Source organism: Actinomadura sp. B10D3 (assembly GCF_039871695.1).
Lineage (GTDB): Bacteria > Actinomycetota > Actinomycetes > Streptosporangiales > Streptosporangiaceae > Spirillospora > Spirillospora madurae.
On the sequence record NZ_JBDPLY010000015.1, the window covers coordinates 57,672 to 169,230 of the forward strand.

Sequence of the window (111,559 nt, forward strand, 5' to 3'; positions counted from 1 at the left end):
GCTTGTAGTTCGGGATTTTCGCCTCGTTGCAATGCCCTTTTCCGGCCGCCCGCAGCTCTTTTTTCCCGATCAACACTCTCCCGCCCGCGGAGACGACACCGCGGGCAAGGTGGCCGTCCTCCTCCCGGTCGCACACCCGCACCCGACCGGTCTTCTTGTCCCATTGGAGGTCCGCGCCGGGGTCGCCGTCGACGGTGTTGAGCTCTTCGTCCTTCTCGTCCCAGTCGACGGGACTCGGGGCGGCAAGCCCGACGGCCGTCACACGACCGAACGCCGCGGACCGTTCCAGCGAACCGGACCAGCCCGAGACACTGCCGGCGGCCCCCCAGGCAGAGGCACCGAAAAAACCGATACCGGTCCAGGCAAGACCCAGCACCAAAAGTGCAGCAGAAAGGACGCGCATGCGATGATGCAGCGGCATTTTTGGCTCGCAACGTCCCTGACATCGTGCCGGGTCGTACCGGGGCGACATCAGCCTGCGGATCCGGCAAGTTTTTCGACGATCGAGTAGGCGGTCATGATGAGCACGGTGGCGAATCCCACGATGGCCATGCTCCCCATGTGCCCTCCCGCCTCGCCCCGCTTGTGCTGGATGCCCATCCGAGCACCGATGACGATGAAGCCCGCCACACAACAGAAGAGGGCGCCCCACAGCCCCCACTTGAGCAGCGTCTCGATCTCGTTGCCGAACGGCGGTTCCTGCCCCTTCCCCGGATTCGGAACCGGCCCCAGGGCGGTCACGAAGTGCACCAGGTCACTCGTCCACGTGATCATCGCGTCAAGCATGTGAGTCCTCCGAGATCATGCGATTGAGGTCTTGGGTCAGCCGCGCGTAGGGCGACGGCAACCTGACCTGCGTCGGGGGGTCACCGAGGCGGAGGGCCTCCACCCACGGAAGTTCCCAGAGCTGGGGAACGCCTCCGGAAATGAGGCGCAGCAGATCCTTCAGCGGCTTCGGCAGCTTCCCGGGGGCGTCGGCGACCGCCACCAGTCCGAGCAGCCGGACGCCCGGCAGCACGCCGGCCGCCCACTGGCGGGCGGCGGCCTGGGCCGCGATGAGGCCGGAGGCATTGGTGCGCGCGACGAGCAGCACGCGGGCTTCGCCCGGCGGCTCGGGCACCGGCCAGTACCGCCCGGCGCTCATGGCCCGGGGGATGAGGACGGCCAGAGTGGAAGTGCCGGCTCCTCCGTGGCACGAGGAGAACCAGACGCCGGGGCCGGGGCCTGCGTAACCGGCAAGACCCAGCGGGCTCGTGGGAGGCGGTGCCGAACCGGCCGGTACGACGGGACGCGCGTGGAGAGGCCGCGTCAGGCCGCTCGTCTGCTCGGCGGCGTGCACCATTGTCATGTGTGTGGCCCCCTTCCCCGAAGAGTTCGGCTGTCGAAGGAGGTCTTCGACCTCCCTACAGGGGACGGTCCACAGGGCGTTGCGAATCCCAAGCGTTGAGCGAGGCGGGATTGCGTACGTGAGGGGAAGCGGCGGCTCAGGCCAGGTCGACGGCGAGGAGGGTGTCCATGCCTGCGAGGACGTACAGGACATTCCGCCCGGCTGCCAGGGCGGTGGGCGGCCGGTGGAGACGGCGCAGATCGAGTCGCCGCATGACCTGGCCGTCGGTCAGGGCGTGCGATGTGACCTGCGCCCTGCCGGGGATGTGCAAAGCCCCACCCGCCAGGACGGGCTCGCCCGCGGACGGGTCGGTTTCCTGTTCCCAGCGGACCCGGCCGTCCTTGGCCCGCAACGCGCGAACGGTGTCCGCCCCGTGCACGAAGACCAGCCCTCGCGCGACAGGCGGCGTGAAGCGGTGCCGGAAGGTGCCCACGGCGAACGGATCAGCTCCCGTGGCGGCGCTCCATCGCTGACGGCCGTCCTGCCTGTCGAAGGCGCGCAGCATGCCGTCCCCGGTGAGCAGGAACAGTGCGTCCCCATGCACGACGGGGAACGCCGCGGTCGGGTACGGTTCCGGCCTGAAATCGTCGGCGACGAGCTGCGGACGGGCCTGCCAGCGAGCCGCACCCGTGCGGGCGTCCAAGGCGTGAATAGTGCGGCCTTCGACCGAGACGTAGACCGTGCCGTCCGCCACGCAAAGGGTCGCGTCGGTGTAGCGCGGCGCGATCGACTTCAACCGGATCACGTCGTCATCGTGATCGGACGTCCAGCGCACGGACCCGGTCGCGGAATCCAGGGCGTGGACGCGTTCCCACCGTCCCGTTGCTGAGGCGCTGACGACGTAGACCGTGTTCCCGGCCACGGTGAGCGGGCTCACCGGCCTCCCGTCGATGCGACGTTCCCAGACGATGCGGCCAGAGCGCGGCTCGTGCGCGTACACCGTGCCGCCCTCCCGGGAGTTCGTGCCGGCGGCGAGGTCGTACGCCAAGGCGTCGCCGTAGGCCACGGCCGGGCCCAATCCGGGGAAGGCGCGCCGCCACGACCGGCGCACCAGGCCGGTACCAGGATCCACGACGAGCGTTTCACGGCCGCTGCGAACCCACACGCTCCCGAGCGCGGCGACCACCCCGCCGGTTTGCCGCTCGAACGGCGGGAGGGGACGCCGCCACCGGTAGCGTCCCGTCGCGTCCAGGCAGCACAGATCCAGGCGCGCCGGTCCCGAGTCCGTGACGACGGTGCGATCGAGGAAGAGCAGCCGGCCGTGCAACTCGGGCCCGAGTTCGGAGCCGGTCACCACGGTCGCGCGGGCGGTCCATAGGACGGGCGCCGCGGACGTCTTGCCCGGCAGCGCGCGTACGGCCCCCGCGCTCGCCAATGCCACAGCGCCCATCGCGCCGATCTGCGCCAGCACGCGTCGACGGGCAGGCCCTGCCCCGCCGGGGGACGGCGCGGTGAGGCCGAGGCTCATGGTGGTCCGCTCGGCGATCTCGTGAGCCAGCGCCGGGGGCAGCCAGTCCGTGCCCGTCGCTCCGGGGGAAAGCGCGGAGGCCACCTGCTCCGTGCTGGGACGCTGCGAGGGGTCGGTGGCGAGGCAGGCCTCGATCACCGCTCCGAGCCCCTGGTCATCGTGAGGAAGATCCTGGGTGAGGTCCCGATCGACGAGGTCGTGCCGCGGCGGCGCGCCCGTACGGCAGAACACCAGGACTCCGCCGAGAGCGAAGACGTCGGCCGGAGGAGCGGCCGGGCCTCCGGACCAGCGTTCCGGTGCCATGTACGCGGGTGTGCCGGCGAACGTCCCGTCCGTACCGGTGAGGTCGTGGACGCCGGCGAGACCGAAGTCCACGACGCGCGGGCCGTCACCGGTCAGCATGATGTTGCCGGGCTTGAGATCCCGGTGGACCACCCCCGCACCGTGGATGGAGGCGAGCGCCTCGGCGAGGGCGGCCCCGAGGCGCCGTGTGGCTTCGACGCTCAGCGGTCCATGCCGTGTGACGGCCTCCTGCAGCGAAAGGCCGGGAAGGTAGGACGTGGCCAGCCATGGCCGGGGAGTGTCTCCGGCGTCGAGCAGGGCCGCCGTGTACGGGCCGGTCACTTTGCGCATCGCACCGACTTCCCGCGCGAAGCGGGCACGGAATCCCGGGTCGTCGGCGAGGTCGGGATGGATGAGTTTCAGTGCGGCCGGTGCACCGGTGTCGGCTTGGACGAGGAACACCTCCCCCATGCCGCCGGACCCGAGGCGGGCGACGCACCTGTATCCGCCGATCCGCTCCGGGTCACCGGGCAACAGCGGCTCCAACGTCAGCTCCCCATGGAGAGCGCGAGGACCTGGGCCCTGGCGAGAACGAAGAGCCGAGCGCCGTCGGTGACCATCTCGGTCCTGCTTCCCGCCTGGTCGAGCGCCCTGCGGTCCAGGCGGAGGCGGACGTTTCCGGTGGCCGCGTCATAAGCGGTGACGGACGCTCCGTCCGACAGGTACAACACGCCCCGTCCCATCAACGGGCCTCCATGGGAGTTGTACGCGGGACGCCGCCAACGCGGCTTCCCATCGTCGGCGCCGAGAACGTGCATGGCGCCTTTGAAGCCGGTCGCCGCGGTGCCGAGGCTCGTGACGTACACCAGATCACCGGTGACGATCGGACGAGGCCGGGCGGGGACGCTCTTCATGCTGGAGGGCTCCTCGTCCATTGCGAATTCCCAACGGCGTCGGCCGTCGCGCATGTCGAACGCGCGCAGGGCGCCGTCGGCGCAGCACAGGTAGACGGTGGTTCCAGCGGTTACGGGAACGTCTGCGCCTTGGGGAGGACGACCGCCACGACCGTCCAGATCGACCCGGGTGCTCCAGCGGATGGCGCCGGTGGAGGCGTCCACGGCGATGAGGAGGCCGCCGTCCAGCGAGACGAAGACGGAGCCTCTGGCATGGGCCAGCGTCATCGCGGGCGTCTGTTCCAGATCCCGCTTGAGCGCACGCCACCACCGCTGCCGGCCGGTGGCGGCGTCCACGGCGTAGAGGAACGCCGTCTGGCCGGCACCGGGCGCACTCGTGACGGCGGCGCCGAACAGCGTCCCCTCGGCGTAGATCGTCGGCTTCGGCGTCCACACCCGCGGCTGGACGGTCGTCGACCAGCGCAACCGTCCGCCGCGGGGTTCGTACGCCTCCACGGCGAACGGTGGGGTGAACTCCGTCCCGCTCTCGTTCTCGGTGATGTCGAGAACCAGGCCCCCGACTCCCAGGACCATCGGCTTGCCCAGATTGGTCGTGGGGCGGTCGTGGCGCCAGATCGGGCGTCCCGTGCGATGTTCCCGCGCCTGCAGTGCTCCTTCCGTGCGGACCAGGACGATCGAACCGGTGACGGCCACCTGCCGGAGGGTCCCCAGCGACGGCGCGAACGGCACCGACCACAGCCGGCGGCCGGTCGCCACGTCCAGGCAGGACAGGGCCGTCGCTCGCGTCCCCTGTCGCCCCTGCACGGCGAACGGCCGCTCGATGACCAGCAGGCCGGCCGGGGTGACGGGCCCGAAGAAGGCGCCGTCCGCGAACTCCACGTCGGCCGTCCACAGCAACGGGCCGTTCGCGGCGGGGGCGGCCGGTACCGGCTTCGTCCCGTCGGTCCAGGGCCAGGCGGCCGCGCCTCCCGCCAGCGCGGCTCCGGCCAGGCCCGCGACCGCCTGGCGCCGGCTCAGTCCCGCTCCTTTCGGGGGCATCGCGCCGGTCCTCACAGGGGGAACGCGCAAAGGCGCGTGCGGTCGACGCATACCAGCACGCGGTCGTGCCACAACCGCGCGTGGACCTTGGTCTGGCGCCCCAGCGGATGGCTCCAGCGCAGCCTCCCGTCCGACGTCCCGATCGCGTAGAGACGATCATGGTCCGCGGCCGCGTAGACGGTTCCCGCGGCCGCGGAAGGCGCGGCGCGCAGCGGACCGTCGGTGTCGAACCGCCAGCGCGGACGTCCCGTCGCGGCGTCCAGGACGTGCAGGCGGCCGGACGCATCACCGGCGAACGTCAGCCCGTCCGCGACGGTCACGCCACCGGTGACCTGGCCGCCGACGTCGCGGCTCCATCGCACGGCGCCGGTCGCGGCGTCCAGGGCGTGCACGTGGTGGGCACCCGCGCTGTAGACCAGGCCACCGTGGACGACCGGAGCGGCGTCGGCCTCGTCGAACCGCCATTTCACGGTCCGGGTCGCCGTATCGACCGCGAACAGGCCGCCGGGCGCGACGTAGACGCGGCCTCCCGCGACGACCGGATCGAGGCCGGGCTCCGCTCCGGACCAATCGGCTCCGGACGCGGCTGCCCCGGACGAGTCTGCCTCGGACAGGTCGGTTCCGCCGTCGCGGCCGGAGAGGGGCAGCCGCAGCCTCCAGCGCTTCAGGCCGGTGGCGCCGTCGTAGGCGGTCAGGTATCCGACGCTGTCACACAGGCAGACCTGCTCGCCGATGACGGCCGGGACACCGGTGAAGCCGAGGCCCGGCTCCTTCCATCCGCTGACGGGTGAGCCGTCGGAGGCCTGGACAGCGCGCAGAAACCGGTCGCTGAACAGGACCGTCCCCGAGCCGCGTGGATCGGCCTCCGACGCGGCCATCACCGCGACACCCGAATACACCGGCCTGCCCTGATTGGCCGTCCACAGCAGCTCGCCCCGCGAGCAACTGAGCGCGTGGACCCCCTTGGTGGAGCTGAGGTAGACGACGTTTCCCGCCACGGTGGGCCTGATGAACCAGTGCCTGTTCTCGCCGTCAGGGCTGCGATACATCCACAGGGGCGTTCGGCCATCGGCCGGTCGGCGCGCCACGGCCCGGGGTCTTTCCCGCGCCGACGGTCCAAGGCCCACCGCGACCGTCGCGACCAGGCCGATCGCGAGAACGGTCCGGCGGCCGTGCGGGGTGTCCGGCGATGCGGGGCCGGTGGGCGTCTCCTCACCCAGCCGGGTGACGCTCGCGGCCACGTCGTCGGGCAGCCACCGGGTTCCCGATCCACCGGGCGTCCCGGCGAACCGTCCGGCCAGTTCCACGGCGGTGGGACGTCGCCGGGGATCGCGGGCGAGACACCCTTCGATGATCCCGACGAGTTCCGGATCGCTTTCCAGGGCGGCGTGCAGCTTGTCGAGCCGTGGCTCCTCGAACTGCGTGCGGTAGAGCAGTGCCTGCGCCGAGCCGGCGCCGAACGGACCTCCCCCTGTGGCCGCGTAGACGAGCAGGGCGCCGAGCGCGAACACATCGCCGGCGCGGGTCGAGTCCCGGTCGCGGATCCGCTCGGGCGGGATGTAGCCGGGTGTGCCGAGCAGCGAGCCGGGCATCGTGATCGTGTCGGCGCCGTCAGGGCGGGCGATGCCGAAGTCCACCACCTTCGGCCCGTCGGGGGTGAGCACCAGGTTCGACGGCTTGAGGTCGCGGTGCAGCACCCCCGCCCCGTGGATGGCGACCAGCCCGTCGGCCAGCGCCGCGCCCAGGGTGCGCACCGATTCCGCCGGCAGCGGGCCGTGCGCCTCCACCGCCTGGCGCAGGTTGAGGCCGGGCAGGTACGCGGTGGCCAGCCAGGGCTCGGCCGCGTCCGCATCGTGATCCAGCACCGGCGCGACGTAGGCGGGATCGATGCCGCGGACGGCGGAGATCTCCCGGAGGAAGCGGTCGCGGCGGTCCTGGCGGCTCGCGAACCGCGTGTGGACGACCTTCACCGCGACCAGGTCGCCGGACGGGGCGCGTCCCAGGAAAACGCGTCCCATGCTCCCCGCCCCCAGCCGCCCGACCAGGCGGTATCCGGCGATACGCACCGGATCGTCCGCGCGCAACGGCTGCATCCTGTCCTCCGGCTCAGCTGACGGTCGTGCTCTCCTCCGCACACGAGCCCCGGTCTCGTGCAAGGTCATGATCGCGCCGAAAATGGCCGGCGCCCACGAGACGGATTGGCATCCGGCACCGCAGAGTACCGCGAGCCGCCGGTCACCGCACGGAATGCAGGTGTTTCCACAGATGGGCGCCGATCACAGATAACGTCCCAAAGAAATCGGACATACAGCATTTCACCCGGTGCCACCCCGCCTGTGCGCCTTCGCGTGTCATATGTCGGACGGACGAGAGGAACGAGGAGGGGGCAGGAGGGCGAGGTGTTCTTCCTGAACCAGCCCGAAACGCAAGGCCACATCCACCACCGCCGTGCGTTTGCCGTCCAGCCTCTCTTCCTCCACGGGTTCCTTGACCCGCAATTTCTGCTCGGCGAGATAGTCGATGTGGAAGTTGACCGCACGGAGCGTGGGGCTGCGGCCGGGCAACCCGCTCAAGCGCTCCGCGACCTGGCGTGATGTGGGGATGGCCGTGAAGGAGTCACCCCGCAGGCGGGGTTCGCAGAGCGCCACCAGAACCAGGAAGTAGGTCGTTTCCTGGCCAAGCGAGAAAGCCGATATGGTCGTGCTTCCCTCTATTTGGGACAGCTCGATGTCGGCGGTCTCCACATAGAGGTGTTGCGGTGCGTAGACCTGGAACGATGCGGTTTCACCCCGCGTGGAGAACACGACCCGGGAGAATTCGAAAGGAACTGGGAAAGAGGCGCGACGCGGAGAGACTCTCAGATACTCTCCGGCACCTTCCGGGTTCTCGACGACATAGGTGTGGTCGTTGCTGAAGTTGCTCACCCGCCAGTGGTCTTCGACCGCGAGAATCTCGCCCGCCAGACGCGGCACCGTGGGATTGTCCAAGCGGAGACCCACCGCGAGACCGGGGGCTCCCCGCCCGAAACTCAGACTTTCGCCCGGTTCGAGCTCCTTGCGTACCGCGCCATGCCGCGAGTCCGATGGCAGATGTACCAAGATGCCCGGCATGCCGTCACCTCATGGAGCTACCAGGTTTGCGCAGGTCGTGTCGGCATGAAGCTTACATTACGCGCGCTTTGGACCCCGCGTCTAAAAGGCTGGGACCTGCCACAAAGCCGACGATGGAGAAGGCCGCCGTCGCCGGGGCCCGCTGAATCCGAGTGATCAATTCCGCGGCGCGTGCTGGTGGTAGGCGCGCTCGTCCGCACTGTCAGGTGTAGAGGGGGTCTGGCCGTCCGGTGACCAGACGCCAACCAGGACTCTGAGGACGCTACAGCGATGGCACCAGACAAGGCATCCGAAGCATCCGTGGTGGGCGGCAGCGAGGGGTCGGCAACGCAGGGCCGGCCGGCCGCGCAGCAACCAGGTGGAGAAACCGCCGGCGGAACCGACGGGACGGCAGCCGCTCAAACCCCTGGGGTGGCCGCCCCAGAACCAGGACAGCCGCAAGCGAAGGCTCCCGGCCGCTCCACGACCCACTCGGCTTCCACGTCACGCCATGCCACGACACAGTTCTCAATGCAGGTCAGTGTGAAGGCGCAGGGACGGCCAAGTGAACCGAATCGACTGCAAGCACCGATAGAGATTCCCCTCCAGGCTCCCCGGCGGCCCGCGACAGATCAGTCCGGCGTCGCCTCGGAGTCGACCGTCCCGCCCTCGGCCGAACCGGGCTGGCTCACCGCAGACCGGATCGCCCGATCGCTGCAACCCCGCATCTACGAGCTCTGGACCGACGTCCTCACGCGGTACACCGACGGGGACGAGGCGATGGCGCGCCGCGTCTACGACGTTCTGAGCGGCTTCCACCTGCTCGGCGAGTTGTGGCGGGACACGCACATCGACGAGTTGCACATCCACGGCACCGACGTGACGGTCTGCGGCAGGGACGGCATGCGGCCTGTCCCCGGTTTCCCCGACCTCGCCACCGCGCAGCGGGCCGTCGAGGCGTTCAAGGGGGCGCGGTCGTATGTGGGGGCCGTCGTGTCCCACGTCGGTACCGCCGTCATCGTGAGCCGCGACGGGGGCGCGGGTCCGGACGCGAGCTGGCTCCTCGCCGGCGGCATCATGGCCGACGACCAGATCTCCCAGGTCGAGCTGGCGATGCGGCACATGCGCGCGATCACCGTGACCGGTCCCGCCGCGCGGATCGTGGTGCGCGCCCTCGCGTCCCTGATCCCCGCGGGCAGCCGGATCTACCTGGGCTCCTACGCGACCCTGCCCCGGGGCTGCGTCACGGCCGCCACACCGCTGGAGGCCGACTTCGTCGTCGGCGTCCGTCCTGGCCAGGTGGCCGAGGAGATGGCGGCCGAAGGCCAGGTCGCCGCCCTCATCGCCAACCCGGAGCGGCCGATCCGAGCGGCTTTGAGGCTCGCCGTCTCCGGCCCGTCCGCGGCGCCGGACAAGGTCAGCCTGCTGCCATGACCGAGAGATCCGTTCGAGGACCGGCGATCGTCGGCACGATCAGCCCGGGAGCAACCACGGCGGCGGCCACCGTCCCTCGTTGAGGCCGAGCCCTGGACCTCGACCTCCAGGGGACGCCGCGAGCTCCTCATGAGGGCATGTGCCGGCGCAGCCGCACCACCCTGGAACCTTCCAGAAGCGGTAGCGAGTATCGCCATGTCATTCTCTCCACGTCGGGCCGCGAAATCTGCGCGGCAGGAAACTAACAGGGCATTCTCAAGCGGCGTTTGCGGCTATTGAACCCTGCCCAGAACGGGCAACGCCCAATTTCTCAGGGCGTTGATGACACACGGCTTCCCAAACTGAGCACCCGCAATTCCCGGCCGCCTGGAACACCCTCCGTCGTGACGAGGGAGACGGATGAGCATCATGCAGACGGCCCCGGAGGCACGTCCAGCGGCCAGGGACTTCCGCACCCGCAACAACCAGCTGTTCGCGCGACGGCAGGAGACCTTGGATCGGCTGGCCGCTTTGCGCGCCATGGTGGCCGTCGGCGAGCCCGAAATCCAATTCGAATCGGCGATGCGCCAGGCCGAGCGCGACTTGGAGGATGTCATGAGCGAGATCATCGAGGCGAATTTCGGGCTCGTCCAAGGGTATGTCGCCATGTTCACCTCCGGGCCGAGCGCACAGGTCGAGGACTTCGAGAGCGCCGGCAAAGTGGGATTGCTCTGTGCGATCTCCTCATACGACCCCGCCCGGGGGTCCTTCGCCAACTGGGCCTTCAAACCCATCCAGCGAGAGGTGCTGCGCGCAGTGCGGGACGCCGACCATCCCAATCTCAATTTCGGGGACTTCGAGAAACGGCCGGCCATCCTGGCCGCCGAGCGCGCCTGTCTTGAGGAGGCGGGACCGTACGGCCGGGCGGATTACGCCGAGGTCGCCAAGCGAGCCGGTGTGACCGAGGCTCAGGTGCACCGTGTTCTGAGCCCGCCGCTCCTGGAAACGCTGAGCCTCCCCGCTGGGGACGACGGTGACCTGTGGGAGGACCGCCTCGCCGACTCCTCTCCGTCGATCGAGGACAGAGTGCTCTTCCGTCTCGACCTCAGCGCCGTCGACCAAAGCTTGTCGAAACTCCAACCACGCGAACGGTACGTGCTGGCCAGGCGGTTCGGCCTCAACGGCGAACCGGAGCAATCGCTGCGCATCATCGGCCAGGATCTCGGGCTGTCCGGCGAAGGCGTCCGCCTGATCGAGCGGAAGGCACTCGCGAAACTCGCCGAGGCCATCACGGACACCACGCCGGACGACGCGGGCGATACGCAGCGAAGCAGGACGGCAGACCTTTGAGGAACTTGGACGTGACCGGTTCGCCCAGGGTCATTGCAGGGACCGGGTCGAACCCGCTGGGCTGGAGCGCGGTCGAGTTGACGACTGCTGTGATGATGACGAAACCGGAACGGAAGCGGCCTGCCGGGTCCCAGTGGGGCGTGGCGAGGCAGGTCGGCCGGTCAGGGTGTCGTGAGCGCGGTGCCAATTCATGAAGGTCCCGGCGAGCAACGGCCCGATTGGGGGGTGCCGTAACCGGGACGGCAGTGTGAGGAGGGCGCCTGACGCTTGTCGTGTGCCAGCGGTCGGCACACCGGTTGAGCGCTAACGCGGATAGCAATGTCCTGGGCCGAGCGTGGCTGCCGTAGACTTAATTCTTTCTATGGGATGCGGGTCGGTGGACTCGGCGCTCGGAGGTAGAGGCAGCGGATATGAAAACGTATCAGCTAGGCACGATGCGGCGGCTTGTCAATGCGGTCGTCAAACGGCTGGTGGGCTCGGGCCTGATGGCTGGGAACTACGCGCTTCTCACGGTACGAGGCCGTAGCACTGGTCGGCTTTACACCACTCCCGTCCGGTTGCTCGAACGCGACGGGCAAAGCTGGCTGGTCGCGCCGTACGGAGAGGTGTCCTGGGTTCGCAACGCACGGGCGGCCGGGGAGGTCACGCTCCGCCGAGGCCGCCGCAGTTGGACCGCCGCGTTGATCGTATGCGACGCCCAGGAGAGCGGACCGGTTTTGCGTGACTATGTCCGCGCCGTACCGGTCACGCGACCCTACTTCGACGTCCGGCCTGACGATCCTGTCGACCGTTTCGTCGACGAGGCAGCCGCCCATCCGGTCTTCCGGCTCGTCGAGAAAGCCGGTACATGACCTGAAACGCCGCGGCGATGGATTCGGGTATGTACTCGCCCATCAGACCGCCCATGCAAACCTTGATGTTGCCTTTGGCCCCTGCCTGGCAGGGCTTCAGCATGTCGCAATTCGCGGTTCAGTCGAGCCTTTCGAGATAGTCGATGCTCTTCCGCCCCAGGGCTGTCACCAGGTCCTTGGGTCGCCGCCCAGCCGGGGCAGGTCGGCGATCCATGCGCGCGCCTCGGCGCCGTGCGCGCCGTACGACGCGGCGAATGCGTCCGGGACGTCGATGTTGATCGACCTGGTCACGGAAAGAACCTCCTTCGTCCAAGGTGAATGCCGTCAACGAAGGAGGTGGTGGAGGTGCCCGAGGGGCGGGTCCGCGTCAATGCATGGGGCTCACCCTATTCGGACGATCATGGTTCCGGCCCGGATCGGCCCGCGGGTGGACCGGCCCGGGCCGGGGGTGGAACTACCTCGGGCTGTCGAAGGTCCACACGGCGCGGGCGCCGGGGCCTGCGACGAGGGTGGAGTTGCCGATCCGCTCGGTGTGCCGGGCGGTCATGGGCCGGTTGAGGGACATCTCGACCCGCCGCAGACCCGCCCGCTCGCGCGGGACGCCGTGGAGTTCGATCCTCGTCCCGCCGCTCACCGCGACGACGCCGTCCGGGAGGGTGCGGAGCGTGAAGCCGCCGGCCTTCAGCAGCGGCACCGTGTTGGTCAGGTCGCGCTCGGGGACGGCGAGCTCGATCGCGGTGATGTCGCGCATCTGGTGATCGCGGTAGTCGTCGGGCAGGTAGCGTTCCCGGCCGACGTCTCCCTCGTGGCTCGCGGGCTCGGTCTGGCTGCGCGGGTCGGCGAAGTACTCCGGCCGGTACTCCATCGCCCAGGGGTCGAAGGCGTCGTACTGCTGTCCGGTGGTGCGGACGGTGTCGAACCACGGCACCGGGACACCGTCGCCGAAGTCGCGGGTCTGGTCGTACTCGAAGGGGTCGGTGATCCCCTGCGCCTTCAGCCGGTCGGTCACGGTCGCCAGCTCGCCCTGGTTCTCGACGGACAGGGCCAGCCCGGACGAGCCGAAGAGGGCGTCCTGGCCGGGCAGGTCTCCCTCGCTGAAGAACTCGATGTAGGTCTCGCGGCCTTTCAGGTAGCGGCCCTTCCAGGTCAGGCCGCCGCCGGTGGTGGTGCGGACCTCGAAGTTGGCGAACGCCCGCAGGTAGGTGGAGTGCTCCACGGCGTCCGCGGTCGTCTTGTCGAGCACCGCGTAGGAGTGGTTGTAGAACAGCAGCCGCGGCCGGGCCTCGTCGGCGCGGGCCGCCCCGGCTCCACCGCCGGCCGTCCCGCCTAAGGTCACGGCGAGAGCGGCGGTGAGCGTCGTGATCGTCCGTACTGCTCGGCGTATCAACATGAAAATGATCTTAAGGCGCGACCAAGATCACGAACCGGGGCCCTCCGCACTCTGGAACGGCCGGGATCGTCCCTATTTCAAGATCATGCAGGTCACCGCCCCGACCTTTCTCCGGCGTCGGCGAGCGGTCGGCTTCTGGTGACAGTTTTGCCTAGTTCGGGGTATTCTGGCGATGGTCGGACGGAGCAGGAGCCTCGTTCGCCCCTGCCTCCGGCCGACCTTCACCCGCTCTCCGGCGCTACTTGCGGCGTGCCACGTCGTACACGGCGCAGCCGATCAGTTCGAGGGAGACCTGGAGCCGTTCGGGGCTGATGTTCAGGGCGATCGTGTCCTCGGGCGTGTGGTAGATCGGTTCCAGCTGGCTGGGCGCCTCGCCGCCGCGCCAGCTGAAGTTGCCCGCCGCGATGCCGCGCTCGTAGAAGGCCTCGTGGTCGCTGGAGCCGCGGGCGGTGGGGCCCTTGGCCTGGTCGGCGTAGCCGAGGCGGCGCGCGGCGGCGTTGACCGCGGCCGTCGTGGTGTTGTCCGCGCCGTCCACCGACAGCAGCCAGTACGTTCCCGCGGGCGGGTGGCTGGTGGCGACCATGTCGTTCTGGAAGCAGCCGGTGATCTGCTTGACGCCCGCCTCGTCGAGCTGTTTCACGTAGTGCCGCGCGCCGACCAGGCCGGACTCCTCCGAGCCCCACAGGCAAACGCGAATCGCCTGCTGGGTGGGCAGCTTCTTCAGGACGCGCGCCAGCTCCAGGCACAGGACGGTTCCGCTGCCGTCGTCGTTGGCGCCCGGGGAGCCGGGGACGCTGTCGTAGTGCGCGCTGACGATGACGGCCTTGCCCTCGGGGTTCGGCAGCGTCGCCTTCCGCTCGGCCAGGACGTTGTACGAGGTCAGCCCGGTGTGGTGGGTGACCTTGAAGGACAGCCGCTTGGCGCCCGCGCGGATCCGCTCGCCGTGGTACTCGGCGAGGCCCAGCACCGGGATCCCGACCTCCTCCGACAGGTTCGGGACGAACGCGCCGGGCTTGCGCTCGGGGTAGGTCTCCGAGCGCGCGTTGACGATGAGCGCCGCCGTGGCGCCCGCGTCCGCGGCGGCCTTGGCCTGCGCGGTCTCCTGGCCGGAGACGCGGTCGAACAGCACCAGCTTGCCGCGCGCGCCGGCGGGGACCTCCGTGACCTTGCCCGCGTCCACCACCGTCCCGGACACGGAGGCGACGGCGCCCTGCGGGGAGGCGCTGCACTGCCAGAGCCGCTCGCCCCGGGCGCGGATCTCCGCCAGGTACTTGTCGGCGACCGGGAAGGGCTGCAGCGTGACCTTGTAGCCGAGTTCGCGCAGGTACCCGGCGATGTAGCGGGCGGCGCGGTGCTCGGACGGGGTGCCGGAGATGCGCCAGCCGATCCCGTCGCTGAGCACTCTCAGGTGGCGCATCGCCCGGCGGACGTCGACGCGGCCGACCACGGCCTTGTCGCCGGGCGTGAGCGAGGGGCGGAGCAGGGCACCGGGGCGCTGCCGGGTCGCGGCGGCGGCGGTGCCGGGGAGCAGGCCGACGGTCGCGAAACCGGCGAAGGCCGCGGCTCCCGCCAGCAGATCACGGCGCTTGACCTCGGACATGGCGTCTCCTCAAGGGATACGGGCCGCGCCCGCCGGCCTCGGGTCTCGATGGCGGCAGACGGCGGCGAGACAACGAACCATGCCCCCGTTTGACGCGAAACTACGTAATGACCGCGAGCCCGACAAGAACGCCTTGTCGATCCGCAACCGGACCGTGATCAAGATCAGCAAGGAACGCCGCTCACGGACACATCGGCATGGACCGCGCCCCGGACTTCGCCAGGCGCCGCGCCCAGACGCTGTGGATCGGGCCCGGCCACCACCTGGTGCACTACCCCGTCTCGGCCGGGCGGCTGGTCAACCTCGTCGCGTTCGCCCCCGCGGGCGATGCCGTCGAGTCATGGACGGCGACCGCGACGGTGCGGGAGTTCCTGGCCGAGTTCGAGGGCTGCAACCCGCGCCTCACCGACCTCATCCGGGCGGGCGGGACCCCCGGCCGGTGGGCCCTGCTCGACCGCGCGCCGCTGCGGCGCTGGAGCCGGGGCCCGATCACCCTGCTGGGGGACGCCGCGCATCCGAAGTTCCCCTTCTTCGCGCGGGGGGCGGCCCAGGCCGTCGAGGACGCCGCCGTCCTCGCCCGGTGCCTCGCCGAAGACCTCGACGCCCCGTCCCGGGCCCTGCGCCGCTACGAGGAGCTGCGCATCCCCCGCACCACCCGGCTCCAGGAGGCCAGCCACGGCCGGGCGCACGTCAACCACCTGCCGGACGGCCCCGAGCAGCGCCTCCGCGACGCCTCCTTCGCGGAGGCGGACCCGCTCGCCGCCAACGGCTGGATCTACGGATACGACCCCGACGACGCACCGGGTATCCATGCCTTGTGACCGCTGACGAGCCGACCGTCCTCCCGCGGGCGGCCTGGGAAGGAGCCGAGCCCGATGACCCACGGCGACACCGCGACCGAGCAGGCACGCCGCGAAGAGGAGCTTCTCGGACGGGTGCTGCGCTCGTTCGACGACTGCGCCGATCCCCGCCTCAAGGAGCTGATGCAGGCGCTGGTGCGCCATCTGCACGCCTACCTGCGCGAGGTACGCCTCACCGAAGGGGAATGGCGGAAGGCCGTCGAGTTCCTCACCGGCGTCGGGCACATGACCGGCGGCGACCGGCAGGAGTTCATCCTGCTCTCCGACATCCTGGGCGCGTCCATGCAGACGATCACGATCAACGACCGGGCCCGCGGCGACGCCACCGAGGCGACCGTGTTCGGGCCGTTCTTCGTCGAGGACGCGCCCCGGATCGAGCCGGGCGGCGACATCGGCGGCGGCGCGCCCGGCGAGCCGTGCTGGGTGGAGGGGACGGTCCGCGGCATCGACGGCGAGCCCGTCCCCGGCGCCCGGATCGAGGTGTGGGAGGCCGACGACACGGGCCGCTACGACGTCCAGTACGGCGACGGCCGCACCGCCGGGCGGGCCCACCTGTTCACCGGCCCGGACGGCGAGTACCGGTTCTGGGCGATCACCCCGACCTCCTACCCCATCCCCCACGACGGGCCGGTGGGGGCGATGCTCGACGCGGTCGGCCGGTCGCCCATGCGCGCCTCCCACCTGCACTTCATGGTGATCGCCGACGGCCACCGCACGCTCGTCACCCACATCTTCGTCCGCGGCGACGAGCTGCTCGACTCCGACGCCGTCTTCGGCGTCAAGGAGTCGCTGGTCAAGGACTTCGAGCGGCTGCCGGCCGGCACCCCCACCCCGGACGGCCGCGCCGTCGACGGCACCTGGTCGAGGGTCCGGTTCGACATCGTCCTCGCCCCGCCGCCCCGTAGTTCGCGGCGACCGGCCGTCTCATGACGGGCTGACGGTCGTGCGGTCGCCGTCGTGCTCGTAGGCCACGACCTGGACGATCGGGAGGTGGGTCGTCTCGGCGGGCGTCTCCCCGACGCGCGGGCCCGGCACGGTCAGCAGGGGCGTCTCCCCCGGCCGGGTCGCCTTCGTGTCGTGGGCGCCGAGCTCGCCGACCGTCTTGAGCCGCGCGACGTTCGGGCCCGCCGCGGCGACCAGGTGCCAGCGGCGGGACGAGCGCCACCACAGGGCGGCGGCCATCGTCCCGGCGGAGGAGACGGCGGCGCTGTTGGTCCGGCCCCGTTCGGACAGCGCCCGCCCGGTGCCGGAGATCAGGATCGAGGTGCCGGAGACGCCCTGCTGGAGGGAGGAGTCCACGGTCAGCAGCATCGCCGGGCCGCCGCCGTCGGGCAGCGCGCCGCTCCACAGGTGGCCGAGCTTCAGGTCGCCCGACTCGGTCAGCGTCGCCGCGCCCTCGCAGGCCAGGGCGTGCAGCGCCGCCCAGCGGAACCGGTCCCTGCGCTCGGGCGGATCGCGGAACCACACCAGCGGCGCCGCGGACCGCGGGTCGTGCGAGGCCAGCTGCGTGATCGTCCGCGCCTCCCCGCCGCCGGCCGGCCGGTAGGTCAGCTGGAACGCCACGTAGTTCTGGCAGCGCGGCGTGAACCAGCGCCACGGCAGCGGATCGCTCAGGCCGTCGTGGACCGCCACCGGCACCCAGTCCGCGGACCGCTCGGAGGGCACCGCCGCCCGCAGCTCCCCCATCCACGGCGGGACGAGGTAGCGCCACGTCATGCCCAGCATGATCAGCTGCCCCGCGCCCGTCCCGAGCCTGCGGACCGACTCCACACCGCGCGACAGGCGCCGCTCGAAGTACTGCGCCACACTGGGCGGGTCCCCCAGGCCGGGGGAGTCGCGCAGGACGACGAGGGAGGAGCCGTCCACGGTCCCCGCGTACAGCAGGACGACGCGGCCGTGCGGCGGGTCGCGGCGGTCGGCGCGCCACGCGGCGGCGGCCCGGCGCAGCAGCGCGGTGTCGTGCCGCAACCCGCCCTGGGCCGGCCACTCGTGGATGGTCGGCGTTCCGGTGGCCTGCCACGCGCGCGGGTCGACCACGGACGGCGCGCCCGGCTTCTCGTCCGGGCGGGTGAGGACCACCGCGGCGACCGCGAGCAGCACGACGGCGACCACGGCCGCCACGGCGCCGCGGGAGACGGTGCGCGGTGGCCGGAGCCGGACGAGGTCGGGCTCGAACGCCTCGATCTCGGCCCGCTGCGCGGCCTCGTCCAGCCGCGTCCGGCCGTCCACGGCGGCGGTGGCCCGGTCCACGCTCTCGAAGTCGGCGTGGGTGTGGGCGCGCAGCTCGGCGGCGACCTCGGGTGCGGTGAGGCCGTCGCGGTGGAGCAGGTAGGCGAGCCGCTCGTACGGCGTCAGCTCCTGCAACGCCGCCCGGACCGGCCCCGGCGAGATCCGCGCCGGCTCGAAGAGCAGGCGGTGCGGCCGGTGCCCGGCCGGTGGCGGGTCGGTGAGCAGGATTCCGACGAGCCGCGCCCGCATGGCCGGATACCCGCCGGGACGCCCCCGGGCGGCGCCGGCCGCGGCGCGGCGGGCGCGCATGAGCGGGGCGTCGCCGTCGTCGAGTACCAGATACGCCAGCCGCAGGAGGCGGGCGTAGTGTTCGCGGTCCGCAATTCGCACCGGGACACCTCCGCTCGCATTGTGCGCAGCGATCGGTAACGGCGCGGTTGAGAACGGGTCGGGTTCGGAGTCAGGCCTTGGCGAAGGTGTTCCTGGCCCAGAGGTAGGAGGCGGCGGCGATGCCGGCGCACCAGGCGACGGCGATGGCGGCGTCGTCGCCGATCGGGGTGCCGAGGAGCAGGCCGCGCACGGTCTCCATGATCGGGGTGAAGGGCTGGTAGTCGGCGAACCAGCGCAGGGCGGTGGGCATGGAGTCGGTGGGGACGAAGCCGCTGCCGAGAAACGGCAGCACGATCAGCGGCATCGGCGCGTTGCTGGCCGCCTCGGGGGTCGGCGACTTCAGGCCGAGCGCCACCGAGAGCCAGGTGATGGCGACGACGAACAGGGCGAGCAGGCCGATGGCGGCCAGCCATTCGATCGGGGTGGCGTTGGGGTCGAAGCCGATCGCGAAGGCGATGCCGATCAGCACGGCCATGCCGAGGAGCTGCTGGATCACGCTGCCGACGACATGGCCGGTGAGCACCGACGCCCGGGAGATCCGCATGGTGCGGAAGCGGGCGATGATGCCCTCGGTCATGTCGGTGGCGACCATGACGGCCGTCCCGGTGGCGGCGGTGGCGGCCGCCATCAGCAGGATGCCGGGGACGACGTAGTTGACATAGGTGCCGCGGCCCCCGCCGAGGCCGCTGCCGAGCGTGCCGCCGAGGACGTAGACGAACAGCAGCAGGAGGATGACGGGCGTCACCACCAGCTGCACGGTCAGGGACGGGTAGCGGAGCAGCCGCTTGAGCTGCCGCCGGACCATCGTGGAGGAGTCGCGCGCGGCGAGGGTGAGGGTGCTCATCGGGAGGCCTCCTTCGGGCGGCCGGTGAGGGTGAGGAAGACGTCGTCGAGGTCGGGGGTGTGGATGCTCATGTCGGCGATGTCGATCGAGCGCTCGTCCAGGCGAACGAGCAGCTCGCGGATCGCGTGGACGCCGCCGTCGCCCGGCACCTGGAGGGTGAGCGCCTCGGGGTCGGCGACCCCCGTGCCGAGGGCCTCCCGGGCCGCGTCGAGCAGGGCGGCGGTGGCGAAGGTGAGGGTGATGTGGCCGCCGGGGATGAGCCGTTTGAGTTCCTCGGCGGTGCCTTCGGCGATCACCCGCCCGCCGTCCAGCAGGGCGATGCGGTCGGCGAGCTCGTCGGCCTCCTCCAGGTACTGGGTGGTCAGGAAGATGGTGACGCCGCCGGCGACCAGGTCGCGGACGATCTGCCACGCGGTGCGGCGGCTGCGCGGGTCGAGGCCGGCGGTGGGCTCGTCCAGGAAGATCACGCGGGGGTCGCCGACCAGCGTCATCGCCAGGTCGAGCCTGCGCTGCATGCCGCCGGAGTAGGTTCCGGCCGGCTTGCGCGCCGCGCCGGCCAGGTCGAACCGGTCGAGCAGCTCGGCGGTCCTGCGCCTGCCGTCGGCGCGGGACAGGTGCTTGAGGTCGGCCATCAGGAGCAGGTTCTCCTCGCCGGTGAGCAGCTTGTCGACGGCCGAGTACTGGCCGGTGACGCCGATGGCGCCGCGCACGTCGTCCGGGTTGCGGGCCAGGTCGTGCCCGGCGACCCGGACGGTGCCGCCGTCGGCGGGGATCAGGGTGGACAGGATCTGGACGGTGGTGGTCTTGCCGGCGCCGTTCGGCCCGAGCAGGGAGAAGACGGTTCCTTCGGGGACCGCCAGGTCGACGCCGTCGAGGACGACCTTGCCGCCGTCCTTGCCGGGGTAGGACTTGCGCAGCCCGTTCACCGCGATCGCCAGGTCGCTCATGACGGCCACCCTTCGGATTTCTTGTTTCGCATATTAGAAACGCTACGTTGCATTTCCAGTTCGAGCAACGTACTCGTTGCATCGGGCTCCTATCGTTGCTGGTAACTGCGGCTAAATCGTTGCAACCACTCTGGCAAACAATGCAACGACCCTTGCCTATGCGTTGCAATGAAATGGGATCGAACGCTACGGTGATGGCATCGAGGAGCAGAGGAGACGTGATGCCGGGAGGCAGGCTCACCCAGCAGGACCGCCGGCAGATCGCGCAGGGGCTGGCCGACGGCCTCGCCTACGCGGAGATCGCCAGGCGGCTCGACCGTCCCACCTCCACGATCACGCGCGAGGTGATGCGCAACGGCGGCCCCACCGCCTACCGGGCCGACCTGGCCCACCGCGCCACCGAGCGCCGCGCCCGGCGGCGCGGGCAGGCCCCGTCGCGGACGCCGGAGGCGCCACCGCGGGCCGACGGGCGCGACACCGCGTCGCAGCGGCACCGCGAGGCCGTGCGGGAGTGCGAGGAGATGCTGACCACGGTCTTCAGCGAGTCGGGCCTGCCCACGATGATGTCCCGGATCCTGGGCGCGCTGTACACGACCGACGCGGGCAGCCTCACCGCGTCCGAGCTCGTCCAGCGCCTCCAGGTCAGCCCGGCGTCCATCTCCAAGGCGATCGCGTTCCTGGAGAGCCAGGACCTCGTCCGGCGGGAACGCGACGGGCGCCGCCGCGAGCGCTACTTCGTCGACGACGAGCTGTTCTTCCAGTCGATCATCGCCAGCGCCCGGTCCAACGACCGGCTCGTCCGGACCGCCCGGCAGAGCGCCGCCGTCCTCGGCCCCGGCACCCCGGCCGCCGCCCGCCTGGAGAACATCGCCCGCTTCCTCGACCTCGTCACCGAGAGCCTCCTGCGCGCCGCGGAGCAGGCCCGCGAGGTCCTTCACACCAACACCGTGCCGGCCCCGGGTGACGCCCCCGAGCCGGAACCCGCGGACCGCACCTAGCGGGTCAGCCGAGCGTCCAGAGCAGTCCGCCGGCGACCAGGCCGGCGACCGCGACGGCGGTGCCCGCGGCGGCCGTCACGCGCCAGGAGAGCTCCCGCATCACCATGATCATCGAGGGGAGGCTGATCGCCGGCAGGGTGATCAGCAGGGCGCCGACGACCCCGGCCCCCGCTCCCGCCGCGGCGAGACCGAGCAGGATGGGGATCTCGCCCGCCGTCGGGACGACGACGAGGGTGCCGAGCACCGCCGCGGCGGCCACCGCGAGGATCCCCCAGTGCGCCGCGTCGCCGTCGAAGGGGAACAGCCAGCCGCGCAGGGCCCCGACCGTGAAGACGACGACCGCGTACTGGGGCACCAGTGTGAGCGACAGCCGGACGAGGCTGCGGACGAACCGTCGCGGCGCGGCCCGCAGCCCGTCGCCCGGCGGGGCGGCCGGGACGTCCTCGGACGGCGGGTCGTCCCTCTTCCGGGCCAGCCGATCGATGAGGACGGTCACCGCGAACACCAGCACCACGCCGACGGCCAGGCGCGTGGCGAACCACTGCCACGGGGCGACGATCGCCAGGAACGCGAGCACCGCCGGGTTGAGCGTGGGATTGCCGAGCCAGTAGGCCAGCACCGAGGACGTCGACGCGCCGTTGCGCCGTAGCGTGCCCACGATCGGCGCCGCGCAGCACGTGCACATCATGCACGGCATGGACGCGAATCCTCCCAGCAGGGACCCGCCGAATCCCCGCCGCCGGGCCGGCACGGTGGCGAGCGGGCGGCGCGGCACCAGGGCGTCCACGGCGGCGGCGACCACCAGGGCGACGACGAGGGCCTTCCAGACCGCCTCGCCGTAGCCGACGGCGAAGTCCCATCCGCCCTGCAGGCTGGGACCCGTCCCGCTCTGGCCGGCGCTGTCCAGCAGCGAGGCCCCTGGCCACGAGCGGTCATCCAGAAGGGTGTTCAGCTTGAGGCCGTACGGCCACCACTTGGCCCAGAGAAGGCCGCCGGCGCTGATCACCAGGAGCAGTAGCGCGGCCGCGAGATACGGGGTTCGGCGGGCGGGTTCGACAGCATGGACCGGCATATGACTCCCGTTCCGGACGCCACAGAGGACCAAGATCGGCGCATTCAGCGTCCGCCGCCGCCCGGGCCACGTCAAGATCACACCGCTTCCCGCGCGGAAGGGCGGGCGCCGGGACACGTCCACCGGGACGGCCGGAGAGCGGTTGATCTGCTCTGTGCGGGTAAAGCGTTCCCATGCGAGTCGGTGTACTGGACGTGGGTTCGAATTCCGCACATCTCAAGGTGGTGGACCTCAGCGTGAGCGAGCCGCCCCGGCCGGTGACGGCGGTGAAGTGCCCGACCCGGCTGGCCGAGGCGATCGACGCCGAGGGCCGGGTGGCGGACGACGCCGTCCGCCGGCTGGTGGGCTCGGTCGGGGACGCCGCCCGCGCCGCGGCGGCGCACGGTGTCGAGGAGCTGATCGCGTTCGCGACCTCGGCGGTGCGGGAGGCGGCGAACCGCGACGAGATCGTCGCCAGGGTGACCGCGGCGACCGGGATACGGCTGGGGTTCCTGTCCGGCGAGGACGAGGCCAGGCTGACGTTCCTGGCCGCGCGGGCCTGGTACGGCTGGTGGGCCGGGCGGCTGCTGCTGGCCGACATCGGCGGCGGGTCGCTGGAGATCGCGCACGGCGAGGGGCGGGAACCGGAGCTGGCCCTGTCGCTTCCGCTGGGCGCGGGACGCCTCACCCGCGAGATGCTGCCGGGCGACCCGCCCTCCCCCAAGCACGTCCGGCGGCTGGGCCGCCGGGTGTACGACGAGCTGGAGGAGCTCGCGGCCAAGGTGCGGCCGGGCCTGACCGGCGACCAGCCGGTGCGGCCGGTGGCGACCTCCAAGACCTTCACCCAGCTGGCCCGGCTGACCGGTGCCCCGAAGCGCAAGGCGGGCCCCTACGCCCACCGGGTGCTGGAGGTGGAGCGGCTCCGGGAGATGATCCCCGTGCTGGCCGCCAAGAAGGCCGCGGCGCGGGCGAGGCTGCGGGGCGTGTCCCGGCCCCGGGCACCGCAGATCCTGGCCGGGGCGATCGTGGCCGAGGGCTGGATGACGACCATGGACATCGACCGCGTCGACATCTGCCCGTGGGCGATCCGCGAGGGCCTGATGATCCGGCGCCTCCAGGCGATGTCCGACCCCGCGTTCGCCGACGACGAGACCGCCCGGCTCACCCAGGCCGTCCCCGGCTCGCTCTCGCCGGCGCGGCCGTCGCTGCGTCCCGTACCCGCGCTCGGCGCCTGACCGCCGGCCCCCGCGCCAGCGGAGGGCGTCAGCTCTTGCGGAGGACGCCGCCGAACTCCTTGACCTGCTTGTTCTCCCCGGCCGCGCCGAGGAACGGCTGGAGGGGGGCGTCGACGGTGGCCGGAGGCGGCTGGTCCGGGTCCGGGCGCCAGTCGGCGACGTCCACCAGGCCGGGCGGGACCGGCTCCAGGTCGGGCACGAGCGGCCGGAAGTCCTCGACCGTGCGGGTCTTCCACACCAGCCCCATTTCGGTGGCCTTGGCGGTGTGGGAGTCGGCCGTCTCCCGGTCCGCCCCGACGAACTGGGACATCGCGAGGAAGCTGCCCGGGACGAGCGCGTCGGCGGTCGCGGCGAACATCCCGCGGACCTGCTCGTCGTCCGGGATCGAGTGGGCCACCGACAGGAACAGCGCGGCGACCGGCCGGTCGAAGTCGATGAGGCGGCGGACCTCGGGGTGCGCGAGGACGTCCCCGGGGTCGGTCATGTCCGCCTGGATGACCGTGGTGGACTCCGCGCTCAGCAGCGCACGGCCGTGGGCCAGCACGATGGGGTCGCTGTCCACGTAGACCACGTGCGCGTCCGGCTGGAACCGCTGCGCGACCTGGTGGACGTTCGCCTGCGTCGGCAGGCCGCTGCCCATGTCGAGGAACTGGCGGATCCCCTCTTCCTCGGCCAGGTGGCGCACCACCCGGTACAGGAACTGCCGGTTCTCGCGGGTGACGTCGAGCCCCTCGTTGAACTGGGTGACGAAGCCCAGCACGGCCGCGCGGTCGACCTCGTGGACCCGGCGGCCGTGATCTTCCGCGATGATACCGCCGCCGCCCGCGGGCCCGCGGCGCCTCAGGGCTCCGCGCGGGCGGTCAGTTCGGCCCAGGCGGCGGCCAGCCGGGCGGTCGCCTCGGTGAGCACGTCGGCGGGGAAGGTGTACGGGAGCCGCAGATGGCGGTCGTGGGCGCCGGTCGGGTCCATGGCGGCGCCCGGGACGACCTCGACGCCGTGCCGCAGCGCCACCTGGGCGAAGTCGCGCGCGTCCCGTCCGGGCAGCTCGATCCAGAGAGCCGATCCGCCGTCCGGCGGCCGGAAGCGCCAGCCGGGCAGCCGCTCGTTCAGCAGCGCCGCGAGATGGTCGAGGCGCCGCCGCAGGACGTCGGCGCGGGCCGCGGCGATGTCCGGGAGCCGCGGCAGCAGGCGGGCGGCGAGCGCCTGGTCGAGGACGGGGCTGCCGAGGTCGGCCAGCGCCTTGTGGCGGGCGAGCCGCTCGACGACCCCGGCCGGGCCGCGCACCCATCCGGTGCGCAGCCCGCCCCACACCGACTTGGCGAGCGAGTCGGCGGACAGGATCTCGGCGCCGCGCGGCGCGTACGCGGCGATCGGCGGCGGTGCGTCCCGGCCGCCGAGGCCGTAGGCGTTGTCCTCCAGGACGGGCACCCGGTGCTCGGCGGCGAGTTCGGCGACCCGGCGGCGGCGCCCCTCCGCCATCAGCGTGCCGGTCGGGTTGTGCACCGTCGGCATGACGTACAGCAGGTCGGGGCGGTGCCCGGCGAACGCCCGCGCCAGCTCGTCCGGGCGGATGCCGTCCTCGTCGAGGGGCACGCCCGCGAGCCGCGCGCTGGCCGCCCGGAACACGTCGAAGCAGCCGGGCCATCCGGGCGACTCCACGACGACGACCGACCGCCGCCGCAGGTACACCTGCGCTACCAGCGCCAACGCCTGGGACACGCCCGTCGTCACGAGCACCTGCTCGGGCGTGGTCGGCAATCCGCGGGAGGTGAAGTGCTCGGCCACGGCGACGCGGAGCGCGGGCAGGCCGCTCGGGTGGTAGCCGGTGTCCGCCATGAGGCCGGGCAGGTCCTCCGCCAGCAGGGCGGCCAGTTCCTCGCCCAGCTCGGGCACCGCGCCCTCCATGGCGTGGCGCAGCGAGATCACGTCCTCCGGACCGTCGATCAGCCTCTGGAAGATCGCGGTCGCCCGGCCGCCGGGCACGCGGCCGTCGGCTCCCGGGCGGGACGACCCCGGTTGCCGGACCACCCGGGTGCCGCTGCCGCGCCGGCTGTCGACCACCCCGAGCCCGCGCAGCTCGTCGTAGGCGGTGACGACCGTCGCCCGGCTCACCACCAGCGCCTTCGCCAGGGCGCGCTCGGCGGGCAGCCGCTCGTCGGCGCCCAGGGAGCCGTCCAGCACGGCCCGGTGGAGGGCGGCGGCGAGCTTGCGGTACAGCGGGCCGGGCCCGCTCGTCCAGTCGCCGAGGATCTCGGCCAGCTCGCCCGGATCGCGAAAACGGTCCACCTGCGGCCTGATTGGCCCGGGTTCGCCCGCCTCCATGGAGCCAGGCTAGCGGTGACGCCGCAGCCGGCGGCCGACCCAGGGAGCGACCACCATGACCACCCTTCTCGCCTTCGCCGCGGCCTCCATCGCGCTCATCGTGATCCCCGGCCCGAACGGGATCTACATCATGACGCGCAGCGCCGCCCAGGGATACCGGGCCGGCCTGGTCTCCGCGCTCGGCGTCGAGACCGGCACGCTCGCGCACATCGCGCTCGCGGTGCTCGGCGTCTCCGCGCTCATCGCGGCCTCACCGGTCGCGTTCACCGCCCTGAAGTTCGCCGGTGCCGGATACCTGCTCTACCTGGCGGCGCGCACGATGCTGCGGCCGTCCGAGCTGGACCTCGGCGAGGGGACCGCCCCGCTTCCGCTGCGGCGGGTGTTCCGGGACGGCGTGGTGGTCAACGTGCTCAACCCCAAGGTCGCGCTGTTCTTCCTGGCGTTCCTGCCGCAGTTCGTCACGTCCGATGCCGGGACGGCCGGGGCGCGGGCGCAGATGATGCTGCTCGGCGCGGTGTTCTTCGTGCTGGCGCTCGTCCTGGACGCGGGCTACGCCGTCGCGGGCGGCGCCGCCCGCCGCTGGCTGGGCCGCCGCTCCGGCTCGGCGCACCGCTACGGCTACGCGATCGGCGGCGTCTACCTGAGCCTCGCCGCCTACACCGTCGCCGCCTGACCCGGAGCCTCGTCCACAAGGGGCCCTGAGGACAGGGAGCCTCAAGGGCGGGGAGCGCGGCGGTCCTGGCGCTGCCGCAGCTCCTCCTCGTCGACCAGGGTGAGCATCGGCTGTCCGGGCACGCACATCATGACGGCGACGAAGCGGCTCGGGGCATCCGTGAGGTTGTTGGCCGCCTGGTAGTGGATGACGTCCCCGCCCGGCTCCCGGAACGCCTCCCCTGCGCGGATCACCCGTTCCGGCTCGCCCTCCAGCTCGAAGATCATTTCGCCTTCGAGCATGTAGCCGAAGACGGGGCCGCTGTGGCGGTGCGGCGGGGTGCCGGGATCGCCCGGCGGCAGCTCGATGTGGATCGTCATCGCGCAGGCCCCGTCCGGGATCGAGGGATGCTCCTCCTGAAGGACGGTCAGGACGGTGTTCGACTGCGAAATGCTCTGCATGAACGCCACGCTAGGGCAAAACCGGCTCACTGAGATGAGCCGGTTCGGCGTCACGATATTGGTCCAGTTCGATCGCCCGTGGCGGAGCCGAGGCTCGCTGGAATGCCACAATGCGGTGTGAGCAAGCCGCGTCTGATCGTCGTCAGCGGGCCGCCTGGGACCGGCAAGACCACGCTCGCGCACCGGCTCGCGCAGGGGCTCGGCTGCCCCGCGATCATCCGGGACGAGATCAAGCAGGGCATGGTGCTCGCCGCGGGTGGGTCCGGCACCGGCGGCAACGACCGGCTCAACCCGCCCGCGCTGTCCGCCTTCTTCGACACCCTGACCGTCCTGGCGAAGGCCCGGGTGACCGTGGTGGCCGAGGCCGCGTTCCAGGACCGGGTGTGGCGCCCGCGCCTCGAACCGCTCCTCGGCATCGCCGCCGTCCGCATCGTCCGGTGCACGGCGCCGGCGGCCGTCGCGCACGAGCGGGTCGCCCGTCGCGCCGCGAGCGACGCCCACCGGGCCGCGCACGGCGACCGGGCCCTGCTGGAGGCGATCGCCGCCGGGCGGCACTCCAACGACTCCTTCGTCTGGATCTCCCTGGACGCTCCGACGATCACCGTGGACACCACCGACGGCTACGACCCCGCCCTCCCGGACCTCCTCGCCTTCGCCGGAGGCGAGGCGTAGGGGTCCCCCGCCCATGAGTTAGCTTTGCCTTTCCTTAACTGTGCTGATCAAAGTGTGCCGATCAGACTGTGCCGATCATGGGAGCGGGAGTGGTCACGGGAAGGGCCGTGCTGAAGTGGGCCGTTCGGTCGCAGCGGCGGGACGTCGTGGTCGCCGCGGTGCTCGCCTCGGCGCACCAGGTCGGTGAGGCGCTCGTCCCCGTGCTCATCGGCATGGCGATCGACCAGGCCATCGCCGGGGACGACGGGCGCGCCCTCGTCCTGTGGCTGGGAGCGCTCGCGAGCGTGTACCTGGTGCTGTCGTGGAGCTTCCGGATCGGCGCCTACGCCGGGGAGCGGGCCGGGGCGCGCGCCGCGCACGGGCTGCGGCTGGCGCTCGTGGAGCGGGTGCTGGACCCGCGCGGCGGCGCCGAGAGCGGGCGGCTCCCCGGCGCGCTGACCGCCATCGCCACCGAGGACGCGCGCCGCGTCGGCGCCGTGAACGTGGCGCTGATGGCCGGGACCGCCGCGCTGGTGGGCATCGCCTCGGGCGCGGCGGTGCTGCTCGGCATCTCCCTGCCGCTCGGCCTGGTCGTCGTGCTCGGGACGCCGCTGCTGATGCTGCTCGGGCACCTGCTGGGCAAGCCGCTGGAACGCCGCAGCCGCGCCGAGCAGGAGCGCGCGGCGCACGCGTCCGCCGTCGCCGCCGATCTGGTCGCCGGGCTGCGGGTCCTCAAGGGCCTCGGTGCCGAGCCCGCGGCGGTCGAACGGTACCGGCGCACGAGCGCGGACTCGCTCGGCGCGACGCTGCGGGCCGCGCGGGCGGAGGCCTGGCAGAACGGGACGGTGCTCGCGCTCACCGGGGTGTTCATCGCCCTCGTCGCGCTGGTCGGCGGGCGGCTGGCCGCGCAGGGGGAGGTGAGCCTCGGGCAGCTCGTGTCGGCCGTCGGCCTGGCGCTGATGCTGCTCGGCCCGCTGTCGGTCCTGGCATGGGTGAACGCGAGGTTCGCGCAGGGGCGCGCCTCCGCGGCCCGGATCGCGGACGTGCTGGCCGCGCCGTCCGCCGTCCCCGAGGGGGACGGCGTGCCGCCCGAGCCGGTCGCCGGGCATGTGCGGCTGAGCGGCGTGACGTCCGGAAGCCTGCGGGAGCTGGATCTGGAGGCGCGGCCCGGCGAGCTGCTCGGCGTCGTCGCCCCCGACCCGGGCGACGCGGAGGCGCTGCTGCGCTGCCTCGGACGCGAGACCGACCCGGACGCGGGCACCGTCGAGCTGGACGGCGTCCCCCTGAGCACCCTCCACCCGGCTGCGGTGCGCGCCTCGATCCTGGTGGCCGCGCACGACGCCGACCTGTTCGCCGGAGACCTGGCCGGCAACCTCGCGTCCGGCGACCTCTCGTCCGGCGATCTGGATCGCGTGCTCGCCGCGGCCGGTGCCGGCGAGATCGCCGCCGCCCTCGGGGACGGCGCGTCCGTCGGCGAGCGCGGCCGGGCGCTGTCGGGCGGGCAGCGGCAGCGCGTGGCGCTCGCCCGCGCGCTGGCCGCGGACGCGCCCGTCCTCGTCCTGCACGATCCGACGACGGCGGTGGACGCGGTCACCGAGGCGCGCATCGCCGAGGGGCTGCGCGCGCTGCGCCGGGGCAGGACGACGGTCGTCGTCACGACGAGCCCGGCGCTGCTCGCCGTCACCGACCGGGTCGTGCTGGTCTCCGGCGGCCGGACCGGGGACGCCGCGACGCACTCCGAGCTCGCGACCCGCCACGACGGCTACCGCGCGACGGTCCTGTCATGACGGGCCCTGTCATGACCCGCCCTGCCACGACGGGCGGGGACGGTGCGGAGCCGCTGCCCGTCGCGTCCGGCGCGCGGGTCCGGGCGCTGCTCGGCGGGCTGCTGCGGCCGCACCGCGGGCTCGCGGCCGGAGCGGCGGCCGTGATGACCGCCGCGACGGCCGCCGGGATGCTGACCCCGCCCCTGCTCGGCCGGGTGGTGGACGTCGTCGCCGAGCACCGGCCGGACGCGGTGACACCGCTGATCGCGCTGCTCGCCGCCGTCGCGGTCGTCCAGGGCCTCACCACCGCCTGGGGGCTGACGCTGGTGGCGCGGCTCGGCGAGACCGTCCTCGCCCGGTTGCGCGAGCGGTTCGTCGAGCGGGCCCTGCACCTGCCGCTCGCCGAAGTGGAGCGGTCCGGGTCCGGGGACCTCGTCGCCCGCGTCACCGGGGACGTGTCGCTGATCGCGGAGGCCGTCCGCCGGGCGCTGCCCGAGCTGGTGCGGTCCCTGCTGGCGATCGCGCTGACCCTCGCCGGCCTCGCCCTGCTCGACTGGCGGTTCTTCCTCGCGGCACTGCTCGCCGCGCCCGTCCAGGCGTACACCGCCCGCTGGTACGTGCGGCGCGCCGTCCCGCTCTACGCCGAGCAGCGCGCGGCGAACGGCGTCCAGCAGCAGCAGCTCCTCGACAGCATCGGCGGCGGCGCGACGGTCCGCGCGTTCCGCCTGGAGGACGAGCACGCCGGCCTCGTCGCCCGCCGCTCGTCGGCCGTCGTGGACCTGACGATGCGCGGCATCAGGCTCGTCCTGCGCTTCTACATGCGGCTGCACGTCGCCGAGTACACGGGCCTGGCGGCCGTCCTGGTCACCGGGTTCTGGCTGGTGCGCGGCGGGTCGGCGTCCATCGGCACCGCGACCGCCGCCGCCCTGTACTTCCATAATCTGTTCGGCCCGATGAACACCGCGCTCGCGCTGCTGGACGACGCGCAGGCCGCCGGGGCCGGGCTGGCCCGCCTCGCCGGCGTGGCGGACCGGCCCGCACCCGAGCCGCCCCGCCCGGTCGCCCCGCGCGACGCCTCGGTCGTCGCCACCGGGCTCGGCCACGCCTACGTGCCGGGACGGCCCGTCCTGCACGGCGTCGACCTGGAGCTCCGGCCCGGCGAGCGGGTCGCGCTGGTCGGCGCGAGCGGCGCGGGCAAGACCACCGTCGCCCGGCTGATCGCAGGGGTGCACCGTCCGGAGGCCGGGACGGTCCTGGTCGGCGGGATCGACCTGGACGACCTCGGCCCCGCCGCCGCGCGGCAGGCCGTCGCCCTGGTCACCCAGGAGGTGCACGTGTTCGCCGGGCCGCTCGCCGCCGACCTGCGGCTCGCACGGCCCGGCGCCACCGGCGCCGACCTGCGCGCGGCGCTCGCGACGGTCGGGGCGCTGGAGTGGGCGCGGGCACTGCCGGGCGGCCTGGACACCGTGGTCGGCGACGGCGGCCACCGGCTCACCGCCGCGCAGGCGCAGCAGCTCGCGCTGGCCCGGCTGGTCCTCGCCGACCCGCGGATCGCCGTCCTGGACGAGGCGACCGCCGAGGCCGGCAGCAGCGGCGCCCGCACCCTGGAGCGGGCCGCGGACGCCGCCGTCGCGGGCCGCACCGCGCTGATCGTCGCGCACCGCCTCACCCAGGCCGCGTCCGCCGACCGCGTCGTCGTCCTGGAGGACGGCCGCGTCGTGGAGGGCGGCACCCACGACGAGCTGCGCGCGGCCGGCGGCCGGTACGCGGCCCTCTGGCAGGCCTGGTCCGGCGCACGGGCCGATCACAGCAGCAGCACGACGAAGACCAGGTAGGCGACGATGTTGACGACCCAGCTGTGCGTGCCGAGCCACTCCCGGACCCGGGGCATCACCCGTTCGGCGCGCCGGTGGAACAGCAGGAGGGCCAGCAGCGGCAGCGCGGCGACCAGGACGACGGCCCCGACGAACGGCAGCGCCGACACCAGGGACGAGTCCGACTGCTCCAGGTTCGCCCCGACGGTGAGCATGACCGCGACGTCCGACGGCATCAGCAGGATCACCAGGAAACCCGTCCTGAACGCCTTCCGGGGGCCGGCCTCCATCAGCGCCCCGAGCCATTTCGGCGGCGCCGCCGTCTCCCTCCGCACGTAGGCCTTCAGCGCGGCGAGCAGCAGCACGCCGACCAGGACGTACTGGACGACGGTCCCCGCGGCCCCCCGATCGGACGGGTCCCCCAGCTCGACGTTGTTCCCCACCAGAGCGAACACGCCCCGGGTCACGGCGACCCCGAGCATCGTCGCGACCGCCACCCCGGCGAGGAAACCCAGCGAGACCCGCACCGCCCGCTCGGTCGTCACCAGGATGATCGCGGACATGATCTGCGGCCCCACCATCATGGTGATGGCGAGCGGGAGTATCTGAAGACTCACCTACGCCCCCTCCCCGCCACCCCCAAATGCTCCCCCCTCGTCCCTCCCCCACACCGCCACGCACCAGATCCTGTGTCAGACGGAGCGGACGGCTCTTAGGGATTCTTTCAGGGAGGTCAGGGTCGAGAAGACGGCCGTGGGTTCGTAGCCGCAGTGGGCCATGCAGTTGGCGCAGCGGGCGTCGCGGCCGCGGCCGTAGGAGTCCCAGTCGGTCTCGTCCAGGAGTTCCTGGTAGGTCTGGGCGTAGCCGTCCGACATGAGGTAGCAGGGGCGCTGCCAGCCGAAGAGGGAGTAGGACGGGATCGCCCAGGCCGTGCAGGGGAAATCGACCTTGCCTTCCAGGAAATCCAGGAAGAGCGGGGAGTGGTTGAAACGCCAGCGTTTGCGATTTCCGTCCGCGAAGGCCTTCTTGAACAGTTCCCGGGTTTCCTGGACGCCGAGGAAGTGCTCCTGGTCCGGGGCTTTGTCGTAGGCGTAGCCGGGCGAGATCATCATCTCGTCGACCTTGAGATCGTCGTTGAGGTAGTTGAGGACGTCGATGACGGTCTGCGGCGTGTCGGTGTTGAAGATGGTGGTGTTCGTGGTGACGCGGAAACCGCGCCTCTGGCATTCCTTGATGGCCGCCACGGCGTCGTCGAAGACGCCTTCCTTGCAGACGGACTCGTCGTGCCGTTCGCGCAGGCCGTCGATATGGACGGCCCAGGCGAAGTAGGGCGACGGCGTGAACTTGTCGATCTTCCTCGGGATGAGCAGCGCGTTCGTGCAGAGGAAGACGAATTTCTTGCGCTTGATGAGCTCGGCCACGAGTTCGTCGATCTGCGGGTGCATGAGCGGTTCGCCGCCCGCGATGGAGACCATCGGGGCGCCGCACTCCTCGATCGCGGCGAGGGCCTGCTCGACCGGCATGCGCTTCTTGAGGACGTCGTGCGGGTGCTGGATCTTCCCGCAGCCGGCGCAGGCGAGATTGCAGGCGAACAGCGGTTCCAGCTCGACGATCAGCGGGAACTTCTCCCTGCCGCGCAGCTTGTTGCGGAGGATGTAGGTGCCGATGCGGACGCTCTGGCGTAGCGGCATGCTCATGGTGTCCGGACCTCCTTGGGCAGGGTGAACTCCGTGGTCTCCACCGTGACCGTGTGCTCCTTGATGTCGACGGGGCCGAGGCCGCGCAGGGCGTCCACGACCGCGTCGAGGACGGACGGGGGCGCGGAGGCGCCGGCGGTCAGGCCGACGACCCGGGCCTCGCGGAGCCGTCCGAGCGGGATGTCGGCGGGGCCGTCGATCAGCACCGCCGGCGTGCCGCGGCTCTCGGCCACCTCGACGAGGCGGCGGGAGTTGGACGAGTTGGACGAGCCGACCACGAGGACGAGGTCGGAGTCGCGGGCGACGCCGGTCACGGCCTCCTGCCGGTTCGTGGTGGCGTAGCAGATGTCGTCGGTGTGCGGGCCGACCGCGTCCGGGAACCGGCCGGTGATCGCGGCGGCGACCTCGCCGGCCTCGTCGGCGGCGAGGGTGGTCTGGGTCAGGTAGGCGACGGGACGGTCCGCGGGCAGCGACGCGGCGTCCTCCGGGGTCTCGACCAGGTAGGTGGCGGACGGCGCCTCGCCGAGGGTGCCCTCGACCTCCTCGTGCCCGGCGTGCCCGATCAGCGCGACGAGGTGGCCCTGCGCCGCGAACCGGCGGGCCTCGGCGTGCACCTTCGACACGAGCGGGCAGGTCGCGTCGACCACGCGCAGCCCGAGCCGCTCGGCCTCCGCGCGGACGGCGGGCGCGACGCCGTGCGCGGAGAACACCGTGACCGCGCCGGGCGGCACCTCGTCGAGCTCGTCGACGAAGACGGCGCCGCGGCCGCTCAGGTCGTCCACCACATGGGAGTTGTGGACGATCTGCTTGCGCACGTAGACGGGCGGCCCGTGCAGGGCGAGCGCGCGTTCCACGATCTCGATCGCCCGCTCCACCCCGGCGCGGAACGACCGGGGACCGGCGAGGAGGAGGCGGCGCGGGCCGGCGGCGTCCGCCCATTCCCGCAGGGCGGGGCCGACCGTGCGCAGGCGGCGCAGCGCGGCGGTCCCGCCCGGGATCGTCGCGGGGCTGACCAGGGGGCGGCCCGGGGTGTCGACGATGGCGCGCACGACCGCGAACGGCCGCTCCCCCGCCGCCGCGGCCAGTTCGGCGGACTCCATGTCGGCGACGAGCGCGCCCGTCGCGGCCAGCGACGCGCGCTCCGAGCCCGTCACCATGTGGTCCACCGTGACGAGCGGCCCCCGGTGGACGGTCGCGCCGGTGGTGCGCTCCAGGAGGCCGGCGAGCGGTTCGGCCGACCGGCACCGCACGGTGCCGGACGCGCCCCGCACCTCGGTCGCGACGAACAGGTCGCCGGGACGCAGCCGGTCGTCCAGCGCGCCGCCGCACCCCACGACGGCGAGCGCGCCGAACTCCGGCAGGCGCCCGGCGGCCGACCGCGCCTTGGCCGGCCCCATCCCGATGCGGACGACGTTCAGGTCGCCGTCCTGGGAGAGCGCGCGCGCCTCGATGCCGAGCGCCGCGCACACCACGAGCCGCGTCATGTCGCACCTCCGAGATAGCGGCCCAGGGCGCTGACGGGGAACACCAGCCGGTACAGGTGGTAGTTGATGTAGAAGTCGCCGGGGAAGCCGGTGCCGGTGAAGTGGTCCTCGTCCCAGTTCCCGTCCGGGCGCTGGTCGTCGACGAGCCAGCGCACGCCGGCGTCCACGGCGGCGGAGCGCTCGCCGGCGGCGAGCAGGGCCAGCAGCGCCCAGGCCGTCTGGGACGGGGTGGACGCGCCCCGGCCGATCCACGCCGGGTCGTCGTAGGAGCGCAGGTCCTCGCCCCATCCGCCGTCCTCGTTCTGGTGCGCCTCCAGCCACGCCACGGCGCGCCGGATCGCGGGCTTGTCCGGGCGGACGCCGGCGGCGATGAGCGCCGGGACGACGCCGCCCGTCCCGTACACGTGGTTGGCGCCCCAGCGCCCGAACCACGAGCCGTCCGGCTCCTGCGCCTTCAGCAGCCACACGACGGCCCGCTTGACCACGGCCGACTCCGCGAGGCCCTCCCGGGCGAGCGCCTCGACGACGTGTGCGGTGACGTCGGCCGACGGTGGGTCGATGACGGCGCCGAAGTCGCAGAACGGCAGCTTGGTGCACAGCTCGCGGGTGTTGTCGGCGTCGAAGGCGCCGAACCCGCCGTCCCGCGACGCCATGCCGTTCAGCCAGCGGACCGCCCGCTCGATCGGCGCCTCCGCCTCCGGCAGGGCCACCCGCCGCAGCGCGAGGATCGCCTCGGCGGTGTCGTCGGTGTCGGGGTAGACGTCGTTGTCGAACTCGAACGCCCAGCCGCCGGGCGGGGTGTCCGGCCGCCGCACCGCCCAGTCCCCCGGCCCGCGGACCTCCTCCCCGACGATCCAGCGCGCCGCCCGCAGCAGCGCCGGGTCGTCCGGCGGGACGCCCGCGTCGGCGAGCGCGGTCACGGCGAGCACGGTGTCCCAGACCGGCGACTGGCACGCCTCCAGCCGGCGCCCCTTCCCGTCCCGGATCGTGAACCGTTCCAGCCCCTCCAGCCCGCGCTTGATGACCGGGTGGTCCAGGCCGTAGCCGAGCTCGTGCAGCGCCATCAGGGAGTACACCCAGGGCGGCTGGATCCCGCCCCAGCAGCCGTCGGCCTCCTGCCGCGCGATGATCCAGTCGGCCGCGCGGCGCATCGCGGCCCTCCGGAGCGGGCGCACCGGCCGCTTCTCGTACCCGTGCAGGACGCGGTCGAGCGCGTTGAAGGCCCGCCCCCAGCCCGTCGCCTCCCGCGCGGGCGCCCGCCCGGCGCGCAGCTCCGGAAGGTCGAACGGCAGGGCCCGGACGGGACGCAGCGAGCCGAGGATCGTCAGCGGGACGATCGTCTGGCGCGCCCAGCACGCCCAGTCGTACACGTTCAGCGGCACCCGGCTCGGCAGGAACATCAGCTCGGGCGGCATGACGGGCAGGTCGTCCCACGACCACTGCCCGAACAGCGCCAGCCAGATCCGGGTGAAGACGCGGCTGCCCTCGATGCCGCCCGCCTCCCGCGCGTAGGCGGCGGCCCGGCGCATGTGCGGGGCGTCCACCGGGTCCCCGGCGAGCCGCAGCGCGACGTACGCCTCGACGGTCGTGGACAGGTCGGCGGGGCCGCCGTGGAAGTTCGCCCAGGTGCCGTCGTCCCGCTGCTGGGACCGGATCCAGCGGGCCGCCTCCCGGGTCTCCTCCGCCGAGCCGATGCCGAGGAACTCGCGGAGCAGCAGGTCCTCCGCGTCCATGGTCACGTTGGTCTCCAGCTCGGCCTTCCACCAGCCCTCGGGCGACTGGAGACCGAGCAGGTGGTCGCGGGCGGCCTCGACGGCGGCGGAGGCCGCGCCCGTGAGTCCGGGAACTTCGGTCGTGGTCATTCGGCGCTTCCCTTCTCGTCCGCCGGCGTGTCAGTGGTCCCGGGAGGTGACGAAGCGTGCGATGTCGCGGAACTCGGCGGCGACGACCTCGTCCATGCCGGAGTCGTCGAGGCACCGGTCCGCGGCGGCGATGCGGCGGTCCGCCTCGGCCGCGGCCCAGTCCCGGCCGCCCGCCGCCTCGACGAGCCGGGCCATCTCCCGCAGGGCGTCCTCGGACGGCGGCTCCGGGTCCGCGTACATGTCGGCGAGCCGCCGCGACTCCGGCCGGCCGGACGTCAGCGCGTACACCACCGGCAGGGACTTCTTGCGCGCCCGCAGGTCGGACAGGACGGGCTTGCCGGTCGTCTCCGGGCTGCCCCAGATGCCGAGCAGGTCGTCCACGAGCTGGAACGCGAGCCCGACCTCGGCGCCGTACCCGGTCAGCGCGGTGACGAGGCGGGTGGGGCCCTCACCGAGCATGGCGCCGATCGAGCAGGCGCAGGCGAGCAGCGCGCCGGTCTTGTCCGCCGCCATGGTCAGGCACTCGTCGAGGGTCACGTCGTCGCGGGACTCGAACCCGATGTCGAGCGCCTGCCCGGAGATGAGCCGCTGGGTGGCGGCGGTCAGGGCGCGCGCCGCCCAGTGCGCGCCCCGGGTGTGCTGGTCGAGCAGCAGCTCCTCCGACAGGGCCAGCAGCGCGTCGCCGCCGAGGATCGCGGCGGACGGGCCGAAGACCGTCCACGCGGCGGGACGGTGCCGGCGGGTCCGGTCGCCGTCCATGATGTCGTCGTGCAGCAGCGAGAACGCGTGCACGAACTCGACGGCGACGGCGCCGGGCAGCGCCGTCTCGTAGGAGGTCTCCGCGGCCCGCGCGGACAGCAGCGCCAGCGCGGGGCGCAGCGCCTTGCCGCCGGCCGCGGCGGGCCTGCCGTCCTCGTCGGTCCAGCCGAGGTGGTAGGCGACGACGCGGCGGGTCCACGGGTCGAGCCGCTCCGCGGAGGCGCGCATGGCCTGGTCGACCAGGGCGCGCCCGTCGGTGATCGAGGCGGGGACGGTGGTCATCGGCCGTTCACCCCGCCGGTGTCGGCCTGCTGCAGGTGCCGCCGGACGAGGCGGGCGGCGGTGAGGCCGCTGCGCACGGCTCCCTCCATCGTGTCGGGCCAGCCCGTGTCCGTCCACGCGCCGGCGAGGAACAGCCACGGCAGCCGGGTCGCGGACGCGGGGCGCAGCGCGCCGCTGCCGGGGCTCTGGCGGAATGTGGCGTGCCGTTCCCGGGTCGCGAAGAAGTCGGTGACGCGGGCGCGGCGGGCGGCCGGGAACAGCCGCTCCAGCGCGGTGAGGTACACCGCGCGCAGTTCGGCGGTGGGCGTGTCGATCCAGCGGTCGGCCGCCGAGACCGAGACCGCGAGGTACTGGCCGCCGGTGAGGCCGCTCACCGCGGTGCGGTCGAACACCCACTGGACGGGCGATCCGACCGCGGCGGCGAACGGCTCGCGCAGGACGGGCCGGTCGTAGACGACATGGACGTTGACGATGGGGCTGGAGCCGAGACCGTCCCAGCTCCCCCGGTCCGGGGACGCCTCCTCGGGGACGAGCGCCGATGCGGCCCGGTGCGGCACCGCGACGACGACGGCGTCGGCACTGACCGGGGAGCCGTTCACGACGAGCTTCGGGCCCGCGTCGATCGCCGTGACCTTGGCGCCGAGGCGGATCCGGCCGCCGTCCCGCTCGATCCGCGCCGCCGGGATCGTGCCGTGCAGGTCGCCGAGCGGGACGGTGGGGACGCCGATGTCGGCGGCGTCCTGGCGGCCGAGGAGCGCGGTCCTGCACACGAAGGCGGCGGGGCCGAGCGCGGCGTCGTCGAGCCGGACGTTGAGCGCGGCGGTGACGAACAGCTCCCAGAGCGCCTCGCGGGCCTGCCGCCGCTGGCCGTGGCGCGCCAGCCAGGCGCCCGTGCGGATCCCGTCGAGCGACGGGTCGGCCGGGTCGAGGCGGTCGAGGGCCAGGGAGGCGAGGGTCGCGCGCAGCCGGTCGGCCGAGGAGAGCAGCTCGTAGCGGGCGAGGGCGGGCAGCAGGTGCAGCGGGCCGGGGGCCTTGGCGCGGCGGAGCCGGCCGGCGGCGCCGTCCGGGGTGAGCACGCGGACGTCGAAGCGGTCCTGGACGCGGACCCGGTCCTGCGCGTCCAGCCTGGCCAGCAGCCCCTGGTACGCCGAGCAGCACTTGAGGAAGATGTGCTGGCCGTTGTCGACGGTCAGGCCGTCCCGGGTGAAGGAGTGGGTGGCGCCGCCGAGCCGGGGACGCGCCTCGTAGATCGTGACCCGCGCGCCGGTCTCCTGGAGCGCCAGCGCCGCGGTGATCCCGGCGAGGCCGCCGCCGACGATCGCGACCTCTCCCCCGGTGCCGTCCCGGGGGCTCATCTGCGGATCCCGGCCATCGCCCTGGCGGACACGGCCGCCTTCTCCCAGGCCGGGAGGGACGTGCGCTTCTCCAGCGCGGCCAGCGGGTCGGTGGTGATGCGTCTCAGCACCTGCCGGTAGATGCCCGCCATCGCCCCCGCGCAGGCGGCGCTGCGCCGGTCGAGCATGGGCAGCAGCTCCAGGCCGGTGCCGTACCACTCGGCGGCCCGCGCCGCCTCGAACCGGACGAGGTTCGCCAGCCGCTCCGGGTCGTCGGTCAGGCGGCCGGACGCGTCCCGCTCCAGCGTGCACCCGAACCGGACCAGGTCCTTGGCGGGGAGGTAGACGCGTCCGTTCAGCCCGTCCTCGCGGACGTCCCGCAGGATGTTCGTCAGCTGGAGCGCGACGCCCAGCGCGTCGGCGCGGGGCACGGCCCTCTCCGGGTCGGGCGTCCCGAACACGCCGAGGGACAGGCGGCCGACGGCGCCGGCGACGCAGCGGCAGTACCAGTGCAGGTCGTCGAAGGTGTCGTAGGTCTCGCCGCGGACGTCGGCCTCGCAGCCGTCGATCAGCTCGCCGAACGCCTCCAGCGGGATCGGATGGCGGCGGGCCGCGTCGGCGAGCGCGACCAGGACGGGGTCGGAGGGATGGGCGTCCAGGTCGGCGAGGCGGGCCCGCTCGTCCGCCAGCAGGGCGAGCCGGTCGGCGGCCGGCGCGGCGTGGTCGTCGCCGATGTCGTCGATCCGCCGGGCGAACGCGTAGACGGCGCTTAACGCGCGTCTTTTCCCCTGGGGAAGCAGCCGGATCCCGTAAGAGAAGTTGCGCGCCTGCGAACGCACGACGTTCTCGCAGTGCCGGTAGGCCGTGGGTGCGTCCATCTGGTCTTCTCATCTCCTTCCCAAGGTCCGCGACCACTCGGCGAGCAGCCGCCCTTTACGGGGTCGTGACGGGCCGCCGAGGACGTCGTAGGCGTCGCGCTCCAGCCCGGCGATCGCGGCGAGACCTCCCGCGACGTATCCGGCGACGGCGACGCGCGCGAACGCCCGGAGCCCGGTGGTGAGGGCCGCCCCCTCGTCCAGCATCCGCTTCGCCCGCCCGGCCTGGAGGGCGATGACCCCGCGCAGGCGGGTCGGGGTGACGGGCGCGGCCAGGTCGGCCTCGACGCAGCCGAACCGGCGCAGGTCGTCGCCCGGCAGGTAGATCCGCCCGTTGCGGTGGTCCTCGCCGGCGTCCTGGCAGTGCTCGATGATCTGCAGCGCGGTGCACACCTTGTCCGACAGCCGGAGCCGGGCCGGCGTGGCGGCGCCGAACACGTGCAGGACGATGTGCCCGACGGGGTCGGCGGACAGGGCGCAGTACCCCACCAGGTCGTCGAACGTGGCGTACCGGGTGACGGTCTGGTCCCTGCGGTTGGCCTCGATGAGGCGGCGGAACGGTTCCGCCGGGATGCGGCGGGCGACGATCGTCCCGGCCAGGTCGCGGATGACGGGAAGCTCCGGCGCCGTCCCCGCGTAGACGCGGTCGAGATCGCGTTCGACCAGGTCGAGCAACTCCGCCCGCTCGGCCGGCGGCGCCTCGTCGCCGATGTCGTCGACCAGCCGGGCGTAGCCGTACACGTTCAGCAGGTGCTCGCGGTGGCGCGCGGGGAGCAGCCGGGTGGCGACCGGGAAGTTCTCCCGGGACTGCAGTTCGGCCCTGGTGCGGCGCTCCTCGTCGGCGTTCCGCAAACGCTCGCTGACGGACATGTGGTTCCTTCGGGGGCGGTGGCGGCACGGAGACGTACATCGATGCCCGATATCCGGGCGGTCACCCGGTAAACGTGTCCATCGAGAGGCTCCTGTGGCGTACGTCCCCGATGAGCCGGGCGAACCCTCCCGAAATGCCGGCATTTATCAATGTAGGCCGGAAGTGGTCAGACGGGAATATGTGATCGTCCGCTCCGCCGATCACCCATTGTTATCGGACAATCCAGGCATACAACAATGAATCCGCAGGCAGTGGGCGGGAGCGGACGGGCGGGGTTACGGACAGGCGCCGCGCATGCCCGAATCAGTAGGTGGTGAGCATCTCGGCGAGGATGTGCGGCGTGCGCTCGGGCGGCGCCGCCTCCGTCACGAGGGTGTTGAAGACGTGCCAGTACCGTTCGATCTCCGCGCGGCGGGCCGGGTAGTGGGCGTTGTCGGGGCGCTCCAGGTAGACCATGTCCTGCAGCCCCTGCTGCGGGAATCGCACGAGGGTGAGCGGCCCCTCGCACTCCACCCGCCTGCTGATGCCGTACGGCGCGATCTGCACGGTCACGTTGGGGCGCGCGCACATCTCGACGATGTGCCGGATCTGGTCCCGCATCGTCACCGGCGAGCCGATCGGGCGCCACAGCGCCGCCTTGTCGAGGACGACCCACAGGTTGAGCGGGCGCGGCCGGCGCCGCAGGACCCGCTGCCTCCGCATCCGGAACGCGACGCGCCGCTCGACCTCCGGCTCGGGGTAGGCGCGGCGGATCACCGTGCGGGCGTAGTCCTCGGTCTGCAGCAGGCCCGGGACGAACTGCGACTCGAACGTGCGGACCAGCCTGGCCGACTGCTCGGCGCTGAGGTAGGGCCGGACCCAGCGCGAGACGATGTCGCCGTCGTCGTGCCACCACCCGCGGGCGCTGGTCTGCTCGGCGAGCGCGAGCAGGACGGTGCGCTCGTCGCCGTCCGCGCCGTAGACCGCCAGCAGCCGGGCGACATCGGCGGGACGGGCCGCGGTCCGGCCCAGCTCCAGCCGGGTGATCTTGGACTCGGAGCCGTCCAGCCGCCGTCCCGCGTCCCGGCGGGACAGCCGCGCCGCCTCGCGCAGCTCGCGGAGCCTCCGGCCGAGCAGCATGCGGGGGACGAACGGGTCCCCCTGGGCGGGCGCCGAGCGGACGCGTGCCGAAGGCGACTGCGGGCTGCCGGTGGTCGCGACGGAGGCCAAGGGGGGACTCCTCGAACAGAGGATGGCGAGAAAGACCGCTCCAACTATAGCTTCACGCTCCGCGTCGGGAATAAGACCGTCTGCGACCTGTCCCCGGCGTCAGGGTTTGCGCGCCACGGCGCACAGAGTCGGAAGATCTTCGATGTCCATCGACTCCACCTCGGGGCGCCACGCACCGCTCGTGACCAGCCCGGGCTCGACCATCTCCAGGCCGTCGAAGTAGCCGCGGATGAACTCCGGGCCGCGCAGCCGGAACGGGATCGCGCCGGTCGCGTCGTAGGCGCGCTGCGCCGCGTTGAACGCCTCGTCCTCGTCGGTGGAGTCGTGCAGGATCAGGTAGCTGCCGGACACGAGCGGCTCCATCAGCCCGCGGACGACGCCGTAGGCCTCGCCGGGGTCGACGATGTGCCCCATGACGCCGATCAGCAGCAGCCCGACCGGCCGGGAGAGGTCCAGGGTCTCCGCCGCCCGGCTCATGATCGTCTTCGGGTCGTGCAGGTCGCAGTCGATGTAGGAGGTGCCGCCCTCGGGGGTGCCGGTCAGCAGGGCGCGGGCGTGCGCGAGGACGAGCGGGTCGTTGTCGACGTAGACGACCTTGGCGTCGGGGGCGGCGCGCTGGGCCATCTCGTGGGTGTTGTCGACGGTGGGCAGCCCCGTGCCGCAGTCCATGAACTGGCGGATCCCGCGGTCGAGGGCCAGGAAACGGATCGCGCGGTCCATGAAATAGCGGCCCGCGCGGGCGATCTCCACGATTCCCGGATACAGCGCGACGTACTGGTCGCCGGCGATCCGGTCGATCTCGTAGTTGTCGGTTCCGCCGAGCCAGTAGTTCCAGATGCGCGCCGACTGCGGAACGTCAGTATTGATCTTGGAATCGGATTCCTGTTCGCGGCCGGGGGTGACATCCGCCATCGGTCTGACGCTCCTTCCGGGATGCGAACTCCTGCCTTCCGCAAACTTAGCCCGGGCTTGACCGGGGCGGCGGAAAAAGCGATATTCGGCTCCGTCCACCGCGCCATTCGGGACATTGTTGAATTCCGCACGGCGGGCGGTACGGCAGGTGGGCGCGACGACCGCGGCGGCCTGAAACCCCGAAAAGATCTCTTTTTCCGGAGAAACGGCCTCAGCGTCCCGCCCACACCGCGATCGCGAGCGCCACCCGGTCATCGAACCGCAGCGGATTGCGGCCGGTGAGCGCCTCGATCCGGGAGAGCCGGTGGCGCAGCGTGTTGGGGTGCAGGAACAGCGCGCGGGACGTCGCGCCGACCGCGCCGCCCATGTCCAGGAACATGCGGAGCGTCTCGACGAGCCGCGTCCCGTGCGCGCTGTCGTAGTCGGCGAGCGGCCGGGCGATCTGCTCGACGAACGGGGCCAGCTGGTCCTGGTCGAGCCGGCCGAGCAGGGCCTGGAAGGTGGCGAGGTCGGAGGCGTGCACGACCCCGCCGGAGCGGCGCGCGGCGTCCAGCGCGGCGAGGCTCTCGGCGAGGGAGACCGGCAGGTGCTCCAGCCCGCCGGGGCTGCCGATGCCCGCGGGCTCGGACCAGGCGTGCGCGTCGCTGGTGATGAGCAGGGCGGTGTCGCCGTCCAGGCCGAGCACCCCCGGCAGCTCGTCCTCGACGTTGTCCATCGCGATCACGAGCAGGGACGCGGGGTCGAGCCCGGCGTCGTCGATCCGCGCCCGGAGCGTCTCGGCCGAGGCGAGCCCGTCCCGGATCATGCGCAGCAGCCGCCCGGTCTCCTCCCGCTCGTGCCGCTCGTCGGAGGTGGAGGCGGCCTGCTCGGCGAACCACTCGGTGAAGCCGAGGAACGGCACGTCGGCCGGCACCTCCAGCAGCGGCAGGCCGGTGCGGTCGCAGGCCCGGCACAGCGCCTCGGGGACGGTGTCGGCCACGTCGCCGACGCCGTAGCCGATCGCGCTGCCGCGGCCGGCCTTCACCGAGTCGGCGAACGCGGCGCACGTGCCGGCGTCCCGCAGCGACGCGCCGGCCGTCAGGACGAGCTCATGGCCGCGCAGGTAGGGGCCCGGGTCGAGCAGCTCGGTGGAGTGCGCCCAGCGGACCGGGCGGTCGAGCCCGGCCTCCCCGGCGACCAGGCGCAGCCGGAAGCGCGGCACCGCCAAGAGCTGCCGGACGGTGACGCGCGGCACCAAGGGATCGCTGGTCACAGCCTCACCTTCTCACCCCGCCCCGGCGATGACCCGGGCCCGTGACCGACTTTTTGGAGAACGGCACGAAAGGCCGGGCGTGGCGCGGTGCGTTCGGCCAAGAAATGCCCACGACCCTTGCCACCTGGCGTGATGCCGGGTTTGCCTGGAGCTTTCCGGGATGTCCCGGGACGTCGGGGGAGGCGGGTGATCGGATGCGGGAACGGGTCGTGCTCGTCACCGGCGCGGCCGGCGGCATCGGCGCCGCGACGGTGCGCGAGCTGTCCGGGCGCGGCTGGCGGACCGCCGGGCTGGACCTGCGTCCCGCCCTCGAGGCCGACCATTCGGTCAGCGTGGACGTGGCGGACGAGGCGCAGGTGGCCGCGGCGGTCCGGCGGATCGAGCGGGAGCTCGGCACGGTGGAGGCGGCGGTCTGCGGGGCCGGGCACTACGCGATCGTCCCGGTGTCCGACATCGCCTGGGCCGACTGGCGCCGGATGCTGCGGGTGCACCTCGGCGGCCTGGTCAACGTGTGCCGGGTCGTGACGCCCGGGATGGTGGAGCGCGGCCGCGGCACCGTCGTGGCGGTCGTCTCCGACCTGGCCGTCGGCGGCGGGCACGCCGAGGCCCACTACGCCGCCGCCACCGGCGCGATGATCGGGTTCGTCCGGTCGCTGGCCGCCGAGCTGGCGCCGTCCGGCGTCCGGGTCAACGCGGTGGCGCCCGGCCCGACCGACACGCCGCTGCTGGCGTCCGACTCGCCGTGGCGCAGGCCGTCCTTCCTGCAGACCCTGCCCACCGGGCGGCTTGCGGCCCCGGAGGAGATCGCGCTCGCCACCGCCTACCTGATCGAGGACGGGACGTACTGCGCCGGCGAGATCCTCTCCCCGAACGCCGGGGCGGTGATCTGATGACCGTCGCACTGATCACCGGGGCGTGCGGCGGGCTCGGGCAGGCCGTCGCGCGGCGGCTGGCGTCCGGCGGCCATCTGGTCGCCCTCAACGACCGGCCCGGCCGCGACGTCGCCGCCCTCGCCACCGAGCTGGGCGGTGTCGCGGTGCCCGCGGACGTGTCCGACCCGGGCGCGGTGACCGCGATGGTCGAGCGGCTCGAACGCCAGACGGGCGAGCACGTCGGCCTCCTCGTCACCGGCGCCGCGCAGATGACGATGGCCCGGTTCACCGAGATCGACGACCTCGCCGGCTGGTGGCGCGCCATCGACGTCGACCTCGGCGGGACGTTCGCGTGCGCGCAGGCCGTCATGCCGGGGATGGTGGAGCGCGGCGGCGGCCGGATGGTGTTCGTCGCGTCGGAGTGGGGGCTGATCGGATGGCCGCACGCGACCGCCTACTCCTCGGCGAAGGCCGGCATCGTCGCGCTCGCCAAGTCGCTCGGGCGGGAGCTGGCCCCGCTCGGCATCGCGGTGAACGCGGTCGCGCCGAGCGTGATCGACACCCCCCGGCTGGAGGTGGACGCGGAGTTCGCCGGGGTGACGGTCGGGGAGATCCGCGACCGGTACGCCGCCCGGGTGCCGCTCGGCCGCATCGCGACGCCCGAGGAGATCGCGGCGGCGATCGCGTTCCTGGCCGACGAGCGGCTCCCGACGCTCGTCGGCCAGATCCTGCACGTCAACGGCGGCACCACCCGGGCCCGCGCCTGACCCGGCGCTCGCGGCCGGTCGCGGTACCGGAGCGGGTCACGCGGTGAGGCGCGCCAGGTGGGCCCGGACCGCGGCGGCGTCGCCGGTGCGGGCGATGTAGCCATCCGGGCGGATCAGGACGGCCTCGGCTCCCTCGTACGCGTCCCGGAGCCCGCCGCCGGGGTCGGTGTGGCCGCCCGGCCCGCCGACCGTGACGACGCGGACGTCCGGGTGCTCGATGCCCACGTCCACACCGAAGGCCAGGACGGTGGCGTGGGGGCCGCGCAGCAGGTCGTGCAGGCGGACCCGGGTTCCGGACCCGTCGCGCAGGACGGCGTCGGCGGCGCGGGTGCCGCCGAGCGGGCCCTCCGCGAGGGAGCTGTCCGGGTAGGCCAGAAGGAGCTGCCGGGTCTCCTCGCCGCGTTCGAGGGCGTCCGCCTGTCCCTCGACGGCCTTCTGGTAGAGCTTCGTGCTGAGACCCAGCACTCCGGCGGCCACCGGCAGGCGCTCCTCCTCGTAGGTGTCGAGGAGCGCGGACGGGCCGCCCTTGATGACGGTGGCCAGCTTCCAGCCCAGGTTGTAGGCGTCCTGGACGCCGGTGTTGAGGCCCTGCCCGCCCGCCGGCGAATGGACGTGGGCGGCGTCGCCGGCGAGGAAGACCCGGCCGGCCCGGAACCGTTCGGCCATGCGGATGTTGACCCGGTAGACGGAGCTCCAGGTGAGGTCGGTCAGGCGGATGTCGGTCCGGCCGCTGCCCTCCTCCAGCATCTTCTGGTAGGCGGCCAGGGTGAGCTCCGGGTCCTCGTCGGGCCGAAGAGGCGCGGTGAACTGGAAGTCGTCCGTGCCGGCGAGCGGGCACAGCCCGACGTGCAGCTGCCGGGTCCGCATGTCGGCCCACATGTGCCAGTGGTCGCGGTCGAGGTCGGCCGTCCGCACGTCCCCGATGAGCATCCGCTCCTGCTCGCGGGTCTCGCCCTCGAACGCGATGCCGAGGGTCTTGCGGACGGCGCTCCCACCGCCGTCCGCGCCGACGAGGTAGGCGGCGCGCAGGGTCGTGCCGTCGGTGAGGACGGCGGTCACCCCGTCGTCGTCCTGGGTGAAGCCGGCCAGCTCGCCGGGCTCCACCCGTCCGCCCAGCTCTTCCAGGCGGGCGTGGAGGATCTCCTCGGTGCGCCACTGCGGCACCATGAGGCCGTTCGGGTAAGGAACGGCGTCGGAGGGCTCCTTCCGCTCGCCCATCTCCCCCTCCCACACGACCTCCGCGCCCGCGTAGGCGCGGAGGGGCGGGTACGGGCCGCAGGCGTCGAGCACCGCGCCGATCACGCCGAGGTCGTCGAAGACCTCCAGGGTGCGGGGCTGGAGCCCCTTCCCGCGCGACCCCGCGCGGGCGCCCGGGTCGATGATCCGGTGGCGGACGCCGCGGCGGGCGAGGTCCACCGCGAGGGTGAGGCCGGTCGGCCCGGCTCCGATGATGAGGACGTCGTCCATGGTGGTCTCCCTTCTCCGCCTCCAAGTCTCGGAAGGGGGCCTGGCAGACCGCTGGCAGACCGCTGGCAGACCGGCCGGCCGGCGCCGGGAGCGCTCCGTGCGCCGATGAGCGCGAATCTTGATCAACTACGTCCCGCTCCCCCTAAGATCACTAAAGCTCGCCAAAGCGGACACTCTGCGTCATCACCCCGAGAAAGAACGTTCGGTCCAGCGTTCGGCCCCCGCTGGACCGATCCCCCTGGTGTCGGCAGCGGCAGCGCAGGCCCCCCTGCGCGGACACACCACACGAAAGGCTCCTCCATGCCTTCGGCTAACGACCTGCTTCCCGACCAGCGGAAGCGGCGAAGCATCATCATCGACACGCTCACCGGTGCCGGCTGGGCCTCCGACACCACGCTGTGGGATGCCGGCATCTCCACCAGCTGGGTGGCGCAGCTGACACTTCGCGGCTCGGGTACCGCGATCAGCTGCAATTACGTCATCGTCGACGGCGGGCAGCTGCCCGAGTTCCTCGAAGTGAACTTCATTCTGCCCGAGGGCGAGCTCCGGTTGGTCGTGGACTTCCTCGGTCTGACGGGCGGGGACAGGGCGGACCGGCTGTCCGACGTGCTCGCCGGGCTGGTGTGGGGGCAGCAGCAGGCGCCCGACGAGGTGCCGCCCGCGATGATGGCGGCACTGATGCACACGTCCTCGGTGTTCACCCTCGACGCGCACAACCGGCTGGTGCCGTTCGGCGACGACACCCCGGATCCCGGCGAGCAGGAGGCCCCGGCCTCCCCCTTCGACTCCGCTCGGAACGAGGACCAGGGGATCGACGACGTCAGGTACGCCGATCCGGTGGAGGACCGGCTGCACCGCGAGCTCATCCCGGCCGGCTGGCGCCGGACTCCGGACGACGCCGTCCTGATGGACCTGGCCGAGAGCTTCTTCGTCGAGAACGGTCCGGTGCGGTTGAGCGTGGGCCGGTGCAACCGGGACGAGACCCGGGTCCGGATCTCGTCGGACGACCAGTACGCACTGCTGAACGTCGCCGGACTGGAACGGCCTGAAGACGCCGACCGCCTGATCGGGGTGCTGCGCCGCTGGCAGGGGCATATCACCGCCGACGCGCTGCGCGAGTTCACCGACGAACTGGTGGCCGACTATCCGAAGGTGTACTTCTCCGACGAGGACGATGACTGGGTCCGGATCGGCACCGCGCGCGGTCCGGCGGCTCCGCCGCCGGGGGCCCAGACGCGCACGCGGATGGTCGGAGATCGTCTCGGCCGCGCGGGCTGGACGGCCGTGGCCGGACCGCCGGTCTCGGCGCTCAGCATGGGGGCGCGCAACCGGTACGGGGCGACGCTGCGCTGCGACCACGCGCTCAACGGCTTCCGGGCGATCCCGGAGGCGCTGGTCCTGGACATCGCGCTCGGTGACGGTGACTCGCCCGACTTCGGCCCGCACCCGGTCCTCGTCCTCGACGTCCTGGACCTGCGTTCCGGCCGGGGAGACCGCGGCGCTCTGCCGATGGCGCTCGATGTCATCGACCGGCATCGCGACGCGGTCGCCGCCGGGACGCTGGGGAACCTGGTCAGAGCACTCACGCTGTGCTGCCCGGTCTTCCTCCTGCGGGACGATGGTGAACCGCGTGCCATCAGCATCTCCGTGACGGACCGCAACGAGCCGCCGACACCGATGCCGCGCGCTCTCGCACATCTCGACAAGCTGATCGCCGACCGGCCGGACGCCGGAGCCGACCTGTGGTTCGAGCGCGGGCTCGCGGCTCGCGCCGAGGACCGTCCGGACCTCGCACTGGCCGACCTCCAGGAGGCGATCCGGCGCGACCCGCGGCACGGGCCGGCGCACTACCAGCGCGGCCTCATCATCGGTGCCTCCTACCCCGACGAGGCCGACCGCTCGCTGCGCGAATGCGTCCGGCTCGGCTACGCCGCCGGCCCGGCTCTGCTGTTGCTCGCATCGCTCCTGTGGCGTTCGGCGCGGCGGGACGAGGCCCTCGCCGTACTCACAGAACTCACCACGACACTTCCCGAATACGGCCCCGGCTGGTACGAACGCGCACTCGACGCGGTGAAACTCGGCCGCCACGAAGAATCGATCGCGGCGGCCGCGCAGGCGATACGGCTCATGCCCGACCACGCGGACGCCTTCTACACGCGTGCCTGCGCCTACGCCCTGACAGGACGGGCGGACGCCGCCCTCGCCGACATCGAGCGGACCCTGGACCTCAACCCTTCGCTGCGCGACGAGATCCTCGACGACGACGACTTCGCGGCGTTGCGGGCCGACGACCGCTTCACCAAGCTCGTCGACCCCTGGCCGGAACCGGGCGAGGAAGCACGGGTGATGGACTCGCGCCTGGCCGACGTGCTGCGGCGCGCCGGCTGGCGCCCCGACCCGCATGGCGGCTTCATGGGACTGGAGTACCCGTGCCGGGCGGGCCGGCTGCTCGCGGGCGACCCCTGCGTCCCCGGGATGGAGATCTACGTCAACCTCCGTCCGTACGGAGCGGGAGAAGCCGGCGAAGGATGGCTCTACACACCGCCGGACAACGATCTCGCCGTCCTCGGCGAGATCCTGGTGGCCTGGCAGGACCGTCTCACGGGCGAGAACTTCGCGGAGTTCGCCGCCCAGGTGGAGGGGCGGCTGCCCGGCACCACGTGGCATCGGGGGCATCCGTAATGGGTACGCGAGCCATGGATTTCCTTGAGTGGGTGCGGCTGAACCATGCCGCGGACGTCACGCGCGTGCTCACCCTGCTTCCCGATCTGGAAGCGGATCTGAAGACGGCGCGCCGCCGGGCCTGGAACAGGCCGAAGAGCGCGCTGGAGACCTACCGGCGGATCGCCGCGGAGCTGGCCCGGGCGACCCCGGTCGTCCTGCCGGCCTTCTACGAGCACGCGGCGCGGGCGTTCCTGTCCACCCGGCACCAGACCTACGCCGCCCAGATGCTCGCCGCCGCGCGCCAGGCCGAGGCGGAACACGGGCTGGAGGTCGACCACGACCATGTGGACGACGTCTTCCTGGAGTTCGCGGTGGCCGACGCGCTACCGGCCAAGGCGGTGGCCGAGTACGCGCGGGAGCTGTCCGACCGGCTCCCGCCGGATGAGGCCTTTCGCAGGTTCGCCCGACTGTGCGTGCGGCGCACCGAGGCGGGGACGGCGCCGTCCGCGCAGATGGCCGGCGCCGTGCGCCGGCTGGCCAGGGCGGCCGGCGACCAGGCCGCGCGCGAGCAGGCGTACCTGGCCGAGATGCTCACGCGGCCGGCGGTGATCAGGGCGCCGGCGGGCTGGTGGAACGCGCATCGGCCGGCCCTGGTGAAACTCGCCCGCCGGGATCCCACGGTGCGCGGGGCGCTGTTGAACCTGACCCCCAGATGGCACCCCGATATGAACGGCGACCAGATCCGGGCCCTCCTCATCGAGTGGACGGCCCTGCTGGAGGAGTCGGGTGCCACCGCCGGGCTCGGCGACGGCGCGGAGGTGTCGGACGTGGAACGGCCGTCCGACGGGACCGCGGGCTGGCTCGACCGGACCCTCGCGGCGTGGGGCACCGGTTGGGGCGCCGATCCCCGGCTGCCGGGGCTGCACGCCCTGGTGGAGCGAGTGGCGGGGCGGCTGCGTGCCGAGCTCGCCGCGGCCGGCCGTGCCGTCGCGATGGCGCAGGCGCTCGCGCACGACGTGGACCTGCTGGACCTCCTCCTCGCGCTCGACGTGCCGGTCGCCGATCCCCGGGACGACACGCGGCTTGAGCTGAGCCGGTGGGCCAGGGGCGACGCCCGGCGCGACCTCCTCGCCCTGGCCGCCGATCCCCGGTTCACCGCGGCGTTCCGCAGGACCGCCGACGGCTTCTACGACGACGACCGTGATCTGCACGCCGTCCGCACCCTGGCCGCGTCCCCCGGCGGGCGGCGGATGCTGACCGCGTGGGCACGCGACCTGACGCGGCGGTCCCGCTCCGGGAGCCTGCCCGGGATGACCGCCGCGCAGCGGGTGCTGCGCTGGCTGCCGCCGGACGTCCTCGCCCTCGTCGCGGGTGACGTCGCCGAGGCGGCGGCGGCCGACTTCGCCCCCGAACTCGCCCGGACCTTGCGGGCCGGCCTGTTCGAGGAGCTGTGCTGGCCGGCCTTCGACGAGGCCGTGGCGGCGACCTCGACACCGGAGCGGGCCAGGCCCGTCATGGTGGACGCCTGGCCGTATCTGATCGTCGCGAGCACGTCCGAGGCATGGGTGATCGGCGCGGAGGGCCGCGTGCTCCGCCACCCCCTCCGGCTCCCCGCCGAGAACGAGAGGTGGGGTTCGCCCGGATTCCATTTCGTCGACGGCGCCCTGCTGGTCTTCTGGAAGGACCGTACGGGCGGTCTCGTCGGCTATTGGCACTCCGCCGACGACGCCCGGGAAGGCGACCCCGAGCCGCGGCCGCTGGAGGGTGACTCCGATGAGTGGTCACGACGATCTGGGACGGTCACGCTGCCGTTGCCGGGCGGCGGACGGACCACCGGCGGCGGGACGCTGTTCCCCGGCGGCACCGCCGTGCCGGATGAGAAGCAAGTGATCAGCGACGGGAAGGCGTTCTGGGTCCTGGACGGTGCGAAGTGGCTCTCGTACGACCCCGTCACCGGCGCCCGAAAAGATTCGGACCTTCCCGCGTTTCTGGCCGACCAGAGCGACGGAGGCGTGCTGCAGGCGAAGAACAGCTGGCTGCGCCCCGCTCCGTCCAGCGAGCCCACGCCGCTCGGGGTGCCGGTGGACGGGCTGCTCGGCTGGCGGGTGACGGAGCTGCCGGACGGCTCACTGCGGGCGGAGGACCTCGCCGGACGTCGCGTCACCATGCGTCCCACGGTCTCGGACGTGAACATAGGCCGTCACCCGTTCGGAGCCCTGGCCCTGCCCGGAGACGACCGGCTCCGGATCCTGGTCCAGGGCGTCGTCGAGGGCGAGGGCGTCCGTCTGGTCGACCCGGACGGGACGGTCACGCTGACCAGCCGGATGCCCGGGGTGGACGGCCCGGTGCTGCCGCCGACCGCGCACTGGCACCAGCTACGGCCTCGCGACCCGGAGGGCTCGGCGGCGCTGCGCGAGATCGACCACGAGACCGCGTCCGCACTGCTGAAGGCCGCCATGACAGGTGACAGGGCCGGTGACAGGGCCGGTGACGAGGACCTGGCGGCCACGGTCCGCGCACTGGTCCCGAGAATCGGCGACGACACGCTGGCGGCCGGAGTGGCCCGGATCGCACGGTTCACCGCCGAGCGGCAGGCGGCCGTGGGCGGGGTCGCCGAGCGGCTCGGCGCCGACCGGCCCGCCGATGAGCTCGGAGATCCGCGCACCGACCCGACCGACGATCTGCTCGGGAGCGCGCTCAGCGGCCTCTACCTCAGTGAATACACGACGTGGGGCGGTTTCCTCGGGATCTCCGGAGTGGTGTTGGCGCTGCCGCAGCTCCGCGCACTGCACCAGGCCTTGCGCGACGGGAGGACTGCGGGCTCCGCGGGCGCGCGGCTCCACATCGGCGAGCCTGGACTGCGCAGTTCCTCCGTCCGGTGGGGCCGGTTGCTCGGCGCATGTGCCGCGGTGGCGTTGCGCGCCGCGGCGGCGACCACACCCGCCAAGGAGCAGGAGGCGCTGCGCCGCCTGCTGACCATGGTGAGCCACCTGGGGCTGGACTCGGCGCGAGCCGGTCGCTGGCGCCGGTTCGAGCTGCACCTCGACGCGGACACAATGGCCGCGGCCTGCGGTGATTCCTGGAACGACTGGGATGACCGCCTCCGCGGAGTGCTGCCGTTGGACGGCGGCGCATTCCTGGCCGTCCTGGAACCGAAGAACCCGGCACGTGGCCCGCGAAGGCACGAGTACGGGTGCGACTTCGTCGCGCTGTTCCACGATCCGGCGGGCCGGTTCGAGGTTCCCGCCCCGTACATCGTGAAAGCGTCGGAGCCGCTCGGCGCGGACCGTGAGCCGGGCTGGCTCCGGGCGTTCCTCGCCGCATGGTCGGAGCACGGACAGCTCCCCTGGCGGGAGTCGGCCGCCGACGAGTTCGCCGAGCTGACCGGAGTCTCCTCGACGCTCGCCCGGCTGGTCGTGGCCGGCCTCCCGGCGGAGGGCTTCCGTGATCTGCTCAAGGTGAAGGCGGCCGACGTCGAGGTGGCCCGCGAAGACCTGGGGCTGATCGCTCCTCGCGGGATCCCCGCGGAGGTCGTCTCGGCGCTGCTCCCGGCGGACCCGGTGCGGCTGTGGACCGAAGGTCCCGACGTGGCCGCCGCGGCGGCCGTCTGGAACGCCCGGGTCGGGCGCCGCACGCCGGTTCCCGAGGCCTTGGTCACCGAGGGCGCCCGCGCCATGCCGCACGTGTACTGGGGGTTCGGGGAGCAGGCCTTGGCCCCGGTCGCGGCGCTGCGGGCGGCACTCGATCCCACCGGGGCGCCCGAGCTGACCCGCGACCTGAGCTGGACGGTGAAGGACGGTAAGGCGGTCTGCGCCGACCGGGACCAGACCGGTTTCACCGGAGGCGTCCTGGTCGGAACCGCCGCGATGGCGGGCTGGCTGGCCCACCGGCTGGCGGCCGGGGATCCTCTGCGAGCGGCGCTGCCCACGGCGCTCGGCCTGGTCCGCGACCGGCTGGCCGCCCCCGGCATGCTGATCGGGCTCGGTCCGAACGTCCACGCCGGCGCGTTCCGGAAGGCCGCGGGACCACCCGCCGAGACCGGTGAGGGCTGGGAACGGTACGGCGCGGTCATCATCCGGGACCTTCCCTGGGACGAGCACAGCCAGATCGTCGCCAGACCTCTCCTGCGGACGGACCTGCTGGACGCCGGCGGTACCGACCCGCATCTGTCGCTCCTGCGGGAGATCGAGGAGAAGCTGGCCAGACCGCTGCCGATCGGGGAAGCGGTCCGCCGCGCCTTCAGTCCGGTCTTCGCCGCGCTGATCGCCGAGCCGGGCGACCCGGCCGCCGGGGAGCGGGGCAAGGACGGCACCTGGTGGCCGCAGGACCCCACGCGTTCCGTGCCCGCCCTCGTCGCCGACGTCGCCGCGGCCCGCGGGCTGAGCGAGGACGCCGCGGGCGTCTACCTGATGCTGCTGGCGATGCCGGACCCGACCGACAGGAACACCGCCCGGTGGACCGGCTGGAAGCCGGCCCGGCTCAAGGCCGCGCGAGCCGAGCTGGCCGCGACGGATCTGGTGGTCCAGGGGCGCCGCACCCGCGCCGGCCGCTCGCTCTTCCTGCCGGGCGGCTGGGAGGCCCTGAAGAGCCCGCACCTTCCCCTGGAGTCCTGGAAGGTCCCGTTGTTCGGTCTGACCGCGGGCTTCAAGGGCCTGGAGTCACCGCTCGGGGTCATCGTGCCGGCCGAGCCCGCGGACGGCCTCTACCGGAGAGCCTGGCAACGCGTCCTGGACGGTGATGCTCCGGGGTGAGCAGGCCGCGCAGACGGCCGGGGCGCGGACGGTGAACCGGCTGGTCAGGGACGCCTTGACGGGATGACCGGCGATTTCGCCGATGTCCGGCGCCGGGGCGCGTGCCGAGAATGTGCGCGTCCCGGAGCCGGCCCTCGGCTCCGCCCCCCGAACAGGAGCGAACCGACGTGCACCCCCTCACCGCCCGCGCGGCGAAGACCCTGGTCGCCGCGGCGTTGACCGCCGGCGCCCTCGCCGCCCCGCAGGCCGCCGCCCAGGCCGCCGACAACCCCTACGAACGTGGACCCGCGCCGACCGAGCAGAGCATCGAGGCGTTGCGCGGCCCCTTCGCGACCTCGCAGACGAGCGTGTCGTCGCTGGTCGTGACCGGCTTCGGCGGCGGGACGATCTACTACCCGACGAGCACCGCCGAGGGGACGTTCGGCGCCGTCGTGGTCACGCCCGGCTTCACCGCCGACCAGAGCAGCATGGCGTGGCTCGGGCCGCGGCTCGCCTCGCAGGGCTTCGTCATCTTCACGATCGACACCAACACCCGCCTCGACCAGCCGAGCAGCCGGGCGCGGCAGATGCTCACCGCGCTCGACTACCTCACCCAGCGCAGCAGCGTGCGGTCCCGGATCGACGCGACCCGGCTCGGGGTGATGGGCCACTCGATGGGCGGCGGCGGCTCGCTGGAGGCCGCCGAGGAGCGCCCGCAGCTCCAGGCCGCGATCCCGCTGACGCCCTGGGACCTGCAGAAGAACTTCTCCGGTGTCCGCGTCCCCACCATGATCGTCGGTGCCGAGGCGGACTCGGTCGCGCCGGTCGCCTCGCACTCCGAGCCGTTCTACACGAGCATCCCGGCGTCGTCGGAGAAGGCGTACCTGGAGCTGAACGGCGCCAGCCACTTCGCGCCGAACATCTCCAACACGACCATCGCGAAGTACAGCATCTCCTGGCTCAAGCGGTACATCGACAACGACACCCGCTACGACCAGTTCCTGTGCCCGCCGCCCGGCCAGGACGCGGACATCTCCGAGTACCGGGACACCTGCCCGAATTCCTGACCCGGTTCACCGGCTGGGCCGCCCGTTGCCGTTGCGCGCGGGCGGCCCTTCCGCGTGCGCACCGTCCCCGGCCCCGTGGAGGCGGAGCGCGCTCAGCGCGAGGACGAGCTCGACGAGGTCGCCGGGGCGGGCCAGCGTCCGCCCGGTGAGCTGCTCGATCTTGCGGAGCCGGTTGAGGACGGTGTTGCGGTGGCAGAACAGCCGGTCCGCCGCGCGGGCCGCGGACCCCTCGCACTCCAGCCAGGTCTCCAGCGTCGCCAGCAGGGCGTCGCGGAACCCCGGCTCCACCTCCGCCAGGCCGCCGAGCGCGACGTGCCCGAGCCGGCCGGCGAGACGGGGCTGCGACAGCACCAGGGCGTCGGGGAGCCGGCGGTCCAGCCGGGCGATCTGGTTGCCGGGGCCGCGGCACGTCCGCAGCGCCAGCTCGGCGAACCAGCGGGCGCCGCCGAGCTCGGCCAGGGAGCCGACGACCGGGCTGACGCCGGCGTGCGAGCGCGCGTAGGGGTGGACGGCGGCGACCAGCTCGTCGAGTCCGGCGGCGCCGAGCGCGACCAGCGCCACCTGGGCGTCGGTGCGCAGCCGCCAGATGAACCGCATCCCGCCCGTGTCGCCGGGGCGCCGGTCGGCGCCGTCGCCGAAGCCGCCCTCCGCGCCGAGCATGACGACGGCGTAGCGGCCGGTCGCGGGCAGGCCGAGGACGGACGTGGCGGTCGCGAGCAGCCCGCCGTCGGCGCCCTGCCCGTCCAGCAGCGCGTCCACGATCGCCTGGACGCGCTCCTCGCTGCGCCGCGCCAGGTCCAGCTCGGTGCGGTGGTACGCGGCGGCCGCGGCGCCGGACTGCTGGTCGATCGTGTCCCAGATGCGGGTCGCCTGCCGGATCAGCGCCGGGAGGTTCTCCGGGTCGTGCCGCCCGACGACCTCGACGACGGCCTCCCAGAACACCCGCCCGGCGAGCCGGTAGGAGCGCAGCAGCTGGTCGAGCGGCTGCCCCTGGTGGGCCCGGCGCTGCCCGAGCCGCCGCGCCCACTCCAGGTCGGCGCGGCCCCGGTCCGGGTCGAGGATGGTGTCGAGGCCGTGCCCGTACCCGGTGTGGCACATCTCCCAGACGTCGCCGCGGTACGGGTCGTCGCGGTCGCCGCGGTCCCCCGACAGGATCTCGGCGGTGAGCCGGTCCGCGAGATCGGGCAGCCGGTCGGCCAGGCGCAGCACCGCCTTGCGCATGATCGTGCGGTCCGCGTCGACCTGCCCGGCCGTCCCGGATCGTCCTCCCGTCATCGGCGGCACCTCCAGCACAACGCAGGGGCCTCATCGTGCCATCGCGGGGGACGGGCGGGCCATCGCGGGACGCCGGGACTGTGCCCGCTCACAATCGGCCCCCGCCCGGATTGCGCCGCGGCCCCGAAACGGGGACCGGCTCTGGACCGGTGGCGGGTCCCCGTGGTGCTCTATGGGCCCCTTCCCTTTTGAGATCTCGTCCAATAAGGCCGGACGGCCGCGGGCGGGGTCGGTTCCCGTCGAGGAGGGACCCGCATGGCACACGAACCGCTGCGAGAACGCCTGCACGGACGTGAACGCGAGCTCCAGGCGATCGAGGAGACGCTCGACCGGGCCCGGGACGGGCACGGCGGCGCCCTGGCGATCGCCGGGGACGCCGGGGTCGGCCGGACGGCGCTGCTGGAGGCCGCTGTGCGGAGAGCCACCGTGCAAGAACCCACCGTGCGCACGTCCGGGTCCCGGAAGGGAAAGGCGTTCCGGGTGCTCGGGACGACCGGCGTCCCCGGGGAGACCGCCGTCCCCTACGCAGGGTTGCACCGGCTGCTGCGCCCCCTGGCCGGCGAGGTCGCGCACCTGCCGCCGGCGCACCGGGGCGCTCTCGCGACGATCCTGGACGGCGCGCCGCGGGCCGAGCCGTTCGTCCTCTTCACGGCGGTGTGCGAGCTACTGGGCCGGGCCGCCCGGAACGGTCCCGTGCTGTGCTGGGCGGACGACGTCCAATGGCTCGACCGGGGCTCGCTGGAGGCGCTGGCGTTCGCCGCCCGACGCGTCGAGGACGAGCCGGTGGCGGTGCTGTTCGCCGTCCGCGACGGCCGCCGGGACCCCGGCGGGCTCGCCGGGATCCACCGGCTCCGGCTCGCGCCGCTGGACGAGGACGCGAGCCGCCGCGTGTTACGCGACGCGCTCGGCGACGCCTTCGACGGGGCCTGCGACGGCGCGGCGCGCGGCGACCTCGCCGAGGAGGTCGTCGACCTGGCCTGCGGGCGGCCCCTCGCGATCCGCGACCTCGCCGCCGCGCTGACGCCCGGGCAGCTGTCCGGGGCCGCGCCGCCACCGCGGGCGCTCCCGGCCGCCAGCACCCTGCGCGCCCTGCACCGCCGCCGCTACCTGCGGCTCCCGGCCGGGGCGCGGCGGCTCGTGCTGATGGCGGCGGCGGAGGAATGGCTCGGCGCCGCGACGGTGGCGCGGGCCGCGCGGGCGGACGGCATCGGCGCCGGCGACCTGGACGCGGCCCGCGAATCGGGGCTGCTGCGGTTCGAGGGCGAGGGCGTCACGGTCCGGAACCGGCTCGTCCGGTCCTCGTTGTGGGCGGACGCGTCCCGCGAGGAGCGGCAGGACGCGCACGCGCTGCTCGCCGCCGCGCTCGTCCAGGAATGGCAGCGCCCCCGGCGGCTCTGGCACCGCGCGGCCGTGTCCGGCGAGCCCGACGACGCGCTCGCCGCCGAACTGGCGGACGCCGCCGACGCGGCGCGTTCGGCGGGCCGGTACGCCGACTCCTGGCGCTCCTGGCAGCGCGCCGCCGCGCTGACCACCGACCAGGGCACCCGGACGGACCGCTACCTGGCCGCCGCCGGCGACGCCTGGGCGAGCGGGCGGTCGCGGCGGGCCCGCGCCCTGCTCCGGCACGTCCGCCCGGCCGGCCGCGACGGAACGCATGCCGCCCGCGCCGCCGGCCTCCGCGGCCGGATCGAGGCGGCGGCCGGGTCCCCCGCGGCGGCGCTGCCGATGCTGCGCGACGCCGCCGAAGGGCTCGCCGGACGGGACCCGGAGGCCGCGCTCCACGCGCTGATGCGGGCGGCCGAGGCCGCCGACGCGTCCGGCGATCACCGCGCCTACCTGGAGGTCGCCGGCCGCGCCGCCTCCCTCGATCTCGCGCGGCCCGCCCCGCGCACCCGGCTGATGCTCGACCACCTCGCCGGCGTCGCGGCCGCGATCCGCGGCCGGTACCGCGAGGCGGCGGACCGGCTCGGCCGCGCCGCGGGCCTCGGCGCGGACGTCACCGACCCCGCTGCGGGCACGTGGGCGGCGCTCTCGGCGTTCGCGCTCGGCGACGGCGCCGCCGCCCGCGCCCTGGCGGCCGGGGCCGTGGCGTCCGCCCGCAGGTCCGGCGACGCGCCCGCCGAGTCGTTCGCGCTCATGGTCGCCGGGCGCTGCGAGGCACTGCTCGGCCACCCGCCGGCGCCCATCGCCGCATGCCACGACGGGCTGCGCCTCGCGCGGGCGACCCGCCTGCACGGCCACGCCGCCGAGCACCACGCCACGCTCGCGCTCACCGCCGCGTTCAACGGCGACGGCGACACCGCGCGCGGCCACCTGGAGCGGCTGGCCGGTACCGCCGACCGGCTCGGCCTCGCCCGCGCCGCCGCGCTCGGCTCGTGGGCGCCCGCCTGCCTGGACCTCGCCGCGGACCGGCCGGCCGACGCCGCCGCCCGCCTCGCCCTGCCCGGCGGCGCCGGGCTCGCCCACCCGCCGGCGCGGCTGCTCGCCGTCCCGCACCTGGTCGAGGCGCTGGTGCGCACCGGCGAGCACGACCGGGCCGCGCGGGCGTTCGAGCCCTTCGGCCGCTGGACGGACGGCCCCGGAGCCGGCCCCTGGCCGCGGGCGCTCTCCCGGCGCTGCCGGGCGCTGCTCGCCGGCGGCGACGCCGAGGCCGAGGAGCACTTCGCCGAGGCGCTGCGCCTGCACGAGGCCGCCGGCGCCGTGTTCGAGCTCGCCCGCACGGAGCTGCTCTACGGGCACCGGCTGCGGCGGGGGCGGCGGCCCCGCGCCGCCCGCGAGCACCTGCGCGCCGCGCTGCGGATCTTCGAACGCTACGGCGCGGCACCGTGGGCCGGCCAGGCCCGCGCCGAGCTGCGCGCCGCCGGGTCGGGCGACGACGCGTTCCGCGCGGAGGCCGGCGTCGCGGCGCTCACCGCGCAGCAGGCCCACATCGCCCGGCTGGCGGCCGAAGGGGCCACCAACCGGGAGATCGCGGCGCGGCTGCTGCTCAGCCCGCGGACCATCGACCACCATCTCCGCAACGTCTTCACCCGGCTCGGGATCCGCTCGCGCGTCGAGCTGGCCCGGCTGATCCGCTGACCGGCCGGCGGGCCGCCGGGGTCAGCGGGGTCAGCGGGGTCAGCGGGGTCAGCGGGGTCAGCCAGCAGGGTCAGCGGACCTCCTCGTACTCCTCCTCGCGGTCCTCGGCCGTCCTGGAGTTCTTGGAGCCCGCCTTGGACCCGCGGGAGTTGCCGGAGCCCTTGGAGTTCTTCGAGTCCTTGGACGACGGGGACTCGGCGTCGCCCCGCCTGCCGGACTTCTCCTCTTCCTCCAGCGCCTCCTCGTGCGTCTTGACGACCTCGCTGTCGCGGATCTCGCCGCGCCAGCCCTCGATCTCGTCCGCGCGGGTGATCGAGTTCGTCATCACGTACCGGCGGAAGTGCTTCAGTTCGAGCCGGGCGCGGCGGCCCTGGGCGCGCCACAGGTTGCCGGTCCTCTCGAAGAAGCCCTGCGGGTGGTACTCGAGGACGACCAGGACCCGGGTCAGGTTCGGCGCCAGCTCGTGGAAGCTGACCGTCCCGTCCACGTGCCCCTTCGGCCCCTTCGAGCGCCACACGATGTGGTCGTCGGGGACCTGCTCGACGACCGTGGACTCCCACGTCCGGCTGGACCAGAAGATCTTCGCCTTCCAGTTCAGCTTGGTGTCGTCGGCCTGGTCGACGCTGATGACCTTCTTCATGAAGGACGGGTAGTCCTGGAACTGCGTCCACTGGTCGTAGACGAGGCGGCGGGGCGCACCGATGTCGGTGTGCTCGATGATGTTGGTGACCTTCACCTTCTTCCCGCCGCCGCTGCCGCCCTTGCCGCCGCTCTTCAGGACGCCGCCGACGGTGTCCTTGAGCCGTCCGAACAGGCCCTTGCCCGCCGACTGCTTCTCGCCGGACTTCCCGGAGCCTTCGTCCTTCCCGCTCTTGGCGTCGTTCTTGGTCTCGTTCCTGGCCTCGTCCTCGGCGCCGCTCTGCTCCGGCGCCTCCTTCTCGCGGCCCTTGCCCTGCTCCTGCTCGCCGGAGCCGGACGAGCCCTGCTCGTTCCGGCGCCCGCTGAGCGCGCGGCTCGCGGCGACGGCCGCGCCGGCGCCGAGCAGCAGGCCGCCCGCCGTCCCGGCGGTCCGCCCGCCGGGGAGGCCGGGCAGGGCCTTGGTGATGGTGCTCAGGCCGGGGGTGCGCTTGCGCCGCCCGCCCGGCAGCCGTTTGGCGATCGCGCCGACGGGCAGCCGCCCGATCGTGCTTCCTCGTTTCATGTCCGGTTCCTCACTCAGGGGTTGTGACGGTCTCGCCGTCGCGGATCTCGCCGCGCCAGCCCTCCACCTCGTCCGGATGGGTGAGCGCGTGCGTCATCACGTGGCGGCGGAAGTGCTTGAGCTCCAGGCGGACGCGGCGGCCCTGGGCGCGCCAGAGGTTGCCGGTCCGCTCGAAAAGGCCGACGGGGTGGTACTCCAGGACGAGCAGGACGCGGGTCATGTTGGGCGACAGCTCGTGGAAGCTGACCGTCCCGTCCACATGCCCCTTGGGCCCCTTCGAGCGCCACACGATGTGCTCGTCGGGGACCTGCTCGACGATCGACGACTCCCACGTCCGGCTGGACCAGAAGATCTTCGCCTTCCAGCTCAGCTTCTCGTCGGAGATCTGGTCGACGCTGAGGACCTTCTTCATGAAGGACGGGTAGTCCTGGAATCGCGTCCACCGGTCGTAGACCAGGCGGCGCGGCGCACCGATGTCGGTCTGTTCGACGATGTTGGTCAGCTTCCCCCTCCGCCCACGCCCGAAGATGCGGGCAAGGGTCTCCTTCAGGGCCGTCCAGCCGAAGCTCAGCAGCGCGCGGAACGGCGACTTGCCCTCCCGCAGCGCGGTGAACCCGGCCAGGGCGGCCTTGACCAGCGGCCCGCCGTGCTCCGCCCTCGCGGTGAGGCGCCGGACCTCGCGGTCGAGCCGCCGCCCGAACCGGGCGAACGCCCGGTCCAGCACGCGGCGTCCCAGCCGGCGGGCCGAGAGCACGGCCAGCGCTCCGCCCGCGCCCGCGGCGGTCCCCGCCGCCAGCCCGGTCCGGAAGTTCATGTCCTGTCCACCTCGTCGTCTGCTCGGGTACTGCGCCGGGTTACCCGGTCAATTCGGGGCAAAACAGCCCCAAGCCCAGGAAAGACGGACGGATGCCGGTCCTGGCCATCGGACAGGCCCTCCGGTCAAGGCCGGTGCCCCGGGCCGTCGCGCCTTGTACTGTTTCGGCGTGCTCATGGGGCGAGACCGCGAGATGGACCGCGTCGCCCGGCTGCTCGACGGCGTGCGCGCCGGCCGCAGCGGGACGCTGGTCCTCCAGGGAGAGGCGGGGATCGGCAAGACCGCGCTCCTCGGCCGGATCGCGTCCGGTGCCGGGGACATGCGGCTCGTCCGCGGCGCGGGCATCGAGTCCGAGACCGAGCTGGCGTTCAGCGGCCTGCACCTGATGCTGCACGCGCACATCGACCGGTTCGACGCGCTGCCGGCGCGGCAGGCCGCGGCGCTGCGGTCGGCGTTCGGCCTCGGCGACGGGCCCGCCGGCGACCGCTTCCTGATCGGCGCGGCCACCCTCACCCTGCTGTCCGAGCTGGCCGCCGAGCGCCCGCTGGTGTGCCTCGTCGACGACGCGCAGTGGCTCGACACCGCCTCGCTGGACGCGCTGCTGTTCGCCGCCCGCCGCCTCGGCGCCGACCCGGTCGCGATGGTCTTCGCGGTCCGGGACGGCGCCCGCCCCTTCCCCGGCCACGGCCTCGACGTCGTCCGGCTGGCGGGGCTGGACCGCGCCGCCGCCGAGCAGCTCGTGGCCGCGCACGCGCCGGCGCTGACCGTCCCGGTGCGGGAGCGGCTGCTGGACGAGGCGGCCGGCAACCCGCTCGCCCTCATCGAGCTGGCGAACGCGCTCCAGTCCCGCCCGGCCCGGAACGCCGGGCCGCTGCCGGTCGGCGGCCGGGTCCAGGAGACCTTCCGCCGCCGGCTGGCCGAGTTGCCGGACGCCACCCGCCGGCTGCTGCTGGTGGTCGCCGCCGACGCCACCGCCGACCTCGGCGTCGTGCTGCGCGCCGGGGAGGCGCTCGCCCTCACGCCGGCCGACCTCGGTCCCGCCGAGGAGGCCGGGCTCGTCGTCCTCGACGGTGACGAGGTGCGGTTCCGGCACCCGCTCATCCGCGCCGTCACCTACCAGGACGCCCCCCACCACCGGCGGATCGAGGTGCACGGCGTCCTGGCCGCGACGCTCGCCGGCGACGGGCACGCCGACCGCCGCGCCTGGCACCTGGCGGCCGCCGCCACCGGCCCGGACGAGGACGTCGCGGCCGAGCTGGAGCGGGTCGCGCACCGCGCCGGCCGCCGCGGCGGGTCGGCCGCCGTCGCCGCCGCCTACGAGCGCGCGGCGCGGCTCAGCACCGCGGCCGAGAGCAAGGCCCGCCGGCTGGTCCAGGCGGCGCGGGCCGCCTACGACGCGGGCCGCCCCGACCAGGCCACCCGCCTCGCCGGCGAGGCCGAGCACCACACCGCGGACGCCGGGATCGTCGCCGAGGCCACCTTCGTCCGCGCCCAGGTCGCCTACGAGCGCACCTCGCCGGCCGCGGACGCGGCACTGGCGCTGCGGGGCGCCGGGCTGATCGCCACGAGCGACCCCGAGCGGGCGGTGTCGATGCTGACCGAGGCCGTCTGGTGCGCCCGGGACGCCGGCGCGCACGACCTGGTGCGGCAGAGCGTCGACCTGCTCCGCGAGATCGGCCTTCCGGCGGGGTCGGCGAAGGCGCCGGTCGCCGCGGGCCTGATCGCCTACGGGCGGCTGGCCGGCGGCGCGGCGGGCGCGCCCGGCACGGTCCCCGCGATGCGCGCCCTGTTCGAGGCGGCGCGGGACGGCCTCGTCGAGGACGTCGTCGACAACATCATCGGCGGCTTCATGGGGCTGCTCGTGGCCGCCGACCGTCCCGCGACCGAGCTGCTGGAGCGGCTGGCGGCGCAGGCCAGAGCCGAGGGCGCGCTCGGCTTGCTGCCCTACATCCTGGAGCCCCTCGCGATCGGCCGGCTGCTGCTCGGCGACCTGCGCGGCGCGGACTCGGCCGCGCAGGAGGGCCTGTCGCTGGCCGCCGACATCGGCATGGACATACAGGTCACCGCGCTCCGGTGCATCGCGGTGCGGCTGGAGCCGGACCCGGAGCGGTCGCGCGCCATGGCGGCCGGCCTCCGCAAGCACGCCGATGTGCACCCGACCAACACGGCGCTGGCATCGTGGGGCCTCGGCCTCCTGGACCTCGCCGGCGGGCGCGCCGAGGCCGCCCTGGAGCGGCTGGACGAGGTGTGCTCCGGCCCCGCGCGGCACGACGTGCTGATCCGCGCCGTGCCGGACCACGCCGAGGCCGCGGTGCGGGCCGGGCGCCCGGACCTCGCCCGGACCCACCTCCCCGCGTTCGAGGCGTGGGCGGCGGCCGCCTCGTGCACCGCCCTGCTGTCGCGCTGCCGCGCCCTCCTCGCGGACGGGGACGCGGCCGAGGAGCACTACCGCGCCGCGCTGGACCTGCACGGCGACCACGCCTACGACGCGGCCAGGACCCGGCTCCTCTACGGCGAGTGGCTGCGCCGGCGGCGGCGCCGCACCGAGGCCGGGACCGAGCTCGCCGCGGCCCGGGACGCGTTCGCCCGGCTCGGCGCGCCCGGCTGGGCCGAGCGGGCCCGCGCCGAGCTGGAGGTCCTCGGCGACCGCCCGGCGGCCCGCGCCGGGGACGCCGACCCGCTGAAACGGCTGACCCCGCAGGAGCTCCAGGTCGTCCGGCTCGCCGCGGCCGGGCTCAGCAACCGCGAGATCGGCGCGCAGCTCTTCCTGAGCCCGCGCACCGTCGGGCACCACCTCTACAAGGCGTACCCGAAGATCGGTGTGACCCGCCGCGTGGAACTCGCCCGCCTCATATCGGACACATGACCTACCCTCTCCGTCCCGTCCCGTCCCGCGCCCGCAACTGAGCCGCCTCGCGGCCCTGATCCGCGCTCTGACCTGCATCGTCGAAGGCCCGTACCCCGACCGATGCGGGCCGTCCGGCCGGGCGCCTAGCGTCGGTTCCGATCGAGCGGGCCGCACCGGACGGGCGGCCCCGGACGGACGGAGAACGGCATGCTTCTGGAGAACAAGACCGCGATCGTCTTCGGCGGCGGCGGACAGATCGGCGGCGCCATGGCACGCGGCTTCGCCGCCGAGGGCGCGCGGGTGTTCCTCGCCGGCCGCACCCCGGCCACGCTCGACGCCGTCGCCGGTGACATCCGGGGCGCGGGCGGCCTCGCCGAGACGGCCCGCGTCGACGCCCTGGACCGGGACGCGGTGAACGGCTGGGTCGACTCCGTCGCGGAGACCTCGGGTAGCGTCGACATCGTGGTCAACGTCATATCGCACGACGCCCTGTTCGGACCCATGATCGAGGCGGAGCCCGCGGACTTCGCCCGCTCGCTGGAGAAGGTCGCCCTGTCGTTCCTGCTGACGACCCAGGCCGCCGCGCGCCACATGGTCAAGCAGGGCTCCGGCGTGGTCCTGCACTTCGGCGGCTCCGACAGCGGCAACCGCATGGCCGGCCTCGGGAACGTGCAGGTCGGCAACGACATGGTGGAGGCGATGCGCCGCCAGTGGGCGTGCGAGCTCGGGCCGCACTCGATCCGCGTCCTGTCGATGCGCACGGGCGGCATCCCCGAGACCATCCCGGACATGCCGGAGACTGAGCCGGTCAAGCAGCAGATGGTGGACGCCACCCTCACCAAGCGCGCCGCGACGCTCACCGACGTCGGCCGCGTCGCCGCGTTCCTGGCCTCCGACCACGCCGCCAGCCTGACCTCGACGCAGGTCAACATCTCCGCCGGGGCGATGGTCGACTGACCCGGTGGTCGGCTGACAGGGCTGGTGGACGTGGGGCCGGCGTCAGCAGATCCGGGGCAGCGGATCCCCGACGAGCACGTCGACGATGCGGGTGCCGCCGAAGGCGGTCTTCATCAGGACGAGCCCGGGCGGGTCGTCCCGGACATGGCCGATGAGGGCGGCCTCCGCGCCGAGGGGGTGGGCGCGCAGCGCCGCCAGCGCCGCGTCCGCGTGCTCGGGCGCGACCACGGCCACCGCCCGGCCCTCGCACGCCACGTACAGCGGGTCGATGCCGAGCAGCTCGCAGGCGCCGCGCACGGCGGGCCGGACGGGGATCGCGTCCTCGTCCACCGCCACGGCCAGCCCCGCGTCCGACGCCAGCTCGTTGAGGACGGTCGCCACGCCGCCCCGGGTGGCGTCCCGCATCCGGCGGACGCCGCCGGGGCACGCGTCGGCCAGCCCGGCGAGCAGGCAGTTCAGCGGCGCGGTGTCCGAGCTCAGGTCGGCCTCGATGTCGAGCTCGCCGCGGGCCAGCATGATCGTGACGCCGTGCTCGCCGATCGGCCCGGTCACCAGCACGGCGTCGCCGGGCCTGAGCTCGCCGGACGGCGCGGCGCGCACGACGCCCACCCCGGCGGTGGTGACGTAGCAGCCGTCGGCCTTCCCGCGCTCGACGACCTTGGTGTCGCCGGCGACGATGTCGACGCCCGCGGCGTCGGCCGCGGCCCGCATCGACGCGGTGACGCGGCGCAGGTCGGCGACCGGGAAGCCCTCTTCGAGGATGAACCCGGCCGACAGGTGCAGCGGGCGGGCCCCGGAGACGGCCAGGTCGTTGACGGTCCCGTTGACGGCGAGGTCGCCGATGTCGCCGCCGGGGAAGAACAGCGGGGACACCACGTAGGAGTCGGTGGTGAAGGCGAGGTCGGCGCCGTTCAGCGTGAACCGGGCCGAGTCGTCCATCCGGTCCAGCAGCGGGTTGCCGAACGCCTCGCGGAACACGGCGTCGACCAGCGTGCGGGTGGCCTTGCCGCCCGCGCCGTGCGCGAGCGTGACGGCGTCCTCGCGGAGCCTGGCCTTGCGCCCGCGCGCCCGGTCGATGCGTTCGAGGACCTCCTCTTCGCGGATGGTCATCGGGTGGCCTCCTTGACGCGCTCGCGGGTGAAACGGCCGAAGTTGTAGTAGGCGGCGCACGCCCCCTCGGACGAGACCATGCAGGTGCCGATCGGCGTCTCCGGGGTGCACGCGGTCCCGAAGACCTTGCACTCCCACGGTTTCAGGACGCCCTTGAGCACCTCCCCGCACTGGCACGCCTTGGGGTCCGCGACCCGTCCGCCCGGGATGTCGAAGACGCGCTCGGCGTCGAAGGCCGCGTACTCCTCCCTCAGCCGGAGCGCGGAGTTGGAGATGAAGCCGAGGCCGCGCCACTCGAAGTACGGCCGAAGCTCCATGGTGCGGGCGATGGCGTCCAGCGCCCTTGGGTTGCCGTCCCACGGGACGACCCGGCCGTACTGGTTCTCGACCTCCGCCCGGCCCGACGCGAGCTGGGCCAGCAGCATGTGCACCGACTGGAGCAGGTCCAGCGGCTCGAACCCCGCGACCACCAGCGGCTTGCCGTGGTCGCCGGGGATGAACGAGTACGGGCCGCAGCCGATCACGGTGGACACGTGGCCGGGGCCGAGGAAGCCGTCCAGCCGCAGGTCCGGCGAGTCGAGGATGGCCTTGATCGCCGGGAGGATCGTGACGTGGTTGCAGAACACCGAGAAGTTCTCCACCCCGGCCGCCGCCGCCCGCAGCACCGTCATCGCGGTGGACGGCGCGGTCGTCTCGAACCCGATCCCCATGAACACCACGCGCCGGGACGGGTTCCGCTCGGCGATCTTCAAGGCGTCGAGCGGCGAGTACACCATCCGGATGTCCGCGCCGGCGGCCTTGGCGTCCAGGAACGAGCCGCTCCCGCCCGGCACCCGCATCATGTCGCCGAACGACGTCATGATCACGTCCGGCCGGGAGGCGATGTGGATCGCGTCGTCCACCCGCCCCATCGGGATCACGCACACGGGGCAGCCCGGCCCGTGCACCAGCGAGACGCTCTCGGGCAGGTAGTCCTCGATGCCGTGCTTGTAGATGGTGTGCGTGTGGCCTCCGCACACCTCCATGAACTTGTAGTGCCGGCCCGGCTCGCACAGCGCGGCGATCGACGCCGCGAGCGCCCGCGCCTTCTCCGCGTCCCGGTACTCGTCGACGAAGCGCATCAGCCGATCCCCGATTCCCGCAGTGCGTCGATCTCCTCGTCGTAGGCCGCGCCGATGCCCTCCAGCATCCGGAGCGTGGCCTTCGCCTCCGCCTCGTCGATCCGCGACATGGCGAACCCCACGTGGATGAGGACCCAGTCGCCGGCGGCGAGCCGCTCCCCGTCGAGCAGGGCGATGTTCACGGCCCGCCGCACGCCGGTGACGTCCACCGTCGCCAGCGGGCGGTCCGGCATGATCTCCACGATCTCGCCCGGTATCGCCAGGCACATCAGACGGCCTCCCGTGTGAGTTCCCGCTGCGTCAGCTCCCACAGCGCGTGGTAGATCGTCGTCTGCGCCTCCTGGATCCGGTGGACCGAGGACGACGGGACGACGAACAGGTGGTGCAGGCCCGGCAGCTCCGCCATCTGCCCGCCGGTGTATCCGGCGAGGCCGGCCGTCACCATCCCCCGCCGCGCCGCCTCCCGCAGCGCGGCGATCAGGTTGTCGGAGTTGCCGCTGGTGGACAGCGCCAGCGCGATGTCGCCCGGACGCCCGAACGCGGCGAGCTGCCGGGCGAACACCACCTCGAACCCGACGTCGTTGGACAGCGCGGTGACGACCGCGACGTCCGTCGTGAGCGCCAGCGCGGGCAGCGGGCGCGCGGCCCCGCCCGGGCCGGGGGACGCCGCCCCGCCCGGGCCGGGGGACGCCGCCCCGCCCGGGTTGAGGAACAGCGCGGCGACGTCCTGCGCGTCCGTCGAGCTGCCGCCGTTGCCGAACGTGAAGAGCCGGCCGCCGGAGCGGAACGCGTCCGCCATCCGCGCGGCGCAGGCGGCGAGGTCCGCGCCGTACTCCTCCAGCACGGCCTCGCGCAGCCGGACGATGTCGCGCACCTTCTCCACCGTGGAGCGGCGGACGTCCTCCATGAGGGTGTCCACCCCCGAGCCGCCCGCGTAGAGGAACGGATAGAGCATGTCGGTCATGTCATGACCCCGATCGCCTCCTTGGCGTGGACGAGCACGGTGTCGCCCGGCCTCGCGTCCACGAGCGCGACGCTGACCCGTTCGAGCCGCCCGCCCCCGGTGTCGACGTCCGCGAGGCCGTCGCCGAGGAGCCGCACGACCACGACGGGGACCGCCTCGTCCGAGCAGGTCACGCAGTGGCCGCCGGTGCACTCCGTCACGCGACCACCTCCTCCGCGAGCACGCCCGGCTGCTCCAGGAACACGTGCACCAGCTCCCAGAGCAGGTGGTACGCCGTGACGTGCACCTCCTTGACGACCAGCGGGTCCGCGGACCGCACGGTCACCAGATGGTCGGCCGCCCCGGCGAGCGCCCCGCCGTCGCCGCCCGCGAGCGCGACCGTGAGCATGCCGAGGTCCCGCCCGCTCCGCAGGCCGCGCAGGACGTTGCCGCAGCGGCCGTCCGGCGAGATCCCGAACGCGATGTCGTGCGGGCCGCCGAAGCAGCGCACCTGGTGCGCGAACACGTCGTCGAACCCGGCGCCGGCGCAGACGCCGGTGAGGGTCGCGACGTCGCCGGTGAGCGACAGCGCGGGCAGCGCCCGCTTCCCGACGATCACCGGGTGGACGAACTCGACCGCCACGTGCTGCGCGTCCGTCGCGGCGGCGCCGTTGCCGAACGTGAACAGGCGCCCGCCGCGGTGGAACCGCACCGCCATCGCGTGGCAGGCGGCGGCGATCGCACCGGCCTCCCCGGCGAGGGCGGCGGCCGGTTCCGCGCGCCGCCGGAACACCTCGGCCGCGGCGCCGGTCACCGGTCACCACCCCCCGGTGGCGGCGGGATGTCCCGCACCCCGTGCCGGCGCAGCGACATCTCCACGGCGAGGTCCCAGTGGTCCGACAGCTCGCGCGACATCGCGTACGCGTCGTCGCACATCGCCGCCGCGACCGCCGCGGTCTCGAGGTCCCCCGCCCGCTCGGCGACCCGCCGCAGCATCTCGCCCGCCGCGATCTGCAGGTGGACGGCGACGTAGGCGTCCCGCATGTGCCGGCCGGCGCGGTCGCGCCGGCTGCGTCCGAGCCCGGCCTCGACCACGGCCGCGAACAGCATCCCCGCGTCCTTGATGATCGACGGCGCCGCGCCGTGCGCGCGCAGCCGCGCCTCGATCTCCCGCGTGTGCGCCCGCGACCGATCCGCGTACCGCCCGAGCGGGCGGCAGATGCGGGGCTCGTCCGCCGCGGCGGTCAGCAGCTCGCTCAGCGCGGCCCCGACGTGCTCCTGCAACGCGTGCGCGTCCTTCAGGTAGCCGACGAGCTGCCGCTCGATCGTCGTCATCAGCGTCCGCTCGGGCACCCCGATCACATGGACTCGGACTTGAGGTACCGGCGCAGCGCCGGCACCTCCTTCACGAGCACCGTCAGCGCCCCCGCCGCGACCAGCACGGCCATCAGCCGGAGCATGCCCGGCCCGATGTGGATTCCCTTCCTCATGTCCCTGCTCCCCCCTGAGCGAGTTCCTCTTCCAGCAGCCGCCCGACCAGCCGGACGGCCTCCTCGACCGCCGCACCGACCGGCGCGCTGAGCTCCATCTCCCATGTCGCCTCCGTGGTCCGCGCCGACGGCTCGCACGCCACCAGCAGCACCCGCGGCGGGACGGCCCCGTTCTCCCCGGCCAGCTTCAGCACCCGGGCCGGGTCGAGGCCGTGCGCGTCGACGGCGGTGCCGAAACCGTCGGCGCCGTCGCGGTCCGGCTCGACGAGCGACACGGTTCCGGGCGCGTGGCCGCGCTCCGCCGCGTCGACCAGCACCACCGTCCGGTACCCGTCCCCCAGCGCGTACATCAGGTCGAGGCCGCGGATGCCGAAGTCGACGACGTCCACGCCCGGCGGCGTCCCCCGTGCCATCAGCCGCCGGACGACCTCCACGCCGAACCCGTCGTCGCCGTGGAACACGTTCCCGATCCCCGCGACGAGCACCTGCCGCGCCGGCGCCTCCCCCGGCAGCGGCTCCACCTCGTCCGGCCGGACGAAGAAGCGGTGCCCGAGCTGGTCGCGGGCGCCGAGGTCGCGCCCCGGGTCGCCGTCCACCGCCACGACCAGGTGCAGGCCGCCCTCCATGTCCTCCTCGACCCGCTCGACGGTGGCGGCGCGCCCGACGAGGGCCAGGTCGAAGATGTCCGCGCCGCCGCGGGGCCGCAGCCGGACCCGGCTCCCGGGCGCCGGCTCCGTGCCGCCCGCGCTCGCCCGCCCGCTCACCACACGTCCCTCCGCGGGTCGCGCAGCGTGCCGTGCAGGGCGAGCAGCTCGCCCGCGGACAGCACGCCGCACCGTTCCAGGATCTCCCGCGCCTTCGGGTCCGTCGCCGCCATCTCCCGCTGCTCCTCCTCGGTCAGGCTGAGCACGCTGAGGATCAGCAGCCGGTCGATCTCCGTCCCGTCGAACAGGTCGCCGGGACTCTCCGCCGCCACCTGCGGCCAGTCGTACAGGACGATCGGCGCCGCGAGGACGGTGTCGTAGGTGCCGGGCCTCCCGGCGAGCACCGGCCACAGCCCGTCCTTGCCGCACTCCGCCACCGCCCCGGCCAGTTCCTCCGGCGGATCGGTCGGCGAGACGAACGAGCCTCCGGTGGTGTGCGCGACGACGTGCGCGCACAGCATCCCGGACCGGACGGCCTCCGCGCGCTCCCCGGCGTCCGCGGCGTTGACGAGCTCGACCCGCACCCGCACGGCGCCGTCCCCCGCGGGCACGGCCGACACGTCCGCCCACCCGTCCACGCGGCCCCAGGACCGCTTGAACCGCACGTCCCCCTCGATCCGCTCGTCCTCGGCACCCGCGGGGATGGCGACCGGCAGCCGCACGGCGCCGTCCAGGAGGCGGCCGACCGGGACCCGGCCGGTCGTGAGCTCCCGCTCGCGGGCCTCCTGCCAGGTGGTGAACGTCTCGTCGCCGAAGCGGACCCGCTCGACCGGGGTGTCGCCGTCCATGACCTGGCGGTGCACCTCCTGGAGGAACCGCAGCGTCACCTCGATGCCGGCACCCGGCGCGGTCTCCAGGACGAACTCGGCGTGCACCGTCCAGCGGTCGTCCTCCCGCTCGGCGTACGGCCGCGGGTAGACGCCGCCGATCGTCCACCGCCGCTGGTTCTTCAGGGCCGACTGCCGGTAGGGCCACAGCAGGTAGCCCTCGTAGAGGACCGCGTCCGCGATCGACCTCACGCGGTCCACTCTTCCTCCTCCTCGTCGCGCAGCCTCTCGGCCCGGCGGAGCAGCTCGTCGACCGTGTCGTCGAACGAGGAGTGCGCGCGCCGCGCCCGGTAGGCCGACAGCCGGGCGAAGCAGTCGTCGTCCAGGCGGAGCCAGCGCGCGGTGCCGTAGTAGCGGCGCATCAGGTCGCGCCACGCCTGGACGGGCAGCACGCCCGTGGCCTCGTGGTGCCACGGGATCTGCCCGGTGCGCAGCGCGCCGTCCTCCCCCGGATAGAAGACGGTGCCGTTGAAGGTGAGGTCGAGCGGCACGTCGCCGCCGCCGAGCGCGTGCAGGTACCGGTCGGCCGCGACCTGCATGTCGTGCCCGCACGGCACCGCCAGCGTCACCTCCGTCCCGCCGCGGAACGACGGCACCGTCGCGCCGACGCGCGCCCACGTCAGGCCGTGCAGCGACCGGTCCCACATGTCCGGCGCGCCGAACACGCCCGCCAGCCGCTCGCGCTCGCCGTCGTCGTAGCCGCGGCGCGCCGCCGCGATCGTCACCGTCGTGGTGAGCAGGACGCACTGCACGGGACCGCCGTCCAGCCGCCGCAGCCCGACCCGCAGGTTCAGCGTCGGCGTCGCCGCGAACGTCTCCGCCTCCACCCCCAGCAGATCGAGCCCCAGTTCCGGCGTCACCCCGCGCGCCCCGTGCACGGAACCGGCCTCCGACGTACTCATGCCCGTCTCCTGCGGGGGGCCGACCCCCCGCACCCCCCGGTTCGCTTCGCTCATGCCCGTCTCTTGCGGGGGGTCGACCCCCCGCACCCCCCGGTTCGCTTCGCTCATGCTGGTGACAAATTCGGCATCGAGTCGAGGATCGGCCCGTGGGCCGACGGGTTGATCCCGGTGGACCGCGCCGCCGTGGACGTGCCGTCGGGCAGGTGACCGACCTGCCTGTCGTAGTTCCCGACGTTGTTGCCCTCGTGGACGCCGCGCGTGTGCGCCGGCGCGTCGGGCTTCACGTCGCGCTTGCCGACCTTGATCATCTTTCTCCCCTCATCTCCTCGAAGAACCTGCCGATGCGGTCCCACACCGCGTCGCCGCCGGCGAAGCCCGTCCAGTGCTCGCGCAGGAGCGCGGTGAGCCGGTAGCAGTCGTCGACCGGAAGGATCCAGTGCTCGGACGCGCCCTTCGCCCGGTTCACGACCAGCGCCTCCACGTCCGGGCGCAGCTCCGCCAGGACGGGGTTGGCCTCGGCCAGCCGCCGCCAGCTGTCGGCGTGGACGGACGCGTGCAGCGCCCCGGCCGGGCTCGGGTAGCGGGCGGTCACCTCGCCCGTCCGGGCCACGGAGAAGAACGCAAGGTCGACGGGGACGCCGAGGCCCGCCCACAGGGGGCCGTCCATGACGAAGCCCCGCAGCTCGCGCCGTCCGGCCGGGACGAGCCGGTAGTGCCGCCCGCCCGCCGCCTGGCCGTCGAACAGGACGGCGCAGGCCCTGCACGCGCACAGCAGCTCATCCTTCTCCAGGTCGAGCACGTGCCGGTGCGCGCCGTGCAGGGGCTCGGCGCACAGCTCGCACGCCTCCGCGTCCTCGGCCGCGGGCGGCGGGGCCGACATCGGGGAGGCGGCCAGCGCCGCCAGCCGTGGCGTGGACAGCCCGGACGTCATGCCCGGCTCCGCACCTGGTCGAGTGTGATCAGGACGGGCTCCGGCGCGGGCGCCTCCATCTCGACCCGCACGAACTCCGGCGCCGCGGCGAGGACGGCCCGCTCCACGGCCTCCAGCACCGGGCGGGGCGCGGCGGCCCGGCCCTCGGTCGCGACCTTCAGCCGCAGCGTCTCCCCCTCGATCCCGGAGAACTCCACGGAGGTGCGGTGCTTGCCGAGGAACGCGTCCATCGCGCCGAGCGCCCGTCCCACCCGCGTCTCCGGCGACTCGGGGTGCAGGCCGTGCGTGAGCAGCAGGTGGCCGACCAGCTCGTCCCCGGTGAGCACGGAGATGTCCGGGGTGCGCCGGACGACCCGGTCCAGGGCCTCCCCGTACAGCTCCACCAGCGCCTGGACGACCGGCGCCGCCGCCGGGTCCAGCCGTCCGAGCAGCCCTTCGAGGTGCCGGACGTGCTCCCGGACGCGCTCGTCGTCCCAGGCCATCAGTGCTGCCCGTCCTGCGCGCCGAACATCGGCGAGTGCCGCTTCTCGATCGTCCTGCCGCCGCCGACGTACATGTGCACGCCGCACGGCAGGCACGGGTCGAAGCTGCGGACGGTCCGCATGATGTCGATGCCCTTGAAGTCGTCCGGCCCGTTCTCCTCGAAGATCGGCTGGTCCTGGACGGCGTCCTCGTACGGGCCGGGCGTGCCGTAGGAGTCGCGCGGGCTGGCGTTCCACGGCGTCGGCGGGTACGGGTGGTAGTTCGCGATCTTGTGGTCGCGGATGACGAGGTGGTGGGACAGCACGCCCCGGACGGCCTCGTGGAACCCGCAGCCGATCGCCTCCTCGGGGACGTCGAAGTCGGTGAACACCTTCGTCCGGCCCGCCCGCACCTCGTCCAGGGCCTTCTCGGCGAAGAACAGCGCCATCCCGGCCGCGTAGGCGATGAAGTAGGCGCGGGCCCGGTCGCGCTCGATCGTGTTGGCGTACTGCGGCGGCCTCCACTCCAGGTTGACCTCCGGCATGCCGGGCGTCTTCGGCAGGTCGATCTGGACGCTGTGCCCGGTCGACCGGACGTACGGCGTGTCCACCTCCCCGGCCAGCGCGGTCGCCCACAGCCGCGCGAGCGGCCCTCCGCCGGTGTCGAGCGCGAGATGGTCGCCGGTCTCCGGATGCTTCCACCGCGGGCTCATCACCCAGCTGTACTTGCCGCCGTCCAGGTCGCGCTTCTGCGGGTTCGGCAGCGTCGTCTGGTTCCACGGGTGCCGCTGGTCGATGGGGTTGCCGAGCGGGTCCTGCTTGACGAACGTCTCGTCGTTGATCCAGTCGTCGTAGTAGGAGCTGCCCAGCAGGATCCGCATGCCGAGATTGATGTCGACGAGGTCGGTGGTGAGGAGCTGCCCGTCCACGACGATCCCGGGCGTGACGTAGGCGGCGCGCCCCCACTCGGACATGTGCCGGTAGTCGTAGTCGCAGACGTCGGGGTTCTGGAACGCGCCCCAGCAGCCGAGCAGCGTCCGCCGCCGCCCGACCTGGTCGTAGCCGGGCAGGGCCTCCAGGAAGAAGTCGAAGATGTCGTCGTTCATCGCGACGGCGCGCTTGACGAAGTCGAGGCAGCGCGTCAGCCGGACGAGGTAGTCGGTGAACACCTGCGGCGTCGCGACCGTCCCCACACCGCCCGGGTACAGGGTGGACGGGTGGACGTGCCGCCCCTCCATCAGGCAGATCATCTCGCGGGTGATGCGGCTGAGCTGGAGGGCCTCCTTGTAGACCGAGCCCTCGAACGGGTTGAACGCCGCCATGATGTCCGCGATCGTCCGGAAGCCGTGGACGGAGCCGCGCGGCGCGTCGGTGTTCTTCGCCGTCGCCAGCAGGCTCGGGTTCGTCTCGGCGACCATCCGCTCGCAGAAGTCGACGAACACCAGGTTGTCCTGGAAGATCGTGTGGTCGAACATGTACTCGGCGGCCTCGCCGAGGTTGATGATCCAGTCGGCGAGCGGCGGCGGTTTGATCCCGTACGCCATGTTCTGTGCGTAGACGGAGCAGGTCGCATGGTTGTCGCCGCAGATGCCGCAGATCCGGCTGGTGATGAAGTGCGCGTCCCGCGGGTCCTTGCCCTTCATGAACACGCTGTAGCCGCGGAAGATCGACGAGGTGCTCTTGCACTCCGCCACCTGCCGGTTCGCAAAATCGATCTTCGTGTAGATGCCGAGGTTGCCGACGATCCGGGTGATCGGGTCGAACGCCACCTCGACGAGGCCGCCCTGCGTGGCCTGCCGGCCGCTCCTGGCCTCGGTGCCCTGTTTCATCGCACGGCGCCTTTCAGTTGTGCGGCCAGCGGGGCTGGTAGCCGCTGGTCAGCCTGTCTCGGTTGTGGCGCCACTTCGGTTCCCGGTTGGCGCTCCTGTTCGTGATCGACCGCAGCGTCCGGATGAACGGCCCGTACGTGCGCAGCAGGGTGGACGAGAGGCTCGCGCCGGGCGGCTCGTCCATGAACGGCATGAACTTGTCGGGGAAGCCGGGCATCGTGCAGCCGATGCAGATCCCCCCGACGTTCGGGCAGCCGCCGACGCCGTCCATCCAGCCGCGCTTGGTGACGTTGCAGTTCACCACCGGCCCCCAGCAGCCGATCTTCACCTGGCACTTGGGCGAGTTGTAGTCGCGGGCGAAGTCGGCCTGCTCGTAGTAGGCGGCGCGGTCGCAGCCCTCGTGGACCGTCTTGCCGAACAGCCAGGTCGGGCGGAGTTGCTCGTCCAGCGGGATGACGGGCGCCTGCCCGGCCGCCTGGTGCAGCACCCAGAGCAGCGTCTCCATGAAGTTGTCCGGCTGGACGGGGCAGCCCGGCACGTTCACGATCGGCATCCCGCCCGCGGACCGGAAGTCCCAGCCGAGGTAGTCGGCGAGGCCCATGCACCCGGTCGGGTTGCCGGCCATCGCGTGGATGCCGCCGTAGGTCGCGCACGTCCCCACCGCGACGACCGCCCACGCCTTCGGCGCGAGCCGGTCGATCCAGGTGTTCAGCGTGATCGGCTCGCCGGTCTCGGGGTCGTTGCCCATCGACGTCCAGTAGCCGTCCCCGTTGATGTTCTCGTTCGGGACGGAGCCCTCGACGACGAGGACGAAGGGCTCCAGCTCCCCCTGCGCGGCCCGGTGGAAGGCCTCCATGAAGTCGTCACCGGTCTCGTAGGCGAGCACCTTGTTGTGCAGGTGGACCTTCGGCAGGCCCGGTATCGCGCCGAGGACGACGTCCTCGATGCTCGGCAGCGAGGCCGCCGTCACCGAGATGGTGTCCCCGTCACAGCTCATTCCCTCGGAGGTCCACAGAATGTGGATCTCCTCCGTCAGTGGTCGCTCCGGAGCTACGCCCGCCATGGCTTCCCTCCCCCGAGATCATCGCCATTGCCGCCCTGCCCGCCGGGAACGGCGCGAAACACCGCCCGGAAAGCCCCCCTCCCGAGTTTCTTCATTCCGTAAAAAAGCCGTTTGAGCCGGGGTGATCGGGGCAGCAGACCAGCGTCGGAGCAGCGGAAACCGGGCGGGAGGACGCGTGCACGAATTGGCCGTCACGGAGAGCGTCATAGCGGCGATTTCAGCGCAATTGCCCGATTCGCGAGTGGTGGTGGTCCACCTCGACATAGGGAGACTTTCCGGAGTCATGCCGGACGCGGTGCGATTCTGCTTCGAACTCGCCGGCGAGGGGACGTGCGTCGAGGGCGCCCGGCTCGACATCACCGAGACCGACGGGGAGGGCGAGTGCGCGGCCTGCGGGGCGTCCTTCCCCGCCCGGGACGCGTTCGCCGTCTGCCCGTGCGGCAGCGCCGACGTCACCGTCAGCGGCGGCGCCGACCTCTCGATCCGGGCCGTGGAGGTCGCCGCCGATGTGTGAGACCTGCGGCTGCGACGGCGAGGACGCCCCGCGCATCACCCTGGACCACGGCCGCACCGTGACCCTGGAGCAGAAGGTCCTGGCCCGCAACGACGACCTGGCCGGCCTGAACCGGACCTGGTTCGCCGAGCGCGGCATCGTCGCGCTCAACGTGATGAGCTCCCCCGGCTCGGGCAAGACGACGCTGCTGGAGCGCACCGTCGCCGACCTCGGCCCGGAGCGCCCGATCTCGGTGATCGAGGGCGACCAGGAGACGCTGCTCGACGCGCGGCGGCTCACCGCGGCCGGGGCCCGGACCGTCCAGGTCAACACCGGCGCCGGCTGCCACCTCGACGCCGCGATGGTGGCCGGCGCGCTCACCGCGCTGGCGCCGCCGGACGGCTCCACCGTCTTCATCGAGAACGTCGGCAACCTCGTCTGCCCCGCGCTGTTCGACCTCGGCGAGCGGGCCCGCGTGGTGCTGATGTCCGTCACCGAGGGCGCCGACAAGCCGCTGAAGTACCCGCACATGTTCCGCGGCGCCGACGTCCTGCTGGTCAACAAGGTGGACCTGCTCCCCCACGTCGACTTCGACATCGACGCCTGCACCACCGCGGCCCGCCGCCTCTGCCCCGGCCTGGAGGTCCTTCCCGTCTCGGCGACGCGCGGCGACGGACTCAAAACCTGGTACGACTGGCTCACCGACGCCTGATCCCGGGACCACCGGTGTCGCCGCCCGGCCACGACCACCGACACACCGCCGGGATGGTGATCGTGACCAGCCGGCACGGCCGTGTCCCGGATTGGGGCGCCTGGTGCCGTGCGCACAACGTCGGGATGCTCACCCCCGCCGAGGGGGCGCAGGTCCTGCTGGACGGGACGGGCCCCAGGGCGGGGTCCCGCGCCGATGCCGAGTCGCTCTCCCGACGGCTCGGCGGGCTGCCGCTGGCGCTGCGCCTGGCCGGAAGCTATCTCGCCCAGTCCCAGCAGACGCCGCGGATCTTCGCCGATCCGGAGCGCGCCCGGACGTTCGCCGAGTACCGCGCCGCCGTCGACGTCGATCCGCCGGAGACGGGCTTCCCCTCCCAGCAGGTCCAGGTGTCCGATCGTGAGCCGCCCTCTCGGACACCGGACTCCTGGATCTGGATGCGTCCGGCCATGAGGAGGACATGCCCGTTCTGCGCCTGCATCCGCTCGTCCGGGACGTGAGCCGTCCACGAGAGCAAGAGGACCGCCATCTCGCCACAGCGGCGAAGCTGCTGGTGGGTGCGACGCAACCATCCGCTATGCGATCGCCCGAATGGCGGCGGCACAGGGGAGGTACGACGAGGCGGAAAAGGCCTACCGCGAGGTCCACGTCGTGGAGGAGGAGGTCCTCGGGCACGACCATCCCGACACGCTGACCACATGCCACTGGGTGGCCCGCATGGTCCTTGCCCAAGGTCGTCACGATGCCGCCGAGCGCCTTTTCCGCCAGGTTCTCGCCACACGGGAGAACGTTCTGGGCGTGGACCATCCCAACACCCTGGAAACGCTCAACGGGGATGAACAGCGGGCTTGACCTGGAGTGCGCTCCAGTTTCTAGCGTTCCTGGCGTTCGCTAACGAGGGAGCACGCCAGGATGCAGTACCGCAAGCTCGGCCGGACCGGCGTCGAGGTCAGCACCCAGTGCCTCGGCGCGATGATGTTCGGCGCCGTCGGCAACCCCGACCACGACGACTCCGTGCGCATCGTCCACAAGGCGCTGGACGCCGGGATCAACTTCATCGACACCGCCGACATGTACTCCGCCGGGGAGAGCGAGGAGATCGTCGGCAAGGCCCTCAAGGGCCGCCGCGACGACGTCGTCCTCGCGAGCAAGTTCTTCTTCCCGCTGGGCGAGGAGCGCAACAGCCGCGGCGGGTCGCGCCGCTACATCGTCCGGGCCGTGGAGGACAGCCTCCGCCGCCTCGGCACCGACCGCATCGACCTGTACCAGATGCACCGCCGCGACTGGGACACCGATCTTGAGGAGACGCTCGACGCGCTGACCGACCTCGTCCGGCAGGGCAAGATCCTCTACGCCGGGTCGTCGACCTTCCCGGCCGACTGGATCGTCGAGGCGCAGTGGGCCGCCGAGCGCCGGGGCGGCGTCCGGTTCGTCTGCGAGCAGCCGCAGTACTCGATCTTCGCCCGGTCGATCGAGGAGGCCGTGCTGCCCGCCGCGCAGCGGCACGGCATGGGCGTGATCCCGTGGAGCCCGCTCGCCGGGGGCTGGCTGACCGGCAAGTACCGGCGCGGGCAGGAGGCCCCGGCGGGCGCCCGGTTCACGCCCACCGACGGCACGCCGCCCGCCTGGCGGGACCGCACCGTCGACGTCGACCCGAGCACCCCCGTCCGCTACGACGCCGTCGAGCGCCTGGAGAAGATCGCCGAGAACGCCGGGCTGTCGCTGACCCGCATGGCGCTGGCCTTCGTCGGCGAGCACCCGGCGATCACCTCGACCATCATCGGCCCGAAGACCATGGACCAGCTGGACGACCTCCTCGCCGCCGCCGACGTCCGCCTCGACGCCGCCACCCTCGACGCCATCGACGAGGTCGTCCCGCCGGGCACCGACATCGCCCGCATCCGCCACATGACCGGCAACCCGTCCCTGGACCCCGGACACCGGCGGCGCCCCTGAGACGCCCCGGCCGCTGAGCCCCCGGCCCCTACTTCTTGATCAGGGGGTCGCGGGGGAGGCCGAGGATGCGCTCGGCGATCTGGTTGCGGGTGATCTCCGAGGTGCCGCCGGCGATGGACAGGCCGCGGGAGCCGAGGCGCACGAGAGAGGCGAACCGGCCGAGGCCGTCGGTGAAGGCGGCCTGCGGGCCGGCGAGCTCGGCGAGGAGGTCGGCGGTGGCGTGGCCGTGCTCGGCGAGCACGAGCTTGGTGATGTTGCCCTCGGGGCCGGGCTCGCCGCCCGCGACGGCGCGTTCGGCGGAGCGGAGGTTGAGCAGGCGCAGGGCCTGCTCCTCGGCCGCGTAGGCGCCGACGCGCTCGGCGCCGCCGGGGACGCGGTCGCCGTGCTCGGCGTAGAGGGAGACGACGTCCGGGCCCGGCCGGCCCCCGGCGCCGCCGCCGATGCTGACGCGCTCGTTGCCGAGGGTGGCGCGGGCGACCGTCCAGCCCTGGTCGGGGGTGCCGACCACGTCGGCGTCGGGGACGAAGACGTCGGAGAAGAACACCTCGTTGAACTCCGAGTCCCCGGTCGTCTGCCGCAGCGGCCGGACCTCCACGCCGGGGTGCTTCATGTCGATCACGACCATGGTGACACCGGAGTGCTTCGGCGCGTCCGGGTCGGTGCGGACGGTGGCGAAGCCCCAGCGGCAGTAGTGCGCGCCGCTCGTCCAGACCTTCTGGCCGTTCACGATCCAGCCGCCGTCCACCTTCTCGGCGCGGGTCTTGACGGCGGCGGCGTCCGAGCCGGCCTCCGGCTCGCTGAACAGCTGGCACCAGATCTCGTCGCCGTTCAGCGCGGGACGCACGAAGCGGTCGATCTGGTCCTGGGTGCCGTGCTGGACGAGGGTGAGGATCACCCAGCCGGTGATGCCGAGCTGGGGCCGCTTGACGCCGGCGGCGCGGAACTCGTCCTCGATGACGAGCTGGAGCCCGGCGCTCGCCTCCACGCCCCAGGGGCGCGGCCAGTGCGGCTGGACGTACCCGGTCTCGATGAGCCGGGCCCGCTGCTCGGCGGCCGGCAGCGCGGCGATCTCCCGGGCCAGCGCGCGGATCCTCGGACGCTCCGCCTCGGCCTCGGGCGGCAGGTCCAGGCTCGTCTCGCGGACGACCCCGGCGGTCCGCAGCCGGGTGACGTCGCGCTCGGCCGCGTGCGGGTCGAGGACGGCCTCCAGCGCCGCGGCCCGGCGCAGCAGCAGGTGGGCGTCGTGCTCCCAGGTGAAGCCGACGCCGCCGTGCACCTGGATGTTGAGGCCCGCGTTGGAGGTGAACGCGGGGAGGGCGAGCGCCGCCGCGACGGCCGCCGCGAGCTCGAACTGGTCCGCCGGCCCGGAGGCGGCCCGCGCCGCGTCCCAGACGGCCGCCGTGCCCAGCTCGGCGGCGACGAGCATGTTCGCGCAGTGGTGCTTGACGGCCTGGAACGCCGCGATCGGGCGGCCGAACTGCTCCCGCACCTTGGCGTACGCGGTGGCGGTGTCGACGCATTCGAGCGCGCCGCCGACGGCCTCGGCGGACGCCAGCGTCCGGGCGATGGCCGTGGCGTGGGCACGGGCGCCGGAGAGCACCTCCGCCTCGGCGCCGTCGAGCCGCACGCGGGCCGAGCGGCGGGACGGGTCGAGGTTCCCGGGCACCTTGACGGCGACGCCGGGGGCGTCCGCACGCACGATCACCAGGTCGTCGCCCGCCGGGAGGAGGAGCAGTCCGGCGAGCCCGCCGCCGAGCACGACGCCGGCGTCCCCGGTGGCGGTGCCGCCGGTGACCGTCAGCGCGCCGCCCAGGCCGAGGGCGGCCGGGGTGTCGCCGGAGGCGAGGCCGGGCAGGAGCCGCGCCCGCTGCTCCTCGCTTCCGGACGCGGCGATCGCGGCGGACGCCGCCATCGTCGGCAGCATCGGGCCCGGCGCGGCGGCGCGGCCCAGCTCCTCGGCGACCACGACCAGCTCCGGGAGCCCGGCACCGCCGCCGCCGTGCTCCTCGGGAAGGTGCAGGCCGAGCAGCCCGAGCGCGGCGAACTCCGTCCAGAACTCCGGCAGCGTCTCCTTGTCCGCTTCCAGCAGCGCGCGGTTCGCGGCGCGCGCGTCGTGGTCGCGCAGGAACGAGCGTGCCGTCCTGGCCAGTTCCCGGTGTTCGTCGCTGATGGCGATCGCCATGGCCCCTCCAAGCGTCGTGCGTCGGACACCAGAATGTCATTCGGTTTCTGTCCGGCGCTAGGGGGTCACCGGCCCGCCCCCCGGCCCCGCGGGCGGGCGCCGGCCGAGGAAGGCGACCAGCCGGTCGCCCGGCCCGGCCCGCGGCCCCGGGTCCACGGGCCCCGCGAACAGGGGGCCGCGCACCTCCGGCACCACCAGCGGGCCGATCTTCAGCAGCTCGTCCGCCAGCCCCGGCGGGATGGGACGCCCCTCCCCCGCGGCCTGGGAGATGTCCCACCCGTGCACGGCCACTTCCAGCGCGCCCGTCACCACCATCAGCCCGCCGGCCAGCCGCCGGTCACCGATCGCGACCGTTCCCCGCGCGGCGGACGCCTTCAGCACCCGCACGGCTTGCACGCGCAGGGCGGACACAGGGTCGTCCACGGGCGCCCTCTGCGACGGCACCGTCTCGACATGCCCGCGGCTCATCCCTTCATGGAGCGCCTCAAGCGAGTCACGGACGTGCAGTAGCAACATGTGGAGGTCCCAGTGCTCACAGGGCGTCGGCCGGGTGAGCATCTGCGGCGTGACCGCCTGGACGGCCGTCAGCGCGAAGCCGACAGCCCGTTCCAGCAGCCCGCCGTGCAACGCGGTCTGCGCCGTACACGTCCGCTCGCGCATGCGACCTCCATTCGAGGATGACGGTCCTTGTTTTATGGACCGTCGCCTCTATGGACCGTCGCCGCACGCCGAAATCATCGGCGCTGTAGGGTCTGGCGGCGTCGGGCCGGCCGGTGTCAGGCGGTGGCCTCCACCTCCTGGCGGGTGAGGACGGGGTCCGGGGCGGTCGGCGCGGTGGAGGCGACCGGTTCCGACACCCCCTTCGCCACACGGGCCTCGGCCTGGCGGAACTCGGGCAGCGGCCCGGTCGCGTCATGGAGTGCGTTGAGGACGAACCACAGCGTCGTCCGGCGGAGCCGCAGCGTCACCGGATTGGGCGGCCGGTAGAGGACGAGCTTCTGGGCCCACTCCGGGAGCATGTCGCGCGCCGCCCAGTCCATGAAGGGGCTGCCGGGCTCCCACGGCTTGACCTTGCTGTCCCGCAGGTTGGGCCCGGTCGCGAAGGCCTTGATCGGCGTCACCGCCAGCCGCGGCAGGTAGGACTCCAGGCACTCGGCGACCTCGGCCTTGGTGGCGGGCAGGCCGGTCCCGCCCAGGGCCTCGCCGACGCGGACGAACTCGCGGTAGTAGCGCTCCAGGTCGTCCCCCTTGAGCGGGCGGCGGTGGTAGCGCTCGTGCGCGGTGGCGAGGCCCCAGACGACGGTGGCGTAGTTCCAGCGGAGCCATTCGGGGTCGTCGGCGTCGTAGGCGAGCCCGTCCGGGCGGGTGCCCTTGACGGTGTGGTGCATGGCGCGGACGGTGCGGGCCAGCCGCTCGGCGGTCGCGGTGGAGCCGTAGGCCGTCCCGATGAAGAACGACAGCGAGTGCCCGAGCCGGACCGCGGCCCCCTCCGGGTCGATGTTGCCGGTGGGGACGCCGTCGACGCGCTCGGGGATGCGCGAGTGGTCGTAGGCCATCCAGCTGATGCTCGGGTCGAGGCCCTCGATGTAGGCGGCGCCGACCAGGCCGAGCATCAGGGTCGGCAGATGCGCGTGGACGTACCAGACCGCGCTGTCCGGCCCGAACCAGCCCGGGTCGCCGTCCGGGCCGGCGAAGTCCAGCCCCTTGAAGAACCTGGAGCGGATCTCGCTGTCGAAGGCGCGCTCGAACCGTGCCGCGATGACGTTGCTCTTCGGTGCCATGCCGTGCTCTCCCGGCCCATTCTGGTGACAAGTGTATCCAGAGTAAGTGTCTGGGTACATGCGTGTCCAGGCTTGCTAGGGTGTGCGCCATGGCGAGCGCGCGCACGGCCACGTCCACCCGGTGGGCCGGGGTGCCCGCCGACCGCCGCCGCGACGAGCGGCGCGCCATGCTCGTCCGGGCCGCGTTCCGGCTGTTCGGCGAGGAGGGCGAGGCGGCGCTGACCGTCCGGGCGGTGTGCCGGGAGGCCGAGCTGCACACCCGCTACTTCTACGAGAACTTCGCCGATACCGGCGACCTGCTGGCGGCCGTCTACGACCGGGAGGCCACCGCCCTCGGCGAGGCCCTGGCCCGCGCCCTGGACGAGGCGGGCCCGCGGCCGGACGTGCGCACCCGCGCCGGCATCCGCAGCGTGCTGCGGTTCATCAGCGACGACCCGCGCAGGGGACGCGTCCTGTTCGCCGAGGCCCGCGGCAACGAGGTGCTCGCCGAACGGCGCCGGGCCGCGCAGACCGCGCTGCTCGACGGCGTGCTCGCGATGAGCAGCGCCGAGAACCCGGGACTCCCCGCCGTCATCGCCGCCACCATGTTCACCGGCGCGATGACCGAACTGGCCCAGCAGTGGGCGGACGGCCGGCTGGGCGACGACCTGGACGCGGTCGTCGAGCACGCCGTCGAGCTGTCCCTGGCGCTCCACGCGACCGCCGCGCGCCGGATTCCGCCCTGCTGAGCCCGGGTGGGCGGGGCGCCCGGTTTTTCATCCGACCAACTTGCGCAGGCCTCTAGCTTCCCGAATCAAGTTCTAGTATCCAGGAGTCATCACGCCGACCGGCGGTCCGTTCGTCGACCCCGGCGGTCCGACACGTCGACCGGCAGTCCGTCCGCCCCGCGGGAGGTACCAGTGCAGACCAGAGCGGCGATCCTGTGGGAACCGCACACCGACTGGAGCATCGAGGACATCGAGCTCGACGATCCCAAGGCGGGCGAGGTCAAGGTCAAGCTCGCCGCGTCGGGGCTGTGCCACTCCGACGAGCACCTGGTCACCGGGGACATGGTCCTCGACCCGGAGATCGCCGCGCTCATGGGCTGGGAGCAGTTCCCCGTCATCGGCGGGCACGAGGGCGCCGGCGAGGTCGTGGAGGTCGGCCCCGGCGTGACGACGCTGCAGGAGGGCGACCACGTCGTCCTGTCCTTCATCCCGGCCTGCGGCCGCTGCCCCTCGTGCGCCCGCGGCCGCCAGCACGTCTGCGACCTCGGCGCGGTGCTGCTCGCCGGGCGGCAGATCGGCGACATGACCGCCCGCCACCACTCCAAGAGCGGCAAGGACCTGGGCATCATGTGCTGCACCGGGACCTTCTCCCCCTACACCGTCGTCAACGAGGCCACCGCCATCAAGATCGACGACTGGATCCCGCTCGACAAGGCCGCGCTGGTCGGCTGCGGCGTCACCACCGGCTGGGGCGCGGCGGTCAACGCGGCCGGCGTCCAGCCCGGCGACACCGTCGTGGTGATCGGCCTCGGCGGCATCGGGATGAACGCGGTGCAGGGCGCGGCGATGGCCGGCGCCCGCCACGTCGTGGTCGTCGACCCGGTCGACTGGAAGCGCGAGAAGGCCACCGAGTTCGGCGCCACCCACTCGGCCGCGTCCATCGAGGAGGCCATGGGCACCGTCGGCGAGATCACCTGGGGCGCCAACGCCGACAGGGCGATCCTCACCACCGGCGTCGCCACCGGCGACCTCATCGCCCCGATGATGGGCATGGTCGCCAAGGGCGGCCGCGGCGTCGTCACCGCCGTCGCGCCGGTCGCCCAGGAGGACGTCAAGCTCAACCTGTTCGACCTCGCGATGCAGCGCAAGGAGCTGGTCGGCTGCATCTTCGGCAACGCCAACCCGCGCCGCGACATCCCGCGCCTGCTGCGCCTCTACGACGAGGGCAGGCTCAAGCTGGACGAGCTGGTCACCACGACCTACGAGCTCGACGACGTCAACAAGGGCTACCAGGACATGCGGGACGGCAAGAACATCCGCGGAATGATCAAGTACTGACCTCCCGGGGGCGGGCGGCGCCGCGCGCCTCCCGCCCCCCGGACGCGGTCCTGGCCGGCGGGGTTCCGGCGGGCGGGAGCCGCACCTCGAACAGGGCGCCGCCCTCGGGCGCGTCCCCGACCGTGATCGTCCCGCCGTGCGCCAGGACCAGGTCGCGGGTGATCGCCAGGCCGAGCCCGGAGCCGCCGTCGTCGCGGCTGCGCGCCTCGTCCAGCCGGACGAACCGCTCGAAGATCCGCTCCCGGTCGTCCGGCGGCACCCCCGCCCCGTCGTCGGCGACCCGCAGCACCGTCGCGCCCTCCTGCGCGCCCAGCCCCACCCGGATCCTCCCGGCCGCGTGCCGCTCGGCGTTGTCGAGCAGGTTGGCCAGGACGCGGGCCAGCCGCGTCCGGCTGCCGAGGGTCCGGGGCGCGCCCGCCACCTCGGCCTCGACGGCGAGGGCGCGGGCGCCCGCGGGACGGCGCCGCAGCTCCTCGCGCACCAGCTCGGCCATGTCCACCGCCACCGCGGGCGCCGGGTCGGCCCCGGCGTCCAGCCGCGCCAGCAGGAGCAGGTCGGCGGCCAGGTGCTGGAGCCGGACGACGTCGGCGGCCAGCTCGGCGACGTCCAGCAGCCGGGGATGCGCCGCGCCCACCTCCAGCTGCGTGCGCAGCGAGGCGATCGGCGTGCGCAGCTCGTGGGCGGCGTCGGCGACGAACCCGCGCTGCCGGGTCACCGACCGCTCCAGCGCGGCCAGGGTCTCGTTCGTCGTGCCCGCCAGCCCGGCCACCTCGTCCCGCGTCCCCGGCACCGGGACCCGGCGGGTCAGGTCGCCGGAGGCCGTGATCTCCGCCAGCTCGGCGCGGATCGCCGCCACCGGGCGCAGCGCCCGCCGGGTGACCAGCCAGGTCACGGCGGCGACCACGGCCAGCAGCAGCGGCAGCCCGGCGAGCATCGCCCGGCCCACCGCGGCGACCGCGTCGCGCGTCGCGGTCAGCGCGGCGCCCGCGTACACGGTGACGGTCTCGCCCGCCGGAGTGGTCGCCTCCACCGCGGCGAACCTGTAGTCGTCGGCCCGCCCGCCCACGGTGGCGCGTCCCGTGGCGTGCCGGACGTCGTCGGAGACGTGCCCGGGGCTCGGATCCTCCTCGTCCAGGTCGTCGTCCCCCTCCCCCGCCAGGGTCGCGGCCCCACGCCTCGCCGCCGCGGAGCCGCCCGTGCCGCTGACGGCCCCCAGCTGCTCGCTGGCCGCGCGCACGCGCCCGGACGCGTCCACGATCTGGATCGGGCGCTCCTCGGTGTCGTCCAGGTCGAGCCGGTGGAGGGGGGTGCCGGTGGCGAGCTTGGCGGCGATCTCCCGGGCGCTCATCTCCGCCTGCAGATCGGCGTGCCTCGCGAGGTTCGCCCGCAGCAGGGACATCACGGTCAGCCCCGCGACGGCGAGCGCCACCGCGACCACGGCGGTCGCGCCGACCGTGGTGCGGGCGCGCACCGAGTCGACCAGGCGCGGCATCAGCCGGCCCCGTCCGGCCGGTCGGCGCCCCCGTCGGCGGCCAGCCGGTACCCGGCGCCGCGGACCGTGGTGATCGACCGGCGCCCGAAGGGCGCGTCCAGCTTGCGGCGCAGCGCGCTCACGTAGACCTCGACGATGTTGGGGTCGCCGTCGAACGCGCCGTCCCAGACGTGTTCGAGGATCTGCGTCTTCGACACCACCTGGCCCGCGTTGGACGCCAGGTGCTCCAGCACCGCGAACTCCTTGACGGTGAGCTCCACCTGCACGCCCGCGCGCCGCACCCGCCGGGCGGCGGGCTCGATGGTGAGGTCGCCGAGCTCGATGAGCGGCGCGGCGCCCCGGGTACGGCGCCGCAGCAGCGCCCGGATGTGGGCGAGCAGCACCACGTAGGAGAACGGCTTGGTGAGGTAGTCGTCCGCACCGGTGTCGAGCCCCTCGGCATGGTCGTACTCGCCGTCCTTGGCGGTCAGCATCAGGATCGGGGTCTCGTCGCCCGCCGCGCGCAGCGCCGAGCACACCCGGTAGCCGTTCATGCCGGGCAGCATGATGTCGAGCAGGATCAGGTCGTAGTCGTTCTCCAGCGCCCGGCCGAGGCCGGTGGCGCCGTCGTGCGCCGTGTCCACCGCGTAGCCCTCGGCGGCCAGCCCCTGCGCCAGCGACCGGGCCAGCCGTCTCTCGTCCTCGACGATCAGCAGGCGCATGCGGTCCGGCCCTTCTCATCGCCACTGCGTGGTGTGATTGACTCGTTGCACAGTGTAATCGGAGCGTGGCCGGAGGTGATGGCCGGCCGGGCGGTCCGGTGGCTTCGGGAGGTAGGGATGAAGGCGCTGTCAGGGCGAGGGCCGGTGCTGGTGATCGCGATCGCGCTGGGCGGGCTGGCCGGGTCGGCCGCCACCGTGCTCGCCGCCATGCTCCCCGGCGGGGACGACGTCCACGCCCGGCCGGTGGCGCTGCGCCTCGACGTCGAGCGGGCCGCCGGCATCGCCTCGCGGACGGTGCCCGGCGGCCACATCGAGGGCCTGGAACTGGGCTACAACGGCCAGACCCTGATCTGGGAGGCCGATGTCATCGCCACCGACGGCGCCGCGCGGGAGCTGCACATCGACTCCCGCGACGGCCGCGTGGTGGCCGACCGCCTCGACCCGCCGGAGGAGGGCGAGGACCGCGACGACTGCGACGACGGCTCCACCGCCCCTCCCGATGAGGCGGCCGCGCTGGGAGCCGCGAAGATCAACGCGGTTCAGGCGGCGCGGGCCGCCCGGAAGAAGGTGCCCGGCACCGTCGCCGCGGTCGACTTCGAGTACCGCCGGACCACGCACATCTGGGAGGTCGACGTCACCGCCCGCGACGGGCGGGAGCACAGTCTGCGGGTGGACACCACCACGGGCGAGGTCCTCGCCGACACCCCCGGCGAGGACGACGGCTGACCGTCGGGCGCTGCGTCATCCAGCGGGCGCGTGCCGCGCCACCAGGCCCGCCGACAGGACCTTCACCCGCAGGCTGCCGCAGGACGGGCAGGCCCGGTCGACCCACGGCGGCTGGACGGCCACCCCGCCGAGCCTCCAGGCGACCGCGTCGCCGCAGTACCGCACCACGTACACGTCCTCCCACACGCGCGCGCAGCCCAGGCAGTGGGAACGCCATTTCTCGGTCGCGGTCTGCACGCTGCGAACCCGCACGCGCAGCCCCTTCGAGGGCACATGGAGCTGGCGGACCTCGCACCGAGGACGGCCGGGAAATCCTTCCACGGCACGGCCGCCGACGCGGGAGACATCCAGACCAACGGTCATCGCTTCCTCCTCCATCCGGAGCACTGAGGGCTTCGACGACCATCACTCTTGCGAACATTTCTGAGCCCAGCCTGAAGCACCCTGAAGCGCCCTTCAGAACGGCCCACGCCGACAGATCGCACCGACAACGTGCAATTGTCATCAAGAGGGCGAATCGGGCTATTGACATCGCATCCAGCCAGCTGGCCCGCCCACCGACAAGATCACCTCATGTCGACATGAAAGGTATTCTCGACGGTTTGATTTCCCTTTCATCGACCATTAGGTGAGCGCCCCCTGAAAGGGGCTGTTCGCTTGGCCGGGAGGAATTCGATGACCGAGCGGGAGGCGGCCGGTATGACCGAACCGAGCCGCAGGCCGGCCCGCCCGGCCAGTTCCCCCAGCCGGTCGAGGGTGCGCTCCCGGCCGCGGACGTAGCACAGCATGCGCAGGTCGCCCTCGGTGTGCTGCGCGCCGTCGCCGTCGTCGGCGACGTGGTCCACGGCGAGCACCCGTCCGGTGGCCCCGGCCGCCTCGGCGCACCGGCGCAGGATGCGCAGGGCGTCCTCGTCGTCCCAGTCGTGCAGGACGCCCGAGAGCAGGTAGCCGCCCGCCCCGGCGGGAAGCGCGTCGAAGAAGCTGCCCGCCTGCGCGTCGGCCCGGTCGTCCAGGCCGGCCGAGGCGATGGCCTGCCGGGCGCGGTCCACCGGCCCGGCGAGGTCGATCACCGTCCCGCGCAGCCCCTCGTGGGCGCGCAGGAGGGCGATCAGCAGGCTGCCGTTGCCGCCGCCCACGTCGACGACATGGCCGAGCCCGCCCCACGGGTAGGCGGCGGCCACCGCGGGCGCCTCCGCGGCCAGCCGGGACCCCATCAGGGCGTCGAACGACGCCGACCGCGCCCCGTCGGCCGCCAGGTCGTCCCAGTACGGGCGGCCGAACTGGCGCGGGAACGCGGGCTCGCCGGTGCGGACGGTGTGCAGCAACTGGACGAAGCACAGGTCGGCCCGCCCGATGGCGCCCTCGAGGTCGAGCCACGGCCGCAGCCCGCCAGGGTGATCGTCCCGGAGCTGCTCGCCCAGGGCCGCCAGCCCGTAGGCGCCGTCCTCGGCGCGCGTGAGCACCTCCGCCGTCACGAGGTGGTCCATCACCCGGCCCAGCGCGTCCTCGTCGGCGTCCACCACCGGGGCCAGGTCACCGGGCGTGCGGCGGCCCTCGGCGATGTGGTCGGCCAGCCGGAGGGTCGCCGCCACCCTGATGGCCATCGGTGTCAGCAGGTCGGCGGCCTTCCACAGATCCCCGCCCCACCCGGTCGTCTCGGCCATGGCGCCTCCTCCCAGGAGGAGGCTAACCCGGCCCTACGACACCGCTACGCCTGGATCACGCGCACCCCGGCCTCGGTGAAGGCGGCCACCTCCGCCTCGGGCACCGTCCCGTCCGTCACCAGGACGTCGATCCGGTCGGTGTCGCAGATGCGGGCGAACGCGCGGTGCCCGACCTTCGAGCCGTCCGCCACCACGACCACCTGGTCTGCGCGCTCGGCCATCAGCCGGTTCACGTCGGCCTCGCCCTCGTTGTGGCAGGTCGCGCCGTGCCGCGCGGTCACCCCGTTCACCCCGATGACCGCCATGTCCAGCGTCACGTGGTCGAAGATCCCGGTGGCCAGCGGGCCGGTCAGCTCGTAGGACTGCGGGCGCGGCACCCCGCCGGTCAGCACGATCTTCACATGCGGCCGGACGGCCAGCTCGTTGCCGATGTTCAGGGCGTTCGTCACGATCGTGACGCCCGGCGTCGTCCCCTCGGCGTGCAGGTCGGCGCGGGTGGCGAGGACCCGGGCGACCTCCGACGTCGTCGTCCCGCCGTTCAGCCCGATGATCGAGCCGGGCTTGGCCAGCTCCGCCGTCGCCGCCGCGATCCGCTGCTTCTCGGACGCGTGCCGCGCCGCCTTGTAGCGCAGCGGCAGGTCGTAGCTGACGCTCTGCGCGACGGCCCCGCCGCGGGTCCGGGTCAGCATCTGCTGCTGGGCGAGCTGGTCGAAGTCGCGACGGATCGTCGCGGCCGACACCCCCATGCGCCGGGACGCCTCCTCGACGGTCAGCTGCCCGGCGTCCGCGAGCATTTCGAGCAGCGCGTTCCAGCGCTCGTGCCGGGCCACACGGCCCCCTTTCGTGCGGGTGGACGGGCTGGGCGGTTCTCCGTCCCGCGGATTGTAGCCCTGCGCGTCCCTGGTCTTACCTGCGCGTTCTCCCCATGGAACAATCAGCATCGATCATATGCGCGCAGCGAGAGGATCCCATGCCCGTCGCCTCCCTGGCCAACGCCCGGGTCGTCCTCCCGGACGGCGTCCGGCACGGCGCCCTCCACATCGCCGACGGAACGATCACGACGACACCCGGACCGGGCGACGTGCTCGATGCCGGCGGCCGGTACGTCGTCCCCGGCTTCGTGGACATGCACGTCCACGGCGGGGCGGGCGCGTCCTACCAGAACCCCGCCGAGGCCCGGCGGGCCGCCGGGTTCCACCTCGCGCACGGGACGACCACCACCATGGCGAGCCTGGTCACCGGAACCCCAGACGAGCTGGCCGCCGCCGTCACCGGCCTCGCCGACCTCGCCGCCGACGGCGTCATCGCGGGCATCCACTTGGAAGGCCCCTACCTGGCCCGCGACCGCTGCGGCGCCCACGACCCGGCGCTGCTGCGCCACCCGGACCTCGCCGAGTTCCACCGGCTCGTCCGGCTCGGCCGCGGGCACGTCCGCATGATCACCCTCGCGCCCGAGCTGCCCGGCGCGCTCGACCTCGTCCGGGCCGCCGCGGACGCCGGCGTGATCGCCGCCGTCGGCCACACCGACGGCACCGGCGCGACGGCGCGGGCCGCGTTCGACGCCGGCGCCCGCGTCGCGACGCACCTGTTCAACGCGATGCGCCCGCTGCACCACCGCGAGGGAGGCCCCGTCACCGCCGCGCTCACCGACCCCCGGGTCACCGTCGAGCTGATCAACGACGGCGTCCACGTCGACCCCGCCGTCGCCCGCCTCGCGTTCGCCGCCTCGCCCCGCGTCGCGCTGATCACCGACGCCATGGCCGCCACCGGGATGGGCGACGGCGCCTACCGGCTCGGCGTCATGGACGTCGAGGTCCGCGACGGCCGCGCCACCCTCGCCGGCGGCACGTCCATCGCCGGCAGCACCATCACCATGGCCGACGCCTTCCGCCAGGCCGTGACCGAAGCGGGCCTGCCGATCGAGCGCGCCGCCGAGGCCGCGTCCCTCACCCCGGCACGCGCCCTGGGCATCGACTCCCGGGTCGGCTCCCTGCACCCCGGCAAGGACGCTGACCTGGTCGTTCTCGACGACGACCTGCGCATCACCCTCGTGATGAGAAAGGGCCGCCGCATATAACGGCGCCTGATTTCTCGGTGACAATCGTGGCGTCCACACGCCCGACCAGGGAATCATGGAACCGTGGAACGTTTGCGGGGATGGCCGGTCACCCTGACCGAAGGCCCTGTCGGGCTGCGCCCGCTGCGGCATCGCGACGCCGCCGTCTGGCGCGAGCTGCGAGTCCGCAACGCCGACTGGCTCCGCCCCTGGGAGCCGACGAATCCCGAGACCCCGCTGTTCCGCAGCGGCCTCGGCCCGTACCTCAGCATGGTGCACACCATGCGCCGCGAAGCCCGCCAGGGCCTGGCCCTGCCGTGGGTCGTCACCCACGAGGACGACTTCGCAGGCCAGCTCACCATCGGCGCGATCGTCTGGGGCTCCGCCCGCTCCGCCCAGATCGGCTACTGGGTCGACCGGCGCGTCGCCGGCCGCGGCGTCATTCCCACCGCGGTCGCCCTCGCCGTCGACCACTGTTTCTTCACCGTCGGCCTGCACCGGCTGGAGGCTAATATCCGCCCGGAGAACACCGCGTCCCGCCGCGTCGTCGAAAAGCTCGGATTCCGGGAAGAGGGAATTCGGCGCCGCCATCTGCACATCGACGGCGCCTGGCGGGACCACATCTGCTATGCCCTCACCGTCGAGGACGTCCCCGGCGGCCTGCGCGCCCGCTGGCTCGCCGACCGTAAACAGGCATTTCCCCGGCACACCTGAGCCGGACGTGACTTTCCCGCCGTAAGAATCCTGCCTTCGAGAAGGGTCGGCAAACGGAGAGTAACGGCGAGATCGATCTCGCGACACACCGCCCCTTATGCTCGTCAACCTCTGACACCCCCTCGTACCGTGCGGGGCGTGACCCTGCTCCCATTGCACGTTCGCGCGCCGAAAGTCGGCCCGCCTCCTGAGCGTGCCCTGGGGCGGTGGGGCCGATGAGCAGCGCCGTCCTCTATCTCGCGATCGTCGCCGTCTGGGCCGTCGTCCTCGTCCCCATGTGGCTGCGCCGCGACACCGAGGCGACCGGAATCTCCCGCCTCCTCCACAAGCGTCCCGACGAGTCCCTCGCCGAGGACGACGAGGAAGAGGAGGCCCCGGAGCCCCGCCGCCCGGTGAGCCGCGCCACCGTGATCGCCCGGCGCCGCCGCCGCACCACGGGCCTCACGGCCCTGGTCCTCACCACCATCGCCGTCGCCGCGTCCGGCGTCGCGCCCTGGTGGATCACCGCGCCCCCGGCCCTGCTGCTGGCGGGCCACCTCGCCCTGCTCCGCGTGGCCGTCGGCATGGACACCGCCCGCCGCCAGGCGACCGCCCGGGCCCGCGCCGCCGCCCGAGCCCGCGCCCGCGCCGCCGAACAGGCCCGCCGCGCCGCCGAGGCCACCGAACCCGCCGAGATCATCGAGCTCCCCGCCCCCGAGGAGGTCTTCGACCAGTACGCCGACGACCGCCGCGCCGTCGGCGAATAACGGATGCGCGAGCACCCCCCGATGTTTGCTAACCTTACGGAGTCCTCGGGGCTGTAGCGCAGTCCGGTAGCGCACCTCGTTCGCATCGAGGGGGTCAGGGGTTCAAATCCCCTCAGCTCCACCGAGAAACCCCAGGTGAAGGCCCTGATCGGAGCATACTCCGACCAGGGCCTTGATCGTTTGTCATCAAGATGTCATCAGGACCCGGCACCATCAGATGACACGATCCGGCCACCGGCCCCGGGTCTGTAGCGCACATAACCCCCCACGGGGGCTCGGCTTCGCTGCTTCCATGACCCTTGCGTAGCAGGACGGGCGGATGCTGATCGTGCGCGAAAGAGGAGCAGGCGACCACACCACTGCCCTGATTCGGAGCACGTGGCAGGGTGGGGCGGTGAGGTCACTGTGGGGGCCAGAGGGCAGCGGACATGAGGTTGGTGGCTTCGAGGGGCGGCAGTCCGTCATCGAGTTGGCGGAGGCGGCCGTAAACGGTGCGCATTGCTCCGCGGTCCGGGAGGTACTGTCCGCCTGCGGCCTTCTCGAGGACGGTCAGCGTGCTGGCCAGACGCAAGGTCCCGACTGGGGCGCCGCCGTCGCGGAGAAGCCGTAGCCGGTTGGTCTCTGCCTCTGCGACCCTCGCGCCGGGCCCGTCATCGATCAGCACGATCACTTCGTGACCGGCTTCGGCGGCGACGACCGCATGCGCGATCACCATCGTCTCACCGAGATCCCTCGAGTGTCGCAGCCGCTCCTCCATGGGGAGCAGGGTGATTCGGTGGACGACTGCTGCCAGTTCCGGGGTCACGTCGTCGGAGAGGACCTGCATGTATCGTTCGGGCAGCTTGTTCCAGACCCTCTCGGCATTCTCGAACCGGCTGTCCTGCCGGGACTTGCGGAGCAGTTCGTCCCTGACGGTCTCCGGTGCGCACAGGGGGCCCAGGGTCCCGATGAGGAGGCGCTCCTTGTTGATGGAGAAGAAGTTCAGGCCGGGACCGGCGTCGATGATGGGCCGGTGACTCATCCTGAGCCCCGCCCCGCCCCGGCTTCCGGTCCGCCGTCGTCCCCTGTGCCGTCGTCCAGGTCGGACAGGTCCACGTCCACATCGGGAAGATCGGCGGCCCTGGCCCAGGTGACAGTGGAGTCGGCGGGCTCGACGCCCGCTTCGCGAAGGTCGGCCTCGGCTTCCGCAAGAGTGATGCCTCGCAGGGTGGCTATGGCCTGAGCGGGCAGCACTCCGATCGCGTAGCCATTGATCGCGCGGGCGAGCAGCCGCTGCGGTGTCCGCCGCTTGCTGGATTCGGCCTGCAACGCGCGGTACTGGTCGGTCCATCCGAACCGGGCCGCCAGTTGGGGGGTGTAGAACTCCCCCCACTTCTGGCTGGTCGCGTGGTCAATGTATCTGGCCTGCTCAAGAGCGATTGCGGCGATCGCAGGAGATACCAGGAACCGCTGTACCACTGCCGACAGCAACGCCAGGGTCACCTCCTGCGGGTCCTGCAGGAACTCGTGTACCCCCTCGACGGGCACGAGGAGGTGCCGGGCGAAGGCGCGGCATCTAGCCTCCCTCAGGGATGGTTCGCTCCAGTCGCCCACCTCAGCGTCGGTCCAGTCCTCGAAGAGGACGTGGGCGAGTTCGTGAGCGAGCGTGCTGCGTTGCCGCATCGGGTGCTCGGTGCGTGCGACCCCGATGAACACGACCCCGCGATCCGAGTCTCGCATCGCCAGGCCGTGCTCGTCCGGGCCCGCGTCGAGCACCGCGACGTCCACCCCCGTCGTCTGCTCGATGACCGTCACCAGGTCTCCGAGCGGCTGCACCCCCAGCCGATGCTCACGACGGAAGTGCTGCGCGGCGGCGCGGCCTTCCGCTTCGGTGTCCACCGTGCTCCGGCCTCCAGGTCAGACCGTCGCGGGAACGGCTTGGTCGTCCAGGTAGTCGTTCAGTTCGAGGAAGCCCAGCAGTGCCTCGCGCATCCCCTCCATGCCGGAGCCGTTCGTCGCCCGTGCCGCGTACTGCACGCGCTCCGTCACCGTCCCGGTGCCGGTCAGTTGGGGGATCGTGTGGCCGGTCGCCTGAGCGATCAGCACGATCTCCGGCATTTTCGCCGCCCGGTCTCCGGAGATGATTCGCGAGAGAGTGGACTGGGAGATGCCGGTTGCATCCGCGAGGCCTCGCTGGCTCAGCCCAGCCGCCACGCGGGCACGCTCGATCAGCGCGCCGACATTCGTCGTTGCCATGACCACTCCTGAATCACTATGTCGATCTGTGATTCAGTCTAGTCGGCGCGGCATTGCCGGTCAACGGTCGTCCCTCCAACATCCTGGCAATCGCGGCGTAGCATCACGACATGGAACGGGCTGAGGTGCTGCGAGGTCTGACGGCCACCGGCCGGGTGCATGATCCTGCGGAACTGCGTCGGCTGGCGACCGAGTTCGGCTTGCCCGCCTCCGACATGTTCGTGGTCGCCGGTCGTCCAGTACCCGCGCACCTGCTGCCACCAGTGCGGGACCGCGACGTCATGCGGGAATTCGCCTATCGCGTGACCTTCTGCGACCACGCGCAGTTGGCGTCTGTCGAAGCGTTCGTGCTCGCGCTGCCGTCAGCTACGCCAACGCCCGTGCCACACAGTGTGACGCCCGCACCGTCAGGCACGGACGGGTTCGGGCTCGTCCTCGCCGGCCTCATGCGCAATCGTGGTTTCGGAGCCCGGGAGATGCCGTTCACCGGACTGGCCAGGGGCACGATCAACGGCTTGCTGAGCGGACGCTGGCACAGCCTCAAGCAACTCAAGGCGATGGCCGGCCCGCTGGGATGGAGGCTCGCGGACTTGGCTGCTGTTGTCGGCGAGCCGCTGGGCCCCTTCGACGACTGCTCCGTCCTTTGCCGTCACGTGGGCCGGGTGTATGCCGCCGCCATCCCGCTCACGACCGACCAGTTGAAGCAGGCCGCCACGGAAGCGGACCGTCTGAGCGGGCGGATCGATCACGGAGCGTGGCGGCCGGTGGCAACGGAGATCGACGACTGCCCGGACGGGACGGGGCCGGAGACCGCCGACCGGCCGGGCAGGGGAGCGCTTCAGGACAGGGGCTCATAGGTGCTGGACGCGTCGTCGAAGGTGTAGGTCGTCCAGCGGCTCGGCTGGTTGTTCGCGAATCGCGCGCCGACGGCGACGGCAACGGCGGCCGGGCCGCTCAGGAACACCGAATGGCCGCCGTTGCGCGCCGCCTCCGACAGGCCGGCGTCCGCCCAGGCGCGGCAGATCTGCTCGACGCATGCGGTGAACGTCTTTCGGTCCTCCTCGAGGAACGTCTCCGGGTTGCGGATCAGCAGGAGGTTCCCGATGCCGCGCTCCTTGCACGCCTGCCGGACGGGCGCGGTGAAGCGGGCGCCCAGGCCCTGGACGTCGAGCGCCAGGGCGGTCGCGGACGGGTCGCCGCCGGCGAAGGTCTCCACCGCCTCGACCACGAGCGGTGGCGGCGCGGACGGTGGCGTCGGCGTGGCGGAGTTCCCCAGGACCGTCGCGGGGAAGAAGGCGCCTGGGGACCGCTGCCGCACCCCGTGGACGACGATGTCCGATCCGTGCGTGTGCCCGAGCCGGGCCCCGAACCGGAACGCCGCGGGGCAAGAAATGGAAATCGTGCACTTATGGGCCGGAGCGAGCGCGGTCCGGCCGGGGGGACGGGATCGGGCGCGATCCCGGAGGGGGCGATGGGTGGTCAGTGAGGACGGGCGCGGGCCGACGATGAAACGGGTGCAGCAGAACCGGCGATCTGGCATAGGAACTACGTCGACGGCTGCCTTGATGGCCCGTCATCAGAAGCATGCGGGCGAGGGTTCACTGGTCGGAAGGCCGTCCTCGTCCCTCGCCTGGCGGCCGTCCGGCGGCGCGCGGACGCTGGTCGGCCGTGCGGACCGTCCCGGGCGGACGGGATGCGGACTGCCGCCGGATTCGGCGGCGAGAGCCGTGGCGCCGTCGAGTTCGCTTGCGGACTCCGGCTGTCGGCTGGTCAGCGGACCTGTGTGGGCCCGCGAAGAAGTACGCGGTGAGAAGGGCCTGTACGACTGGTTGTCGTACAGGCCCTTGCTGATTGCCGACTGGTTACACGGCTTTGATCCGCGTGTTGAGCTTGGAGCGGTTGCGGATCTTGTCGAAGGCGTCGAGGGCGCTGTCGTCCTCGTCCGGAAGGGTGTGCAGGTACTTCTCCGTCGTGGTGATGCTCGCGTGGCCGAGGCGTTCCTTGACGGACTGGAGGTCGGCGCCGCCGGCCAGGAGCCAGGACGCGTGGGAGTGGCGCAGGTCGTGCGGACGGACGTGGACGCGGAACTCGGCCTTCTCGGGCGCGGGCTTCCACACGTGTTCGCGGAACCAGCTTCGGGGGATGTGTCCATCGGTGTTGATCCGGCGACGGTGCCTCGGGGAGTCCTTGCCCGCTTCGCGGCGGCGGGCGCGGTAGTCGGCGTAGACGTCGCGGCAGTGCTGGCAGCGGCACTTGCCCGCGGAGGCGCGGCGTAACCGGTCCGGTCAGCCGGCATCGGGTTGGCGATCGCCGGAGAGCAGCGGGCGGGATGGTCATCCCGCCCGCTGCGGCTCGGTTGTGCGGTCAGCTTGGGTGTTACGGGATGGGGGTGGCGGTTAGCAGTTGGAAGTTTTTGAAGGTTAGGTTCACCTTGTTGTGGTGGGCGTCTGCTGTGCCTAGGGACTTGCCGGTGAATGGGTCGGTTAGGTGGTAGCGGGACTTTCCTAGGCCTCTTAGTTCTACTGGGCCGTTCCATTCGGGGGCGTAGAAGGCGTAGTGGAGGGTTCTGTCTTTGGTGATTACGTGTGCTTCGGGCTTGTCGAAACCTATGTCGTACAGGTCGCCTCGGTAGACGCCTTTGGGCAGCATGTTCTTTTTGTAGAGGGCGATCCATTTGCGCCAGAGAGCTTCTTTTTCGGGGGTTAGCGCGTTCGGATCGTTCGGGGCGTCCTGGGGGTAGGTGAACTTGGTTGAGAGGACCGCTCCTACGCCGTAGCTGGAGGCGAAGTCGTTGCCTCCGTCAGAGAGTTCTACGTGGTCGCCGGCGTAGCTGCTGCCTGGTCCCGTCAGCGCCTTCATCGTCTTGCCCTTGGTCCGGACCTGGTAGGACGACTCCGGGTCTGAGGCGGGGTACTGGTCGACGTAGGGCAGGTTGTGGAAGGCGAAGGCCGTGCCGCAGGGGCATAGTTCGATGAGGGCGTTCGGGTTCGTCTGGTGTGCAGCTTCGTAGATCGCCTTCCAGAAGCGGGCCACGCCTTCGGTCGATTCTTCGGGTCTGGCGTGGCGGTGGGCCGGGTTGTAGCAGGGGGTGACGCCGTTGAGGTGCTGGCCGTCGATTTTGAGGCCTTCATAGCCCCAGTCGCCGATGAACTTCTTGGCTTGGCGGACGAAGTAGTCGACGGTTGGCTGGTAGGCGGGGCACAGGGTGTAGGCGTCCCACCAGGTCACTTCTTGCTTGTTGCCGTCGCGGTCCAGCAGGAGCATGTCGGGGTGTTCGGTGAACAGGTTGCTTCCGGGGTCCGCTGCCAGTGGGGCCCACCATAGGCGGGGGCGCAGGCCCGCCTCTCGGATCTGCGCCGTGAAGGCTTTCATGTCCGCTTCGCCTTGCGGGAATTTCTGCGGGTTGAGGTCCCAGTCGCCCTCGTTGGTCTGCCAGCCGTCGTCGAGGACGGCCCAGTGGAGACCGACCTCGCGCACTTTGGGAAGTGTGCCGATGACCTGGTCGACGGTGAAGTCGCGTTCGTAGCCCCAGGCGCACCAGATGGGTTCGAAGGCCGAGGCGGGGGCCTCTGGGGCGCGCAGGGATATGTCGGCCATGTAGTCGCGGTAGCGCTGGAGGGGGACGAAGTGGTCGCCTGGGGCTGCTACCAGGAATGTGGTGTCGGTGGTCAGGTGCTGGCCCGGTTTCAGAGTGCGGGTGACGTCGGCTTCTATGGCGATGCGCGCTCCGTTGAATGTCTTGCGGACGGGCATGCGCAGGATTCTCGCTACCGGTTCGGCGTGGCCGACGGACAAGCCCGCGCCGCGGCGCCAGACGGTGGCGAGGGGCGTCCCGCCGCCGTAGTCGGAGGCGTCCATTCCCAGGGAATTCTCCTGGGAGAAGTCGGCGGTCATTGGTTGGACCCAGTCGCGGCGGTCCTCGTGGGTGGCGCCGGAGAAGGTGTAGAAGCCGCCGGGCTTCTCGATGAGTTCGTGGGCTCCGTTGCGCCATCCGGTGACCTTCAGCGCGGCACGCGACCGGTTGGTGTAGGTCACCTTCATCAGGATCATTCCGGGCAGACGCGTGAAGGAGGTCAGCTCGACCGTCTTTCGTACGCCATTGCGGGCGTCGCCGTGGATGGTCACGTGGACGCCAGCGCCGTGCCGGGGGTGGCGGGTCTTGCGGGTGTGGTGGTCGCGGTAGGTGAAGGTGTCGATGGCCCCGTTTCGGAGGAGGAGGGCTTCGCCGGCGTCGAAGCGCGTGATGCCCGTGTTCTTTAGGGCCACCCGGCTGCGCAGCCCGTCGTCGAACTCCAGGGTGATGGTGGTGTCGCCTGCCCCGACGACGTCGGCGGCGTTCGCGGGGGTCAAGATTCCGGCGGGAAGGGCCGTCGCGCCGGCGCCGCCGAGGGCGATCTTCAGGACGGTTCGCCGTTTCATGTCAGGCTCCCCTCGGGCTCGGCCGCCGGCGAGGCCGCGCCCTTCCGCTCGTCGGTGTAGATCATCAGGGTCGAGCCGCCGATCGCGAGGACGATGCCGAGGACGGCGTAGACCGACGGGAGCGTCTGGTAGATCGCCAGGGACAGGACGACGGTGAGCACCGGGGACAGGGCGTTCGTCGACGGTGCCACGATCGTCGCCTTCCCCCGGCTCAGCGCCATGACGAGGAACAGGGCGCCGATCGCGTTGAGCACCTGCGTCCCGGCGGTGAGGGCGGGGGCCTTCCAGGTGAAGTCGCCGGGGAGCCCGCCCATCATGACGACCGCGACGGGGATCAGCAGCAGCCCGCTGATGGTCATGTAGGCGAAGGTCGTTCCGTCGTTGACGCCGACCGTGGCGGCCTTCTTCATGTAGAAGGCCTGGACGCCCCAGGCGATGAAGATGCCGATCGCGTAGATCAGCCAGGGGCCGGTGGAGACGTCGCCGCTCCCGTCCGAGATGTTGAACAGCAGGAGGGCCGCCAGCGCGGCGACGAGCCCGACGGCCGACAGCGTGGTGAGCCGCTCGCGGAGGAACGCGATGGCCATCAGCACGGTGACGGCCGGGGACAGCGCGATGATCGGGAAGATCAGGTAGGCGGGGCCGACGGTGAGGGCGTGGAAGAGCAGCAGCTGGCCGCCGGCGCCGGTCAGCCCGATGATCAGGCCGTAGCCGGCCGCGACGGGACGGCGGTCGAAGGTGACGCCGCGCAGCCCGAAGTAGGTCGGGATGAGCATCGTCAGCGCCCAGACGATGTAGATCATCTCGTCCGGGTAGTCGTACCACTTCGTCGGGAGGTTGGAGATGGCGCCCCATGTGCCCCAGAAGGCCACGAGCAGCGCGGCGTAGATGACCCAGCTTCTGTCGTTCTTCATCGTGTTCTCCCTACGACGTGCTGGATGCGGATCGCATGCGCTGGAGCGCGTCGTGGCTCAGGGGTTCGGCGCTCAGCTTCGCGGCGTAGATCGCGGCGCCGATGTGGGGCGGGAAGAGCGGGTCGCGGAGCTCGAAGGCGGCGTACCGCTGGCCGAGTTCGCGGTGGAAGGCGTCCAGGATCGACGGGCCGGCGTTGAACACTCCGCCGGAGTAGGAGACGGGCACCGCCTGGCCTGGAGGGAATTCGAGCTGCGTGCGTGCCGTGTCCACGGTCTCGGCCAGTTCCCGCGCGGCCTCGGCGAGGATCTCGCGCCCGTGGCGGTCCCCCTGGTCGGCCGCGGTGACGACCGGTCTGCTGAGGGCGGCGATCTTGCTGCGGCTCCCCTGCCAGCGGTTGAGCACCACGTCGACCAGGTCGAGATCCTCGTCGAGCTCCAGATGCTCCCTGATCAGCGTGTACAGCGGGCCGGCGGGCAGGCGGCCGTCGCTCATCTTGGAGAAGCGGCCGAGCCCGCGGATCCCGATCCAGTAGGCGGACCCTTCGTCGCCGAACAGCTCGCCCCAGCCGCCGACGCGGACGCGGCGGCCGTCGCGCTCGCCGTAGGTGATGGAGCCGGTGCCGCTGACGACGTTGATCCCGTCCTCGCAGCCGAGGGAGCCCGCCCAGCTGCAGACCATGTCGTTGCCGCAGGCGAAGCGGTCGTGGCCGAGGGCGTCGCGGGCGTGGGCGTTGAGGGTGGCGATGTCGCCGCTGACCTCGCCGTAGGTCGGCAGGCCGAAGAACGCGTGCCGGACGTCCCCGGACGTGATCCCGGCCTTGGCGCAGACGTCCGCGACGCCGTCCCGCAGAACGCGGCCGACGAGGTCGATGCCCACCGCGAAGTAGTCGGTGGACGGGCCTTCCACCTGCGCGGTGATCTCTCCGTCCCCGGTGACCAGGCTGAAGGCGGTCTTCGTCCCGCCCCCGTCGACTCCGAGGAACATGGTCACGCCCCGGTTCCGGGCATGGTCACCCGCGGCTCAGCCGAGCGGGTGGATGGTGACGCCTTGCACGACACGGTTGACCTCCTGTGCGGGGAACGGGTTGTCGGGTCGGTGTCCTAGACGGAGAGAGGTGTGCAACGCGATAACCTGCGCGAACAGGGCATAGCAGAGCGCTATCAGGGCGTCGTCCAGGCCGTCCAGTCCCGGAAGGCGCCAGAGGTCCTCGCCGTCCCGGGCGGTGAGGGCGAGGACGTCGTCCGGCGCGAGCGACCGGCGCAGCTCCTCCACCAGGTCGAGGTCGTAGCGCCGGGTGTAGGGGTCATTAGAGACGTAGACCACGGCCAGCGTCCGATCGTTCAGCACGGCCTTGGGGCCATGCCGGAAGGCGAGCGGCGACTCGGCGTGGGTCACCACGTCGCCGGCGGCCAGTTCCAGCAGCTTGAGCGCCGACTCCTGGGCGAGGCCCCGCAATGGGCCGCTCCCGAGATAGACGAAGCGTTCGTAGCCCGCCGTGGCCAGCGATCGGGCTCGCTCGGCGATGGCGGGCAGCGCGCGTTCGGCGGCGGTGGCGAGCCGGTGGACGGCCTCGTCGGCCGCGCCGTCGCCGAGCACGAGCAGGACGCCGAGCACCATGCACGTGAAGCTCGACGTCATGGCGAAGCCCCGGTCGTTGGCCGCGGCGGGCATGCGGAGCACCATCGAGGACGCCGCACCCGCGTGCTCCCGGTAGAGCCGCCCGTCCGGGTTGCAGGTGACGACGAGATGGCGGCACTCGGTCAGGAGCCGGTCCGCGAGCCGCGTGGCGGCGACGGCTTCGGGGCTGTCCCCGGAGCGGGAGAACGAGACCAGCAGCGTCGGCACGTCCTCCGCGAGGCGGCCGTGCGGGTCGGCCACCAGCTCCGTGCTGGCGACGGCCTCGACGCGGCGGCCGAGGCGGCGGCCGAGCGCCGGCGCCAGGACCTCGCCGGCGTACGCCGACGTCCCCGCGCCGGCAAGCACGATGCGCAGGCCAGGACGATCGAGCAGCGGGCGCAGGAAGGCGTCGCGCTTCCCGCCCAGCGCCGAGATCGTCTTGGCCACCTCCCGCCACAGGGCGGGCTGCTGCACGATCTCGCGTGCCGTCCGGCCCGCTCCGCGGTCGTCGAGTTCGCCGGCTGCGTACCCCAGGGTTCGCTCCATGAAGGTCGGGTTCCTCCTCGCGTGGGTGGATCTCAACGGCGCCGGACGGGACCGGGTGGACGTCGGCTCACGGTGGCGCTCCCCGTCCTCGCCGGATGGTCTATCCGGAACGTAAGTGGTATGCGTTTGGTTTGTCAATGGCCTAGATCCGGCATCCTTTGGTTCGCCCTCGGTAGCGACGGCACAGGTCAGACGGGGCAAGGCACGCGGCGGCCGGATCTGAACGATCAGCTCGACCGGTATGCTTCTGGTATGACTGTTGAGCAGACGCCGCTGCCCCGCGGCCTGTTCGCCGAGGACGCGCTCCCCCTGTACGAGCGCACGGCCGCGCAGTTGCTCGAAGACCTGCGGGCCACCGCCGCCCGCACCGGTGACCGGCTGCCCTCCGAGCGGGCGCTGGCGGCCCGGTACTCCGTCTCGCGGGTGACGCTGCGGGCCGCCCTCGCCGAACTGGAGTCCAGGGGCATCGTGCGTCCGGCCTCGTCACGCGGATGGTTCGTCGCCGAGCTCCAGGTTCCCGACCAGGCGGCGGCGCCCGCCGCGGCGGTCCCGCAGGTCCAGGGTTTCGCCGACTACGCCAAGGCCAACGGCCTGACGGCGCGCAGCGAGGTCCTGTCGGCCACGGTGCGCGCGGCGACGGTCTCCGAGGCCGAGCAGCTCCGCATCGCCCCCGGCGCCGACCTCTTCGACCTCCACCGGCTCCGCTTCCTCGACGACCTGCTGGTCGTGCTCGAACACAACCGGCTCCCGCTTGCGGCCTGCCCGGCCCTGGCCGAGACCGACTTCAACAGCGCCTCGCTGTACGCCACCCTCCGCGCGGCGGACCCGCCGCAGCTTCCGCGCGTCGCCGACTACGAGGTCGAGGCCCGCCATCCGACGCCGCGGGAGATCGAGCTGTTCAGGATCGGCGACACCATGCCGATGCTCGTCGCGACCCAGCTGACCTTTAACCAGGCGGAGCGTCCGATCGAGCTGACCGTCCAGGTCTACCGGGGCGACCGCTACCGCTTCCGCGCCTCGATCACCAACTGACCGGACGGCCGTGGTTCACGTGTCGTCGGCCAGGCGTGCCCGCCGCGTCTCCAGGAAGGCCCGCTCGGTGTCGTTGGTGGCCAGGGCGATGGCCTCGTCGTAGGCGGCGGCGGCCTCGGCGGTGCGGCCGAGGCGGGCGAGCAGGTCCGCGCGGGTGGCGGGGAGCAGGTGGTAGCCGGGCAGGTCGAGGTCGTCGACGATGGCGAGTGCCGCGTCCGGCCCGTGCACCTCGGCGACGGCGACCGCGCGGTTGAGCGCCACGACCGGGTTCGGGGCATGCTGCAGGAGCTGGTCGTACAGCGCGAGCACCTGCGTCCAGTCGGTCGCCGGGCCGTCGGTGTGGACGGCGTTGATCGCCGCCTGCACCTGGTACGGCCCCGGCCGCCCCCGCCGCAGGCACCGCCGCACCAGCTCGTGGCCCTCGGCGATCAGCTCACGGTTCCACAGCGACCGGTCCTGCTCGGCCAGCACGACCAGCTCGCCCGAGGGCCCCACCCGCGCCGGCCGCCGCGCCTCGGTGAGCAGCAGCAGCGCCAGCAGGCCGATCGCCTCCGGCTCGTCCGGCATCAGCTCGGCCAGCTCCCGGGCCAGCCGGACGGCCTCCAGGCACAGGTCCGTGCGCAGCAGGTCGCCCGAGGTCGAGGTGTAGCCCTCGTTGAAGATCAGGTAGAGCACGGTCAGCACGGAGGCCAGCCGGTCGGGGAGGTCGGCGGCGCTGGGCACCCGGTAGGGGATGCGCGCGTCGCGGATCTTCTTCTTGGCCCGGACGATCCGCTGGGACACCGTCGCCTCGGGCACCAGGTAGGCCCGCGCGATCTCCGGCACCTCCAGCCCGCCCAGCAGCCGCAGGGTGAGCGCGGTCTGCGCGAGCGGCGACAGCGCCGGGTGGCAGCAGGTGAACATCATCCGGAGCTGGTCATCGCGCACCGGTCCCACCTCCTTCGGCTCGTCGGGCTGGTGCAGCAGCAGCGCCTGCGCATGGCGGGCCTCCCTGGTCGACTCCCGGCGCAGCCGGTCGATCGCCCGGTTCCGGGCGGTGGTCACGATCCAGGCACCGGGGTTGGGCGGCGGCTCCTCCCACTTCTGGACGGCGGTGGCGAACGCGTCCTGCACCGCCTCCTCGGCCAGCCCGATGTCACCGAGGACGCGCGTCAGCGTCGCGACGCACCGCCCGTACTCCGCCCGGTAGATGGCGTCCAGATCCATCCGCACCTCAGTCCCACTGCGCGTCCATGAACGGCCGCACCTCGATCGGTTCCCCGCAGGCCAGCGCGCACTTCCGCCCCCAGGCCAGCGCCTCGTCCAGGTCGTCGCACTCGATCACCCAGAACCCGCCGAGCTGCTCCTTGGTCTCGGCGAACGGACCGTCGGTCATCGTGGTCGTGCCGTTGCCCGGACGCACCACGGTGGTCGCGGGCGAGGGCAGCAGGCCTCCCACGAACACCCAGTTGCCCGCCGCCTGCATCTCCTCGGTGACCTTGGACGTCCGGGCCATCTGCGCGCGCATCTCCTCCTCCGGAGGCTCCGGCGCGCTTTCGTCGAACTGGACGGCGATCAGGTACTTCGTCACGATCAACTCCTCGCATCCATCAACCGGCCGCGTGCTTCACCATCAGCACCTTTCCATGCCGGCCGCCTCCGCGCCGGAGGCCCGGACGATCTCCGGGAGGTCCGCCGTGGTGTCCTCGTCCTCCGGGATACCGTCACCGCCGCCGGACGCGTCCCGGACGTGCCTGAACGCCCACACGGCGAGGACGGCGAGGACGGCGTAGAAGACGGCACTGACCAGACCCACCACGTGCACACCGGACGTGAACGCGTCGCGGGCCGCGGCCAGCAGGTCCTCGCTCTGCCCCGCGGGCAGCCGGCCGGCCGCGCCGACCGCGCGGTCCACGCTCTCCCGGGCGGCGGCCGCTACGTGGGGCGGCAGCGTGCCGAGCGCGCCCTCCACGCCGCCCCGGTACACCGCGGTTCCGAGCGTGCCGAGGGTGGCGATGCCGAGCCCGAGCCCGAACTCGGTGGTCGTCTGCACGATCGACGCCCCGGAGCCGGCCTTGTCCGGCGGCACCGCGCCCATGGCGAGGTGGTTGCAGAGCGCGGCCAGCGGCGCCGTGCCGAGCATGACGACGCACATCGCGATGAAGACCGTCTCCGGGCCGGACGTCGAGTCGGCCAGCGCGAAGAGCGTGTAGCCGGCACCGGCCACGAGCAGCCCGCCCGCGATCAGGTACGCCGGGCGGACGCGGTTCGCCAGCGACGGAGTGACCAGGTTGCCGATGATCATCAGCACGTTCGGCACCAGCAGGAGCAGACCGGCCTTGAGAGGGGTGAGGCCGGTGACGTTCTGCAGGTACAGCGTGACGAGCAGGAGCGTTCCGGTGCCCACCATGGCGGTCACGAAGAACAGGCCCAGCGCGGAGCTGAACGTCCGGTCGCCGAACATGCTCAGGTCGAGCAGCGGATGGGGCAGGCGCCGCTGCCGCCGGACGAACACCACCGCCACCGCGATGCCGACCACCAGCGCGACCGCGGGAGGCCGCGCCCAGCCATGGGTGGCCAGTTCCTTGAGCCCGTAGACGAACGGCAGGATCGCCGCGAGGGACAGCACGACGCTGAGCGGGTCGAGCCTGCCGGACCGCGGTGCACGCTGGTCGGGAAGCAGGAAGGGACCGAACGCCAGCAGCAGCACGATCCCGGGCACTGCGACCAAGAACACCGAGCCCCACCAGAAGAACTCCAGCAGCACGCCGCCCACGAGAGGGCCGAGGGTCATCCCGCCCATGAAACAGGTCAGATAGACGGCGAGGGCGCGGCTGCGCTGCCGCTGGTCGGTGAACATGCCGGTGACCAGGGCCAGCACCGACGGCATGACCGCGGCACCGGCCACGCCGAGCAGCGCGCGGCTCGCGATGAGCATCTCCGGGCTGGTGGAGAACGCCGCCGCCACGGAGGCGATGCCGAACAGGGCGCCGCCGGCGAGCAACAGCCTCTTGCGGCCGATCCGGTCACCGAGGGTACCCATGGTGACCAGGAATCCCGCTATCAGGAAGCCGTAGATGTCGACGATCCACAGTTGCTGGACGCCGCTCGGCGCGAGCCCCGCGGTCAGGTGCGGGACGGCCAGGTACAGCACGGAGAAGTCCATCGAGACCAGGAACGTGGGCAGGCCGAGCACGGCCAGCGCCGCCCATTCCCGCCGTCCGGCTCTGGGGGTGGTGGTCGCGGTGCTCTCATGGAGCGGCGCGGTGACCGACATCGTGGGGCCTCCGGTGTGCGGCGACCGGCCGGTGCCGGTCTCTCACCCTCGCTACGAACGGGTCCGGCGCCGTTCGACACCTTCGCGGGAGAATTTTCGGACGTACTGTCCTTGCGGGCTCCTGACCGGCGGCGCGCTCAGCGGGACGGGATGACCGCGACGGGGCACTGCGCGTGGTGGATGACCCCGTGGGTCGTGGAGCCGAGCTGCGGCGGCGGCCAGCGGTCATGGGTGCCGACCACCAGCAGGCGGGCGTCGCGGGAGGCGTTGGTCAGCGCGATGACCGGGTGTTCCAGGACGACCTCGTCCACGACGTCCACGTGGGGGAACTTGTCCCGCAGGGGCCTGTACGCGGCGATGAGCTGGTTGCGCAGGTCCAGCTCGATCTGCTCGGCATCGAGGGCGTAGCCGGCCTCGATCAGGGTCGCGAACGTCTGCCAGGCGTGGACGACGCGGAGCCGGGCGCCGTGGACGGCGGCGGCGTCGAAGGCGTAGCCGAGGACCTGGTCCACGTCCCGCAGCAGGTCGATGCCCACGACGACCTCGCCGCGGTCCGCGGCGTCCCCGCGGACGATCACGACCGGCGCGGCGGAGCGCCCGGCCATCTTCAGGCTCGTCGAGCCGAGCAGCAGGCTGGCGAAGCCGCCCCGGCCGCGGCTGCCCAGAACCAGCTCGAACGCGTTCTCCGACTGCTCCCGCAGCGCCTTGGACGTCTCCTCGGTGACCAGCGCGGTGGTCGCGACCAGGTCCGGCCACCGCTCGTGGACGTGCTCGACCGCGGCGACGAGGACCGCGTGCCCCGCGCGGGTCGTCTGCTCGACGATCTCCGGTGGCGCGAACAGCGGGGCCCTGTAGGGCCAGCTCTCGACCGCGTGGACGATGTGGAGGGGGCGCCGGCGCAGGACGGCGTCCGCGGCGGCCCAGTCGAGGGCGCGGTCCGACGCCTCGGACCCGTCGGTGGCGACGACGATCGTCTCGGACATCGCAATCCCCTTCCCATCACTCTCGTTTGATTCGGTGTTACCGCACGGGTTTGGTGCGCTCTAAGCGGTTGCTCTTCCACGCTTCATCGCGGGAGGGCCCCACTCCAGAGGCAAAGGTCCTTTCCCCGGCGATGCCTGGTCCACGAGAGCGACGGCGGGTTCTTGCCAGTCCTCCCACCAGGACTTTGGCACGTGACGACCAGGACCTTGGTCCCTGTCCACCGCGCGGACGGCAGCGGAGTCTTGAGGGGTGTGCAATGGAGGAACCGCAACGAACACCCGCATCGTCCCGCAAAACACGCCTGTGGAGCTCACGGTGCGGAGTGGGCATGATGGCACGGGCACGACACGTGTCACGGTCGCAGGGGAGCTGGACATCGCCACCGCAGCCGACTTCGGGATCGAGTTGGCCCGGCTGATCGACGACCGGGGGCCGAACGTCCTGATCGACGCATCGGCGCTGTCCTTCTGCGACGCGCGGGGCCTGGCCGCGATCACCGCCGCCGACGGGCTGGCGCGCCGCAAGGGCGGCGCCGTCACGCTCACCGGCGTCCGCCCGCAGCTCGCGAGGATCCTGCGCGCCGCACGCCTTGAGCGGCTGGCCCGTGCTCGCCCGGCGGCCCATCCGGCGGCCCACCCGTGGCGGCCCGCGCTGGGACGGCCTACCGCTGATCGGAGCCTTTGACCACACCGAGAGGGCACTCATGGAGCGCAACGCACCGGACCGCACCCTGACGATCGGCGGCCACCGGCTCCCGGTCGTCGGGCCCGCCCGGATGTACGTCTGCGGGATCACCCCGTACGCCGCGACCCATCTCGGGCACGCCCGCACCTTCGTCTGGTCCGACGTGGCCGCCCGCGTCCTGCGCCACGCGGGCGGCGACGTGCGCGTGTGCCGCAACGTCACCGACGTCGACGACGTCCTGAACCAGGCCGCGCACCGCGCCGGCAGCCCGTACGACAGCTTCGCCGCCGTCCAGCAGTTCTACTTCGAACGCGACCTGGACGCCCTCGGCGTCCACCCCGTCGACCACCAGCCGCGCGCGCACAACCACGTCATGGAGGTGGTCGCGCTCGCCCAGGGGCTCCTCGCGTCCGACCACGCCTACGTCCGCGACGGCGCGGTCTACTTCCGCGGCGCCGACGTGCCGCGGCGGGCCGGGCTCGACGCCGGCGAGGCGCATGTCCTCCTGGCCGAATACGGTGACGTGCCCGACGACCCCGCGAAGGAGCACCCGTTCGACGTCGCCGTCTGGCGGCCCTCGCGATCGGGTGAGCCCGCCTGGCCCGGCCCGTGGGGCACGGGACGCCCGGGCTGGCACGCCGAATGCACCGCGATGGCCATGACGATCTTCGGCCCGGCCCTGGACCTGCACTCCGGCGGCACCGACCTGCGTTTCCCGCACCACGCCTACGAGGCCGCCATGGCCGAGGCGCTGTCCGGCGTGCGCCCGTTCTCCCGGGCCTGGCTGCACGTGGGGATGGTCTGCCGGGACGGGGCCAAGATGGCCAAGTCCACCGGCAACCTGGTGCTGGTGTCCGACCTGCTCCAGGACCACGCGGCCTCGGCCGTCCGGCTCATGCTCCTCACCGAGCCGTGGGCGCGGGAGTGGGACCACGCGCCCGGCGACCTCGACCGTGCCGCGGCCGACCTGGACCGCCTCCATCACGCGGCCGGCCGCAGCCGTTCGTCCCCCGCGGCCGAGGCGGCGGTGACCCGGGCACTCCTGGACGACCTCGACGTGCGCACCGCGCTCGGCGTGGCGGAGCAGGAGGGCGGACGCACCGCACGGCACCTCATGCGGGTCCTGGCCCTCGGCTGAGCCCGCCCCGGCGCCGGCGGGCACCCGGGCGCCTAGGGGCGCGGGTGGTCGCCGCCGCCGATCTGGTCGACGGCGTGGGCCAGGACGCGGCCGAGAACGGCCATGCCGTCGCGGACGCCGCCGGTGGAGCCCGGCAGGTTGACGATGAGGGTCCGGCCCGCGACGCCGGCGAGGCCGCGCGACAGGATCGCGGCGGGGACCTTCTCGCGGCCCTCCAGCCGGATCGCCTCGGCGATGCCCGGTATCTCCCATTCGATGACCCGGCGGGTCATCTCGGGGGTCTCGTCGGTCGGCGTGAGGCCGGTCCCGCCGGACGTGACGACGACGTCGTAGCCCTGGGCGACCGCGTCCCGCAGGGCGTCGGCGACCGGCTCGCCGTCCGGGACGACGACCGGGCCGTCCACGCGGCAGCCGAGGTCCGACAGCATCTCGACCAGCACGGGCCCGGACCGGTCCTCGTACACACCCGCGGCGGCCCGGTTCGACACGGTGACCGCCATCGCCCTGATCACCGGCGCCACACCCCGGATTTGCCGCCGGTCTTCTCCTCGACCCGCACGCCGGTGATCACCGCGGCGGGGTCGACGGCCTTCACCATGTCGACCAGCGCGAGCGCGGCGACGCTGACGGAGGTGAGCGCCTCCATCTCGACGCCGGTGCGGTCGGCGGTGCGGGTGACGGCGCTGATCGCGACGCCGTCGTCCCGGATCTCCAGGTCGACGGTGACGCCGTGCAGCGCGATCGGGTGGCACAGCGGGACGAGGTCGGGGACGCGCTTGGCCCCCATGATCCCGGCGATGCGGGCGAC

General features: G+C 72.9%; 104 protein-coding genes, 1 tRNA gene and 1 pseudogene (2 of these 106 only partly in view). 35 read left to right on the forward strand and 71 right to left on the reverse strand.

Annotation, left to right across the window (positions count from 1 at the left end):
* The 7 genes from ABGB11_RS22595 to ABGB11_RS22625 form a co-directional block, all read right to left on the reverse strand.
* On the reverse strand, positions 1–421 hold the beginning of the coding sequence (locus ABGB11_RS22595; protein ID WP_347635832.1) for a hypothetical protein. The gene continues 611 nt to the left of window position 1, outside the view; only the first 421 of its 1,032 coding nucleotides appear in the window; the start codon lies at positions 419–421; its stop codon lies beyond the left edge, outside the window.
* Positions 422–471: 50 nt separating this feature from the next.
* Positions 472–786, reverse strand: coding sequence for a hypothetical protein (locus tag ABGB11_RS22600; protein ID WP_347635833.1), 315 nt, complete (start codon positions 784–786; stop codon positions 472–474).
* Positions 779–1,540, reverse strand: coding sequence for a DUF6668 family protein (locus ABGB11_RS22605; protein WP_347635834.1), 762 nt, complete (start codon positions 1,538–1,540; stop codon positions 779–781). The genes ABGB11_RS22600 and ABGB11_RS22605 overlap by 8 nt, the downstream gene beginning before the upstream one ends.
* Entirely contained in the window at positions 1,485–3,683 is a 2,199-nt protein-coding gene (locus tag ABGB11_RS22610; protein WP_347635836.1) for a PQQ-binding-like beta-propeller repeat protein, read from the reverse strand. The genes ABGB11_RS22605 and ABGB11_RS22610 overlap by 56 nt, the downstream gene beginning before the upstream one ends.
* Positions 3,684–3,685: 2 nt before the next feature.
* Positions 3,686–5,089 carry a PQQ-binding-like beta-propeller repeat protein gene (locus ABGB11_RS22615; protein WP_347635837.1) on the reverse strand — a complete coding sequence of 468 codons (1,404 nt, stop codon included), beginning with the start codon at positions 5,087–5,089 and terminating at the stop codon, positions 3,686–3,688.
* An 11-nt stretch (positions 5,090–5,100) separates the two neighbouring features.
* Complete coding sequence (locus ABGB11_RS22620) at positions 5,101–7,182, reverse strand: serine/threonine-protein kinase (protein ID WP_347635838.1); 2,082 nt, start codon at positions 7,180–7,182, stop codon at positions 5,101–5,103.
* A 258-nt stretch (positions 7,183–7,440) separates the two neighbouring features.
* Positions 7,441–8,199, reverse strand: coding sequence for a hypothetical protein (locus ABGB11_RS22625; protein WP_347635840.1), 759 nt, complete (start codon positions 8,197–8,199; stop codon positions 7,441–7,443).
* A gap of 510 nt (positions 8,200–8,709) precedes the next feature.
* Between ABGB11_RS22625 and ABGB11_RS22630 the strand changes: the two genes are divergently transcribed.
* From ABGB11_RS22630 to ABGB11_RS22640, 3 genes are all read left to right on the forward strand, one after another.
* Entirely contained in the window at positions 8,710–9,612 is a 903-nt protein-coding gene (locus ABGB11_RS22630; RefSeq protein ID WP_347635841.1) for a hypothetical protein, read from the forward strand.
* Positions 9,613–10,011: 399 nt separating this feature from the next.
* Positions 10,012–10,941 carry a sigma-70 family RNA polymerase sigma factor gene (locus ABGB11_RS22635; protein ID WP_347635842.1) on the forward strand — a complete coding sequence of 310 codons (930 nt, stop codon included), beginning with the start codon at positions 10,012–10,014 and terminating at the stop codon, positions 10,939–10,941.
* Positions 10,942–11,351: 410 nt separating this feature from the next.
* Complete coding sequence (locus ABGB11_RS22640) at positions 11,352–11,792, forward strand: nitroreductase family deazaflavin-dependent oxidoreductase (RefSeq protein ID WP_347635843.1); 441 nt, start codon at positions 11,352–11,354, stop codon at positions 11,790–11,792.
* A 165-nt stretch (positions 11,793–11,957) separates the two neighbouring features.
* Here ABGB11_RS22640 and ABGB11_RS22645 read toward each other — a convergent pair whose 3' ends face one another.
* From ABGB11_RS22645 to ABGB11_RS22655, 3 genes are all read right to left on the reverse strand, one after another.
* A complete protein-coding gene (locus tag ABGB11_RS22645; RefSeq protein ID WP_347635844.1) occupies positions 11,958–12,083 on the reverse strand; it encodes a hypothetical protein in 126 nt (41 codons plus the stop codon).
* Positions 12,084–12,246: 163 nt separating this feature from the next.
* Positions 12,247–13,182, reverse strand: a complete 936-nt coding sequence (locus ABGB11_RS22650) for a DUF5829 family protein (RefSeq protein ID WP_347635845.1) — start codon at positions 13,180–13,182, stop codon at positions 12,247–12,249.
* A gap of 238 nt (positions 13,183–13,420) precedes the next feature.
* Positions 13,421–14,782: a M20/M25/M40 family metallo-hydrolase gene (locus ABGB11_RS22655; protein ID WP_347635847.1), complete on the reverse strand. Its 1,362-nt coding sequence runs from the start codon at positions 14,780–14,782 to the stop codon at positions 13,421–13,423.
* Positions 14,783–14,979: 197 nt separating this feature from the next.
* On the opposite strand from ABGB11_RS22655, the gene ABGB11_RS22660 reads away from it, so the two are divergent.
* Together ABGB11_RS22660 and ABGB11_RS22665 are read left to right on the forward strand one after the other, a co-directional pair.
* On the forward strand, positions 14,980–15,603 hold the full coding sequence (locus ABGB11_RS22660; RefSeq protein WP_347635848.1) for an FAD-dependent monooxygenase: 624 nt from the start codon (positions 14,980–14,982) through the stop codon (positions 15,601–15,603).
* A gap of 54 nt (positions 15,604–15,657) precedes the next feature.
* Entirely contained in the window at positions 15,658–16,572 is a 915-nt protein-coding gene (locus ABGB11_RS22665) for a dioxygenase (RefSeq protein ID WP_347635849.1), read from the forward strand.
* On the opposite strand, the gene ABGB11_RS22670 is transcribed toward ABGB11_RS22665, so the two are convergent.
* From ABGB11_RS22670 to ABGB11_RS22680, 3 genes are all read right to left on the reverse strand, one after another.
* Positions 16,567–18,261, reverse strand: coding sequence for a hypothetical protein (locus ABGB11_RS22670; RefSeq protein ID WP_347635851.1), 1,695 nt, complete (start codon positions 18,259–18,261; stop codon positions 16,567–16,569). The genes ABGB11_RS22665 and ABGB11_RS22670 overlap by 6 nt on opposite strands.
* A 70-nt stretch (positions 18,262–18,331) precedes the next feature.
* Positions 18,332–19,105, reverse strand: a complete 774-nt coding sequence (locus ABGB11_RS22675; protein WP_347635852.1) for an ABC transporter permease — start codon at positions 19,103–19,105, stop codon at positions 18,332–18,334.
* Positions 19,102–20,052, reverse strand: a complete 951-nt coding sequence (locus ABGB11_RS22680; protein ID WP_347635853.1) for an ATP-binding cassette domain-containing protein — start codon at positions 20,050–20,052, stop codon at positions 19,102–19,104. The genes ABGB11_RS22675 and ABGB11_RS22680 overlap by 4 nt, the downstream gene beginning before the upstream one ends.
* Before the next feature lie 221 nt (positions 20,053–20,273).
* Here ABGB11_RS22680 and ABGB11_RS22685 point away from each other — a divergent pair, with 221 nt between their 5' ends.
* Entirely contained in the window at positions 20,274–21,050 is a 777-nt protein-coding gene (locus ABGB11_RS22685) for a helix-turn-helix domain-containing protein (protein ID WP_347635855.1), read from the forward strand.
* Positions 21,051–21,054: 4 nt separating this feature from the next.
* Here ABGB11_RS22685 and ABGB11_RS22690 read toward each other — a convergent pair whose 3' ends face one another.
* Positions 21,055–22,122: a permease gene (locus ABGB11_RS22690; RefSeq protein ID WP_347635856.1), complete on the reverse strand. Its 1,068-nt coding sequence runs from the start codon at positions 22,120–22,122 to the stop codon at positions 21,055–21,057.
* 236 nt (positions 22,123–22,358) lie between these two features.
* On the opposite strand from ABGB11_RS22690, the gene ABGB11_RS22695 reads away from it, so the two are divergent.
* Positions 22,359–23,336: a hypothetical protein gene (locus tag ABGB11_RS22695; protein WP_347635858.1), complete on the forward strand. Its 978-nt coding sequence runs from the start codon at positions 22,359–22,361 to the stop codon at positions 23,334–23,336.
* Between the two features lie 28 nt (positions 23,337–23,364).
* On the opposite strand, the gene ABGB11_RS22700 is transcribed toward ABGB11_RS22695, so the two are convergent.
* Both ABGB11_RS22700 and ABGB11_RS22705 read right to left on the reverse strand, forming a co-directional pair.
* Positions 23,365–24,210: an SAM-dependent methyltransferase gene (locus ABGB11_RS22700; RefSeq protein ID WP_347635992.1), complete on the reverse strand. Its 846-nt coding sequence runs from the start codon at positions 24,208–24,210 to the stop codon at positions 23,365–23,367.
* Positions 24,177–25,622, reverse strand: coding sequence for a PLP-dependent aminotransferase family protein (locus ABGB11_RS22705; protein WP_347635993.1), 1,446 nt, complete (start codon positions 25,620–25,622; stop codon positions 24,177–24,179). The genes ABGB11_RS22700 and ABGB11_RS22705 overlap by 34 nt, the downstream gene beginning before the upstream one ends.
* Positions 25,623–25,713: 91 nt before the next feature.
* On the opposite strand from ABGB11_RS22705, the gene ABGB11_RS22710 reads away from it, so the two are divergent.
* Positions 25,714–26,331 (forward strand): LysE family translocator, encoded by a 618-nt coding sequence (locus ABGB11_RS22710; RefSeq protein ID WP_347635859.1) that lies wholly within the window; start codon positions 25,714–25,716, stop codon positions 26,329–26,331.
* Positions 26,332–26,372: 41 nt separating this feature from the next.
* On the opposite strand, the gene ABGB11_RS22715 is transcribed toward ABGB11_RS22710, so the two are convergent.
* Positions 26,373–26,771 (reverse strand): cupin domain-containing protein, encoded by a 399-nt coding sequence (locus ABGB11_RS22715; protein WP_347635861.1) that lies wholly within the window; start codon positions 26,769–26,771, stop codon positions 26,373–26,375.
* 117 nt (positions 26,772–26,888) lie between these two features.
* Between ABGB11_RS22715 and ABGB11_RS22720 the strand changes: the two genes are divergently transcribed.
* The 3 genes from ABGB11_RS22720 to ABGB11_RS22730 all read left to right on the forward strand — a co-directional run bounded on the left by ABGB11_RS22720 (position 26,889) and on the right by ABGB11_RS22730 (position 31,023).
* The gene (locus ABGB11_RS22720) at positions 26,889–27,443 is read left to right on the forward strand and encodes an ATP-binding protein (RefSeq protein WP_347635862.1); all 555 of its coding nucleotides are present in this window, start codon (positions 26,889–26,891) and stop codon (positions 27,441–27,443) included.
* 89 nt (positions 27,444–27,532) lie between these two features.
* On the forward strand, positions 27,533–29,209 hold the full coding sequence (locus ABGB11_RS22725; protein WP_347635863.1) for an ABC transporter ATP-binding protein: 1,677 nt from the start codon (positions 27,533–27,535) through the stop codon (positions 29,207–29,209).
* A complete protein-coding gene (locus ABGB11_RS22730) occupies positions 29,206–31,023 on the forward strand; it encodes an ABC transporter ATP-binding protein (RefSeq protein WP_347635865.1) in 1,818 nt (605 codons plus the stop codon). The genes ABGB11_RS22725 and ABGB11_RS22730 overlap by 4 nt, the downstream gene beginning before the upstream one ends.
* Here the strand turns inward: ABGB11_RS22730 and ABGB11_RS22735 are convergent.
* The 11 genes from ABGB11_RS22735 to ABGB11_RS22785 all read right to left on the reverse strand — a co-directional run bounded on the left by ABGB11_RS22735 (position 30,993) and on the right by ABGB11_RS22785 (position 43,539).
* A complete protein-coding gene (locus ABGB11_RS22735; RefSeq protein WP_347635866.1) occupies positions 30,993–31,619 on the reverse strand; it encodes a GAP family protein in 627 nt (208 codons plus the stop codon). The two genes, ABGB11_RS22730 and ABGB11_RS22735, sit on opposite strands and share 31 nt — an antisense overlap.
* Before the next feature lie 75 nt (positions 31,620–31,694).
* A complete protein-coding gene (gene hpnH, locus ABGB11_RS22740) occupies positions 31,695–32,699 on the reverse strand; it encodes an adenosyl-hopene transferase HpnH (protein ID WP_347635867.1) in 1,005 nt (334 codons plus the stop codon).
* Positions 32,696–34,183, reverse strand: a complete 1,488-nt coding sequence (gene ispH / locus ABGB11_RS22745) for a 4-hydroxy-3-methylbut-2-enyl diphosphate reductase (RefSeq protein ID WP_347635869.1) — start codon at positions 34,181–34,183, stop codon at positions 32,696–32,698. Before ispH ends, hpnH begins: the two co-directional genes overlap by 4 nt.
* Positions 34,180–36,045, reverse strand: coding sequence for a squalene--hopene cyclase (gene shc, locus ABGB11_RS22750; protein ID WP_347635870.1), 1,866 nt, complete (start codon positions 36,043–36,045; stop codon positions 34,180–34,182). Before shc ends, ispH begins: the two co-directional genes overlap by 4 nt.
* 30 nt (positions 36,046–36,075) lie before the next feature.
* Positions 36,076–37,086, reverse strand: a complete 1,011-nt coding sequence (locus ABGB11_RS22755; protein ID WP_347635871.1) for a polyprenyl synthetase family protein — start codon at positions 37,084–37,086, stop codon at positions 36,076–36,078.
* Positions 37,083–38,441 carry a hydroxysqualene dehydroxylase HpnE gene (gene hpnE / locus ABGB11_RS22760; RefSeq protein WP_347635873.1) on the reverse strand — a complete coding sequence of 453 codons (1,359 nt, stop codon included), beginning with the start codon at positions 38,439–38,441 and terminating at the stop codon, positions 37,083–37,085. Before hpnE ends, ABGB11_RS22755 begins: the two co-directional genes overlap by 4 nt.
* Entirely contained in the window at positions 38,438–39,298 is an 861-nt protein-coding gene (gene hpnD, locus ABGB11_RS22765) for a presqualene diphosphate synthase HpnD (RefSeq protein ID WP_347635874.1), read from the reverse strand. Before hpnD ends, hpnE begins: the two co-directional genes overlap by 4 nt.
* A gap of 9 nt (positions 39,299–39,307) precedes the next feature.
* Entirely contained in the window at positions 39,308–40,165 is an 858-nt protein-coding gene (hpnC, locus tag ABGB11_RS22770) for a squalene synthase HpnC (RefSeq protein WP_347635875.1), read from the reverse strand.
* 304 nt (positions 40,166–40,469) lie between these two features.
* Positions 40,470–41,375 (reverse strand): helix-turn-helix transcriptional regulator, encoded by a 906-nt coding sequence (locus ABGB11_RS22775; protein ID WP_347635877.1) that lies wholly within the window; start codon positions 41,373–41,375, stop codon positions 40,470–40,472.
* Positions 41,376–41,474: 99 nt separating this feature from the next.
* A complete protein-coding gene (locus ABGB11_RS22780) occupies positions 41,475–42,287 on the reverse strand; it encodes an SAM-dependent methyltransferase (RefSeq protein WP_347635878.1) in 813 nt (270 codons plus the stop codon).
* A gap of 211 nt (positions 42,288–42,498) precedes the next feature.
* Entirely contained in the window at positions 42,499–43,539 is a 1,041-nt protein-coding gene (locus tag ABGB11_RS22785; protein ID WP_347635879.1) for a PucR family transcriptional regulator, read from the reverse strand.
* Between the two features lie 194 nt (positions 43,540–43,733).
* On the opposite strand from ABGB11_RS22785, the gene ABGB11_RS22790 reads away from it, so the two are divergent.
* Both ABGB11_RS22790 and ABGB11_RS22795 read left to right on the forward strand, forming a co-directional pair.
* Positions 43,734–44,429, forward strand: coding sequence for an SDR family oxidoreductase (locus ABGB11_RS22790; protein ID WP_347635880.1), 696 nt, complete (start codon positions 43,734–43,736; stop codon positions 44,427–44,429).
* The gene (locus tag ABGB11_RS22795) at positions 44,429–45,178 is read left to right on the forward strand and encodes an SDR family oxidoreductase (protein ID WP_347635882.1); all 750 of its coding nucleotides are present in this window, start codon (positions 44,429–44,431) and stop codon (positions 45,176–45,178) included. Before ABGB11_RS22790 ends, ABGB11_RS22795 begins: the two co-directional genes overlap by 1 nt.
* A gap of 36 nt (positions 45,179–45,214) precedes the next feature.
* On the opposite strand, the gene ABGB11_RS22800 is transcribed toward ABGB11_RS22795, so the two are convergent.
* Entirely contained in the window at positions 45,215–46,645 is a 1,431-nt protein-coding gene (locus tag ABGB11_RS22800) for an FAD-dependent monooxygenase (protein WP_347635883.1), read from the reverse strand.
* Between the two features lie 300 nt (positions 46,646–46,945).
* On the opposite strand from ABGB11_RS22800, the gene ABGB11_RS22805 reads away from it, so the two are divergent.
* The 3 genes from ABGB11_RS22805 to ABGB11_RS22815 all read left to right on the forward strand — a co-directional run bounded on the left by ABGB11_RS22805 (position 46,946) and on the right by ABGB11_RS22815 (position 55,106).
* Positions 46,946–49,327 (forward strand): tetratricopeptide repeat protein, encoded by a 2,382-nt coding sequence (locus tag ABGB11_RS22805; RefSeq protein WP_347635884.1) that lies wholly within the window; start codon positions 46,946–46,948, stop codon positions 49,325–49,327.
* Positions 49,328–49,341: 14 nt separating this feature from the next.
* Positions 49,342–54,060 (forward strand): DNA-binding protein, encoded by a 4,719-nt coding sequence (locus ABGB11_RS22810; protein ID WP_347635886.1) that lies wholly within the window; start codon positions 49,342–49,344, stop codon positions 54,058–54,060.
* A gap of 167 nt (positions 54,061–54,227) precedes the next feature.
* Positions 54,228–55,106, forward strand: coding sequence for a dienelactone hydrolase family protein (locus ABGB11_RS22815; RefSeq protein ID WP_347635887.1), 879 nt, complete (start codon positions 54,228–54,230; stop codon positions 55,104–55,106).
* 6 nt (positions 55,107–55,112) lie between these two features.
* Here the strand turns inward: ABGB11_RS22815 and ABGB11_RS22820 are convergent, their stop codons facing one another.
* Positions 55,113–56,381: a helix-turn-helix domain-containing protein gene (locus ABGB11_RS22820; protein WP_347635888.1), complete on the reverse strand. Its 1,269-nt coding sequence runs from the start codon at positions 56,379–56,381 to the stop codon at positions 55,113–55,115.
* Positions 56,382–56,636: 255 nt separating this feature from the next.
* Between ABGB11_RS22820 and ABGB11_RS22825 the strand changes: the two genes are divergently transcribed.
* Positions 56,637–59,459 (forward strand): LuxR family transcriptional regulator, encoded by a 2,823-nt coding sequence (locus ABGB11_RS22825; protein ID WP_347635889.1) that lies wholly within the window; start codon positions 56,637–56,639, stop codon positions 59,457–59,459.
* 70 nt (positions 59,460–59,529) lie between these two features.
* Here ABGB11_RS22825 and ABGB11_RS22830 read toward each other — a convergent pair whose 3' ends face one another.
* Together ABGB11_RS22830 and ABGB11_RS22835 are read right to left on the reverse strand one after the other, a co-directional pair.
* On the reverse strand, positions 59,530–60,660 hold the full coding sequence (locus ABGB11_RS22830) for an SRPBCC family protein (RefSeq protein ID WP_347635891.1): 1,131 nt from the start codon (positions 60,658–60,660) through the stop codon (positions 59,530–59,532).
* Positions 60,661–60,670: 10 nt separating this feature from the next.
* Positions 60,671–61,474, reverse strand: a complete 804-nt coding sequence (locus tag ABGB11_RS22835) for an SRPBCC family protein (protein ID WP_347635892.1) — start codon at positions 61,472–61,474, stop codon at positions 60,671–60,673.
* Positions 61,475–61,649: 175 nt separating this feature from the next.
* On the opposite strand from ABGB11_RS22835, the gene ABGB11_RS22840 reads away from it, so the two are divergent.
* A complete protein-coding gene (locus ABGB11_RS22840) occupies positions 61,650–64,340 on the forward strand; it encodes an AAA family ATPase (RefSeq protein ID WP_347635994.1) in 2,691 nt (896 codons plus the stop codon).
* A gap of 189 nt (positions 64,341–64,529) precedes the next feature.
* Positions 64,530–65,279 (forward strand): SDR family oxidoreductase, encoded by a 750-nt coding sequence (locus ABGB11_RS22845; RefSeq protein WP_347635893.1) that lies wholly within the window; start codon positions 64,530–64,532, stop codon positions 65,277–65,279.
* Between the two features lie 42 nt (positions 65,280–65,321).
* Here the strand turns inward: ABGB11_RS22845 and hypE are convergent, their stop codons facing one another.
* The 16 genes from hypE to ABGB11_RS22925 all read right to left on the reverse strand — a co-directional run bounded on the left by hypE (position 65,322) and on the right by ABGB11_RS22925 (position 76,594).
* Positions 65,322–66,389 carry a hydrogenase expression/formation protein HypE gene (hypE, locus tag ABGB11_RS22850; protein WP_347635895.1) on the reverse strand — a complete coding sequence of 356 codons (1,068 nt, stop codon included), beginning with the start codon at positions 66,387–66,389 and terminating at the stop codon, positions 65,322–65,324.
* On the reverse strand, positions 66,386–67,510 hold the full coding sequence (hypD, locus tag ABGB11_RS22855; RefSeq protein WP_347635896.1) for a hydrogenase formation protein HypD: 1,125 nt from the start codon (positions 67,508–67,510) through the stop codon (positions 66,386–66,388). The genes hypE and hypD overlap by 4 nt, the downstream gene beginning before the upstream one ends.
* Positions 67,510–67,779, reverse strand: coding sequence for a HypC/HybG/HupF family hydrogenase formation chaperone (locus ABGB11_RS22860; protein WP_347635897.1), 270 nt, complete (start codon positions 67,777–67,779; stop codon positions 67,510–67,512). The genes hypD and ABGB11_RS22860 overlap by 1 nt, the downstream gene beginning before the upstream one ends.
* On the reverse strand, positions 67,779–68,474 hold the full coding sequence (locus tag ABGB11_RS22865; RefSeq protein ID WP_347635899.1) for an SIS domain-containing protein: 696 nt from the start codon (positions 68,472–68,474) through the stop codon (positions 67,779–67,781). Before ABGB11_RS22865 ends, ABGB11_RS22860 begins: the two co-directional genes overlap by 1 nt.
* Complete coding sequence (locus ABGB11_RS22870; protein ID WP_347635900.1) at positions 68,471–68,674, reverse strand: HypC/HybG/HupF family hydrogenase formation chaperone; 204 nt, start codon at positions 68,672–68,674, stop codon at positions 68,471–68,473. Before ABGB11_RS22870 ends, ABGB11_RS22865 begins: the two co-directional genes overlap by 4 nt.
* Positions 68,671–69,267, reverse strand: coding sequence for an SIS domain-containing protein (locus ABGB11_RS22875; protein ID WP_347635901.1), 597 nt, complete (start codon positions 69,265–69,267; stop codon positions 68,671–68,673). Before ABGB11_RS22875 ends, ABGB11_RS22870 begins: the two co-directional genes overlap by 4 nt.
* Positions 69,264–69,806: a DUF892 family protein gene (locus tag ABGB11_RS22880; protein WP_347635903.1), complete on the reverse strand. Its 543-nt coding sequence runs from the start codon at positions 69,804–69,806 to the stop codon at positions 69,264–69,266. The genes ABGB11_RS22875 and ABGB11_RS22880 overlap by 4 nt, the downstream gene beginning before the upstream one ends.
* A 5-nt stretch (positions 69,807–69,811) precedes the next feature.
* Positions 69,812–69,943: a hypothetical protein gene (locus ABGB11_RS22885; protein WP_347635904.1), complete on the reverse strand. Its 132-nt coding sequence runs from the start codon at positions 69,941–69,943 to the stop codon at positions 69,812–69,814.
* The gene (locus ABGB11_RS22890) at positions 69,940–70,707 is read right to left on the reverse strand and encodes a hydrogenase maturation protease (protein ID WP_347635905.1); all 768 of its coding nucleotides are present in this window, start codon (positions 70,705–70,707) and stop codon (positions 69,940–69,942) included. The genes ABGB11_RS22885 and ABGB11_RS22890 overlap by 4 nt, the downstream gene beginning before the upstream one ends.
* Positions 70,704–71,675 carry a hypothetical protein gene (locus ABGB11_RS22895; protein ID WP_347635907.1) on the reverse strand — a complete coding sequence of 324 codons (972 nt, stop codon included), beginning with the start codon at positions 71,673–71,675 and terminating at the stop codon, positions 70,704–70,706. Before ABGB11_RS22895 ends, ABGB11_RS22890 begins: the two co-directional genes overlap by 4 nt.
* Positions 71,663–72,376 carry a DUF6084 family protein gene (locus ABGB11_RS22900; protein WP_347635908.1) on the reverse strand — a complete coding sequence of 238 codons (714 nt, stop codon included), beginning with the start codon at positions 72,374–72,376 and terminating at the stop codon, positions 71,663–71,665. Before ABGB11_RS22900 ends, ABGB11_RS22895 begins: the two co-directional genes overlap by 13 nt.
* 104 nt (positions 72,377–72,480) lie before the next feature.
* The gene (locus ABGB11_RS22905) at positions 72,481–72,684 is read right to left on the reverse strand and encodes a hypothetical protein (protein ID WP_347635909.1); all 204 of its coding nucleotides are present in this window, start codon (positions 72,682–72,684) and stop codon (positions 72,481–72,483) included.
* Positions 72,681–73,307: a DUF5947 family protein gene (locus ABGB11_RS22910; RefSeq protein ID WP_347635911.1), complete on the reverse strand. Its 627-nt coding sequence runs from the start codon at positions 73,305–73,307 to the stop codon at positions 72,681–72,683. The genes ABGB11_RS22905 and ABGB11_RS22910 overlap by 4 nt, the downstream gene beginning before the upstream one ends.
* Positions 73,304–73,789, reverse strand: coding sequence for a hypothetical protein (locus ABGB11_RS22915; RefSeq protein ID WP_347635912.1), 486 nt, complete (start codon positions 73,787–73,789; stop codon positions 73,304–73,306). The genes ABGB11_RS22910 and ABGB11_RS22915 overlap by 4 nt, the downstream gene beginning before the upstream one ends.
* Positions 73,789–75,597 (reverse strand): nickel-dependent hydrogenase large subunit, encoded by a 1,809-nt coding sequence (locus ABGB11_RS22920; protein WP_347635913.1) that lies wholly within the window; start codon positions 75,595–75,597, stop codon positions 73,789–73,791. Before ABGB11_RS22920 ends, ABGB11_RS22915 begins: the two co-directional genes overlap by 1 nt.
* Before the next feature lie 13 nt (positions 75,598–75,610).
* The gene (locus ABGB11_RS22925) at positions 75,611–76,594 is read right to left on the reverse strand and encodes a hydrogenase expression protein HypE (protein WP_347635915.1); all 984 of its coding nucleotides are present in this window, start codon (positions 76,592–76,594) and stop codon (positions 75,611–75,613) included.
* 241 nt (positions 76,595–76,835) lie between these two features.
* Here ABGB11_RS22925 and ABGB11_RS22930 point away from each other — a divergent pair, with 241 nt between their 5' ends.
* The 5 genes from ABGB11_RS22930 to ABGB11_RS22950 all read left to right on the forward strand — a co-directional run bounded on the left by ABGB11_RS22930 (position 76,836) and on the right by ABGB11_RS22950 (position 79,818).
* The gene (locus ABGB11_RS22930; protein WP_347635916.1) at positions 76,836–77,174 is read left to right on the forward strand and encodes a hydrogenase maturation nickel metallochaperone HypA; all 339 of its coding nucleotides are present in this window, start codon (positions 76,836–76,838) and stop codon (positions 77,172–77,174) included.
* Positions 77,167–77,865: a hydrogenase nickel incorporation protein HypB gene (gene hypB / locus ABGB11_RS22935; RefSeq protein WP_347635917.1), complete on the forward strand. Its 699-nt coding sequence runs from the start codon at positions 77,167–77,169 to the stop codon at positions 77,863–77,865. Before ABGB11_RS22930 ends, hypB begins: the two co-directional genes overlap by 8 nt.
* Positions 77,866–77,918: 53 nt before the next feature.
* A complete protein-coding gene (locus tag ABGB11_RS22940) occupies positions 77,919–78,362 on the forward strand; it encodes a hypothetical protein (protein ID WP_347635919.1) in 444 nt (147 codons plus the stop codon).
* 70 nt (positions 78,363–78,432) lie between these two features.
* Positions 78,433–78,714 (forward strand): tetratricopeptide repeat protein, encoded by a 282-nt coding sequence (locus ABGB11_RS22945; RefSeq protein WP_347635996.1) that lies wholly within the window; start codon positions 78,433–78,435, stop codon positions 78,712–78,714.
* 60 nt (positions 78,715–78,774) lie between these two features.
* Complete coding sequence (locus tag ABGB11_RS22950) at positions 78,775–79,818, forward strand: aldo/keto reductase (RefSeq protein WP_347635920.1); 1,044 nt, start codon at positions 78,775–78,777, stop codon at positions 79,816–79,818.
* Positions 79,819–79,846: 28 nt separating this feature from the next.
* On the opposite strand, the gene ABGB11_RS22955 is transcribed toward ABGB11_RS22950, so the two are convergent.
* The 3 genes from ABGB11_RS22955 to ABGB11_RS22965 all read right to left on the reverse strand — a co-directional run bounded on the left by ABGB11_RS22955 (position 79,847) and on the right by ABGB11_RS22965 (position 83,781).
* Entirely contained in the window at positions 79,847–82,000 is a 2,154-nt protein-coding gene (locus tag ABGB11_RS22955; RefSeq protein WP_347635921.1) for an acyl-CoA dehydrogenase, read from the reverse strand.
* Positions 82,001–82,057: 57 nt separating this feature from the next.
* A complete protein-coding gene (locus ABGB11_RS22960; protein WP_347635923.1) occupies positions 82,058–82,660 on the reverse strand; it encodes a TIGR03086 family metal-binding protein in 603 nt (200 codons plus the stop codon).
* 116 nt (positions 82,661–82,776) lie between these two features.
* The gene (locus tag ABGB11_RS22965; protein ID WP_347635924.1) at positions 82,777–83,781 is read right to left on the reverse strand and encodes an oxygenase MpaB family protein; all 1,005 of its coding nucleotides are present in this window, start codon (positions 83,779–83,781) and stop codon (positions 82,777–82,779) included.
* A gap of 89 nt (positions 83,782–83,870) precedes the next feature.
* Here ABGB11_RS22965 and ABGB11_RS22970 point away from each other — a divergent pair, with 89 nt between their 5' ends.
* Complete coding sequence (locus tag ABGB11_RS22970; protein WP_347635926.1) at positions 83,871–84,509, forward strand: TetR/AcrR family transcriptional regulator; 639 nt, start codon at positions 83,871–83,873, stop codon at positions 84,507–84,509.
* 171 nt (positions 84,510–84,680) lie between these two features.
* Positions 84,681–85,826, forward strand: a complete 1,146-nt coding sequence (locus ABGB11_RS22975) for an NDMA-dependent alcohol dehydrogenase (RefSeq protein ID WP_347635927.1) — start codon at positions 84,681–84,683, stop codon at positions 85,824–85,826.
* On the opposite strand, the gene ABGB11_RS22980 is transcribed toward ABGB11_RS22975, so the two are convergent.
* Both ABGB11_RS22980 and ABGB11_RS22985 read right to left on the reverse strand, forming a co-directional pair.
* Complete coding sequence (locus ABGB11_RS22980; protein ID WP_347635928.1) at positions 85,816–87,318, reverse strand: HAMP domain-containing sensor histidine kinase; 1,503 nt, start codon at positions 87,316–87,318, stop codon at positions 85,816–85,818. The two genes, ABGB11_RS22975 and ABGB11_RS22980, sit on opposite strands and share 11 nt — an antisense overlap.
* Positions 87,318–88,019, reverse strand: a complete 702-nt coding sequence (locus ABGB11_RS22985; RefSeq protein ID WP_347635929.1) for a response regulator transcription factor — start codon at positions 88,017–88,019, stop codon at positions 87,318–87,320. The genes ABGB11_RS22980 and ABGB11_RS22985 overlap by 1 nt, the downstream gene beginning before the upstream one ends.
* Before the next feature lie 117 nt (positions 88,020–88,136).
* On the opposite strand from ABGB11_RS22985, the gene ABGB11_RS22990 reads away from it, so the two are divergent.
* Positions 88,137–88,745 (forward strand): PepSY domain-containing protein, encoded by a 609-nt coding sequence (locus tag ABGB11_RS22990; protein WP_347635931.1) that lies wholly within the window; start codon positions 88,137–88,139, stop codon positions 88,743–88,745.
* A gap of 15 nt (positions 88,746–88,760) precedes the next feature.
* Here ABGB11_RS22990 and ABGB11_RS22995 read toward each other — a convergent pair whose 3' ends face one another.
* The 3 genes from ABGB11_RS22995 to ABGB11_RS23005 all read right to left on the reverse strand — a co-directional run bounded on the left by ABGB11_RS22995 (position 88,761) and on the right by ABGB11_RS23005 (position 91,239).
* Positions 88,761–89,108, reverse strand: a complete 348-nt coding sequence (locus ABGB11_RS22995; RefSeq protein ID WP_347635932.1) for a hypothetical protein — start codon at positions 89,106–89,108, stop codon at positions 88,761–88,763.
* A 251-nt stretch (positions 89,109–89,359) separates the two neighbouring features.
* Positions 89,360–90,409, reverse strand: a complete 1,050-nt coding sequence (locus ABGB11_RS23000) for a methyltransferase (protein ID WP_347635933.1) — start codon at positions 90,407–90,409, stop codon at positions 89,360–89,362.
* Positions 90,410–90,453: 44 nt separating this feature from the next.
* Complete coding sequence (locus tag ABGB11_RS23005; RefSeq protein ID WP_021598076.1) at positions 90,454–91,239, reverse strand: DeoR/GlpR family DNA-binding transcription regulator; 786 nt, start codon at positions 91,237–91,239, stop codon at positions 90,454–90,456.
* Between the two features lie 140 nt (positions 91,240–91,379).
* Here ABGB11_RS23005 and nagA point away from each other — a divergent pair, with 140 nt between their 5' ends.
* From nagA to ABGB11_RS23025, 4 genes are all read left to right on the forward strand, one after another.
* Complete coding sequence (gene nagA, locus ABGB11_RS23010) at positions 91,380–92,486, forward strand: N-acetylglucosamine-6-phosphate deacetylase (protein WP_347635935.1); 1,107 nt, start codon at positions 91,380–91,382, stop codon at positions 92,484–92,486.
* A 72-nt stretch (positions 92,487–92,558) separates the two neighbouring features.
* Positions 92,559–93,179, forward strand: a complete 621-nt coding sequence (locus ABGB11_RS23015; protein ID WP_347635997.1) for a GNAT family protein — start codon at positions 92,559–92,561, stop codon at positions 93,177–93,179.
* A gap of 215 nt (positions 93,180–93,394) precedes the next feature.
* Positions 93,395–93,925, forward strand: coding sequence for a hypothetical protein (locus ABGB11_RS23020; RefSeq protein ID WP_347635936.1), 531 nt, complete (start codon positions 93,395–93,397; stop codon positions 93,923–93,925).
* A gap of 47 nt (positions 93,926–93,972) precedes the next feature.
* A tRNA-Ala gene (locus tag ABGB11_RS23025) sits at positions 93,973–94,046 on the forward strand.
* Between the two features lie 279 nt (positions 94,047–94,325).
* On the opposite strand, the gene ABGB11_RS23030 is transcribed toward ABGB11_RS23025, so the two are convergent.
* From ABGB11_RS23030 to ABGB11_RS23040, 3 genes are read right to left on the reverse strand one after another with little or no spacing between them, the layout of a single operon-like run.
* Positions 94,326–94,946, reverse strand: coding sequence for a hypothetical protein (locus ABGB11_RS23030; protein ID WP_347635937.1), 621 nt, complete (start codon positions 94,944–94,946; stop codon positions 94,326–94,328).
* Positions 94,943–95,803: an ImmA/IrrE family metallo-endopeptidase gene (locus tag ABGB11_RS23035; RefSeq protein WP_347635939.1), complete on the reverse strand. Its 861-nt coding sequence runs from the start codon at positions 95,801–95,803 to the stop codon at positions 94,943–94,945. The genes ABGB11_RS23030 and ABGB11_RS23035 overlap by 4 nt, the downstream gene beginning before the upstream one ends.
* Before the next feature lie 18 nt (positions 95,804–95,821).
* Entirely contained in the window at positions 95,822–96,160 is a 339-nt protein-coding gene (locus tag ABGB11_RS23040) for a helix-turn-helix transcriptional regulator (protein ID WP_347635940.1), read from the reverse strand.
* 110 nt (positions 96,161–96,270) lie between these two features.
* On the opposite strand from ABGB11_RS23040, the gene ABGB11_RS23045 reads away from it, so the two are divergent.
* On the forward strand, positions 96,271–97,017 hold the full coding sequence (locus tag ABGB11_RS23045; protein ID WP_347635941.1) for a hypothetical protein: 747 nt from the start codon (positions 96,271–96,273) through the stop codon (positions 97,015–97,017).
* Here the strand turns inward: ABGB11_RS23045 and ABGB11_RS23050 are convergent.
* The 6 genes and pseudogenes from ABGB11_RS23050 to ABGB11_RS23075 form a co-directional block, all read right to left on the reverse strand.
* Positions 96,999–97,700: an SAVED domain-containing protein gene (locus ABGB11_RS23050; protein WP_347635943.1), complete on the reverse strand. Its 702-nt coding sequence runs from the start codon at positions 97,698–97,700 to the stop codon at positions 96,999–97,001. The two genes, ABGB11_RS23045 and ABGB11_RS23050, sit on opposite strands and share 19 nt — an antisense overlap.
* Before the next feature lie 322 nt (positions 97,701–98,022).
* Positions 98,023–98,418, reverse strand: a pseudogene (locus tag ABGB11_RS23055) (tyrosine-type recombinase/integrase); the annotation flags it as partial.
* Between the two features lie 118 nt (positions 98,419–98,536).
* Positions 98,537–100,579 carry a glycoside hydrolase family 36 protein gene (locus ABGB11_RS23060; RefSeq protein ID WP_347635944.1) on the reverse strand — a complete coding sequence of 681 codons (2,043 nt, stop codon included), beginning with the start codon at positions 100,577–100,579 and terminating at the stop codon, positions 98,537–98,539.
* Entirely contained in the window at positions 100,576–101,493 is a 918-nt protein-coding gene (locus ABGB11_RS23065) for a DMT family transporter (RefSeq protein ID WP_347635945.1), read from the reverse strand. Before ABGB11_RS23065 ends, ABGB11_RS23060 begins: the two co-directional genes overlap by 4 nt.
* Before the next feature lie 10 nt (positions 101,494–101,503).
* The gene (locus ABGB11_RS23070) at positions 101,504–102,478 is read right to left on the reverse strand and encodes a BadF/BadG/BcrA/BcrD ATPase family protein (protein WP_347635947.1); all 975 of its coding nucleotides are present in this window, start codon (positions 102,476–102,478) and stop codon (positions 101,504–101,506) included.
* A 36-nt stretch (positions 102,479–102,514) separates the two neighbouring features.
* Positions 102,515–103,657 carry an SIS domain-containing protein gene (locus tag ABGB11_RS23075; protein ID WP_347635948.1) on the reverse strand — a complete coding sequence of 381 codons (1,143 nt, stop codon included), beginning with the start codon at positions 103,655–103,657 and terminating at the stop codon, positions 102,515–102,517.
* A gap of 252 nt (positions 103,658–103,909) precedes the next feature.
* Between ABGB11_RS23075 and ABGB11_RS23080 the strand changes: the two genes are divergently transcribed.
* On the forward strand, positions 103,910–104,689 hold the full coding sequence (locus tag ABGB11_RS23080) for a GntR family transcriptional regulator (protein ID WP_347635949.1): 780 nt from the start codon (positions 103,910–103,912) through the stop codon (positions 104,687–104,689).
* 15 nt (positions 104,690–104,704) lie between these two features.
* On the opposite strand, the gene ABGB11_RS23085 is transcribed toward ABGB11_RS23080, so the two are convergent.
* The 4 genes from ABGB11_RS23085 to ABGB11_RS23100 form a co-directional block, all read right to left on the reverse strand.
* Complete coding sequence (locus ABGB11_RS23085) at positions 104,705–105,895, reverse strand: RNA polymerase sigma factor (RefSeq protein WP_347635951.1); 1,191 nt, start codon at positions 105,893–105,895, stop codon at positions 104,705–104,707.
* 7 nt (positions 105,896–105,902) lie between these two features.
* A complete protein-coding gene (locus ABGB11_RS23090) occupies positions 105,903–106,259 on the reverse strand; it encodes a YciI family protein (protein WP_347635952.1) in 357 nt (118 codons plus the stop codon).
* A 42-nt stretch (positions 106,260–106,301) separates the two neighbouring features.
* Entirely contained in the window at positions 106,302–107,945 is a 1,644-nt protein-coding gene (locus ABGB11_RS23095; protein ID WP_347635953.1) for an MFS transporter, read from the reverse strand.
* A gap of 137 nt (positions 107,946–108,082) precedes the next feature.
* Positions 108,083–108,928 carry a universal stress protein gene (locus ABGB11_RS23100; protein WP_347635955.1) on the reverse strand — a complete coding sequence of 282 codons (846 nt, stop codon included), beginning with the start codon at positions 108,926–108,928 and terminating at the stop codon, positions 108,083–108,085.
* 316 nt (positions 108,929–109,244) lie between these two features.
* Here ABGB11_RS23100 and ABGB11_RS23105 point away from each other — a divergent pair, with 316 nt between their 5' ends.
* Together ABGB11_RS23105 and ABGB11_RS23110 are read left to right on the forward strand one after the other, a co-directional pair.
* Complete coding sequence (locus ABGB11_RS23105; RefSeq protein ID WP_347635957.1) at positions 109,245–109,613, forward strand: STAS domain-containing protein; 369 nt, start codon at positions 109,245–109,247, stop codon at positions 109,611–109,613.
* A gap of 19 nt (positions 109,614–109,632) precedes the next feature.
* Positions 109,633–110,751: a class I tRNA ligase family protein gene (locus ABGB11_RS23110; protein WP_347635958.1), complete on the forward strand. Its 1,119-nt coding sequence runs from the start codon at positions 109,633–109,635 to the stop codon at positions 110,749–110,751.
* A gap of 32 nt (positions 110,752–110,783) precedes the next feature.
* Here ABGB11_RS23110 and ABGB11_RS23115 read toward each other — a convergent pair whose 3' ends face one another.
* Together ABGB11_RS23115 and moaC are read right to left on the reverse strand one after the other, a co-directional pair.
* The gene (locus ABGB11_RS23115; RefSeq protein ID WP_347635999.1) at positions 110,784–111,251 is read right to left on the reverse strand and encodes a MogA/MoaB family molybdenum cofactor biosynthesis protein; all 468 of its coding nucleotides are present in this window, start codon (positions 111,249–111,251) and stop codon (positions 110,784–110,786) included.
* Between the two features lie 8 nt (positions 111,252–111,259).
* Positions 111,260–111,559 carry the 3' portion of a cyclic pyranopterin monophosphate synthase MoaC gene (gene moaC / locus ABGB11_RS23120; protein ID WP_347636000.1) on the reverse strand. The gene runs 126 nt beyond the window's last position, so 300 of the gene's 426 nt are visible here — the last part of the coding sequence; its start codon lies off the right edge, out of view — the gene reads right to left on this strand; the stop codon is at positions 111,260–111,262.

Bases quoted from the DNA above. Each gene is read 5' to 3' on its own strand.
- ABGB11_RS22600 (WP_347635833.1), bottom strand. From the start codon at position 786: ATGCTTGACGCGATGATCACGTGGACGAGTGACCTGGTGCACTTCGTG.
- ABGB11_RS22605 (WP_347635834.1), bottom strand. From the start codon at position 1,540: ATGTCCTGTACGTCCTCGCAGGCATGGACACCCTCCTCGCCGTCGACC.
- ABGB11_RS22615 (WP_347635837.1), bottom strand. From the start codon at position 5,089: ATGCCCCCGAAAGGAGCGGGACTGAGCCGGCGCCAGGCGGTCGCGGGC.
- ABGB11_RS22620 (WP_347635838.1), bottom strand. From the start codon at position 7,182: ATGCAGCCGTTGCGCGCGGACGATCCGGTGCGTATCGCCGGATACCGC.
- ABGB11_RS22625 (WP_347635840.1), bottom strand. From the start codon at position 8,199: ATGCCGGGCATCTTGGTACATCTGCCATCGGACTCGCGGCATGGCGCG.
- ABGB11_RS22630 (WP_347635841.1), top strand. From the start codon at position 8,710: ATGCAGGTCAGTGTGAAGGCGCAGGGACGGCCAAGTGAACCGAATCGA.
- ABGB11_RS22635 (WP_347635842.1), top strand. From the start codon at position 10,012: ATGAGCATCATGCAGACGGCCCCGGAGGCACGTCCAGCGGCCAGGGAC.
- ABGB11_RS22640 (WP_347635843.1), top strand. From the start codon at position 11,352: ATGAAAACGTATCAGCTAGGCACGATGCGGCGGCTTGTCAATGCGGTC.
- ABGB11_RS22650 (WP_347635845.1), bottom strand. From the start codon at position 13,182: ATGTTGATACGCCGAGCAGTACGGACGATCACGACGCTCACCGCCGCT.
- ABGB11_RS22655 (WP_347635847.1), bottom strand. From the start codon at position 14,782: ATGTCCGAGGTCAAGCGCCGTGATCTGCTGGCGGGAGCCGCGGCCTTC.
- ABGB11_RS22660 (WP_347635848.1), top strand. From the start codon at position 14,980: ATGGACCGCGCCCCGGACTTCGCCAGGCGCCGCGCCCAGACGCTGTGG.
- ABGB11_RS22665 (WP_347635849.1), top strand. From the start codon at position 15,658: ATGACCCACGGCGACACCGCGACCGAGCAGGCACGCCGCGAAGAGGAG.
- ABGB11_RS22675 (WP_347635852.1), bottom strand. From the start codon at position 19,105: ATGAGCACCCTCACCCTCGCCGCGCGCGACTCCTCCACGATGGTCCGG.
- ABGB11_RS22680 (WP_347635853.1), bottom strand. From the start codon at position 20,052: ATGAGCGACCTGGCGATCGCGGTGAACGGGCTGCGCAAGTCCTACCCC.
- ABGB11_RS22685 (WP_347635855.1), top strand. From the start codon at position 20,274: ATGCCGGGAGGCAGGCTCACCCAGCAGGACCGCCGGCAGATCGCGCAG.
- ABGB11_RS22690 (WP_347635856.1), bottom strand. From the start codon at position 22,122: ATGCCGGTCCATGCTGTCGAACCCGCCCGCCGAACCCCGTATCTCGCG.
- ABGB11_RS22710 (WP_347635859.1), top strand. From the start codon at position 25,714: ATGACCACCCTTCTCGCCTTCGCCGCGGCCTCCATCGCGCTCATCGTG.
- ABGB11_RS22715 (WP_347635861.1), bottom strand. From the start codon at position 26,771: ATGCAGAGCATTTCGCAGTCGAACACCGTCCTGACCGTCCTTCAGGAG.
- ABGB11_RS22730 (WP_347635865.1), top strand. From the start codon at position 29,206: ATGACGGGCCCTGTCATGACCCGCCCTGCCACGACGGGCGGGGACGGT.
- hpnH (WP_347635867.1), bottom strand. From the start codon at position 32,699: ATGAGCATGCCGCTACGCCAGAGCGTCCGCATCGGCACCTACATCCTC.
- ispH (WP_347635869.1), bottom strand. From the start codon at position 34,183: ATGACGCGGCTCGTGGTGTGCGCGGCGCTCGGCATCGAGGCGCGCGCG.
- shc (WP_347635870.1), bottom strand. From the start codon at position 36,045: ATGACCACGACCGAAGTTCCCGGACTCACGGGCGCGGCCTCCGCCGCC.
- ABGB11_RS22755 (WP_347635871.1), bottom strand. From the start codon at position 37,086: ATGACCACCGTCCCCGCCTCGATCACCGACGGGCGCGCCCTGGTCGAC.
- hpnE (WP_347635873.1), bottom strand. From the start codon at position 38,441: ATGAGCCCCCGGGACGGCACCGGGGGAGAGGTCGCGATCGTCGGCGGC.
- hpnD (WP_347635874.1), bottom strand. From the start codon at position 39,298: ATGGACGCACCCACGGCCTACCGGCACTGCGAGAACGTCGTGCGTTCG.
- hpnC (WP_347635875.1), bottom strand. From the start codon at position 40,165: ATGTCCGTCAGCGAGCGTTTGCGGAACGCCGACGAGGAGCGCCGCACC.
- ABGB11_RS22780 (WP_347635878.1), bottom strand. From the start codon at position 42,287: ATGGCGGATGTCACCCCCGGCCGCGAACAGGAATCCGATTCCAAGATC.
- ABGB11_RS22790 (WP_347635880.1), top strand. From the start codon at position 43,734: ATGCGGGAACGGGTCGTGCTCGTCACCGGCGCGGCCGGCGGCATCGGC.
- ABGB11_RS22795 (WP_347635882.1), top strand. From the start codon at position 44,429: ATGACCGTCGCACTGATCACCGGGGCGTGCGGCGGGCTCGGGCAGGCC.
- ABGB11_RS22800 (WP_347635883.1), bottom strand. From the start codon at position 46,645: ATGGACGACGTCCTCATCATCGGAGCCGGGCCGACCGGCCTCACCCTC.
- ABGB11_RS22805 (WP_347635884.1), top strand. From the start codon at position 46,946: ATGCCTTCGGCTAACGACCTGCTTCCCGACCAGCGGAAGCGGCGAAGC.
- ABGB11_RS22810 (WP_347635886.1), top strand. From the start codon at position 49,342: ATGGATTTCCTTGAGTGGGTGCGGCTGAACCATGCCGCGGACGTCACG.
- ABGB11_RS22820 (WP_347635888.1), bottom strand. From the start codon at position 56,381: ATGACGGGAGGACGATCCGGGACGGCCGGGCAGGTCGACGCGGACCGC.
- ABGB11_RS22825 (WP_347635889.1), top strand. From the start codon at position 56,637: ATGGCACACGAACCGCTGCGAGAACGCCTGCACGGACGTGAACGCGAG.
- ABGB11_RS22830 (WP_347635891.1), bottom strand. From the start codon at position 60,660: ATGAAACGAGGAAGCACGATCGGGCGGCTGCCCGTCGGCGCGATCGCC.
- ABGB11_RS22835 (WP_347635892.1), bottom strand. From the start codon at position 61,474: ATGAACTTCCGGACCGGGCTGGCGGCGGGGACCGCCGCGGGCGCGGGC.
- ABGB11_RS22840 (WP_347635994.1), top strand. From the start codon at position 61,650: ATGGGGCGAGACCGCGAGATGGACCGCGTCGCCCGGCTGCTCGACGGC.
- ABGB11_RS22845 (WP_347635893.1), top strand. From the start codon at position 64,530: ATGCTTCTGGAGAACAAGACCGCGATCGTCTTCGGCGGCGGCGGACAG.
- hypE (WP_347635895.1), bottom strand. From the start codon at position 66,389: ATGACCATCCGCGAAGAGGAGGTCCTCGAACGCATCGACCGGGCGCGC.
- hypD (WP_347635896.1), bottom strand. From the start codon at position 67,510: ATGCGCTTCGTCGACGAGTACCGGGACGCGGAGAAGGCGCGGGCGCTC.
- ABGB11_RS22860 (WP_347635897.1), bottom strand. From the start codon at position 67,779: ATGTGCCTGGCGATACCGGGCGAGATCGTGGAGATCATGCCGGACCGC.
- ABGB11_RS22865 (WP_347635899.1), bottom strand. From the start codon at position 68,474: ATGACCGACATGCTCTATCCGTTCCTCTACGCGGGCGGCTCGGGGGTG.
- ABGB11_RS22885 (WP_347635904.1), bottom strand. From the start codon at position 69,943: ATGAGGAAGGGAATCCACATCGGGCCGGGCATGCTCCGGCTGATGGCC.
- ABGB11_RS22900 (WP_347635908.1), bottom strand. From the start codon at position 72,376: ATGAGTACGTCGGAGGCCGGTTCCGTGCACGGGGCGCGCGGGGTGACG.
- ABGB11_RS22905 (WP_347635909.1), bottom strand. From the start codon at position 72,684: ATGATCAAGGTCGGCAAGCGCGACGTGAAGCCCGACGCGCCGGCGCAC.
- ABGB11_RS22910 (WP_347635911.1), bottom strand. From the start codon at position 73,307: ATGACGTCCGGGCTGTCCACGCCACGGCTGGCGGCGCTGGCCGCCTCC.
- ABGB11_RS22915 (WP_347635912.1), bottom strand. From the start codon at position 73,789: ATGGCCTGGGACGACGAGCGCGTCCGGGAGCACGTCCGGCACCTCGAA.
- ABGB11_RS22920 (WP_347635913.1), bottom strand. From the start codon at position 75,597: ATGAAACAGGGCACCGAGGCCAGGAGCGGCCGGCAGGCCACGCAGGGC.
- ABGB11_RS22925 (WP_347635915.1), bottom strand. From the start codon at position 76,594: ATGAGCTGTGACGGGGACACCATCTCGGTGACGGCGGCCTCGCTGCCG.
- hypB (WP_347635917.1), top strand. From the start codon at position 77,167: ATGTGTGAGACCTGCGGCTGCGACGGCGAGGACGCCCCGCGCATCACC.
- ABGB11_RS22940 (WP_347635919.1), top strand. From the start codon at position 77,919: ATGGTGATCGTGACCAGCCGGCACGGCCGTGTCCCGGATTGGGGCGCC.
- ABGB11_RS22950 (WP_347635920.1), top strand. From the start codon at position 78,775: ATGCAGTACCGCAAGCTCGGCCGGACCGGCGTCGAGGTCAGCACCCAG.
- ABGB11_RS22955 (WP_347635921.1), bottom strand. From the start codon at position 82,000: ATGGCGATCGCCATCAGCGACGAACACCGGGAACTGGCCAGGACGGCA.
- ABGB11_RS22960 (WP_347635923.1), bottom strand. From the start codon at position 82,660: ATGCGCGAGCGGACGTGTACGGCGCAGACCGCGTTGCACGGCGGGCTG.
- ABGB11_RS22965 (WP_347635924.1), bottom strand. From the start codon at position 83,781: ATGGCACCGAAGAGCAACGTCATCGCGGCACGGTTCGAGCGCGCCTTC.
- ABGB11_RS22970 (WP_347635926.1), top strand. From the start codon at position 83,871: ATGGCGAGCGCGCGCACGGCCACGTCCACCCGGTGGGCCGGGGTGCCC.
- ABGB11_RS22980 (WP_347635928.1), bottom strand. From the start codon at position 87,318: ATGCCGCGCCTGGTCGACTCGGTGCGCGCCCGCACCACGGTCGGCGCG.
- ABGB11_RS22985 (WP_347635929.1), bottom strand. From the start codon at position 88,019: ATGCGCCTGCTGATCGTCGAGGACGAGAGACGGCTGGCCCGGTCGCTG.
- ABGB11_RS22990 (WP_347635931.1), top strand. From the start codon at position 88,137: ATGAAGGCGCTGTCAGGGCGAGGGCCGGTGCTGGTGATCGCGATCGCG.
- ABGB11_RS22995 (WP_347635932.1), bottom strand. From the start codon at position 89,108: ATGACCGTTGGTCTGGATGTCTCCCGCGTCGGCGGCCGTGCCGTGGAA.
- ABGB11_RS23000 (WP_347635933.1), bottom strand. From the start codon at position 90,409: ATGGCCGAGACGACCGGGTGGGGCGGGGATCTGTGGAAGGCCGCCGAC.
- nagA (WP_347635935.1), top strand. From the start codon at position 91,380: ATGCCCGTCGCCTCCCTGGCCAACGCCCGGGTCGTCCTCCCGGACGGC.
- ABGB11_RS23020 (WP_347635936.1), top strand. From the start codon at position 93,395: ATGAGCAGCGCCGTCCTCTATCTCGCGATCGTCGCCGTCTGGGCCGTC.
- ABGB11_RS23030 (WP_347635937.1), bottom strand. From the start codon at position 94,946: ATGAGTCACCGGCCCATCATCGACGCCGGTCCCGGCCTGAACTTCTTC.
- ABGB11_RS23040 (WP_347635940.1), bottom strand. From the start codon at position 96,160: ATGGCAACGACGAATGTCGGCGCGCTGATCGAGCGTGCCCGCGTGGCG.
- ABGB11_RS23045 (WP_347635941.1), top strand. From the start codon at position 96,271: ATGGAACGGGCTGAGGTGCTGCGAGGTCTGACGGCCACCGGCCGGGTG.
- ABGB11_RS23050 (WP_347635943.1), bottom strand. From the start codon at position 97,700: ATGCCAGATCGCCGGTTCTGCTGCACCCGTTTCATCGTCGGCCCGCGC.
- ABGB11_RS23060 (WP_347635944.1), bottom strand. From the start codon at position 100,579: ATGAAACGGCGAACCGTCCTGAAGATCGCCCTCGGCGGCGCCGGCGCG.
- ABGB11_RS23065 (WP_347635945.1), bottom strand. From the start codon at position 101,493: ATGAAGAACGACAGAAGCTGGGTCATCTACGCCGCGCTGCTCGTGGCC.
- ABGB11_RS23070 (WP_347635947.1), bottom strand. From the start codon at position 102,478: ATGTTCCTCGGAGTCGACGGGGGCGGGACGAAGACCGCCTTCAGCCTG.
- ABGB11_RS23075 (WP_347635948.1), bottom strand. From the start codon at position 103,657: ATGGAGCGAACCCTGGGGTACGCAGCCGGCGAACTCGACGACCGCGGA.
- ABGB11_RS23080 (WP_347635949.1), top strand. From the start codon at position 103,910: ATGACTGTTGAGCAGACGCCGCTGCCCCGCGGCCTGTTCGCCGAGGAC.
- ABGB11_RS23085 (WP_347635951.1), bottom strand. From the start codon at position 105,895: ATGGATCTGGACGCCATCTACCGGGCGGAGTACGGGCGGTGCGTCGCG.
- ABGB11_RS23095 (WP_347635953.1), bottom strand. From the start codon at position 107,945: ATGTCGGTCACCGCGCCGCTCCATGAGAGCACCGCGACCACCACCCCC.
- ABGB11_RS23100 (WP_347635955.1), bottom strand. From the start codon at position 108,928: ATGTCCGAGACGATCGTCGTCGCCACCGACGGGTCCGAGGCGTCGGAC.
- ABGB11_RS23110 (WP_347635958.1), top strand. From the start codon at position 109,633: ATGGAGCGCAACGCACCGGACCGCACCCTGACGATCGGCGGCCACCGG.
- ABGB11_RS23115 (WP_347635999.1), bottom strand. From the start codon at position 111,251: ATGGCGGTCACCGTGTCGAACCGGGCCGCCGCGGGTGTGTACGAGGAC.